The 111,112-nt window shown below is 72.8% G+C and carries 103 protein-coding genes and 1 pseudogene (2 of these 104 cut by a window edge); 44 read left to right on the top strand and 60 right to left on the bottom strand.

Features of this window, described 5'->3' with window-relative positions:
* Together ACZ67Q_RS04295 and ACZ67Q_RS04300 are read left to right on the top strand one after the other, a co-directional pair.
* On the top strand, positions 1-980 hold the 3' portion of the coding sequence (locus ACZ67Q_RS04295; protein WP_471176177.1) for an aldehyde dehydrogenase family protein. It extends 340 nt beyond the left edge of the window; 980 of the gene's 1,320 nt are visible here — the last part of the coding sequence; the start codon falls outside the window, past its left edge; it ends in the stop codon at positions 978-980.
* A gap of 58 nt (positions 981-1,038) precedes the next feature.
* On the top strand, positions 1,039-1,953 hold the full coding sequence (locus tag ACZ67Q_RS04300) for an aldo/keto reductase (RefSeq protein ID WP_471176179.1): 915 nt from the start codon (positions 1,039-1,041) through the stop codon (positions 1,951-1,953).
* On the opposite strand, the gene sph is transcribed toward ACZ67Q_RS04300, so the two are convergent.
* From sph to ACZ67Q_RS04315, 3 genes are all read right to left on the bottom strand, one after another.
* Complete coding sequence (gene sph, locus ACZ67Q_RS04305) at positions 1,941-2,780, bottom strand: sphingomyelin phosphodiesterase (RefSeq protein WP_471176182.1); 840 nt, start codon at positions 2,778-2,780, stop codon at positions 1,941-1,943. The genes ACZ67Q_RS04300 and sph overlap by 13 nt on opposite strands.
* Positions 2,781-3,042: 262 nt before the next feature.
* Positions 3,043-4,035 (bottom strand): alpha/beta hydrolase, encoded by a 993-nt coding sequence (locus ACZ67Q_RS04310; protein WP_471176184.1) that lies wholly within the window; start codon positions 4,033-4,035, stop codon positions 3,043-3,045.
* Positions 4,032-4,952, bottom strand: coding sequence for a zinc-binding dehydrogenase (locus ACZ67Q_RS04315; protein WP_471176187.1), 921 nt, complete (start codon positions 4,950-4,952; stop codon positions 4,032-4,034). Before ACZ67Q_RS04315 ends, ACZ67Q_RS04310 begins: the two co-directional genes overlap by 4 nt.
* Before the next feature lie 89 nt (positions 4,953-5,041).
* On the opposite strand from ACZ67Q_RS04315, the gene ACZ67Q_RS04320 reads away from it, so the two are divergent.
* Positions 5,042-5,980, top strand: a complete 939-nt coding sequence (locus tag ACZ67Q_RS04320; RefSeq protein WP_471176190.1) for a LysR family transcriptional regulator — start codon at positions 5,042-5,044, stop codon at positions 5,978-5,980.
* 80 nt (positions 5,981-6,060) lie between these two features.
* On the opposite strand, the pseudogene ACZ67Q_RS04325 reads toward ACZ67Q_RS04320, so the two are convergent.
* Positions 6,061-6,516 (bottom strand): annotated as a pseudogene (locus ACZ67Q_RS04325) (pyridoxamine 5'-phosphate oxidase family protein); the annotation flags it as partial.
* Positions 6,517-6,666: 150 nt separating this feature from the next.
* Here ACZ67Q_RS04325 and ACZ67Q_RS04330 point away from each other — a divergent pair.
* Both ACZ67Q_RS04330 and ACZ67Q_RS04335 read left to right on the top strand, forming a co-directional pair.
* Positions 6,667-7,059: a VOC family protein gene (locus tag ACZ67Q_RS04330; protein ID WP_471176192.1), complete on the top strand. Its 393-nt coding sequence runs from the start codon at positions 6,667-6,669 to the stop codon at positions 7,057-7,059.
* A gap of 69 nt (positions 7,060-7,128) precedes the next feature.
* On the top strand, positions 7,129-8,193 hold the full coding sequence (locus ACZ67Q_RS04335) for an adenosine deaminase (protein WP_471176195.1): 1,065 nt from the start codon (positions 7,129-7,131) through the stop codon (positions 8,191-8,193).
* A 47-nt stretch (positions 8,194-8,240) separates the two neighbouring features.
* On the opposite strand, the gene ACZ67Q_RS04340 is transcribed toward ACZ67Q_RS04335, so the two are convergent.
* Together ACZ67Q_RS04340 and ACZ67Q_RS04345 are read right to left on the bottom strand one after the other, a co-directional pair.
* On the bottom strand, positions 8,241-8,741 hold the full coding sequence (locus ACZ67Q_RS04340; protein WP_471176197.1) for a mycothiol transferase: 501 nt from the start codon (positions 8,739-8,741) through the stop codon (positions 8,241-8,243).
* Positions 8,742-8,829: 88 nt separating this feature from the next.
* Complete coding sequence (locus ACZ67Q_RS04345) at positions 8,830-9,720, bottom strand: LysR family transcriptional regulator (RefSeq protein WP_471176200.1); 891 nt, start codon at positions 9,718-9,720, stop codon at positions 8,830-8,832.
* A gap of 124 nt (positions 9,721-9,844) precedes the next feature.
* On the opposite strand from ACZ67Q_RS04345, the gene mgrA reads away from it, so the two are divergent.
* Positions 9,845-10,837 (top strand): L-glyceraldehyde 3-phosphate reductase, encoded by a 993-nt coding sequence (gene mgrA, locus ACZ67Q_RS04350; RefSeq protein WP_471176203.1) that lies wholly within the window; start codon positions 9,845-9,847, stop codon positions 10,835-10,837.
* A 41-nt stretch (positions 10,838-10,878) separates the two neighbouring features.
* Here the strand turns inward: mgrA and ACZ67Q_RS04355 are convergent, their stop codons facing one another.
* On the bottom strand, positions 10,879-11,166 hold the full coding sequence (locus ACZ67Q_RS04355) for a DUF1905 domain-containing protein (protein WP_471176205.1): 288 nt from the start codon (positions 11,164-11,166) through the stop codon (positions 10,879-10,881).
* 88 nt (positions 11,167-11,254) lie between these two features.
* Positions 11,255-11,638: a nuclear transport factor 2 family protein gene (locus ACZ67Q_RS04360; protein ID WP_471176208.1), complete on the bottom strand. Its 384-nt coding sequence runs from the start codon at positions 11,636-11,638 to the stop codon at positions 11,255-11,257.
* Positions 11,639-11,968: 330 nt separating this feature from the next.
* On the opposite strand from ACZ67Q_RS04360, the gene ACZ67Q_RS04365 reads away from it, so the two are divergent.
* The 4 genes from ACZ67Q_RS04365 (at position 11,969) to ACZ67Q_RS04380 (ending at position 16,408) form a co-directional block, all read left to right on the top strand.
* Positions 11,969-12,379: a hypothetical protein gene (locus ACZ67Q_RS04365; protein ID WP_471176211.1), complete on the top strand. Its 411-nt coding sequence runs from the start codon at positions 11,969-11,971 to the stop codon at positions 12,377-12,379.
* A gap of 68 nt (positions 12,380-12,447) precedes the next feature.
* Entirely contained in the window at positions 12,448-14,784 is a 2,337-nt protein-coding gene (locus tag ACZ67Q_RS04370; protein ID WP_471176214.1) for an ABC transporter ATP-binding protein/permease, read from the top strand.
* Between the two features lie 57 nt (positions 14,785-14,841).
* Positions 14,842-15,432: a hypothetical protein gene (locus tag ACZ67Q_RS04375; protein WP_471176216.1), complete on the top strand. Its 591-nt coding sequence runs from the start codon at positions 14,842-14,844 to the stop codon at positions 15,430-15,432.
* On the top strand, positions 15,422-16,408 hold the full coding sequence (locus ACZ67Q_RS04380; protein ID WP_471176218.1) for a serine/threonine-protein kinase: 987 nt from the start codon (positions 15,422-15,424) through the stop codon (positions 16,406-16,408). Before ACZ67Q_RS04375 ends, ACZ67Q_RS04380 begins: the two co-directional genes overlap by 11 nt.
* Before the next feature lie 60 nt (positions 16,409-16,468).
* Here the strand turns inward: ACZ67Q_RS04380 and ACZ67Q_RS04385 are convergent, their stop codons facing one another.
* A complete protein-coding gene (locus ACZ67Q_RS04385; RefSeq protein ID WP_471176220.1) occupies positions 16,469-17,731 on the bottom strand; it encodes a streptophobe family protein in 1,263 nt (420 codons plus the stop codon).
* Between the two features lie 161 nt (positions 17,732-17,892).
* Between ACZ67Q_RS04385 and ACZ67Q_RS04390 the strand changes: the two genes are divergently transcribed.
* Both ACZ67Q_RS04390 and ACZ67Q_RS04395 read left to right on the top strand, forming a co-directional pair.
* Positions 17,893-19,077, top strand: coding sequence for a DUF6777 domain-containing protein (locus ACZ67Q_RS04390; protein ID WP_471176222.1), 1,185 nt, complete (start codon positions 17,893-17,895; stop codon positions 19,075-19,077).
* Between the two features lie 119 nt (positions 19,078-19,196).
* Positions 19,197-19,652, top strand: a complete 456-nt coding sequence (locus ACZ67Q_RS04395; protein WP_471176225.1) for an ATP-binding protein — start codon at positions 19,197-19,199, stop codon at positions 19,650-19,652.
* Between the two features lie 54 nt (positions 19,653-19,706).
* Here the strand turns inward: ACZ67Q_RS04395 and ACZ67Q_RS04400 are convergent, their stop codons facing one another.
* Positions 19,707-20,594 (bottom strand): RNA polymerase sigma factor SigF, encoded by an 888-nt coding sequence (locus tag ACZ67Q_RS04400; RefSeq protein ID WP_361638661.1) that lies wholly within the window; start codon positions 20,592-20,594, stop codon positions 19,707-19,709.
* 190 nt (positions 20,595-20,784) lie between these two features.
* Here ACZ67Q_RS04400 and ACZ67Q_RS04405 point away from each other — a divergent pair, with 190 nt between their 5' ends.
* Entirely contained in the window at positions 20,785-21,237 is a 453-nt protein-coding gene (locus ACZ67Q_RS04405; protein WP_471176227.1) for a helix-turn-helix domain-containing protein, read from the top strand.
* Between the two features lie 15 nt (positions 21,238-21,252).
* Here ACZ67Q_RS04405 and ACZ67Q_RS04410 read toward each other — a convergent pair whose 3' ends face one another.
* From ACZ67Q_RS04410 to ACZ67Q_RS04420, 3 genes are all read right to left on the bottom strand, one after another.
* Entirely contained in the window at positions 21,253-21,855 is a 603-nt protein-coding gene (locus ACZ67Q_RS04410) for a ClpP family protease (RefSeq protein ID WP_471177671.1), read from the bottom strand.
* Between the two features lie 2 nt (positions 21,856-21,857).
* On the bottom strand, positions 21,858-22,496 hold the full coding sequence (locus ACZ67Q_RS04415) for an ATP-dependent Clp protease proteolytic subunit (RefSeq protein WP_471176230.1): 639 nt from the start codon (positions 22,494-22,496) through the stop codon (positions 21,858-21,860).
* Positions 22,497-22,606: 110 nt separating this feature from the next.
* Positions 22,607-23,809 carry an epoxide hydrolase family protein gene (locus tag ACZ67Q_RS04420; RefSeq protein WP_471176233.1) on the bottom strand — a complete coding sequence of 401 codons (1,203 nt, stop codon included), beginning with the start codon at positions 23,807-23,809 and terminating at the stop codon, positions 22,607-22,609.
* Between the two features lie 136 nt (positions 23,810-23,945).
* Here ACZ67Q_RS04420 and ACZ67Q_RS04425 point away from each other — a divergent pair, with 136 nt between their 5' ends.
* Positions 23,946-24,431: a VOC family protein gene (locus ACZ67Q_RS04425; protein WP_471176236.1), complete on the top strand. Its 486-nt coding sequence runs from the start codon at positions 23,946-23,948 to the stop codon at positions 24,429-24,431.
* An 86-nt stretch (positions 24,432-24,517) separates the two neighbouring features.
* On the opposite strand, the gene ACZ67Q_RS04430 is transcribed toward ACZ67Q_RS04425, so the two are convergent.
* Positions 24,518-25,525 carry a zinc-binding alcohol dehydrogenase family protein gene (locus ACZ67Q_RS04430; protein WP_471177673.1) on the bottom strand — a complete coding sequence of 336 codons (1,008 nt, stop codon included), beginning with the start codon at positions 25,523-25,525 and terminating at the stop codon, positions 24,518-24,520.
* Between the two features lie 153 nt (positions 25,526-25,678).
* Here ACZ67Q_RS04430 and ACZ67Q_RS04435 point away from each other — a divergent pair, with 153 nt between their 5' ends.
* The 7 genes from ACZ67Q_RS04435 (at position 25,679) to ACZ67Q_RS04465 (ending at position 32,410) form a co-directional block, all read left to right on the top strand.
* Complete coding sequence (locus tag ACZ67Q_RS04435; RefSeq protein ID WP_471176238.1) at positions 25,679-26,479, top strand: VOC family protein; 801 nt, start codon at positions 25,679-25,681, stop codon at positions 26,477-26,479.
* A 30-nt stretch (positions 26,480-26,509) separates the two neighbouring features.
* Positions 26,510-27,220: a ribonuclease H family protein gene (locus ACZ67Q_RS04440; protein ID WP_471176240.1), complete on the top strand. Its 711-nt coding sequence runs from the start codon at positions 26,510-26,512 to the stop codon at positions 27,218-27,220.
* A gap of 117 nt (positions 27,221-27,337) precedes the next feature.
* On the top strand, positions 27,338-28,564 hold the full coding sequence (locus ACZ67Q_RS04445) for an FAD-dependent monooxygenase (protein ID WP_471176243.1): 1,227 nt from the start codon (positions 27,338-27,340) through the stop codon (positions 28,562-28,564).
* Positions 28,565-28,699: 135 nt separating this feature from the next.
* On the top strand, positions 28,700-30,172 hold the full coding sequence (locus ACZ67Q_RS04450; RefSeq protein ID WP_471176245.1) for an MFS transporter: 1,473 nt from the start codon (positions 28,700-28,702) through the stop codon (positions 30,170-30,172).
* Entirely contained in the window at positions 30,169-30,828 is a 660-nt protein-coding gene (locus tag ACZ67Q_RS04455; protein ID WP_471176247.1) for a TetR/AcrR family transcriptional regulator, read from the top strand. Before ACZ67Q_RS04450 ends, ACZ67Q_RS04455 begins: the two co-directional genes overlap by 4 nt.
* A 12-nt stretch (positions 30,829-30,840) precedes the next feature.
* The gene (locus ACZ67Q_RS04460) at positions 30,841-31,824 is read left to right on the top strand and encodes an aldo/keto reductase (protein ID WP_471176250.1); all 984 of its coding nucleotides are present in this window, start codon (positions 30,841-30,843) and stop codon (positions 31,822-31,824) included.
* A gap of 160 nt (positions 31,825-31,984) precedes the next feature.
* Positions 31,985-32,410: a DUF6328 family protein gene (locus ACZ67Q_RS04465; RefSeq protein WP_471177676.1), complete on the top strand. Its 426-nt coding sequence runs from the start codon at positions 31,985-31,987 to the stop codon at positions 32,408-32,410.
* A 91-nt stretch (positions 32,411-32,501) separates the two neighbouring features.
* Here ACZ67Q_RS04465 and ACZ67Q_RS04470 read toward each other — a convergent pair whose 3' ends face one another.
* The 4 genes from ACZ67Q_RS04470 to ACZ67Q_RS04485 all read right to left on the bottom strand — a co-directional run bounded on the left by ACZ67Q_RS04470 (position 32,502) and on the right by ACZ67Q_RS04485 (position 36,005).
* Positions 32,502-33,203, bottom strand: a complete 702-nt coding sequence (locus tag ACZ67Q_RS04470) for a DUF2238 domain-containing protein (RefSeq protein WP_471176253.1) — start codon at positions 33,201-33,203, stop codon at positions 32,502-32,504.
* Between the two features lie 83 nt (positions 33,204-33,286).
* On the bottom strand, positions 33,287-33,712 hold the full coding sequence (locus tag ACZ67Q_RS04475) for an SsgA family sporulation/cell division regulator (RefSeq protein WP_471176256.1): 426 nt from the start codon (positions 33,710-33,712) through the stop codon (positions 33,287-33,289).
* Positions 33,713-33,779: 67 nt separating this feature from the next.
* Positions 33,780-34,772 carry a hypothetical protein gene (locus ACZ67Q_RS04480; RefSeq protein WP_471177678.1) on the bottom strand — a complete coding sequence of 331 codons (993 nt, stop codon included), beginning with the start codon at positions 34,770-34,772 and terminating at the stop codon, positions 33,780-33,782.
* Between the two features lie 261 nt (positions 34,773-35,033).
* The gene (locus ACZ67Q_RS04485; protein WP_471176259.1) at positions 35,034-36,005 is read right to left on the bottom strand and encodes an LLM class F420-dependent oxidoreductase; all 972 of its coding nucleotides are present in this window, start codon (positions 36,003-36,005) and stop codon (positions 35,034-35,036) included.
* 98 nt (positions 36,006-36,103) lie between these two features.
* Between ACZ67Q_RS04485 and ACZ67Q_RS04490 the strand changes: the two genes are divergently transcribed.
* Positions 36,104-37,543 carry a serine hydrolase domain-containing protein gene (locus ACZ67Q_RS04490; protein WP_471176262.1) on the top strand — a complete coding sequence of 480 codons (1,440 nt, stop codon included), beginning with the start codon at positions 36,104-36,106 and terminating at the stop codon, positions 37,541-37,543.
* On the opposite strand, the gene ACZ67Q_RS04495 is transcribed toward ACZ67Q_RS04490, so the two are convergent.
* The 7 genes from ACZ67Q_RS04495 to ACZ67Q_RS04525 all read right to left on the bottom strand — a co-directional run bounded on the left by ACZ67Q_RS04495 (position 37,535) and on the right by ACZ67Q_RS04525 (position 48,516).
* On the bottom strand, positions 37,535-39,088 hold the full coding sequence (locus tag ACZ67Q_RS04495) for a protein kinase domain-containing protein (protein WP_471176264.1): 1,554 nt from the start codon (positions 39,086-39,088) through the stop codon (positions 37,535-37,537). The two genes, ACZ67Q_RS04490 and ACZ67Q_RS04495, sit on opposite strands and share 9 nt — an antisense overlap.
* Positions 39,089-39,364: 276 nt before the next feature.
* Positions 39,365-40,591 (bottom strand): serine hydrolase domain-containing protein, encoded by a 1,227-nt coding sequence (locus tag ACZ67Q_RS04500; RefSeq protein ID WP_471176267.1) that lies wholly within the window; start codon positions 40,589-40,591, stop codon positions 39,365-39,367.
* Between the two features lie 281 nt (positions 40,592-40,872).
* Positions 40,873-43,830, bottom strand: a complete 2,958-nt coding sequence (locus ACZ67Q_RS04505) for a helix-turn-helix transcriptional regulator (protein ID WP_471176269.1) — start codon at positions 43,828-43,830, stop codon at positions 40,873-40,875.
* Between the two features lie 740 nt (positions 43,831-44,570).
* Entirely contained in the window at positions 44,571-44,921 is a 351-nt protein-coding gene (locus ACZ67Q_RS04510; protein WP_471176272.1) for a UBP-type zinc finger domain-containing protein, read from the bottom strand.
* Positions 44,918-46,378 carry an ATP-binding protein gene (locus ACZ67Q_RS04515; protein ID WP_471176274.1) on the bottom strand — a complete coding sequence of 487 codons (1,461 nt, stop codon included), beginning with the start codon at positions 46,376-46,378 and terminating at the stop codon, positions 44,918-44,920. Before ACZ67Q_RS04515 ends, ACZ67Q_RS04510 begins: the two co-directional genes overlap by 4 nt.
* Entirely contained in the window at positions 46,375-48,051 is a 1,677-nt protein-coding gene (locus tag ACZ67Q_RS04520) for an NAD(P)/FAD-dependent oxidoreductase (protein ID WP_471176277.1), read from the bottom strand. Before ACZ67Q_RS04520 ends, ACZ67Q_RS04515 begins: the two co-directional genes overlap by 4 nt.
* A gap of 111 nt (positions 48,052-48,162) precedes the next feature.
* Positions 48,163-48,516 (bottom strand): VOC family protein, encoded by a 354-nt coding sequence (locus tag ACZ67Q_RS04525; RefSeq protein ID WP_471176280.1) that lies wholly within the window; start codon positions 48,514-48,516, stop codon positions 48,163-48,165.
* Positions 48,517-48,581: 65 nt separating this feature from the next.
* On the opposite strand from ACZ67Q_RS04525, the gene ACZ67Q_RS04530 reads away from it, so the two are divergent.
* The gene (locus ACZ67Q_RS04530; RefSeq protein ID WP_471176283.1) at positions 48,582-49,457 is read left to right on the top strand and encodes a universal stress protein; all 876 of its coding nucleotides are present in this window, start codon (positions 48,582-48,584) and stop codon (positions 49,455-49,457) included.
* 4 nt (positions 49,458-49,461) lie between these two features.
* Here ACZ67Q_RS04530 and ACZ67Q_RS04535 read toward each other — a convergent pair whose 3' ends face one another.
* The 3 genes from ACZ67Q_RS04535 to ACZ67Q_RS04545 form a co-directional block, all read right to left on the bottom strand.
* On the bottom strand, positions 49,462-50,697 hold the full coding sequence (locus tag ACZ67Q_RS04535) for a DUF4032 domain-containing protein (RefSeq protein WP_471176285.1): 1,236 nt from the start codon (positions 50,695-50,697) through the stop codon (positions 49,462-49,464).
* Between the two features lie 112 nt (positions 50,698-50,809).
* Positions 50,810-51,556: an MBL fold metallo-hydrolase gene (locus ACZ67Q_RS04540; RefSeq protein ID WP_471176288.1), complete on the bottom strand. Its 747-nt coding sequence runs from the start codon at positions 51,554-51,556 to the stop codon at positions 50,810-50,812.
* Between the two features lie 80 nt (positions 51,557-51,636).
* Positions 51,637-52,266, bottom strand: coding sequence for an alpha-ketoglutarate-dependent dioxygenase AlkB (locus tag ACZ67Q_RS04545; RefSeq protein WP_471176291.1), 630 nt, complete (start codon positions 52,264-52,266; stop codon positions 51,637-51,639).
* Between the two features lie 129 nt (positions 52,267-52,395).
* Here ACZ67Q_RS04545 and ACZ67Q_RS04550 point away from each other — a divergent pair, with 129 nt between their 5' ends.
* Both ACZ67Q_RS04550 and ACZ67Q_RS04555 read left to right on the top strand, forming a co-directional pair.
* On the top strand, positions 52,396-53,025 hold the full coding sequence (locus tag ACZ67Q_RS04550; protein WP_471176293.1) for a TetR/AcrR family transcriptional regulator: 630 nt from the start codon (positions 52,396-52,398) through the stop codon (positions 53,023-53,025).
* Between the two features lie 11 nt (positions 53,026-53,036).
* Positions 53,037-54,710, top strand: a complete 1,674-nt coding sequence (locus tag ACZ67Q_RS04555) for an FAD-binding dehydrogenase (protein WP_471176295.1) — start codon at positions 53,037-53,039, stop codon at positions 54,708-54,710.
* 24 nt (positions 54,711-54,734) lie between these two features.
* Here the strand turns inward: ACZ67Q_RS04555 and ACZ67Q_RS04560 are convergent, their stop codons facing one another.
* Positions 54,735-55,091 carry a DUF488 domain-containing protein gene (locus ACZ67Q_RS04560; RefSeq protein WP_471176297.1) on the bottom strand — a complete coding sequence of 119 codons (357 nt, stop codon included), beginning with the start codon at positions 55,089-55,091 and terminating at the stop codon, positions 54,735-54,737.
* A gap of 154 nt (positions 55,092-55,245) precedes the next feature.
* Between ACZ67Q_RS04560 and ACZ67Q_RS04565 the strand changes: the two genes are divergently transcribed.
* Both ACZ67Q_RS04565 and ACZ67Q_RS04570 read left to right on the top strand, forming a co-directional pair.
* Positions 55,246-56,751, top strand: a complete 1,506-nt coding sequence (locus ACZ67Q_RS04565; protein WP_471176299.1) for a M1 family metallopeptidase — start codon at positions 55,246-55,248, stop codon at positions 56,749-56,751.
* A gap of 502 nt (positions 56,752-57,253) precedes the next feature.
* Positions 57,254-57,715, top strand: a complete 462-nt coding sequence (locus tag ACZ67Q_RS04570; RefSeq protein WP_471176302.1) for a DUF6098 family protein — start codon at positions 57,254-57,256, stop codon at positions 57,713-57,715.
* Between the two features lie 186 nt (positions 57,716-57,901).
* Here the strand turns inward: ACZ67Q_RS04570 and ACZ67Q_RS04575 are convergent, their stop codons facing one another.
* The gene (locus ACZ67Q_RS04575; protein ID WP_471176304.1) at positions 57,902-58,150 is read right to left on the bottom strand and encodes a WhiB family transcriptional regulator; all 249 of its coding nucleotides are present in this window, start codon (positions 58,148-58,150) and stop codon (positions 57,902-57,904) included.
* 143 nt (positions 58,151-58,293) lie between these two features.
* Complete coding sequence (locus ACZ67Q_RS04580) at positions 58,294-59,196, bottom strand: LysR family transcriptional regulator ArgP (protein WP_471176307.1); 903 nt, start codon at positions 59,194-59,196, stop codon at positions 58,294-58,296.
* A gap of 77 nt (positions 59,197-59,273) precedes the next feature.
* Between ACZ67Q_RS04580 and ACZ67Q_RS04585 the strand changes: the two genes are divergently transcribed.
* Both ACZ67Q_RS04585 and ACZ67Q_RS04590 read left to right on the top strand, forming a co-directional pair.
* Positions 59,274-59,885 carry a LysE/ArgO family amino acid transporter gene (locus ACZ67Q_RS04585; protein ID WP_471176309.1) on the top strand — a complete coding sequence of 204 codons (612 nt, stop codon included), beginning with the start codon at positions 59,274-59,276 and terminating at the stop codon, positions 59,883-59,885.
* A 90-nt stretch (positions 59,886-59,975) separates the two neighbouring features.
* Positions 59,976-61,280 carry an MFS transporter gene (locus ACZ67Q_RS04590; RefSeq protein ID WP_471176312.1) on the top strand — a complete coding sequence of 435 codons (1,305 nt, stop codon included), beginning with the start codon at positions 59,976-59,978 and terminating at the stop codon, positions 61,278-61,280.
* Positions 61,281-62,111: 831 nt separating this feature from the next.
* Here ACZ67Q_RS04590 and ACZ67Q_RS04595 read toward each other — a convergent pair.
* The 3 genes from ACZ67Q_RS04595 to ACZ67Q_RS04605 form a co-directional block, all read right to left on the bottom strand.
* Positions 62,112-62,561 (bottom strand): cyclic nucleotide-binding domain-containing protein, encoded by a 450-nt coding sequence (locus ACZ67Q_RS04595; protein ID WP_471176315.1) that lies wholly within the window; start codon positions 62,559-62,561, stop codon positions 62,112-62,114.
* Between the two features lie 285 nt (positions 62,562-62,846).
* Positions 62,847-64,313: an aminotransferase class I/II-fold pyridoxal phosphate-dependent enzyme gene (locus ACZ67Q_RS04600; RefSeq protein WP_471176318.1), complete on the bottom strand. Its 1,467-nt coding sequence runs from the start codon at positions 64,311-64,313 to the stop codon at positions 62,847-62,849.
* 51 nt (positions 64,314-64,364) lie between these two features.
* The gene (locus tag ACZ67Q_RS04605) at positions 64,365-64,592 is read right to left on the bottom strand and encodes a hypothetical protein (RefSeq protein WP_471176321.1); all 228 of its coding nucleotides are present in this window, start codon (positions 64,590-64,592) and stop codon (positions 64,365-64,367) included.
* A gap of 354 nt (positions 64,593-64,946) precedes the next feature.
* Here ACZ67Q_RS04605 and ACZ67Q_RS04610 point away from each other — a divergent pair, with 354 nt between their 5' ends.
* The 4 genes from ACZ67Q_RS04610 (at position 64,947) to ACZ67Q_RS04625 (ending at position 67,895) form a co-directional block, all read left to right on the top strand.
* Complete coding sequence (locus ACZ67Q_RS04610) at positions 64,947-65,381, top strand: ATP-binding protein (protein WP_471176323.1); 435 nt, start codon at positions 64,947-64,949, stop codon at positions 65,379-65,381.
* A gap of 206 nt (positions 65,382-65,587) precedes the next feature.
* Positions 65,588-66,436 carry a SigB/SigF/SigG family RNA polymerase sigma factor gene (locus ACZ67Q_RS04615; RefSeq protein ID WP_471176326.1) on the top strand — a complete coding sequence of 283 codons (849 nt, stop codon included), beginning with the start codon at positions 65,588-65,590 and terminating at the stop codon, positions 66,434-66,436.
* 165 nt (positions 66,437-66,601) lie between these two features.
* Complete coding sequence (locus ACZ67Q_RS04620; RefSeq protein ID WP_471176328.1) at positions 66,602-67,435, top strand: DUF1206 domain-containing protein; 834 nt, start codon at positions 66,602-66,604, stop codon at positions 67,433-67,435.
* Positions 67,436-67,463: 28 nt separating this feature from the next.
* Positions 67,464-67,895, top strand: coding sequence for a hypothetical protein (locus ACZ67Q_RS04625; protein WP_471176331.1), 432 nt, complete (start codon positions 67,464-67,466; stop codon positions 67,893-67,895).
* Positions 67,896-67,982: 87 nt separating this feature from the next.
* Here ACZ67Q_RS04625 and ACZ67Q_RS04630 read toward each other — a convergent pair whose 3' ends face one another.
* The 10 genes from ACZ67Q_RS04630 to ACZ67Q_RS04675 form a co-directional block, all read right to left on the bottom strand.
* On the bottom strand, positions 67,983-70,241 hold the full coding sequence (locus ACZ67Q_RS04630) for an FUSC family protein (protein WP_471176334.1): 2,259 nt from the start codon (positions 70,239-70,241) through the stop codon (positions 67,983-67,985).
* A gap of 79 nt (positions 70,242-70,320) precedes the next feature.
* On the bottom strand, positions 70,321-71,694 hold the full coding sequence (locus ACZ67Q_RS04635) for an NAD(P)/FAD-dependent oxidoreductase (RefSeq protein WP_471176337.1): 1,374 nt from the start codon (positions 71,692-71,694) through the stop codon (positions 70,321-70,323).
* Between the two features lie 234 nt (positions 71,695-71,928).
* Complete coding sequence (locus ACZ67Q_RS04640) at positions 71,929-73,659, bottom strand: PP2C family protein-serine/threonine phosphatase (protein ID WP_471176340.1); 1,731 nt, start codon at positions 73,657-73,659, stop codon at positions 71,929-71,931.
* Positions 73,656-74,714, bottom strand: a complete 1,059-nt coding sequence (locus ACZ67Q_RS04645) for an anti-sigma regulatory factor (protein WP_471176342.1) — start codon at positions 74,712-74,714, stop codon at positions 73,656-73,658. The genes ACZ67Q_RS04640 and ACZ67Q_RS04645 overlap by 4 nt, the downstream gene beginning before the upstream one ends.
* Entirely contained in the window at positions 74,714-75,154 is a 441-nt protein-coding gene (locus ACZ67Q_RS04650; protein ID WP_471176344.1) for an anti-sigma regulatory factor, read from the bottom strand. Before ACZ67Q_RS04650 ends, ACZ67Q_RS04645 begins: the two co-directional genes overlap by 1 nt.
* Positions 75,154-75,534, bottom strand: a complete 381-nt coding sequence (locus ACZ67Q_RS04655; RefSeq protein WP_471177681.1) for an STAS domain-containing protein — start codon at positions 75,532-75,534, stop codon at positions 75,154-75,156. The genes ACZ67Q_RS04650 and ACZ67Q_RS04655 overlap by 1 nt, the downstream gene beginning before the upstream one ends.
* Positions 75,535-75,554: 20 nt before the next feature.
* Complete coding sequence (locus ACZ67Q_RS04660) at positions 75,555-76,454, bottom strand: STAS domain-containing protein (RefSeq protein ID WP_471176346.1); 900 nt, start codon at positions 76,452-76,454, stop codon at positions 75,555-75,557.
* Positions 76,455-76,776: 322 nt separating this feature from the next.
* Complete coding sequence (locus ACZ67Q_RS04665) at positions 76,777-77,178, bottom strand: STAS domain-containing protein (RefSeq protein ID WP_471176349.1); 402 nt, start codon at positions 77,176-77,178, stop codon at positions 76,777-76,779.
* A 162-nt stretch (positions 77,179-77,340) separates the two neighbouring features.
* On the bottom strand, positions 77,341-79,845 hold the full coding sequence (locus ACZ67Q_RS04670; RefSeq protein WP_471176351.1) for a SpoIIE family protein phosphatase: 2,505 nt from the start codon (positions 79,843-79,845) through the stop codon (positions 77,341-77,343).
* Positions 79,846-79,852: 7 nt separating this feature from the next.
* Positions 79,853-84,130 carry a HAMP domain-containing protein gene (locus ACZ67Q_RS04675; protein WP_471176353.1) on the bottom strand — a complete coding sequence of 1,426 codons (4,278 nt, stop codon included), beginning with the start codon at positions 84,128-84,130 and terminating at the stop codon, positions 79,853-79,855.
* A 471-nt stretch (positions 84,131-84,601) separates the two neighbouring features.
* Here ACZ67Q_RS04675 and ACZ67Q_RS04680 point away from each other — a divergent pair, with 471 nt between their 5' ends.
* The gene (locus tag ACZ67Q_RS04680) at positions 84,602-85,057 is read left to right on the top strand and encodes an ATP-binding protein (RefSeq protein ID WP_471176356.1); all 456 of its coding nucleotides are present in this window, start codon (positions 84,602-84,604) and stop codon (positions 85,055-85,057) included.
* Between the two features lie 14 nt (positions 85,058-85,071).
* Here the strand turns inward: ACZ67Q_RS04680 and ACZ67Q_RS04685 are convergent, their stop codons facing one another.
* Positions 85,072-85,506, bottom strand: coding sequence for an ATP-binding protein (locus ACZ67Q_RS04685; protein WP_469815603.1), 435 nt, complete (start codon positions 85,504-85,506; stop codon positions 85,072-85,074).
* A 212-nt stretch (positions 85,507-85,718) separates the two neighbouring features.
* Between ACZ67Q_RS04685 and ACZ67Q_RS04690 the strand changes: the two genes are divergently transcribed.
* Positions 85,719-86,006, top strand: a complete 288-nt coding sequence (locus ACZ67Q_RS04690; protein WP_471176359.1) for a DUF4190 domain-containing protein — start codon at positions 85,719-85,721, stop codon at positions 86,004-86,006.
* A 99-nt stretch (positions 86,007-86,105) separates the two neighbouring features.
* Here ACZ67Q_RS04690 and ACZ67Q_RS04695 read toward each other — a convergent pair whose 3' ends face one another.
* Complete coding sequence (locus ACZ67Q_RS04695; RefSeq protein WP_471176361.1) at positions 86,106-88,001, bottom strand: AMP-dependent synthetase/ligase; 1,896 nt, start codon at positions 87,999-88,001, stop codon at positions 86,106-86,108.
* Positions 88,002-88,162: 161 nt separating this feature from the next.
* On the opposite strand from ACZ67Q_RS04695, the gene ACZ67Q_RS04700 reads away from it, so the two are divergent.
* A complete protein-coding gene (locus tag ACZ67Q_RS04700; RefSeq protein WP_471176363.1) occupies positions 88,163-88,396 on the top strand; it encodes a DUF6480 family protein in 234 nt (77 codons plus the stop codon).
* Positions 88,397-88,439: 43 nt separating this feature from the next.
* Here ACZ67Q_RS04700 and ACZ67Q_RS04705 read toward each other — a convergent pair whose 3' ends face one another.
* The 6 genes from ACZ67Q_RS04705 to ACZ67Q_RS04730 all read right to left on the bottom strand — a co-directional run bounded on the left by ACZ67Q_RS04705 (position 88,440) and on the right by ACZ67Q_RS04730 (position 97,299).
* The gene (locus ACZ67Q_RS04705) at positions 88,440-89,528 is read right to left on the bottom strand and encodes a glutamate--cysteine ligase 2 (protein WP_471176366.1); all 1,089 of its coding nucleotides are present in this window, start codon (positions 89,526-89,528) and stop codon (positions 88,440-88,442) included.
* Between the two features lie 61 nt (positions 89,529-89,589).
* Complete coding sequence (glgB, locus tag ACZ67Q_RS04710) at positions 89,590-91,803, bottom strand: 1,4-alpha-glucan branching enzyme (RefSeq protein WP_471176369.1); 2,214 nt, start codon at positions 91,801-91,803, stop codon at positions 89,590-89,592.
* A 3-nt stretch (positions 91,804-91,806) separates the two neighbouring features.
* Positions 91,807-93,195: a maltokinase N-terminal cap-like domain-containing protein gene (locus ACZ67Q_RS04715; RefSeq protein WP_471176371.1), complete on the bottom strand. Its 1,389-nt coding sequence runs from the start codon at positions 93,193-93,195 to the stop codon at positions 91,807-91,809.
* A 25-nt stretch (positions 93,196-93,220) separates the two neighbouring features.
* Positions 93,221-94,939: a maltose alpha-D-glucosyltransferase gene (treS, locus tag ACZ67Q_RS04720; protein ID WP_471176373.1), complete on the bottom strand. Its 1,719-nt coding sequence runs from the start codon at positions 94,937-94,939 to the stop codon at positions 93,221-93,223.
* A 32-nt stretch (positions 94,940-94,971) separates the two neighbouring features.
* A complete protein-coding gene (locus ACZ67Q_RS04725) occupies positions 94,972-96,927 on the bottom strand; it encodes an alpha-1,4-glucan--maltose-1-phosphate maltosyltransferase (RefSeq protein WP_471176375.1) in 1,956 nt (651 codons plus the stop codon).
* 72 nt (positions 96,928-96,999) lie between these two features.
* Positions 97,000-97,299 carry a DUF5133 domain-containing protein gene (locus ACZ67Q_RS04730; RefSeq protein ID WP_471176378.1) on the bottom strand — a complete coding sequence of 100 codons (300 nt, stop codon included), beginning with the start codon at positions 97,297-97,299 and terminating at the stop codon, positions 97,000-97,002.
* 292 nt (positions 97,300-97,591) lie between these two features.
* On the opposite strand from ACZ67Q_RS04730, the gene ACZ67Q_RS04735 reads away from it, so the two are divergent.
* Together ACZ67Q_RS04735 and glgX are read left to right on the top strand one after the other, a co-directional pair.
* Positions 97,592-98,098: a pep a2 gene (locus tag ACZ67Q_RS04735; protein ID WP_471176381.1), complete on the top strand. Its 507-nt coding sequence runs from the start codon at positions 97,592-97,594 to the stop codon at positions 98,096-98,098.
* Positions 98,095-100,263 carry a glycogen debranching protein GlgX gene (gene glgX / locus ACZ67Q_RS04740; protein ID WP_471176383.1) on the top strand — a complete coding sequence of 723 codons (2,169 nt, stop codon included), beginning with the start codon at positions 98,095-98,097 and terminating at the stop codon, positions 100,261-100,263. Before ACZ67Q_RS04735 ends, glgX begins: the two co-directional genes overlap by 4 nt.
* A 477-nt stretch (positions 100,264-100,740) precedes the next feature.
* Here glgX and ACZ67Q_RS04745 read toward each other — a convergent pair whose 3' ends face one another.
* The gene (locus ACZ67Q_RS04745; RefSeq protein ID WP_471176386.1) at positions 100,741-101,553 is read right to left on the bottom strand and encodes a VOC family protein; all 813 of its coding nucleotides are present in this window, start codon (positions 101,551-101,553) and stop codon (positions 100,741-100,743) included.
* Between the two features lie 130 nt (positions 101,554-101,683).
* Between ACZ67Q_RS04745 and ACZ67Q_RS04750 the strand changes: the two genes are divergently transcribed.
* Positions 101,684-102,019 carry an ANTAR domain-containing protein gene (locus ACZ67Q_RS04750; protein ID WP_471176389.1) on the top strand — a complete coding sequence of 112 codons (336 nt, stop codon included), beginning with the start codon at positions 101,684-101,686 and terminating at the stop codon, positions 102,017-102,019.
* A 108-nt stretch (positions 102,020-102,127) separates the two neighbouring features.
* On the opposite strand, the gene ACZ67Q_RS04755 is transcribed toward ACZ67Q_RS04750, so the two are convergent.
* On the bottom strand, positions 102,128-102,919 hold the full coding sequence (locus tag ACZ67Q_RS04755) for an RNA polymerase sigma factor SigF (protein ID WP_471176392.1): 792 nt from the start codon (positions 102,917-102,919) through the stop codon (positions 102,128-102,130).
* Positions 102,920-103,193: 274 nt separating this feature from the next.
* Between ACZ67Q_RS04755 and ACZ67Q_RS04760 the strand changes: the two genes are divergently transcribed.
* From ACZ67Q_RS04760 to ACZ67Q_RS04775, 4 genes are all read left to right on the top strand, one after another.
* Positions 103,194-103,649: a MarR family winged helix-turn-helix transcriptional regulator gene (locus ACZ67Q_RS04760; protein WP_471176394.1), complete on the top strand. Its 456-nt coding sequence runs from the start codon at positions 103,194-103,196 to the stop codon at positions 103,647-103,649.
* Positions 103,650-103,717: 68 nt separating this feature from the next.
* Positions 103,718-104,590 (top strand): ABC transporter ATP-binding protein, encoded by an 873-nt coding sequence (locus ACZ67Q_RS04765; protein ID WP_471177683.1) that lies wholly within the window; start codon positions 103,718-103,720, stop codon positions 104,588-104,590.
* Positions 104,550-105,398: an ABC transporter permease gene (locus tag ACZ67Q_RS04770; RefSeq protein WP_471176397.1), complete on the top strand. Its 849-nt coding sequence runs from the start codon at positions 104,550-104,552 to the stop codon at positions 105,396-105,398. The genes ACZ67Q_RS04765 and ACZ67Q_RS04770 overlap by 41 nt, the downstream gene beginning before the upstream one ends.
* A 216-nt stretch (positions 105,399-105,614) precedes the next feature.
* Positions 105,615-106,136 carry a hypothetical protein gene (locus ACZ67Q_RS04775; protein ID WP_471176400.1) on the top strand — a complete coding sequence of 174 codons (522 nt, stop codon included), beginning with the start codon at positions 105,615-105,617 and terminating at the stop codon, positions 106,134-106,136.
* 40 nt (positions 106,137-106,176) lie between these two features.
* On the opposite strand, the gene hemC is transcribed toward ACZ67Q_RS04775, so the two are convergent.
* From hemC to ACZ67Q_RS04795, 4 genes are read right to left on the bottom strand one after another with little or no spacing between them, the layout of a single operon-like run.
* Positions 106,177-107,112, bottom strand: coding sequence for a hydroxymethylbilane synthase (gene hemC / locus ACZ67Q_RS04780; protein ID WP_471176402.1), 936 nt, complete (start codon positions 107,110-107,112; stop codon positions 106,177-106,179).
* A gap of 28 nt (positions 107,113-107,140) precedes the next feature.
* Entirely contained in the window at positions 107,141-107,608 is a 468-nt protein-coding gene (locus tag ACZ67Q_RS04785) for a GNAT family N-acetyltransferase (protein ID WP_471176405.1), read from the bottom strand.
* Complete coding sequence (locus ACZ67Q_RS04790; RefSeq protein WP_471176407.1) at positions 107,605-108,123, bottom strand: hypothetical protein; 519 nt, start codon at positions 108,121-108,123, stop codon at positions 107,605-107,607. The genes ACZ67Q_RS04785 and ACZ67Q_RS04790 overlap by 4 nt, the downstream gene beginning before the upstream one ends.
* A 7-nt stretch (positions 108,124-108,130) precedes the next feature.
* A complete protein-coding gene (locus ACZ67Q_RS04795; RefSeq protein ID WP_471176410.1) occupies positions 108,131-109,168 on the bottom strand; it encodes a questin oxidase family protein in 1,038 nt (345 codons plus the stop codon).
* A gap of 143 nt (positions 109,169-109,311) precedes the next feature.
* Here ACZ67Q_RS04795 and ACZ67Q_RS04800 point away from each other — a divergent pair, with 143 nt between their 5' ends.
* Complete coding sequence (locus ACZ67Q_RS04800; protein ID WP_471176412.1) at positions 109,312-109,605, top strand: YciI family protein; 294 nt, start codon at positions 109,312-109,314, stop codon at positions 109,603-109,605.
* Between the two features lie 24 nt (positions 109,606-109,629).
* Here ACZ67Q_RS04800 and ACZ67Q_RS04805 read toward each other — a convergent pair whose 3' ends face one another.
* Both ACZ67Q_RS04805 and ACZ67Q_RS04810 read right to left on the bottom strand, forming a co-directional pair.
* Positions 109,630-110,397: an NPP1 family protein gene (locus tag ACZ67Q_RS04805; RefSeq protein WP_471176414.1), complete on the bottom strand. Its 768-nt coding sequence runs from the start codon at positions 110,395-110,397 to the stop codon at positions 109,630-109,632.
* A 123-nt stretch (positions 110,398-110,520) separates the two neighbouring features.
* Positions 110,521-111,112: the 3' portion of an ATP-dependent DNA ligase gene (locus tag ACZ67Q_RS04810; protein WP_471176416.1), read on the bottom strand. Its footprint extends 392 nt past the window's final position; 592 of the gene's 984 nt are visible here — the last part of the coding sequence; the start codon falls outside the window, past its right edge; it ends in the stop codon at positions 110,521-110,523.

Genomic DNA, 111,112 nt, shown 5'->3' on the forward strand with positions numbered 1-111,112 from the left:
TCGTCATCGCCCCCTGGAACTACCCCGCCCAACTCCTGCTCGCCCCGCTCGTCGGCGCTCTCGCAGCCGGCAACGCCGTGGTCGTCAAGCCGAGCGAGCTGGCCCCCGCCACCTCCGCCGCGCTGGCCCGGCTGCTGCCCGCGCACCTCGACACCGACGCGGTCGCCGTCGTCGAGGGCGGCGTCCCGGAGACCACCGCCCTGCTCGCGGAACGGTTCGACCACATCTTCTACACCGGCAACGGCACCGTCGGCCGCATCGTCATGCGCGCCGCCGCCGAGCACCTCACCCCCGTCACCCTCGAACTCGGCGGAAAGTCCCCGGCGTTCGTCGACGCGGGCACCGACCTCGACGTCGTCGCCGACCGGCTGGTGCGCGGCAAGTTCCTCAACGCCGGCCAGACCTGTGTCGCCCCCGACTACGTCCTGACCGACCCCACCACGGCCGCCGCCCTCGAGACGGCCCTCGCCGCCGCCGTCGAGAAGATCTACGGCACCGACCCGCAGACCTCCCCGCACTACAGCCGCATCGTCAACCACCGCCACTTCGACCGGCTCACCGCACTGCTGGACTCCGGGCGTGCGGTCGTCGGCGGCGACAGCGACCGTGACGCCAAGTACATCGCGCCGACCGTCCTCGCCGACGTCGACCCCGCGTCCCCCGTGATGCGGGAGGAGATCTTCGGCCCGATCCTGCCGGTCGTCACCGTGTCCGGCCTGGACGAGGCCATCGACTTCATCAACGACCGGGACAAGCCGCTCGCCCTGTACGTCTTCTCCGACTCCGGAGACACCCGCCGCCGCATCGCCGACGAGACCTCCTCCGGCGGACTCGGTCAGGGCCTGCCGCTCGCCCATCTCACCGTCTCCGACCTGCCGTTCGGCGGCGTCGGCGAGAGCGGCATGGGCAGCTACCACGGCCGGTACTCCCTTCAGACCTTCAGCCACCGCAAGGCCGTCCTGGACAAGCCGCTCGGCTGAGCCGCGGCCCGCGCAGCGCGAGGAACGGTCCGCGAGACCACACAGATAGGATCCGCCGATGACCACGGAAACGATCACCACAGACCGGGCGGGCACCTGGAAGCTCGGCGACCTCACCGTCAGCCGCGTCGGCTTCGGCGCGATGCGGCTGACGGGCAGCGCGGCCTTCCACCACGGCACCCCGAGCGACCGGAACCGCTCCATGGCCGTGCTGCGCAAGGCGGTCGAGCTCGGTGTCGACCACATCGACACGGCCGCCTTCTACTTCTCCTCCCTGCGCTCCGCGAACGAGATCATCAACAGCGCGCTGTCGCCGTACCCGGAGAACCTGGTGATCGCCGCCAAGGTCGGGCCGTTCCGCACGTACACGGGGGAGTGGGGCACCCCCGCGCGGCCCGAGGAACTGCGCGGGCATGTCGAGGAGAACCTGCGCCAGCTCGGCCGCGACCACCTCGACCTCGTCTACCTGCGCAGGATGAGCCAGGAGTCGATCAGCGAGCACTTCGGCGCCCTCGCCGAACTGCGCGAGGCCGGTCTGATCCGCCATTTGGGCGTCTCCAACGTCGAGGCCCGGCACCTCGCCGAGGCGCGGGCCATCGCGCCGGTGGTGTCCGTGCAGAACCGCTACGGGCTCGACCACCGCACCCCGGAGAGCGAGGAGGTGCTGCGGCTGTGCGGCGAGGCGGGCATCGCCTTCGTGCCGTTCTACGCCGTCGCCGGTCAGGCCGGCGAGCAGGGCGCGACCACCGCGCACGACGACGCGGTCCTCGACGTCGCCCGCGCCCACGGCGCGAGCCCGGCGCAGGTCCGCCTCGCCTGGACGCTGCACCAGGGCCCCCACGTGCTCGCCATCCCCGGCACCGGCAACCCCGGCCACCTCGCGGAGAACGTGGCCGCGGGAGCCCTGCGCCTCACCGACGACGAGCTGTCACGGCTGAACGCCCTCAACGGGCAGGAGTCTCAGCCCGCGTAGCCGGTCACCGGGTAGTGGTCGGAGAGATTCGTGTAGGTGTAGTCGGTGCCCCAGCTCGACACCGTCCAGGGCGCCGACTGCTCCTTGACCACCTCGTTCTTCCATCCCGCAGGCCGGGCATGCCCCGTGCGGTACAGGAGGTGGTCGAGGTCCTCGCGCGGGTCGTCGGGATAGCGGTAGTGGGCGATGGAGTTCTCCCGCGTGTCGAAGGAGTACGGGTGGCCGATGCGCGCGTCGGCCCCGACGAGATCGGCGTCGGCGAGCATCGAGCCGTACTCGGCGCTGCGCGAGTCGACGTTCATGTCGCCGACGACCAGCACCTCCTCGTTCGCCGGGATGTTCTTCGCGTCGAGGAAGGCGTCGATCGTCTTGAACTGCCGGCTGCGCACCGCCGCGGCCTCGCCCGCAGCGCAGCCCGGGTCCGTGGACTGCGTGTGCGTGCCGACGACGTGCACCTTCGCGCCGTTCACATTCAGCACCACATACGCGAAGCCCTTGTCGGACCACCAGTCCGCCCCGCAGGCGTCCTTGTAGACGTACTGCTCCTTGTGCAGGAGCGGCCACTTGCTCAGCACGGTGACGCCGCCGTCCTCCGGCGTCGTCGACGAATACGCACCGCCGGTCGCGTCCCAGCCGTCCTTGCCGCGCCCCACCACCGGGGTCTGGTACGGGTATTCGGCCGCGGCGGCGCTCTTCAGCGCGTCGGAGGCGGAGTTGTCGAACGCCTCCTGCAGGACCACGACGTCGTTGCCGTGGAAGAAGGACGCCTTCGGGATCTCGGCGGCCCGGTGGTCCTGGCCCCAGTTCGGGTAGAGGGTCTTGCTCATGAGGAAGGTGTTGTACGTCAGCACCCTCAGCGACGGCGCGGGATCGGCCGCGGCCGCGGGTGCCGCGCCGGCCAGTGCGGCGGCGCACGGCTGCGCCCAGGGTGCGGCGCGGTGCGGGAAGCGTCACTGGATCTCCCTGTGGATGAAGGGCGTTGAGTGGCGCGGGCCATCAAACCACCGGGAATTACCACCGGGTAACCCCCAGGAGAGCACCTTGTGACGCCCGAGCGGCTGTCGCCCCCTGGTGCTCAGGCGCGGTGCCTCATGCGGGTGCGTCCGTCAGTGCGTGCGTGAGGTGGTCGGTGACATGGGGCAGCCAGTCGGGCCGTGCGTTGCCGAGGAGGTGGTCCCCGTGGGGCACGGACAGGTAGGTGCCGCGCGGCGCCAGCCGGGCCAGCGGCTCGCCGTTCATCACGCCGGGGATGACGTCCCGGCCCCCGTCCACGACCAGCAGCGGGGCCGTGATGCGCGGTGCCAGGTCGGTGAGGTCCACCTGGCGGGCGAAGTCGCGCCCGGCGTCGGCCCCTCCGGAGCGCCGGGCCATGATGTCCCGCACCGGCAGGGGCAGTTCGTCCCAGTCGAGACGGAAGGGGCCGCTGACGGTGGCGACCGCCGCCACCCGCCGCTCCAGGGCCGCGGCCCGGGCCGCGAACCAGCCGCCCAGACTGAGACCGACGAGCCCGACGCGTGCGACGCCGAGAGCGTCGACGACCCGGCCGACGATCCGTTCGTAGTCCGGTGCAAGGGTCGTGGTGGCGGCGAGGACGCCCTGCCCGGGACCGTCCATCGCGAACACCGCCAGACCTCGGGCCAGCAGTGCGGACACCACGCCGAGGAACTCCTCCTTGGCGGAGTCCAGGCCGGGGACGACGACCACGGTGCCGGGGGCGTCCGAGGGGCCGCGCAGCCACCCGGTGAATCCCTCACCGCTCACGCGCCGCGCATCGGGCTCCAGCACGGTGAGCGCCCGGCTCAGCGCGTCGTCCGCCTCGGCGGCGGCACGGCTCGCCTGCGCGTAGGGCGCGAGCGTGGCGAGGTGGAACCAGCGGGCCGCCATCAGCAGATGCTCCCCCGCGGAGACGGACGATCCGGCGTTCTGCGCGCGCCGCAGGTAGGCCCGCCCGGTGCGCAGGAAGGACGGCCCCCAGTCGGCGACGGAGGTGAGGGCGTCCGTGACGCGCCGGTACTCGTGGGGATCGACGCCCGCGCCCGTGGCACGGGTCCACTGGGCCGCGGCGAACTCCGATGCCTTCATCGTGCTCCTCCCGTCAGCAGGACGGCCTTGCCGCGAATCCGGCGCTCCCGCAGATCCACCAGTGTGTCGGCGGTCCGCGTCCAGTCGGCGACCCGGCCGATCTCCGGATGCAGCCGCTCCTTTTCCACCAGGCGTACCAGCGCCGCGAGATCGGCGCCGTACGGGGCCCCGGCGTAGTGGAAGTGCTGGATCGTGACGCGTTCGGGCCCGCTCAGCAGGTCGAAGAAGTCGAGGGTCACCGGGGTGCGGCTCGCCTGGCCGAACCAGACCAGCATGCCCCCCGGACGGACCTTCGCCAGGGCCACCGGCAGATCCGGCCCACCCGTGGACTCCAGCACGACGTCGAACGGCCCGTGCGCCGCCGCCACCTCGTGCACCACCTGCGCGCCCAGCTCCGCGAGCCGCTCGCCGCGCACCGGCGTGGCCGTCACGGCGGTCAGCTCGGCGCCCGCCCCGACGGCCAGCTCGGTCACGTAGTGGCCGACCCCGCCCGAGGCGCCGGTCAGCAGCACCCGCCTGCCGGCCAGGGAACCGGCCGTACGCAGCAGCCGCAGCGCAGTGATCCCGGCCAGGGGCAGGGCCGCTGCCCGTACGCACTCGACGCTGTCCGGGAGCACCGCGAGGGAATGCGTGGCCACGGCCGCGTACTCGGCCCAGCCGCCCTGCGGCGGATGCCCGACCACACGGGTGCCGATGCCGGGGCCCGAGCCGTCGGCTGCCGCCTGCACGACGAGCCCCGCGATGTCCTTGCCGGGCAGCAGCCCCGGCCGAGGATGTTCGAGCAGGAACGTCTCACCCCGGTTGGGCGCGAACGCCTCCACCTTGACCAGTGCCTCACCGGGCTCCGGGAAGGGCTGGGGGACCTCGGCGAACACGACCGGACGTGCGGCGTCCCACGTGGGAATCAGTCTTCGCATGCCGGGAATCCAACCGTCGCGGCTGTCCCGCCATCCAACAACCCCCGGGCAGCACCGACAACTTCGGGTTGTCGCCTAAGGTGAGGGCGATGGATCTCGACATGGCGCAGGTGCGCGCCTTTGTGCGCACCGCCGAAGAACTGCACTTCGGGCGGGCGGCGGCAACGCTCGCCATCTCCCAGCAGGCGTTGTCCAAGAGGGTCGCGCGGCTGGAATCCCTGCTCGGCACCGAGCTGTTCCGGCGCGACGGCAACGGGGTGCGCCTCACCGACGCCGGCCGGCGTTTCCTGTCGCCGGCCCGGCAGACCCTGGCCGCGGCGGACGCCGCGATCGCGGCGGCCCTGGGGAAGGACCGTCCCCTGCGGGTGGACGTCTTCGGGCACCTCTACGCGCCGATGCGGACGCTGGCCCAGGTCGCCGGGCGGACCGGGGAACTGGTGCTGGGGCACGGGCGCGACCTGCCGTCGGTGACCGCGGCCCTGCTGGACGGCGACGTCGACGCGGCCTTCGGCCGGGTCCACCCCCCGCTGCCGCCGGGACTGGCACACCGGCTCATCCGCCTGGAGCCGGTGGACGCCGTACTCGGCGCTGACCATCCCCTCGCGGCCGAACCGGTGCTGCGCCCCGAGCAGTTGAGCGGCAGCCTGCTGTGGGCTCCCGGCCCGCTCGACCGGCTCGACTTCCTCCACCAGTTCGCCGAGCGGTTCGCCATCCGGACCAGCGGCACGAGCATCAACCTGGGCCTCGCCCACTTCCTCGCCGAGGTGGCGCAGCAGCCCGACCGCTTCTCGCTGCTCCCCGCCGACGTCCCCCTGCCGGACGTCCCCGGCGTGCGCTGCGTCCCGCTGGTCGACCCCACGCCGGTGTACGCCTGGTCCCTGCTGTGGCGCGCCGGCGACGGGCATCCGGGACTGGCCGGCCTCATGGCCGCCTGCGCCGGGCAAGCGGGGCGGAGCCGGTGGCTGGAGTACGACCCGGCACGCGACTGGCTGCCCGAGCCACCCGCGAACGCCCCGGGCGGATCGTAGGCCCCGGTCACCGGCTGATGCGGCGCCGCGGCCCGGGGCCTGGCGGGACCGACCTGGAACCCGGTGGAGACGGCCGTCTGGATCACCCACACGCCGTCGCGCATCAGATGCCGTCCCGGCAACTCGTGAACGCCCCCCCATGCCTGGACCGCGACCGGCCGCACCCGGAAGAAGGCGTACGACGCGCTGTCCCCCCGGGGATCCCCGCCCGTCCGCTCCCTGTACGCCCCGACCGCAGCCGACGGCACCTCGGCCGCGCCGTAGGTCTCCACCTCCCCGTCGATGAGCACCACGTCCTCGGTGTCGCCGAACGCCAGCCGGGCGCGTCGGCCGTCGCGGAGATTGCGGCCGGTCGGGTTGGTGAGCCGGGTCGACATCCACAGTGACTCGCCGTCCCAGACGAACCACAGCGCCACCAGGCACGGCAGGCCCCCGGCGTCCGCCGTCGCCACCCACACGTCCCGCTCCCGCTCCAGCCGCGCCAGCACGTCCCGGTGCCGGCGCGCCGCGTCCCGGGGCCCATCGGTGATCTTCATGGCAGGGACCGTAACCGCCGGCTGGTGCCGGCACCTCGGGTCCCGGTCCGGGCCGGGGCAGGGCTGTCGTCCTAGGTCCGCGAAGGCGACTGGCGTCCACGACGTTTTACGTATAACCTCTCCCGCTAACCACCCGGACGGAAGGTTCCGATGAGACGCATCGCCCTGGTCACCCTCGTCGTCGACGACTACGACGAGGCGATCCGCTTCTACACCGAGGCCCTCGGCTTCCGTCTCGCCGAGGACGCCCCGCGCCCCGACGGCTCCCGCTGGGTCGTCGTCGAGCCCGGCGCCGGGACCCACGGCACCGGCCTGCTGCTGGCCAGGGCCAAGGGCGAGGCGCAGGCGGCCCGCGTCGGCGACCAGACCGGCGGGCGCGTCGGCTTCTTCCTGCACACCGACGACTTCGCCCGCGACCACGCCCGCATGGCGGCCGCCGGTGTGACCTTCCTGGAGGATCCGCGGCACGAGCCGTACGGCACCGTCGTCGTCTTCCAGGACCTGTACGGCAACCGCTGGGACCTGCTCCAGCCCGCCGGCTGAGGCCGTGGGCCCTGCTGCCCGATCCAGGCCCGCATCTTCCGAACCACCCCGCTCGAGGAAAGACTCGCCATGACCGCTACGCGCGTAGACGCCGATGTGATCCGTCGCCTGCCCAAGGTCGTCCTGCACGACCACCTGGACGGCGGCCTGCGCCCCGCCACTGTCGTGGAGCTGGCCGCCGAGATCGGCCACACGCTGCCCACGACCGACCCCGACGAGCTGGCCGCCTGGTACTACGAGGCCGCGAACTCCGGCGACCTGGTCCGCTACATCGCCACCTTCGAGCACACCCTCGCCGTGATGCAGACCCGCGAGGGCCTGCTGCGCACCGCCGAGGAGTACGTCCTCGACCTCGCCGCCGACGGCGTCGTCTACGCCGAGGTGCGCTACGCCCCCGAGCTGAACACGCAGGGCGGGCTGGCCATGAGCGAGGTGGTGGAAACGGTCCAGGAGGGCCTCGCCGCCGGTATGGCGAAGGCGGCCGCCGCCGGCACCCCCGTCCGCGTCGGCACCCTGCTGTGCGGCATGCGCATGTTCGACCGGGTCCGCGAGGCCGCCGACCTGGCCGTCGCCTATCGTGACGCCGGCGTCGTCGGCTTCGACATCGCCGGGGCCGAGGACGGCTTCCCGCCCGCCGACCACCTCGCCGCCTTCGAGCACCTGCGCCGCGAGAGCGTGCCGTTCACCATCCACGCGGGCGAGGCGCACGGCCTGCCCAGCATCCACCAGGCCCTCCAGGTGTGCGGCGCCCAGCGCATCGGACACGGCGTGCGGATCACCGAGGACATCGTGGAGGGCAAGCTCGGCCGTCTCGCCTCCTGGATCCGTGACCGCCGCATCGCGCTGGAGATGTGCCCGACGTCCAACCTGCAGACGGGCTGCGCCACCTCCATAGCCGAGCACCCGATCACCGAGCTGAAGAACCTCGGCTTCCGGGTCACCCTCAACACCGACAACCGTCTGGTGTCCGGCACGACGATGACCCGCGAGATGTCCCTGCTGGTGGAGCAGGCCGGCTGGACCCTCGAGGACCTGCGCACGGTCACGGTGAACGCGGTCAAGAGCGCGTTCATCCCGTTCGACGAGCGCAAGACCCTCATCGAGGACGTGATCCTGCCGGGCTACGCGCTGTAAGGTCCCGCGACGTCCGGATGATCCGGGCGACACGGCCTGGAGCAGGTCTAGAGCAGTCCGCGGACGTAGGCGGCCTGTCCGACGTGCTGGAGATCGTCGGACAGGACGCTGACCAGGCGCACACCGAGGGTGACCGGCGGGTCCCAGCGCTCGTCCACGACGCGCTCCAGGTCCTTGGCGGCGAGCGTGCGCAGGGCCGACAGGGTCTGTTCGTGCACGGCGTCGTAGTAGCCGGTGAGCAGATCGGGGGAGTCGACACGCACCTTGGCGACCTTGGCCGAGGTGTGCCCGTACCCGGTGTCCTTGCGGGGCAGGTCCAGGCCGAACCGTTTCTCCCAGTCCTGGCTCAGCCACACCTGGTCGAGGCCGAAGGCGTCGGCGACGTGGTCGTCCTGGACCCGGGTGAGATGCCAGATCAGCCAGGCGATGGAGTTGGCGTCGGCGGAGGGGCGGGCGGTCAGCTGGTCCGGGCCCAGCCCCTCGACGGCGGCATGGACTTCTTCCCGGATGCGGCCGTAGCCGTCGATGAGGATGTCCTTCGCATGCATACGTCCACCATCGCGCACGCCGCCCCGCGGCGCTCCCCGTTTCCGGATCACGCGGCGCCGCCGGCCGGCGGTGTCTGCGGTCCGCGTGTCACGCGCAGGCGCCGTCGCTCTCCCGCAGTGTCATCAGTGCCCGGGCCGCCGGGCTGGTGGACTGCGGGGGAGGCAGCAGGGCCACCGTTTCGTACGCCGGGTGGTCCGCGCCCTTGACCGGCAGCGCGGTCAGCGACGGCCGCTTGTGGCGGAAGTGGCGCGGCACCACGGCGATGCCGAGGTTCTCGTCGACCAGGTCCAGCAGGCTGTGCACGTCGTTCACCTCCAGCGCGACCGTGCGCCGCACACCCGCGGCGGCGAAGGCGGCGTCGGTGGCGCCGCGCGGACCCCAGTCGGGGTGGAAGTCGACGAAGACCTCGCCGCCGAGGTCGTCGAGCGTGACCACGGCGCCGGCCTCGGCCAGCCGGTGCGTGGGATGGCACAGCACCGTCATCGGCTCACCGGCCAGCGCGACCGAGCGCAGCTGCTCGGTGTCGGCCTGGGTGCGGTAGACGAAGGCACAGTCCAGGCGCCCGGCGGCGACCTCCTCGGCGAGCGCGCCCGAGCCGGTCTGGCGCAGCCGGATCTCGACGTCCGGATGCCTGCGCCGGAAAGCGGCGAGCAGCCCGGCCACGTTCACCCCGGCGATGCACTGCTCGGTACCCAGCGACAAGGTGCCGCGCAGCACGCCCTGCACGGCGGCGACCGCCTCGTGCGCTGCCCGCACCCCGGCCAGGATCCGCTCCGCCTCCCGCAGCAGGGCCCGTCCCGCCTCGGTGAGCGTGACCCGGCGGGTGGTGCGCACGAACAGTGGTGTCTGCAACTCCCGCTCCAGCGCGCGGATCGAGGCCGACAGACCGGACTGGGAGACCATCAGCCGCTCGGCCGCCCGGGTGAAGTGCTGGTCCTCGGCGACGGCGACGAAGTGCTGGAGATGGCGCAGTTCCATGATTGTGCAGCCTAGTCGCACAATCCCATCGGATTCTCCTGTTGGACCACTGCCACCAGGTCAGGCCAGAGTGGGTACCGGTTCCACGCACCGGACCACGTGCCTTACCCCTCATGGAGTCGCGTTGTACACCGCACACCCCGACCGCTACGCGGACATGCCCTACCGGCGCACCGGACGCAGCGGCCTGAAGCTGCCGGCGCTGTCGCTCGGACTGTGGCACAACTTCGGCCCGGACCGCCCGGTCGAGACCCAGCGGGCCATCCTGCGCACCGCCTTCGACCTGGGCGTCACCCACTTCGACCTGGCCAACAACTACGGGCCGCCGCCCGGCGCCGCCGAGGTGGCCCTGGGTGAGGCGCTGAAGGACGACTTCGCCGCCTACCGCGACGAGCTGGTGATCTCCACCAAGGCCGGCTATCTGATGTGGCCGGGCCCGTACGGCGAGTGGGGCTCGCGCAAATACCTGCTGTCCTCGCTCGACCAGAGCCTGGAGCGGATGGGCCTGGACTACGTCGACGTCTTCTACTCGCACCGCCCCGACCCGGACACTCCGCTCGAGGAGACGATGGGCGCGCTGCACTCGGCGGTCCAGCAGGGCAAGGCCCTGTACGTCGGCGTCTCCAACTACTCGCCGGAGCAGACCAGGGAGGCGGCCCGCATCCTCGCCGACCTCGGGACCCCGCTGCTGATCCACCAGCCGCGCTACTCGATGCTGGACCGCCGGCCCGAGGAGAGCGGCCTGCTGGACGCGCTGGACGAGTTGCAGGTCGGCTCCATCGCCTACTCGCCGCTGGACCAGGGCCTGCTCACCGCCCGCTACCTGGACGGCATCCCGGAGGGCTCCCGCGCGGCGAGCGACAGCCCCTTCCTGCAGCGCGACGCGGTGACCGCAGATCTGGTCGCCACGCTGCGGGAGCTGGACGGCATCGCGAAGTCCCGCGGCCAGTCGCTGGCGCAGATGGCGCTGGCCTGGGTGCTGCGCGGCGGCCGGGTCACCTCCGCGCTGGTCGGCGCGAGCAGCCCGGAGCAGCTGCGCGACAGCGTTGCGGCCATCGGCAACCTCGACTTCGACGCCGAGGAGCTGGCCCGCATCGACGCGGCGATCAAAGGCTGAGCCATCGGCGAGACGGCTGCGCGGACGGCTGAGGCGACTGTTCAGCGGCCGAGCCGTTCGGTGAGCCGCACGGTCACCGCGTCGCCCTCCTCCTTGCCGATGGCCCGGCGGACGTCGGCCTTGACGGGGAGCTTGTGGGTGCCGTCGCCGAGCGCCATGAAGGAGCTCTCGAAGGGGTGACCGTCGACGGTGCCGCGGACCTTGACCAGTCCGCGGGTGCCGAAGAAGTCGACGGATTCGGGCCAGACCACATAGGTCCAGCCGCCTTTGGCGGGGCTCTTGCGCAGGACGGCGGTGAACTCCGCGTCCACGGCGCTGTGGGTCGTCATGACATCCTCCGGCGGTCGGTGGTCCGACGTGCGGTCGGTGGTCCTAGTGGGCAGACCGCCGGCCGCCGGAGAACTCATCGGTGCCGGCTCAGGCCCCGGCCGGCACCCGGTCCAGGAAGCCGAGCACGGCGCGGATGCGTCCCTCGCCGTCCAGCGTCACCACGTCGGAGCCGGCCACCGGAGCCGAGCCGTCCGTCTCGCTCACCAGCTCCCAGGAGAAGCGGGCCGTGTCGTGGTGCCCGTCCACCGCGCCGGTGAGCCGGAAGACGAACCCTGGGAACTGCTCACGGGCACCGGCGATGAGCGCGGCGATCGCGTCGTGGCCGCGGACGTCGGCGAGCGGGTCGGTGTAGCTGCCGTCGGCCGTCCAGGCGGCGGCGACCGCCTTGGCGCGCGCCTCGGCGTCGGCGGCGTTCCAGGCTTCGAAGTAGCGGGCGACGGCGGAGTCGTAGCGGTCGGTGGGCACGGACATGGTGAATCACCCTCCACGAGGTCGTACGGCGATGTCGTGACCCGGATCGGGGATCGGTGTGATCCGGTGAGACCACCGTGCCCGAGCGCGACGGCGGGGTCGATTACCCGCGAGGTAAGGGGCCGCTGCCAGCGAGGTTGAGGGGGTCGCGGAAGCGGAGCAGAGGGTTTCGGCCAACCAGGACCGTGAATATGCCAGCAGACTGGCCGGAAAGTCATGGTGACAGTGATTCAGCCGTGAACATACTCGAACACGGGCGGTAGTGCACCGCCTACGAGCCGCACCGAAAGCGAGGCCCGGCGCGCGAGCGACCGACGGGGGAGTGGGACGGTGCACGACGAATTCCTGTGCCATGTCACGGCGTACGGCGTCTGCGACGGCCGGCGCATCGGGGTACCACTGGGCACCTACCGGGCGCCCACGCTGGCCCTCGCGCTGTGGTGGCTGCGCGACCGGGCCTCCTGGATCGCCGAGCGGCTGGACCCACGCCCGGAGAGCGAGGCGTTCCCGCCGAGCGCCCTCGTGCCGGTCGCCGACACCGTGCCGGACGTCCCCGCCGTGCTGCGCGCCTGGTGCGCGGACGTGACCCGGCAGGAGCAGGTGGCCGAGGCGCTGGCGACCGGGCGGCTGGTGCGCATCGCCGCCAGCGACGACACCACCGAGTACGAACTGCTCGCCGAGTCGGTCGACGCGCTGCGCATGCAGCGGGCCGCCCCGGTCCTGGTCACCCCGGTCGCCTGACCTGGTCGCCGTCCCCGGCCCTCTTCGCTCGAACGGCGCACAAGGGGATCAATCGGTAGAATCCTGGCATGGTGGAGCGCCCTGCCGCATCGACCGCACCCGAACTCGTGCTGGAGACCGACTCGGGTACCACGGTGATGACCCCCGGCCGTGACTACCATGTCGGCCGCGACCCCCTGTGCGACATCGTCCTCGACGACGCCCGCGTCTCCTGGCACCACGCGGTGCTGCACCCCGACGCCGACCACTGGACGCTCCAGGACGACCACAGCACCAACGGCACCTGGGCCGACGGGCGGCGCGTCCACCAGTGGGGCGTCGGACCCGGCAGCGTCATCCGGTTCGGCAACCCCGCCGACGGCCCGTGTGTCGTCCTGGTCAGCCCGCCGACGGCCGCCCCCGCCCGGCCCTCCGGGGTGTCGATGCCCCCCCTCACCGGCACCTTCCGCCGGCCCACCACCGTGCGGCCGCTGCCCCTGCGCACCGTGCGCATCGGTCGCGCCGCCGACAACGACCTCGTCCTCGACGACCTGGTCGTCTCCCGCCGCCACGCCGAACTGCGCCATCTGCCGGACGGCAGCTACGAGATCGCCGACCTCGGCAGTCACAACGGCACGTTCCTCAACGGCCGCCCGATCGACGTCGCCCCGATCGGGCAGGGCGACATCGTCGGCATCGGCCACTTCGCGTTCAGCCTGGTCGGCGACCAGCTGCAGGAGTACGTCGACACCGGCGAAGTCTCCCTCGACGTGCAGGACCTCACGGTCGCCGTCGACCGCGGCCGCAAGACGCTGCTGGACCACGTCTCCTTCCCGGTCGGCCAGAAGTGCCTGCTCGCCGTCGTCGGCCCGAGCGGGGCCGGCAAGTCCACCCTGCTGGGCGCCCTGACCGGACAACGCCCCGCCGACCACGGCACCGTCCTCTACGACGGCCGCGATCTCTACCGCGACTACGCCGAACTGCGCCAGCGCATCGGCCTCGTGCCGCAGGACGACATCCTGCACCCTCAGCTCACCGTCCGCGCCGCCCTGTCCTACGCCGCCGAACTGCGCTTCCCGCAGGACACCGCCAAGGCCGAGCGGCGCGACCGCGTCGACGAGGTCATCCGCGAACTCGGCCTCGAACAGCGCGCGGGACAGCAGGTGCACAGCCTCTCCGGCGGCCAGCGCAAACGGGTCAGCGTGGCACTGGAGCTGCTGACCAAGCCCTCCCTGCTGTTCCTCGACGAGCCGACCTCCGGACTCGACCCCGGCATGGACCGCTCGGTGATGCACATGCTGCGCGGCCTCGCCGACGATGGCCGCACCGTCATCGTCGTCACCCACAGCGTGCTGAGCCTCGACGTGTGCGACCGGCTGCTCGTTCTCGCCCCCGGCGGCCGGGTCGCCTGGTACGGGCCGCCCGAGGAGGCCCTCGCGTTCTTCGGCTACGAGCAGTGGCCGGAGGCCTTCGAGGCCTTCGAACGCGACCAGGACCGCGACTGGGCGGGCCAGTACCGCACCTCGCCGCAGCACCGCCGCTACGCCGACGCCGGAGCGCAGCCGCGCGTGCCCCGCGAAGGCCCGGTGATCATGGAGCGGCCGTCCGCGCCGCGCAGCTGGGGCGCGCAGCTCGGCACCCTCATCCGCCGCTACACGGCGGCCCTCAGCGCCGACCGCACCTTCCTCGCCATCATGATCGCGCTGCCGTTCGTGATGGGAGCGATGGCCCGCGCCCTCGCCGGGAGCCACCTCACCCGGGACACCGCGATGAACGCGCTGCTCATCCTGTGCGTCGGCGGGGTCCTGACCGGGGCGGCCAACGCGGTGCGCGAACTGGTGAAGGAACGGGTGATCTACCAGCGGGAGAGAGCCGTCGGCCTGTCCAGATCGGCGTACCTGATGTCCAAGGTCGTCGTCCTCGGCACGGTGACGATCCTCCAGGCGGTCGTGCTCACCCTGGTGGCGCTGCTCGGCGTCGACCTGAACGCCCCCGGCGGCAAGGGCGTCCTGCTGCCGCCGCTCGTCGAGATCACCATCGCCGTCGCGCTGCTGGCGTTCACCGCGATGATGCTCGGGCTGCTGGTGTCGGCACTGGTGCGCAAGGAAGAGGTCACCATGCCGCTGCTGGTGCTGCTCGCCATCGTGCAGGTGGTGTTCTGCGGCGCCCTGCTCAAGCTGCACGGCGTGCCCGGTCTGGAGCAGCTGTCCTGGCTGGTGCCCTCGCGGTGGGCGCTCGGCGCGATGGCGGGCACGGTCGGGCTCGGCCGGATCGTGCCCGGCGAGCTGACCTCCGACCCGCTGTTCAAGCACGCGGCGGGCGTGTGGCTGCTGAACATCGCCATGCTGCTCGTGCTGTCGGCGCTCTTCGGCTGGGCCGTGGCCCGGCTGCTGCGGCGCCACGAACCCGTCGTGATGCGGAAGTAGGCACCCGGACGTGACGCGGACGCAGGCACCCGAACCGTCGTGCGGAAGCAGGCGCCCATGACCGCGCCGGTACCCGGCTTCGCGCCCACCCACGTCGTCCCCCAGGGCGGCATGCCGGCCTGGGAGGCTCCCGACCCGGACCGGCCGACGGTCCCGCTGGACGCCCTGCTGCCGGTGCAGCTCGCGGAGCGGCGCGGCGACTGGGCCCACGTGGTGTGCTCCAACGGCTGGTCCGCCTGGGTCGACGGCCGCCTCCTCGTGGCCGTGCCCCAGGACCCGCCACGGGCCGGCGGACCCGCCGCCGCGACGGCCGACCCGCGCCCGCTGCTGGCCGGCGCCGAGGCCGCCCTCGCGCGCTACCGCGGCGCCGTCGAGGACCTGTCGGCCGGTGCCCTGGACGGCGAGACCTTCCGCCGGCGCACGCACGGCACCCGCATCGGTGTCGTCGTCGACGGCGAGGACGTATGGCTGTTCGACGCCGCGCACGAGCGGTGGGTGTACGCCGACGGGACCCGGCTGAGCACCTACGCCGTCGAGGACGCCCCCCGGGCCGAGCGTCCGCCCGCCCGCGCCGCCGAGGGCGCACCCCGGCCGGGCCCCTCGCCCGACCACGCCCCCACCCGCGTGGTGAGAACCGATGAGCCGTGACACCAGCCTGTTCTCCGGCCGCCCCGCCGACCTGATCGGCCGCCAGGTCGCGGGCTACCGCATCGAGCAGGAGATCGGCCGCGGCGGCATGGCCGTCGTCTACCGCGCCCACGACCTGCGTCTGGATCGCACCGTCGCGCTGAAGCTGCTCGCGCCGGAGCTCGCCCGCAACGACACCTTCCGGGGGCGCTTCGTGCACGAGTCCCGGGTGGCCGCCGCGATCGACCACCCGCACATCGTGCCGGTCTTCGAGGCCGGCGAGACCGACGGCGTGCTGTACATCGCCATGCGCTACGTCGCCGGCAGCGACCTGCGCCATCTCCTCGACCGGCAGGGCCCGATGCCGCTCGCGACCGCCGCACGCATCGCCACCCAGGTGGCCTCCGCACTCGACGCCGCGCACGAGCACGGTCTGGTCCACCGGGACGTCAAACCCGGCAACATCCTCGTCGCGCGCGGCACCGACAGCGACCATCCCGAGCACGCGTACCTCACCGACTTCGGCCTGACGAAGAAGTCGCTGTCCCTGACCGGCTTCACCACGGTCGGCCAGTTCGTCGGCACCCTCGACTACGTGGCCCCGGAGCAGATCTCCGGCCGCCCGGTCGACGGCCGCTGCGACGTCTACGGCTTCGCGTGCGTCGTCCACGAGACCCTCGCCGGCCGCCCGCCGTTCTGCCGGGACGACGACATGGCCCTGCTGTGGGCCCACCAGTACGACGACCCGCCCCCGCTCACCGAGGCCCGGCCCGACCTGCCGGCGGCCGTCGACACCGTGTTCGCCCGGGCCCTGGCCAAGAGCCCCGACGAGCGCCACCCGACCTGCCTCGCCTTCGTCGCCGACCTGCGCGCGGCGGCGGCGGGAGGCGCGGCCGGCGGCCACCCGCCCACGGAGGTGGACCTCAGCGTCGTACCGCCTGAGCACGGTGGTCCGAAGGCGCCACCACGCTGGGCACGGCCCGTCTTCGGGCCTTAGGGGCGGGGCACGACTTCGGCGACCGGCGTCGGGGGAGGGGGCCCTCTCCGGCGCGTGGCGTCAGGGGCGGGGACCGCGACGGCGCACCCGGACGGCCGCCAGCGCGCCGAGGAAGCCGGCCACCAGACCCCACAGCAGGGCCCAGCCCACCGCCGTCCACACCTCGGGCGTCAGGAACAGCTTGCCGGACAGCCCCCCGCCCAGGTCACCGATGCCCATCAAGGACAGGCCGTAGTGGGCGGAGATGCGGCCGACCAGGCAGATCATCAGGACCGTCAGGGCCAGCGCGATCGCCAGGTGCACCGCGTGCTGCCACAGCCGGACCCGGGCGGGGGAGCGCACCGCCATCACGAACGCCGCCCCGAGCACCAGCACGGCAGCCGCGACCAGCAGCCACCACGCCTTCCCGTCGCGCTCGGTGAGGGTGTGCAGGTTCAGCGTGGAGACGTCCGGCGTGCGCAGCACCTCGTCCAGCAGGTGCGGCATCGGCAGCCCGAACGGCCCGTCGACCCGGCCGTGCCAGGTGGCGCCCAGACCGAGGGTGAACGCCAGCCAGACCACGTTCGGCAGGCCCAGCAGGATCACCGCGAAGGTCTCCGCCGCATGGCCGCGCGACGCGGCGACGACCAGCCCCACGACCACGCCCGCCGCGACGCAGGTCAGCAGCAGCGCGACCATCGCGTACGCCGCCGGGCGCACCGAGTCCGCGAACCGCACGACGCGCGGCGGCAGCGGCGCCCCGCGGGCCACCAGCAGCGCGAGCGCCAGCACCCCGGCCAGCCACAGCAGACCGAACAGCACGGTCAGCGGCACGTCCGTGGTGAAGCCGACCTCGGGCCTGATGCCGAAGATCTCGCCCAGATCGCTGAGCGTGTCGTTGCCGAGCGGGATCGCGAAGGTGTGCCGGGCGGCGAAGGCCAGCCCGATCAGCCCGAGCAGCCACAGCAGTGCGATGCGTCCCGCCCAGCCCGCCAGCTCGGTTCCACCCGCCACCGCGCGGTGACGCAGCGGCCGCAGAAAGCCCCCCGCCACGACGAGCGCGCCGGCCAGGGTCACCGACAGCGGCATCACGGTCACCCCCGCGCCGGTGTCGGCGAGCGCGCCGGCGCCCCCGGTCACCTCGACCGAGCCACCTACGGCCGTGACGAGGGTCGCCGCCACCACCCGCCAGAACCCGCCGTCCGGCAGGTCGGCGGCACCGGCCGCCCACAGCCCGAGCGCCGCCGTCACTCCCATGGCGACAAGACCGGACAACACCGTGGCCAGGGCCTGGATCCAGCCGTGCCGTGCGACGGCAGGGGCGGATGTGGTTCGCGGGCTCACACCGACACGCTATGCAGGGGGTGCCCCGCCCGCGCGCCGGGAGAGCCGTCCGCGTCCGCTCGCGGCCCCACCGCAAGCCGGATGACAATGAGGACGGTGTGGAGAAAAGCGGTATGCAGGAGCGGAAATGCCGCAAAGAACCCACCCGGGAAGAGGAGCCTGTGAGCGTCGAACCACCCTCCTCGGGCCGCCCGCCCGGTCCGCCCGGTCCCTCCGGCCGCCCGACCGGCCCTCCCTCCGGCCCGCTCTCCGGTCCCGGGGGCCACGGCGGGCCGCCGTCCGGTCCTCCCCCCTCGCAGCCCACCGGCGGCTCGTCCCAGGCGCCCGAGCCGCGCCGCCCCTGGTGGAGGTCCGCTCCCCGCGTCGCCGTGCTCACCGCGGTGATCGTCGCGGCGGTGGTCGTCGCCGTCGTCCTCGGCCGCTCCGGCGGATCCGGCGGCTCCGGCGGCTCGGCCGGCGGCGGCGAGGTGTTCCTCCAGGCGGCCGGGAAGACCGGCCCCGACCCGTTCACACCGTCCACCGCGACCGACAGCTCGGCGCCGCCCGTCTTTGCCGCCCCCGCCACCGCGTCGGCCCCCGTGAACGCGGTCCGTGGCGTCGACGGCTCGGCACCCGGCCTCTACGGCGGCACCCGCACGGTCTCCAGTTGTGACGTCGAACGCCAGATCCGCTATCTGACGGCGGCGCCCGAGAAGAACCGCGCCTTCGCCGCCGTCGCCGGCGTCCGGGCCGACCAGGTACCCGCCTACCTGCGTTCCCTGACCCCCGTCCAGCTGCGCATGGACACCCGCGTCACCAACCACGGCTACCGCGACGGCGCCGCCACCAGCTACCAGGCCGTCCTCCAGGCAGGCACCGCCGTCCTCATCGACGACCACGGCACACCCAGCGTGCGCTGCGCCTGCGGCAACCCGCTCACCCCGCCGGTCGCCCAGCAGGGCACCGTCACCCGCAAGGGCGACTCCTGGCCGTCGTACCGCTCCTCCGACGTGGTCGCGGTCGCCCCCAGCACCCGGGTCATCACCGTCTTCGTCCTCTACGACCCCGACCACCACACCTGGATCGCCCGGCACCGCGGCGACACCGGCGGCCACGACCGCAAGACCCACCCGCCCGCCTCGCCGACCCCCTCGTCGAGCGTGTCCACGTCCGTCGGCCCCACCCACCCGGTGCCGGAGACGTCCAGCGCGTCCTCGTCGGTCCCGGCCCCGCCGTCCTCCGAGCCGCCATCTTCGGAGTCGTCCGGTTCCGCACCCCCCACCTTGTCGCCGCCCACCTCTCAGCCGCCCGCGCCCGAGCCGCCCCCGCCCGCGTCAGCGTCCGGCGAGTCGCCGGCGTCGGGCTGAACCGCGTGTGACCGAAACCGCTCGGTGCGGCGGCCCGGGCGGGGAGTGCGCGGCGAGACTCGGGGTACGAGCACAGGTGCAGCAACGTCCGGCCATACCGGCTTCCTAGAGAGACACGCATGACCGATTACTTGGGCGGGGAAGTGATACCGACGGGTTTCGACGTACCCGTGGAGCCCCTGAGGCGGGCCACCCACTACACCGGCGAGCCCGGAAGCATCGCCGAGGCGCGCGGCTTCACCGCGCAGTTCGTCGAGCAGCTGCGCACGGAGTGGTGCGCCGAGATCGGCGGCCGCGCCGAGGAAGCCCTGCTGCTCGTCGTCAGCGAACTCGTCACCAACGCCGAACGGCACAGCAACGGCCCCTACATCCTGGAGCTGGAGGGCACGGACGCCGCGGTCACGGTGTCCGTCTACGACAGCAGCGCCGCTCTGCCGATGCGTTTCCCGCGCGATCCCGAGCGGGTCGGCCGCCACGGTCTGGAGATCGTCCACGCACTGGCGGCGCAGGTCACCGCCGAACGTGTCCCCGTCGGCAAGCGGGTGAGCGCCCTGCTGCGCCTGCACTCGCAGTGAGCGGGCCGCGCACCCTCCTCCCGGAAGGCGCCGCCGGCCCGCTCCCGGCCGCGCTCAGGCGCAGCCCAGTTCACCCAGCATGCCCTCACGCAGTCGCAGGATGATCCGCTTGATCAGCCGGGACACGTGCATCTGCGAGCAGCCGAGCCGTTCCCCGATCTCCGCCTGCGTGGCCTCCTCGACGAACCGCATGTGCAGGATCTGCCGGTCGCGTTCGCCCAGTTCGGCCATCAGCGGGGCCAGTGACTGGAAGTCCTCCACGAGCCGCAGCCCTTCCTCCTCCACGCCGATGAAGTCGGCGAGCACGGCCTCGCCGTGCTCGGGGCCGTCGCCGGTGAGGGCGGCGTCCAGCGAGGAGGAGTTGTAGCCGTTTGCGGCGATCTGCGCCTCGACGACCTCCTTCTCGGAGATGTTCATCAGCGTCGCCAGCTCGGCGACCGTCGGCTCCCGGTCGAGCCGGCTCGCCAGCTCGTCGCGGGCCTTGGCCAGTTCGACGCGCAGCTCCTGAAGCCGCCGCGGCACGTGCACGGCCCAGGTCGTGTCACGGAAGAACCGCTTGATCTCACCGACGATGTAGGGCAGCGCGAACGACGTGAACTCCACCTCGCGCGCCAGCTCGAACCGGTCGATCGCCTTGATCAGGCCGATCATGCCGGTCTGGACGATGTCCTCCATGTCGTCGCCGCGCCCGCGGAAGCGGCCGGCCGCGAAGCGGACGAGGGACATGTTCATCTCGATGAGGGTGTTGCGCGCGTACTGGTATTCGTGCGTCCCCTCCTCGAGCTCCGCCAGGCGTCGGAAGAACTGTCGGGACAGCTGCCGCGCGTCCCGCGGGGCGATCGTCCGCGGGTCCTCGACTCCCGGCAGCGGGCTCTCACCCGTGCTGGTTCCGGCAGCCTTCGCGGCGACCTGTGCCTCCGACCGGATCACGGCGGTGGACATCGGCTTTCCCTCCCACGGAAGTACGGTGCGGCGTGTTGCGCTGCCCCTCCGCCTACCCGGAGTCGTCCAGGGCATGCCCCCCAATCTGCGGAAGCGGCCGAAAACCGTCCTGCGCGCGGGAAGGGACGACTTCACCCAGGGCAGAACGCCGATCCCTTCCCCTCGCCAACACGGCTTCTAGGCTGGGCAGATGAGCACTCAGACATCGAACGAAGCCCGTGTGAACGAAGCCGTCGTGCACGAGTCCCGCGCGAAGGAGTTCCGCGTGAACGAAGCCCGCGTCATCCCGCTGCGCCCCCCGGCCGCCCGTCCGGAGCGCCGCCCCGCGGCGAAGGAGCCCCTGTGGCGGGACCTGGTCGGCGATGTGCTGCGCCGCGAACGCCAGGCCCAGGAGCGCACCCTCAAGGACGTCTCCGAGACCGCCCGGATCTCCATGCCGTATCTGTCGGAGGTGGAACGGGGCCGCAAGGAGGCATCCTCGGAGGTCCTCGCGGCCGCCGCCCACGCCCTCGGCCTGAGCCTCGGCGACCTGCTGGCGCGCGCCCAGACGGAACTCGTCCGCATCACCGCCCGGACCACGCACCGCAACCGCGGCACGACCACGAACACCGCGTCGCACAACGGCCTGTGCCTGGCCGCCTGAGCGCGGCGCCACCTCTCACAGTCCGGCTTGGCGCCTGCTCAGCACCCGGTCGGCCAGCCCGTAGGCGACCGCCTCCTGCGCGGTGAACACCTTGTCCCGGTCCATGTCCGCGCGCAGTGTGGCGATGTCGTGCCGGGTGTGCCGGGACAGCACCTCCTCCACCTGGGAGCGGATCCGTACCATCTCCTGGGCCTGCAGGGCCAGATCGGACACGGTCCCCTGCCGGCCCCCGGACGCGGGCTGGCCGAGCAGCACGCGCGCGTGCTCCAGCACGAACCGCCGCCCCGCGTCCCCTCCTGCCAGCAGCACGGCCGCCGTGGAGGCCGCCTGGCCGACGCAGAACGTGGAGATCGGCGCCTGCACGAACGTCATCGTGTCGTAGATCGCCATCAGCGAAGTGAACGAACCGCCGGGGGAGTTGAGGTAGATCGCGATCTCCTGCTCGGGTGCCGCCGACTCCAGGTGGAGCAGCTGCGCAATGACGACGTTGGCCACACCGTCGTCGATCTCGGTGCCGAGGAAGATGATCCGCTCGTTCAGCAGCCGGCTGAAGACGTCGAAGGACCGTTCGCCCTGCGGGGTGCGCTCGATGACGTTCGGAATCGTGTACGTGCCCATGCTCACAGCCCCATCCGTCGCCTGGAGGCCGCCGGGCGCACGTCCGTGAAGGACTCCACGACCCGGTCGACCATGCCGTACTCCCTGGCCTCCTCCGCCGTGAACCAGCGGTCCCGGTCGCCGTCCCTGGAGATGGTCTCCGGGCTCTGGCCGGTGTGCTCGGCGGTGATCCGCTCGATGGTCCGCTTGGTGAACTCCAGGTTCTCCGCCTGGATCTCGATGTCCGCGGTGGTGCCGCCGATGCCCGCGGACGGCTGGTGCATCATGATCCGCGCGTTGGGCAGGGCGTACCGCTTGCCGGGGGCGCCGACGCTGAGCAGGAACTGGCCCATGCTCGCGGCGAATCCCATGGCCAGCGTCGAGACGTCGTTCGGGATGAGCCGCATGGTGTCGTAGATCGCGAGGCCGGCGTGCACCGAGCCGCCGGGGGAGTTGATGAACAGGCTGATGTCGGTGTGCGGGTCCTCCGCCGACAGGATGAGCAGCTGGGCGCAGACCCGGTTGGCGGAGACCTCGTCGACCTGGCTGCCGAGCAGCACGATCCGCTGCCCGAGCAGCTGGGCCGCGAGCTGGTCGTCGAAACGGGTCGGCGGGGTGTCGCCCTCCTCGGCGCGTGGTGCGAGGGCGGTGAACGGAGTCATGGGAGCTCCCGTCGGTTCAGGGATCGGCTTCGACTCCACTGTCGGCTCCGGCCCGCGCACCGGGGAGGTTTCTCTGCCCGCGGCAGATTCGCCACGGGCAGAGCCCGCCGTCAGCCCTTCTCGCGCAGCTGCCGGAAGAACGCCCGTACGTCTGCGACCAGCAGGTCCGGCTCCTCCATCGCCGCGAAGTGGCCACCGCGGTCGAACTCGGTCCAGCGCACCAGGTTCTCCGTGCGCTCCGCACGGTGCCGCAGCGGGATCTGGATCTCCTTCGGGAACAGCGCGAGCGCGGTGGGCACGGTGGACGGCTCCTGCGGGGCGGCGGCACGGCCGGTGCTGTGGGCGCGCTCGTAGTAGATCCGCGCGGACGAGCCGGCCGTCGCCGTCAGCCAGTACAGCATCACGTTCGTCAGCAGCCGGTCCCGGTCCACGGCCTCCTCCGGCAGCTCCTCGCAATCCGTCCACTCCCGGAACTTCTCGACGATCCAGGCGAGTTGCCCGACCGGAGAGTCCGTCAGCGCGTAGGCCAGCGTCTGCGGCTTCGTCGCCTGCAGCGCCGCGTAACCGCTGCCCTCACGGAACCACTGCTCCCAGCTGTGCCAGGACCGCAGCGCCTCCTGCCGTTCCCCGGGGCTCAGCGCCGCGAGCTCCTGTTCGGTCGGCTCGGTGAGCTGCTGGGCGCCCGGCAGCAGATTGAGATGGACGCCGATGACCCGGCCGGGGTGCGCGCGGCCCAGTTCCCGGGAGATGGCCGCGCCCCAGTCGCCGCCCTGGACCCCGAACCGCTCGTAGCCGAGCCGGGTCATCAGCTCCGCCCACGCGTCGGCGACCCGGCCCGCCTCCCAGCCCGGCTCGGTGGTCGGCCCGGACAGCCCGAACCCCACAATGCCCGGTACGACGACGTGGAAGGCGTCGGCGGCATCGCCGCCGTGCGCCACCGGGTCCGCCAGCGGTCCCACGACGTCGAGGAACTCCACGATGGAGCCGGGCCAGCCGTGCGTGAGGATCAGCGGGGTGGCGTCCGGCTCGGGGGAGCGGACGTGGGCGAAGTGCACGTGCTGCCCGTCGAGGGTGGTGGTGAACTGCGGCCACTCGTTCAGCCTGGCCTCCGCGGCCCGCCAGTCGTAGGTGTGCCGCCAGTGGTGGACGAGGTCGCGCAGGTAGCCGACGGGGACCCCGTACGCCCAGCCGGTGCCCGGGAGCTGGTCCGGCCAGCGGGTGCGGTCGAGGCGGTCGTGGAGGTCGTCGAGGTCGCTCTGCGGGATGTCGAGACGGAAGGGACGGATGCCGGTGTCCGCGGCGGATGACGTCATGGCCCGGATGCTAGGTGACCTCGGTCAAGAGGCCGTACGGATTAACGGCTGCCCGTGGCCGATGAGTTTCGCCGCCCCGGCCGGTCGACACTGGTGACCGCGTTCCGCGCCGCTTGGCGCCTTCAGGAGGTGTCGCATGACCACCGACGGATTCACCACGTGTCTCTGGTTCGACGGCCAGGCCGAGGAGGCCGCGCACTACTACGTGTCGATCTTCAAGAACTCCAGTATCGGCCGGATCGGCCGCTACACCGAGGCCGGGCCGGGCCCCGCCGGCTCGGTGATCGCCGTCGACTTCACGGCCAACGGCCAGAAGTTCGTCGCCCTCAACGGCGGTCCGCAGTTCACGTTCAGCGAGGCGATCTCCTTCCAGATCTACTGCGACAGCCAGGAGGAGGTCGACCACTACTGGACCAAGCTCACCGACAACGGCGGCGAGCCGGGACCCTGCGGCTGGCTGAAGGACAAGTACGGGGTGTCCTGGCAGGTCATCCCGAACGGGCTGATCGACATGATCAGCGACCCGGACCAGGAGAAGGCGGCCCGGACGATGCGGGCCATGATGGCCATGGGCAAGCTCGACAAGGCCGCGCTCGAGAGGGCCTACGCCGGGCAGGAGTGAGGCGGCGGGGGCGCCCGCTGTCCACAGCCGGCGCCCCCGCCCGGCGGCGCTCGGCAGGCAGGGGAAGCCGCCGTGGCCGCAGGCGCTCAGAACAGGTCGTTCACCAGCACGGCCGCACCGTCGAACCGTCCCGCCTTCAGATCCGCGAGCGCCTGCGGCGCCCGGGACATCGGATACGGGTGGGTCGTCGCCCGCACCCCGTGGAGCGCGGCCAGCGCGAGGAACTCCCGCCCGTCCTCGCGGGTGCTGGAGGTGACACTGCGCACCTCCTTCTCGTAGAAGAGGTCGCTCTCGTACCGCAGCGCCGGTACGTCGCTCAGATGGATCCCGGCGATCGACAGCACCCCGCCCCGGTCCAGCGCCCGCAGCGCGACCGGCACCAGCTCGCCCGCCGGCGCGAAGAGGATCGCGCTGTCCAACGGCTCCGGCGGCCCCTCGGCGAGGTCACCGGCCGACGCGCAGCCGAGCGCCAGCGCCAGCCGCCGCGCCGCCGCACCCCGGGTCAGGACGTGCACCCGGGCGCCCTCGGCGAGCGCGAGCTGCGCGCACAGATGGGCGCTGCCGCCGAAGCCGTACAGCCCGAGCCGTCCGCCCCGCGGCAGCGCCGCCCGGCGCAGCGCCCGGTATCCGATGATCCCCGCGCACAGCAGGGGAGCGAGCGCCACGTCGTTCACCTCGCCGGGCAGCCGGTGGGCGAACGCGGCCGGCACCGTCGTGTACGCGGCGTACCCGCCGTCCGCGTCCCAGCCGGTGTACCGGGAGGCGGGGCACAGGTTCTCGGCGCCCCGCGCGCAGTACGCACACGCCCCACAGGTGCGGCGCAGCCATGCCACCCCGACCCGCTCACCCACCGCGAAGCCGTGCACCGCCCCGCCGAGTGCGGCGACCGTGCCGACCACCTCGTGCCCGGGCGTCACGCCTGCCCGGCGCACCGGCAGATCGCCCTCGACGACATGGAGATCGGTGCGGCACACCCCGCAGGCCCGCACCCGCACCAGCAACTCGTCGTCCCCGGGCACCGGCACCGGCCTGTCCACCAGCCGCAGCGGTCCGCGCGCCGGCGGGCCCGGCGCGCGGACCGACCACGCGCGCATCGTCGTCCCGCCGGCCATGGTGTGCTCCCGGTCGTCGCACCCCCTCCTGACCAGTCTGTGCCGGGGCCGGCCGCTCGGCGCGCGTCGGGGGCGGGGGATGGCTAGCGTGAGGAACCGTGACAATCCCCACCGAACGGGAAGAGGGCCGCGATCATGGCCGTACCACCTGAGGGAACCCCCTGCTGGGCCGACGCGATGTTCTCCGACGTGGAGGCAGCCAAGAGCTTCTACGGCGACGTCCTCGGCTGGACCTTCGGCGAGGCGTCGTCGGAGTACGGCAACTACACCCAGGCCTACGCCGACGGCAAGGCCGTCGCCGCGGTGGTCCCGCCGATGCCGGGGCAGGAAGGCCAGTCCGCGTGGTGCCTGTACCTCGCCTCGCCGGACGCCGCCGCGACCGCCGCGAAGGTCCGCGAGCACGGCGGCGAGGTGCTGATGGAGCCGATGCAGGTCGGCGACTTCGGCACCATGGTCCTCGCGCGCGAGCCCGGCGGCGCCGTGTTCGGCGTGTGGCAGGGCGGCACGCACGAGGGCTTCGAGGCGGCGCCGCAGCAGCCCGGCGCGTACTGCTGGGCGGAGGTGTTCACCCGGGACCCGGACAAGACCGACGCCTTCCTGACGGCGGTCTTCCCTTACCGGGCCAAGCAGTTGCAGGACGACGCGGTCGACTTCCGGATGTTCGACGTCGGGGAGGACACCGTCCTCGGCCGGATGAGGATGGGCGAGGAGTTCCCGCCCGAGATCCCGTCGTACATCAACGTCTACTTCACGGTGAGCAACTGCGACGAGGCCGTCGAGAAGGCCACCAAGCGCGGCGGTGTGCTGCGCTTCGGCCCGATGGACAGCCCCTTCGGACGCTTCGCCGCGCTGAGCGACCCGCAGGGAGCCGCCTTCTCGGTGATCGACATCACCACCACGGCAGGCGAGATGCCGCAGACCGCGGACGTCTCCTAGCCACGGGGAGACCGCGGGCCGGCGCATGGCATGATCGGGCGCATGCGTGAGCGAGTGGTGGCGGCCTGCGACGGGGCGTCGAAGGGGAACCCCGGACCGGCGGCCTGGGCCTGGGTGGTGGCCGACGACGCGGAGGTCCCGGCCCGCTGGGAAGCGGGGCCGCTCGGACGGGCCACCAACAACGTGGCCGAACTGACCGCGCTGGAGCGGCTGCTCGCCGCCACCGACCCGGGCGTGCCGCTGGAGGTCCGCATGGACTCCCAGTACGCCATGAAAGCCGTCACCACCTGGCTGCCCGGCTGGAAGCGCAACGGCTGGAAGACCGCGGCCGGCAAGCCCGTCGCCAACCAGGAACTGGTCGTGCGCATCGACGAGCTGCTGAGCGGCCGCGAGGTCGAGTTCCGCTACGTGCCCGCGCACCAGGTCGACGGCGACCCGCTCAACGACTTCGCCGACCGGGCGGCGAGCCAGGCGGCGAGCGTCCAGGAGGCCGCGGGCAGCGCCCTCGGCTCGCCGGAGCCGCCGGCCGCGCCGGACACGCCGTCCGCCGGAGGCCCGCGCCGGCGCACCGGCGGAGGCAAGCCCGCCCGGGCGGCCAAGGGCTCGTCGTCGACGCGCACGATCAAGGCGAAGTTCCCGGGCCGCTGTGTGTGCGGCCGTGCCTACGCGGCCGGCGAGCAGATCGCGAAGAACGCCCAGGGCTGGGGCCACCCCGAGTGCCGGGAGGCGGCCGCGGGCTGACGGGCGGCGGCCGGGCGGCCGTCGGCTCACGCTCACCGGACAGGCGGGACGGCGTAAAACCGACCTTCTCGGCTGCTACCCTGCGCTGTCGAACGACTGCGTCGGGTAATTCAAGAGGTGCGCGTGAAGGTCGCCTGCATCGGCGGCGGGCCCGCCGGGCTCTATCTGTCGATCCTGCTCAAGCGGCAGGACCCCGCCCACGACATCACCGTCCACGAGCGCAACCCGGAGGGTTCCACCTACGGCTGGGGCGTGACCTACTGGCGGGGACTGCTCGACCAGCTCCACGCGCACGACCCCGAGTCCGCGCGCGCCGTCGAGGCCGCATCCGTGCGCTGGAACGAGGGCGTCGCCCATGTCCGCGACCGGCTGACCAGGCAACCCGGCGACGAGGGCCACGGCATCGGCCGCCACCGGTTCCTGCGCATCCTCGCCGACCGCGCCCGCGACCTCGGCGTACGACTGGAGTTCGAGTCCGAGGTCCGCGCCGACGACCTGCCCGACGCCGACCTCGTGGTGGCGGCCGACGGCGTCCACAGCGCCCTGCGCACCCGCCACGCCGGCCACTTCGGGTCACACCTCACGCCGGGCCGCAACCGCTACGTCTGGCTCGGCACCACCCGCGTCTTCGACTCCTTCACCTTCGCCTTCGTCGAGACCGCGCACGGCTGGATCTGGTGCTACGGCTACCCCTACGGTCCTGACCACAGCACCTGCGTCATCGAGTGCGCCCCGGAGACCTTCACCGGAATCGGCCTCGACCGGTGCGGCGAACCCGACCGGCTCGCCCTGCTGGAGGACCTCTTCGCGCGGATCCTGGACGGCCACCGGCTCATCGGGCGCCCCGCGGGCGAGGGCGGCAGCCCGTGGACGACGTTCCGCACCCTCACCAACCGCACCTGGCACCGCGGCAACCTCGTCCTGCTCGGCGACGCCGCGCACACCACCCACTACTCCATCGGCGCCGGCACCACCCTCGCCCTGGAGGACGCCATCGCCCTCGCCGGCGCCCTGCGCGAGCACGCGGCCCTGCCGCAGGCGCTCGCCGCCTACCAACGCGCACGTTTGACAGCCCTGCTGCCCGCCCAGAGCGCGGCCCGCTACAGCGCCCGCTGGTACGAGGAGCTGCCCCGCTATCTCCAGCTGCCGCCGGAGCAGATGTTCGCCCTGCTCGGCCAGCGTCACTCGCCGCTGCTGCCGTACGTCCCGCCCCAGCTCTACTACCGCCTCGACAAAGCGGCCGGACAGCTCGACGCGCTGCGCCGCCTCAAGCGCTGGCTCGGCCCGAGGCTCGCCCGGAGCGTGCACGCGCGAGAGCTGGCGGCACGCCGCCCGGAGGACTGAGAAACACCCCGGGGCAGCGCGGCGACGAAGGGAAAACCTCGGAAAAGAAGGAGGGTGAATTCCCATTCACCGGCTAGGGTGAATGGGAATTCACCCTCTTGGTTTCCTGGCCCGTCCCCGGCCGCTGGAGTGCTCATGGCGTCGCCCGTACCGATATCCCGGCCGAACGGTCCGCGGGACCGGCTCACCATCCCCGTGCTCGCCTGCGGCGGCATCCTCATGGCCGTCATGCAGACCGTGGTCGTGCCGCTGCTGCCCGACCTGCCCCGGCTGACCGGCGCCTCGGCCGGCGCGGTGTCCTGGACGGTGACGGCGACCCTGCTGTCCGGCGCGGTCCTCACCCCGGTGCTCGGGCGGGCCGGCGACATGTACGGCAAACGGCGCGTGCTGACGGCGGCACTCGCCCTGATGACCGTCGGCTCGGTCATGTGCGCGCTGTCCTCCGACATCGGTGTGCTGATCACCGCCCGCGCCCTCCAGGGCGCCGCCGCCTCCGTCGTCCCGCTGTCCATCAGCATCCTGCGCGACGAACTGCCGCCCGAGCGCCGCGGCTCCGCGGTCGCCCTGATGAGCTCCACCGTCGGCATCGGGGCCGCACTCGGACTTCCGCTGGCCGCGCTCGTCATCCAGTACGCCGACTGGCACACCATGTTCTGGCTGACCAGCGCCCTCGGCGCGGCAGGTGTCACGGCGGTGTGGTGGGCGGTGAAGGAGTCGCCGGTGCGCGAGCCGGGCCGCTTCGACGCCCTCGGCGCGCTCGGGCTGGCCGCCGGCCTGGTCTGCCTGCTGCTCGGCGTGTCCCAGGGCGGGCAGTGGGGCTGGGGCAGCGCGCGGATCACCGGGCTGTTCGCCGGGGCGGTCGTCGTCCTCGCGCTGTGGTGGTGGCACCAGCTGCGCAGCACCCGACCGCTGGTCGACCTGCGGCTCGCCGTGCGCCCGCGCGTGGGCCTGTCCCACGTGGCCGCCCTGCTCACGGGCTTCGCCTTCTACGCCAACTCCCTGGTCACCGCCCAGCTGGTGCAGGCGCCCAAGGCCACCGGGTACGGGCTGCAGCTGTCGATCGTCGCCACCGGCCTGTGCCTGCTGCCCGGCGGTGTGACCATGCTGCTGCTGTCGCCCGTCTCGGCCCGCATCTCCGCCGCGCGCGGCCCCCGTGTCACCCTCGCGCTCGGCGCCGCCGTCATCGCCTGCGGCTACGCGGTGCGTATCGCCGACAGCCGGGACCTGTGGATGATCATCCTCGGCGCGACGGTCGTCGCGACCGGCACCACGCTCGCCTACTCGGCGCTGCCGACCCTGATCCTGCGCGCCGTGCCGGCCGGGCAGACCGCCTCCGCCAACGGCGTCAACGTCCTGATGCGCACGATCGGCCAGGCCGTCTCCAGCGCCGCAGTGGCCGCCGTCCTCGTCCACCACAGCAGCCCGGTCGCCGGGTCGCCGGTGCCGACCCTGCACGGTTACCTGCTCGCCTTCGCCATGGCCGGCGCCGTCGCCCTCGCGGCCTGCGCTGCGGCCCTCACCATTCCGGGCGACGCGGCGTCCGGTGCCTCCCGCCGCGCCCGCGGCGGGACCCGGGCCGACCGGGACCGGGCACCGGCGGGAACATGAGGGATGTGAGCACCTCCTCCCGCGCGACGGCGGCGGACTCCGCCGCCGCCGCCCCGTCCGCCCCGCCCCAGCCCGGGGCCGCCGCCCGGCGTGATGCCGAAGCGACCCGAGCGGCCATCCTGAAGGCCGCCCGCCACCTGCTGGCCCGCCACGCGCACGCCGACATCACGCTGAAGGCGGTCGCGGAGCGAGCCGGGGTGAGCGCCCCGCTGATCCTGAAGTACTTCGGGAACAAGGACGCCCTCTTCGCCCGGGTGATGTCCTTCGCCGACGACGCCGAGGCGCTGCTGGCCGCCCCGCTCGACGACCTCGGCCGGCACATGGTGCGGCACGTCGTCGTCAGCCAGCGCGAGCAGGGCGCCGACCCGATCCTGCGCATCGTCTTCGCCCCGCTGCACGGCGAGCACGGCGACGTGCTGCGGGCGAACTTCCGCAGCCAGGTCACCGCGCGGCTCGCCGCCCGGCTGAGCGGACCCGACGCCGCCCTGCGCGCCGAACTCGCCGTGGCCGCTCTGCTCGGCCTGGGCGTGATGGCCGGCATCGCCCGCGGCGACGAGGTACGCGCCCTGCCGGTCGACGACCTGGCCGCCCGGTACGGCCCGACGATCCAGGCTCACCTCACGCCGCCCGTTCCGGCGGCGTCCGCCGCCCGGTGACACACTGGCGCCATGGAAGAGCGCGAATTCCCCAGGTCCGGTCAGCACGCGTCGGTCATCGGTCTCGGCACCTGGCAACTGGGCGCCGACTGGGGCGACGTCGACGACAAGGAAGCCCTGACGGTGCTCGAGGCGGCCGCCGAGTCCGGTGTGACCTTCTTCGACACCGCCGACGTCTACGGCGACGGCCGCAGCGAGTCCACCATCGCCACGTTCCTCAGCAGCCGCCCCGACCTGCACGTGGAGGTCGCCACGAAGATGGGCCGCCGCGTCGAGCAGATCCCGCAGAACTACGTCCTGGACAACTTCCGGGCCTGGAACGACCGTTCCCGCCGCAACCTCGGCGTCGACCGCATCGACCTGGTGCAGCTGCACTGCCCGCCCACGCCCGTCTACTCCTCCGACGAGGTCTTCGACGCCCTCGACACCCTGGTCGAGGAGGAGCGCATCGCCGCGTACGGCGTCAGCGTGGAGACCTGCGCCGAGGCGCTGACCGCGATCGCCCGGCCGAACGTGGCGAGCGTGCAGATCATCCTGAACCCGTTCCGTATGAAACCCCTGCGCGAGGTGCTCCCGGCCGCCCGGGAGGCCGGCGTCGGCATCATCGCCCGGGTGCCGCTCGCCTCCGGTCTGCTGTCGGGCAAGTACACCAAGGACACGGTGTTCCCGGCCGACGACCACCGCACGTTCAACCGGCACGGCGAGTCCTTCGACCAGGGCGAGACCTTCTCCGGCGTCGACTACGCGACCGGTGTGGAGGCCGCCGCCGAGTTCGCCGCGCTCGCCCCCGAGGGATACACCCCGGCCCAGCTCGCCCTGCGCTGGATCGTCCAGCAGCCGGGCGTCACCACGGTGATCCCCGGAGCCCGTTCGCCCGAGCAGGCCCGCGCCAACGCGGCCGCCGCCCGGCTGCCGGAGCTGCCGCCGCAGACCCTCGCGGCGATCCGCGACCTGTACGACCGCCGGATCCGGGAGCAGGTCGAGCACCGCTGGTAGGTCCCGGTCCGGGCCGGACCGGGCAGGAACACCGCTTTACGGGGTACTCGCGTCGGAGACGACGTTCGGGTTCTCAGCGGGAGGAATGGTGGCGGTCGCCGAAGAGGGGCCGGTCCGGCGCCGGGGGCGCAACGAGACCGAGGAGGAGCGGGCCGACCGGATGTGGGGCGAGCTCATCCAGGAGGTGCGGGTCGCGCAGACCGGCGTGCAGATCCTCTTCGGCTTCCTGCTGACCGTGGTGTTCACGCCCAAGTACGCCCAGCTGGAAAGCACCGATCAGGCCATCTACATCGTCACGGTGGTCCTGGGCGCGTGCGCGACGGGGGCGCTGATCGGGCCGGTCTCCCTGCACCGCCTCGTCGCGGGCCGCCAGGTCAAACCGCAGGCGGTGCGCTGGGCGTCCCGGCTGACGTTCGTGGGCCTGCTTCTGCTCCTCGCCGCCATGACCTCGTCGCTGCTGCTGATCCTGCGCGTGGCGACGCACGACAGCTACGTGCCGTACCTGGTGTCGGCGGTGGTCGCCTGGTACGTGCTGTGCTGGTTCGTGCTGCCGCTGTGGACCCGGCGCCGCTACACCTCACGCTGAACACCGGGCCGGCCGCAGTGGCTCGGTCCTCACGCAGGGTCGGCCGCAGCGGTTCGGCCCTCACACCGGGTCGGCCGGAGCGGCCCGGGGCTCACGCCGGGTCGGCCGAGACGGTCTGGGCCTCACGCCGGGTGGGTGCGGACGGCCGCCGGGCCTCCAGCGCCGCCAGTTGCCGGTCGTGCAGCCGCGCCAGCAGCAGCACCGAGACCGTCGCGCCGATCAGCGCGCAGAACATGTCCCACTGGGTGTCCCAGACGTCGCCCTGCGTGGCGAGGAAGGCGTCCGCCCCGTGCCCGCCGATCACCGCCGCGATCCACTCGAACATTTCGAACAGCGCACTGAACGCGAGGCACGCGCACACCGTCAGCGGCGCCAGCCAGCGGCTGCCGCGCAGCGGCGAGGTACGGCTGAGCAGCTCGCGCACCAGCACCGCCGGCACGAACCCCTGCATCAGGTGCCCGAAGCGGTCGTACGGATTACGGGAGAGCCCCAGCGCGTCCCGCACCCAGTCGCCCGGCGGCACCTCGGCGTAGGTGTAGTGGCCGCCGAGCGCGAGCACCAGCGCGTGCGCGGCCAGCAGGCAGCACAGCAAGCCGGTGAGCGGGAACCGGCGCCACACCACGACGACCAGCGGCAGCCCGGCGAGCGCCCACACCGTCTCCAGCAGCCACGTCGTACGGTCGTGCGGCGCCCACCCGGACACCAGGAGTCCCGCGGCCACCACGGCGGCGAGCAGCACCGGCGGAATTCGGCGCGGTGGCGACGCGGGACGGGCGGGACGTTTCCTCGGCATGACGGGCTCCTCGGGCGGGGAGCCCCCATCGTGGCCGCGGACCCGCCGCCACGCCATGAGTACGCGTACTCAAGCCCGGCCCGTCACGGCCCCACCGAGAGCTGGGCCAGGAAGTCGTCGACGCGGACCTCCTCCCGGCCGGGCGGCACCAGCTGCCAGGTTCTGCGCAGGAACGCGGAGATGGCCGGCGCCCAGGCGAACACGACCGCGTGGTGGCGCCCCCCGTCCGGGTGGGCGTCGCCGAGGAACTCCATGCGCAGCTCGTCGAAGAGCCCGCCGCCCGTGGGGCGCAGCCGCACGTCCCCGACACCGACGGGCCGCCGCAGCCCCTCGCCGAGCATCTCCCGGTCAAGCTGCCACCGGGCCAGCACCCGGCCCCGGTGGCTGAACACGGCGGTGACGACGAAGGGATCGGCGGCGTCGTAGCTCAGGTGGGCGAGCACGGCGAAGCGTTCCGTGTCACCCGCCTGCAACTCCACCACCAGCGTCGTGTGAGCGAAGGGGTTCACCAGGACAGGCCTTCCGAGAGGAACGGACGGGAGCGAACCCCTGGTACCCCCGTAGCGCCGAAGATGCTCAGCTACTCGGGTGATTCCCGCGACTGGCACGCAGTGCCGCCAGACACGAGCCGATCGCCTGCTGCAACTCCTCCAGCCGCGTGAGCATGTCGTCCTCGTAGAAGTCCTCGGCGTCGTCGAAGGTCAGCTCCTCGAACACCCGGGTGGCCTTCTGCAGGCTGCTGTAGAACTTCTGCCGCCGCTCCGTCACCCGCAGGTCCGGGTCGGCCTCCACCGTCTCGGCGACCAGACCCTTCATCGTGTCGTACGCCTCGGACGCCCACTCGGCGCTGTCCTCGCCGTCGTCGAGCTCGTCGATCAGGGACAGGTGACGTTCGGCCTCGCGGCGCACGTCGACGGGCGCCTCGACGGTCTGTCCGGCCGGCGTCCTGATCCGTCCGGACTCGGCGATCTGCCGTACGTAGCCGATGCGGTCCGCCGACCGGCTCTCGGATGCCACGGCCTTCTTCAGGTCATCGGTGCGCACCACGTCGCGGGCCAGCGCGGCCTGCAGTTCCGGGTCCTCGCGCACCCGGTCCAGCAGCGCCTGCTGCGCCGCCCGGGCGGTGGAAGGGTCGGCGAGGATCGCGGCGCGCAGCGCTGTGGGGTTCTCCGCCACCTCCAGGGCCTTGGTCGGCCGGATGCCCTCCGCCGCGGCGACCTCGGCGATGGCCGTGCCCCGCTCGGAGGCGGCGCTGCTGCGCGAGACGTAGTAGGTCAGCCACACGTCGGCGTCCGGCAGCTCCACCTCCTGGCCCGGCCCCAGCGCCTCGAAGTGCGGCACCAGACCGTCGTCGGCGGCCCGGTCCCAGGCCCTGTAGTAGCGCAGCACCCGCTCCGCCGAGCACCCCGCCAGTTCGGCGAACTCCTTCGCGCTCACCTTCGGCGTCTCCTCGGCGGCCTGCCCGCCCGGGCGCACACTGCGCGCCACCCTCAGCGCGAACGCCCACCCCCCGGTGCGCGCGTACGCCCCGAACTCGCGTGCGTCACGGACGACGAGGTCGTCCACCACCCCCGGTGCCGACGCGGACTCGGAGTCGGACGCCGGCGGGGACGCGGGCTCGGACGCCGACGTGGGCTCGGGCTCGGACGCGGGCTTCGGGACCGCCGCGGGCTCGGGCGCGGCGGGCGGTTCGGACGGGGCGATCGCTCGGGTCACCGGGACACTCCAGAGGGGGCAGGGCCGACGGGTGTGCAGAGCGGAAGCCTATATCCACCCATTGGCCGAGCTTGTACACACGTGTGCCCGATGCGGTGCGATCGCGGCGCCGGCTCAGGCGAACGCGTCCCGCAGCGCGGGCAGCAGCGTCTTCTCCGACCAGTCCAGGAACGGGACCTGTGCGTCGCCGCCGATCTGCACGAGCGCGATCTCGGTGAACCCGGCCTCGGCATAAGGCCGTACGGCCTCCACGAAGGCCTCCGGATCGTCGCCGCACGGGATCGACTCGGCCACGTCGTCCGGCGTGACGAACTGCGTCGCCGCCTCGAACGAGTCCGGGTGCGGCAGTTCGGAGTTCACCTTCCAGCCGCTGCCGAACCAGCGGAACTGCGCGTGCGCCCGCTCGATCGCGGTGTCCCGGTCGGTGTCGTAGCACACCGGCAGCTGCCCGACCCGCGGCTTGCCCTGCCCGCCGTGCCGGTCGAAGGCCTCCAGCAGACCCGCCTTGGGTTCGGTCGCGATGACCAGGTCGCCGAGCCGGCCTGCGAGCCGGCAGGACCTCTCACCGGACACCGCGATGCCGATCGCGGGCGGCTCCTCGGGCAGGTCCCACAGCCGCGCCGACTCGACGTCGAAGTGCGTGCCGCGATGGTTGACGTGCCCGCCCTCGAACAGCGCGCGGATGACCTCCACGGCCTCCTCGAGCATCTCGTGCCGGACGTCCACGGAGGGCCACCCGCCGCCCACGACATGCTCGTTGAGGTTCTCCCCGGAGCCCAGACCCAGCCGGAACCGGCCCTCGGAGAGCAACTGGAGGGTGGCGGCCTTCTGCGCCACGACCGCCGGGTGGTAGCGGAAGGTCGGGCACGTCACGTACGTCATGAGCGGGATGCGCTCGGTCGCCTGTGCGGCTGCGCCCAGCACGCTCCACGCGTACGGCGCGTGCCCCTGCGAACGCAGCCACGGAAAGTAGTGGTCGGACGTCACGGAGAAGTCGAAGCCCGCCTTCTCGGCGCGCACCACGTGGTCGACCAGCTCACGAGGGCCGGCCTGCTCGGTCATCATCGTGTATCCGATTTGCACCATGCGCCACGAGTCCCCGGCGGACGGGGGGTGAAAACGAGGCACCCCTCACGGGGAGGCCCTCTCGACCATTCGGCGTATCCGGAGGCAGGATGCCACTCATGATCGCGCGCCCGCTGCCTTCGTCCGCCCCCGCCGCCCAGGGTGTCGACGCCGCCGGCGTCGAGGCCTTCCTCGACGCCCTCGACGCCGCGCCAGACATCGCGCCGCACAGCCTGCTGATCCTGCGCCACGGCCGCCTCGTCGCCTCCGGGTCGTGGGCGCCGTACACCCAGGACCGCCGGCACCTGCTGTACTCGCTCAGCAAGAGCTTCACCGCCACGGCCGCCGCTCTCGCCGCCGCCGAAGGGCTGCTGCGGCTGGACGACCCGGTGCTCGCGTACTTCCCCGAGTTCGCGGACGAGGTCACCGATCCCCGCGTACGCGGCATGCTCGTCCGGCACGTGGCGTCGATGGCCAGCGGGCATGTCGCCGAGACCCTGGACCGGGCCCGCGCCCTGGACCCGGACGACCTGCTCCACGGCTTCCTCCTGCTGCCGCCGGAACGCGACCCGGGCACCGTGTTCGCCTACAACCAGCCGGCCACCTACACGCTCGCCGCCCTCGTGCAGCGGGTGACGGGCCAGATGCTCACCGACTATCTGCGTCCGCGGCTGTTCGACCCGCTCGGCATCGGCGACGTGGTCTGGCAGCGCGACCGGGGCGGACGCGAGGTGGGCTTCAGCGGACTGCACGCCACCTGCGACGCCGTCGCGCGCCTCGGCCAGCTGTATCTGGACCGCGGCCGGTGGGAGGGCAGGCAACTGCTGTCCGAGGAGTGGGTCGCCGAGGCCACGCGGCCCCACATCGCGACCGCCGGCGCCCTGTCCGGCGGCGACTGGGACTTCGGCTACGGCCTGCAGTTCTGGATGTCCCGGCACGGTTACCGCGGGGACGGGGCCTACGGGCAGTTCTGCCTGGTGCTGCCGGAGCACGACGCCGTGGTCGCCCTGACGTCGGAGACCGTGGGCATGCAGACGGTGCTCGACCTGGTCTGGAGCCATCTGCTGCCCGCGTTCCGTCCCGGACCGCTGGAGGGCCGGGACGGAGCCGACGCGGCACTGCGCGAGCGCCTCGCACACCTGACGCTGCCCGCGGCGCCCGGCAAACCCGCGCCGCCGGAGCGCGCGGACGCCTGGGCGGGCGCCGTGTTCGACCCGGAGGGCGGCAGCTGCGCGGACCAGCCGGGCCTCACGTCCGTGTCGGTGACCGCCGGGGAGGACGGCTGGACGCTCACGTTCACCGAGGACGGCCGGGGACTGCCGCTGCGCCTCGGCGACGGCGGGTGGGCGGTCGCGGAGGAGCCGCTGCCGACCGCCGTCAGCGGTGGCTGGACGGACGCCGGCACCCTGGCCGTGGACGTGGCCTTCCTGGAGACCCCGCACTCGCTGCGCGTGACCTGCTCGCTGCCGGAGCGGACGTTCACCGCCCGCTGGCACACGATGCCGCTGGTGCCCGGCGTGCCGCTGCGCAAGATGCGCGCACCCGGCGCGTCATCCTGAGGCAGGACGGAACGTGCGCAGGACGACCTCCTGCACCTGACGCCGGCCGGTGTCGTCCCAGTCGGCCGCGGGGGCGGTCAGGCGCAGCGAGAAACCCCGGCCGCCGCCCAGCAGGACACCCCGGCCGAAGGTGCGCACCCGCGTCCCGCCGTCCGTCGTCACCAGCCACTCCATGTCGGCGGCCCGGCGGCCCTGGTACGTCGTCGCACGGATAGGCCCGATCCGCCGGTAGCCGCCCGCGGCCCGCAGTCCGGGCTCCACGTCGTCCCGCCAGACGGCGACCGGGTCCGCGCCGACGCGCTCGCTGTAGGTCACGGCGAGCGTGCGCGGATCGCCGGTCGCGCCGAACACGACCCGGTACGCCCGGTCCTGCCCCCGCGAGGTGCGCAGCCGCTCCCAGCCGGCCGGCAGCGCCACCGAGAACCCCTCCGGCGCCCGGTACGGCCGGAAGCCGGACGGCAGTCCCGGCGTCGGTGTGCCGGACGGCCGGGGGACCGTGGCCGTCGCGCGCGCCGTGGCGGAGGGGAGGGCCGGCGGCCCGGCGTCGACCGTGCCCGGCCCCTGCCGCAGGGCGAGAGCCAGGGCGGCCGGGGCGGTCACCGCCACCGCGGCGCCCACCGCGACGTACCGCCGCCATGAGGGCGGGCCGGCGTGCCAGGCGGTGTAGGCGCGGCGCAGCCGGGGCGCGGGCACGGCCGGCGCCACCGCGTCCGGATCCTCGTGCAGCACGCGGGTGAGCACCTCACGGACGACCGCACGCGGCAGCCGCTCCCGGGAGTTCTTGCGCAGCAGCCCCTGCACCACGCGCGCCAGCGGCCCGCAGCGCACGGGGGTGCGCAGCGGCAGCTTGTCCACGGCCCGCAGCGTGGCCTCCGGCCGCTCGCGCTCCCGGAACGGCGGCCGGCCCTCGACCATCGTGTAGAGCAGCGCGCCGAGCGCCCACAGATCGGCGGCCGGTGAGATCCGCTCGTCGCGCGCCTGTTCCGGCGAGGCGTACGACGGTGCCGCGACGCGCGGGGCGAGGGTCGCGCCGGCCAGCCCGAAGCCGGTGACCGCGACGGGCCCGTGCTCGCGCACGAGTACCTGGCCGGGGCTCAGCTCACCGTGGGTGACGCCCTCCCTGTGCGCGGCCTCCAGCACGTCCAGCAGCTCCAGGGCGATGCGTGCGGCCCGCACCGGGTGCAACGGGCCTTCCTGGGCGAGGAGTTCGCCGAGGGGTGCGCCCGCGGTCCACTCCGTCACCGTCCACAGGTCGCCCGCCTCGTACACGGCGTCGACAACTGCCGGGATGCGGCCGGGGCACAGCAGGCTCATCGTCTCGGCCATGCGCAGGACGCGCCCGGTGGCGCGGCGCGCCTGCTCCCGCTCGCCCGCCTCGCTGCCGGTGTCCGGCAGCCCGGTCCGGGTGAGCAGGCGCGGCTGTCCGGCGACCACGTCCTCGCAGTACCAGCAGACGCGGTTGGTCTCCTCGTGGACGACGTCCAGGAGCCGGTACCGTCCGGCGACCAACGCCTGCGTGGAGCCGTCCGCTGTGCCCATGGTCATCCCTCGCTGCACCCCGGTTCACCCGTTTCCCTGAGGTACGGCGACCGGGACGAGGTCCGTTCAACGCGGCCCGTATTCCTGTCCTTTGTTCAAAGACAGCGGTGCGACCAAGAGGACGCGGGGCGTGCGGAAGGCTTCGGCGCACCGGGAGGCGCGGGATACAGAGGTCCGCCCCGACCCAGGGGGGAGTGGGCCGGGGCGGCGTATGTGCTGCCGTTCAAGACGCCGGATCACCCAGGGGGGTTGCTCCGGACGGCGAGAGAACCGGCTTGCTCCTCAGCGGCGGACGGCCGCACCCGCGGCGTCCTCCGGCCGCTCCGTCACCGCGCCTGCCCGCCGGCTCTTCGCCGGGGCGCCGCAGAAGGCGGACTCCAGCGTGCGCAGCATCGTCGTGTGCACGGCCGCGTTGTTGGAGGTGTCGGCCAGCGCGGCGAGACTGCGCCGCCCGTCCGCGGAGGTGAACGCGTAGCTGTAGTAGCCCTGGACGGCCCCCGTGTGCCCGTACACCGACACCCCGCAGGACAGGTCGCGGCGGCGCAGCCCGAGGCCGTACGCCTGCCCGGTGCCGGCCGGTACCCAGTTGCGCATCTGCCGCAGTTGCGCGGCGGAGGTCAGCTTGCCGCGCAGCAGCGCCGAGTAGAAGGTGTTCAGGTCCCGGGTGCTGGAGATGATCGCGCCCGCGCTCTGGGCCCACGACACGGTCTGCCGGGTGGCGTCGACCAGGGCGGCGCCCGGGGCGTCGGGGGTGAGGTAGCCGCGGGCGTACGGGCCGGGCAGCGTGGTGTCGGGGTGCACGTAGAAGGTGTCGCGCAGCTTCAGCGGCGTGAAGATGCGGTCCTGGTAGGCGGCGGCCACAGGGCGGCCGGTGAGCTTCTCCACCAGCATGCCGGCCACCACGAAGTTGGTGTTGGAGTACGAGTAGGCGCCGCCGGGCCTGCCGGTCGGGGCGTGCCGCAGCGAGCGCTCCACCAGCTGGCGGTAGGTGAACACCTTGGAGCGCACGGCCTCGAAGCCGGGGACCGTCTGCGCGAACATGTCGTTGGTGTAGTCGTACAGACCGCTGCGGTGGCTGAGGACGTGCCGGACGGTGATCCGGCGGTCGGGCAGCAGCCCCGGCAGGTAGTGGTCGACGGACGCGTCCAGGTTCAGCTTGCCCTCGTCCGCGAGTTGCAGCAGGACCACGGCCGTGAAGGTCTTGGTGATGCTGCCGACGCGGAAGCGGTCGGTGTCCGCCAGGGCCCGCTTGGTGGCCCGGTCGGCCACGCCCACGGACGTGGTCAGCACCGAGCCGCCGTCGTCGATCCGTGCCATGGCGCCCGGAGCGCCCTGCCGCCCGGCGGTGCGCAGGACCTCGCGCAGTCCGGCGAGGTCGGGCCGCGGCAGGGCGGCCGCAGGTGCGGCGGGATGCGCGGGGCGCGCTGTGGCGGCGTGTGCCGGGACCGTCAGCAGGGACAGCACGACCGCCCCCAGTGCCGTACCTCTGCGCAGTGCTGCTGGGATCATCCGAGGCCTCTCGTTTCCGTCACGTCGCTGTGCTGGGGCCACAACTGACCGCCCGTCGGAAACGGGACGGCGTGGCCGCGCACAGTATCGCGGCGAAAATCAAGAAAAGCGACAATTCGGGCGCACGTCCGGTGGCGGGTCCTGGAGGCGACGACGGCGGGTCATGGGCGGGACGACGGCCGCTCACGGATGTGACGACGGCGGCTCATGGGCATGACGACGCGGCGGCTCAGGGATGTGACGACGGCCGCCGCGTCACCTCAACAGGTGCCTGAGGAGGGTCAGGACGTGCGCGGCTCGGGCGCCAGCAGCCCGTCGCGGTAGGCGATCGCCACCGCCTCCGTACGGCTCGCCGCGCCCAGCTTGGCCAGAATGTTGGACACGTGCACGCTCGCCGTCTTGCCGGTGATGAACAGCTCCTCACCGATCTGGCGGTTGCTGCGGCCGAGCGCGAGCAGCCGCAGCACCTCCCGCTCACGCGCCGTCAGCGGCGAGAGAGCGGACGGTCCTTCGGCGGCCGGCGTGTCGCCCAGCCGGCCGCGCCGGATCAGCGTCTCGACCCGCTCCAGCAGCGGCGCGGCCCCCAGCCGTACGGCCGTCTCCCGCACCTCGCCGGCCTGCACCGCGGCCTCGGCGCGCCGGTCCTCGGCGAGCAGCGCCTGAGCCCACCGCAGCCGGCAGCGGGCCTGCTCGTACACCTCGCCGTAGCCGAACGCGGCCACCGCCTTCTCCCAGGCCGCCGCGTCCGGTCCGACGACCGCCCGGGTCCACTCGGCCTCGGCCCGGGCCAGCCACGCCTGGCCTTCCGGCCCCTGCGGCGGCCCCGCCTCGCTGTGCCCGGCCGCCCGCCGCGCCGGCTCCACCAGCTCGTTCGCCACATCGGTCCACCGCCGCGCCCCGGCGGTGTCACCGGCCGACCGCAGCGCGGCGGCCTTGTCGGCGACGGCGGACAGCGCCAGCGCGAGCAGCCGCACCGCCACGTCCGGGAGGGTGCCCGCCTCGTCGGTGAGCGCCGCCACCGTGGCGCGCGCCTGCTCCACCGCCGCCTCGGCATCACCTCGCCACGCGGCCCCGTCGGTCAGCACGATCCCCGCGACCAGCGTGGCCATCCAGTCGAACGGACCCTTGAGCAACGCCCTCGCCCGCCCGGCGGCCCCGGCGTCACCGCGCGCCAGCGCCACGTACAGCGCCGGGCCCGCCGTGTAACCGCCCGCCGCCGGCACCGCCTCGGCCTCCGCCGCCGCCCGCAGGCACTCGTCCCACCGGCCCAGCGTGTACAGCACCAGCTGCTGCAGATACCGCATCTCCAGCGGATACGGCGACGACAGGAGCCCGGCGTCGCGAGCGCGTTCCAGCCCCTCCGCCGCCCACGGCACGCTCTCCTCGAAGGCGCCCGCTTCGAAGCAACCGACCGCGAGATGGAACAACGCCCGCATCTCCACCGGGGCGTTGCCCGCGCGCCGGGCCAGCTCCCGGGCCCGCACCAGCCGTTCGCGCCCCTCGGCCGTACGCCGCGCACCGCCCTCGAGACCCACCAGCGAGATCAGCAGATCGGCCTGCGCGTCCGCCACCCCCAGCTGCTCCGCCGCGGACAGGGCTCGCCGCGCCACCAGCAACGCGGTCTTCGTCTCCCCGACCTCACGGGCCGCCATCACATGGGTGGCCGCCGCCCACACCCACGTGCGCGTCGGCGGCTCCTCCGGGATCAGCGCGAGCGCCTCGCTGCTGTAGGCGAAAGCGGCGGTGAGGTTGTCGACCGTCAGCAAGTTCCCGGCGAGCGTGTAGCGCACCCGGGCGGCCAGCTCCGAGTCCGCGTCCTGCCCGATCCCGGCGAGCGCCGCCCGGGTCAGCGCGACCGCGCGGTGCGCCTCGCCCGCGTGCACGGCCGCCGCCGAGGCGCGCAGCGTCAGCGAGATCCGGTCGCTGCCCTCACCGGCCGGCCGGGCCCCGCCGTCCACCGCGGACCACAGGTCGAGGGCCGTCTCGAGATGGCGTAGCTCCTCCGCCGGCGCACCGACCCGCCGGGCGTGGTCGGCGGCTTCCAGCGAGGCGGCGAGCGCCTCGGGCAGATGGTGGCTCTCACGCCAGTGGTGGGCGCGCTCCGCCGCGCTCTCGCCCGTGCCGCCGCGCCCGGCGAGCAGCCGCGCGAACGTGCCGTGCAGCCGCGCCCGCTCACCGGGCAGCAGGTCGGCGTAGACGGCCTCACGGGTCAGCGCGTGCCGGAAGGTGTACGTCTCCCCGTCGCCGGGGACCAGCAGCTGGCGGCCGACGGCCTCGCGCAGCGCCGCCTCCAGCGCGTCCTCGGACAGCCCGACCGCCTCCCGCAGCAGGTCGTGCTCCACCCGGCGTCCGGCGACGGCGGCGGTCCGCAGCACCTGCTGCGCGGTCTCCGGCAGCTGCTCCACCCGGATCAGCAGCACGTCCGCGAGGGCGCTCGGCACGCCCTGCGCCCGCGTACCGGTGGCGGCGAGCAGCTCCTGCGCGTAGAAGGCGTTGCCCTCGGCGCGCTCCACGATCGTACGCACCGTGCCGTCCGGCAGCGGTTCGCCGCGCAGCGTCCGCAGCAGCCGGGTCATCTCGGCGTCCGGCATGGGCCGCAGCTCCAGCCGCTCCACCGCCGGCAGCCGCACCAACTCGGCCAGCAGGGGCCGCAGCGGATGGCGCCGGTGCAGGTCGTCGGAGCGGTAGGACGCGAGGACCGCCAGCCGGGGACCCGGTGCGCCCAGCGCGCCGCGGGTCAGCAGGAACCGCAGCAGGTCCCGGGAGGACTGGTCGGCCCAGTGCAGATCCTCCAGCACGACCAGCAGCGGGGTGTCCTCGGCGAGCCGGGCGAGCAGGGCCGCCATGCCCTCGAAGAGCCGCAGCCGGGCGTCCGCGTCCCGTCCGGGGTCGCCCCCGCGCGCCTCGCCGCCACCGCGCAGCCGCTCCACCGCGGCGTGCGCGGCCAGATGCGGGGCCAGCCGCTCGTCCTCGGCGATCCGGCCCAGGATCTCCGTGAACGGCAGATACGGCAGGCCGACGTCGCCGAGGTCCACACAGTGCCCGGTGAGCACGCGCATGCCCTGTCCGGCCGCATGCCCGGCGACCTCGTCCAGGAGCCGGGTCTTGCCCACCCCGGCGTCCCCGGCCACCACCACCGCCCGCGCCTCACCGGCGCGGGCGCGCTCCAAGGCGCCGAGGAGCCGGGTCAGTTCCTGGTCCCGGCCGACGAGCGGTGAGGTGAAATCGGTCTGCGACACGGCTCAATCCTGGCACGCACCACCGACAACGCCGACGCCACCGTCCGGACCGGCCACCAGCGCCGCGTCCGCGCGCCAGGGCACGGGCGCTCATCGCCGCGTCCGCGCGCCAGGCAACGGGCGCTCGGCGCGGCGTCCGCGTCCCGCGGGGCGGCTGCTCGGCACAGCGGTCGCGTCCCGGGGGGCGGGTACTCGTCGGCAGCGTTCGCGCGCGGCCCACCGCGCTGAGCGCCGCGTCCGCGCGCCACCGGGTGGGCGCTCGCCGGGGACGGAGGCGCGCCGCCGCGCGGGTGCTCGGTGCAGCGTCCGTGCGGCCGCCGGCCGCCGGCCGCCGGCCGGCATTCGGCCGCGGTGGCCGTGTCCCGGTCGGCGTAGCGTCCGAGCGCCGCCGGAAGGGCGCTCGGCGCAGCCGTCCGTGCGGCCGCCGGACCGCGCTCAGCGCGGCATCCGCCTGCCAGGGGAGGCGCGCCGCCGCGCGGGTGCTCGGTGCAGCGTCCGTGCGGCCGTCGGCCGGCGTTCTGCCGCGGTGGCCGCGTTCCGCTCGTCCGTGGCGTTCGCGCGCCACCGGGGAACGCTTGGCGCGGCGGTCGCGCCCTGCCGGGCGGGGTGCTCGGCACAGCTGTCCGAGAGCCGCCACGTGGGCGCTCGCCGGGGACGGCGGCGCGCCGCCGCGCGGGTGCTCGGTGCAGCGTCCGTGCGGCCGTCGGCCGGCCTTCGGCCGTGGGTCGGCGGGGCCGTGTTCAGCGCAGCGTGCGTGCCCAGTCCGGCGGTACCCGGCCCGCCGGTCCCGGTGCGGGCTGGTCCTCGGGGTGGCTGTGCGGGGGAGCGAGGGCGGGTCCGCTGTCGTACAGCTCGTCGGTGGCGTAGTTCCAGAACCACTCCTCGCCCGGCTCGTAGCTCTGCACCACCGGATGCCCCGTCGCGCGGAAGTGCGCGGTGGCGTGCCGGGCGGGGGAGGAGTCGCAGCAGCCGATGTGCCCGCACTGCGCGCACCGGCGCAGATGGAACCACCAGCCGCCGGCCGCCTCGCACTCCACACAGCCGGTGCCGCTCGGCGCCGCGGTCGGGTCGATGCCGTCGGCCTCAGTCATTCCGTCTCCTCGGGTGGGGTGTCGGGTTCCGCCGCGGTGAGCGGCAGCAGCACCCGGAACCGGGTGTCACCGGGCTCGGAGTCCACCTCGATGCCGCCGTGGTGCTTGTTGACCACGATCCGCCAGGAGATGTCCAGGCCAAGCCCGGTGCCCTCGCCGACCGGCTTGGTGGTGAAGAAGGGGTCGAAGATACGGTCCCGGATCTCCGGCGGCACGCCCGGACCGGTGTCGCGGAACTCCACCAGCAGCCGGTCGTTCTCCTTCGCCGTCCGCACGGTCAGCGTGCCTTCCGTACCGGTGTCGTGGATCGCGGCGACGGCGTTGTCGATCAGGTTCGTCCACACCTGGTTCAGCTCCGCCGGGTAGGCGGGGATCCTCGGCAGCGTACGGTCGTAGTCCTTGACGACCTTGATCCCGTCGCCGATCTTGCCGGACAGCATCAGCAGCGTGCTGTCCAGCAGCTCATGCACGTCGGCGACCTGGTAGGGCGCGCGGTCCAGCTGGGAGTACTGCTTCGCCGCGTCGACGAGGTGCGAGATACGGGTGGTGGAGTCCTCGATCTCGTCCATCAGCAGCTCGGTCTCGACGGTGTAGTTCAGCCAGCCGATCGCGCCGGGCAGGACGTCCGGCGCGACGGCGGCCGCGACCTGCTCCAGCCAGTCGACGTCGAGCCCTGCCTGCACGAAGGTCGGCGCGACGCGCCAGCCGTCCGGGATGTCGTGGTCGTCGAGCCAGTCGCTGAGCGCGTCCTCCCGGTCGGCGGCCTCCAGCGGGCTGAGCGCGGGCGCCTTGCCGACGCGTTCCGCGGTGCGCTCCTGGATCTCGATGAGACCCGCGAGGACCTCGCGCGGATAGGGTCCCGAGGAGATCACGGCGAGCTTGTGCCGCATCTTCGCGACGCGCTCCCGCAGCGTCGCGGTGGCCCGCACCGCGGCGGCGGCCGGATTGTTCAGCTCATGGGTGAGCCCCGCGGACAGCGAGCCGAGCGCCAGCAGCCGCTCGCGCTGCCCGATGGTCCGCTGGGTGGCCTTGGACCCGAAGAACAGGCCCTCCAGGAGGTGGACGGCCATCGGGAACCACTCCTGCATGACACTCGCGAATGTGTCGGCCGGCAGCACGAAGAACCGCGTCGGCTCGGTCACCCGCATGGAGTTGTTGTAGACCTGCTGCACCCGGTCCCCCAGGTAGGCCTGCATGGCGCCCGCGTACACCCCGGGCTGCGAGGTCCGCGTCACCTCCACGTCCTCGGCGCCCACCCGCCGCGAGAGCACCACCGTGCCCTCGACCATCACGAAGAAGCAGGTCGCGGGGTCACCCTCGGCGTACACCGGGCCGGGGTCGAACAGCTCCACCCGGCCCTCGCTGCACAGCCGGCCCAGCTGCTCGGGGGAGAGCTTCTCGAACAGGAACAGCGAGCCGATCTCCGCCGGGCTGCACGGCACCGGCCGCCCGCTCACGACTGCTCCAGGTAGCGGTGGACGAGCATCACGGCCATGGCTCCCTCTCCGACGGCGGACGCGACCCGCTTCGCGGACTCCGCGCGCGCGTCGCCCGCGACGAACACGCCCGGCACATTGGTCTCCAGGTGGTACGGCGGCCGGTCCAGCTCCCAGCCCGCCGGCGGCCGCCCGTCGGGGGTGAGGTCGGGCCCGGCCAGGATGAACCCGCGCTCGTCGCGCAGCACCGTACCGTCCAGCCAGTCGGTCAGCGGGGCGGCGCCGATGAACACGAACAGCCAGCCCGCGTCGACCTCCTCCCGCTCCCCGGTGTCGACGTCGCGCAGGGTGAGCCGCTCCAGCCGACCGTCGCCGTGCGCGGCCTCGACGACCGTGCGGGAGCGCACCGCGATGTTGGGCGCCTCCTCGATCTGCTGGATCAGGTAGTGCGACATCGACGCCGACAGCGACGGACCGCGCACCAGCAGCGTCACCCGCTTCGCGCCCCGAGCCAGGTACATCGCCGCCTGCCCCGCCGAGTTGGCGCCGCCGACGATGTACACGTCGTGGCCCTGGCAGGAGGACGCCTCGGTGAGTGCCGAGCCGTAGAAGACGCCGCAGCCGGTGAGGTCGTCGGCGCCGGGTGCCGGCAGCTGCCGGTACTGCACGCCGGTCGCGAGGATCACGCTGTGCGCGGCGACCGCCGAGCCGTCGGCGAACCGCACGACCCGCGCCGCGCCGCTCACCTCCAGCCCCGTGACCTCCCGCGCGGTGAGGATCTCCGCGCCGAACTTGGCGGCCTGCCGCCGGGCCCGGTCGGTGAGCTGGGCGCCCGAGACGCCGTCCGGGAAGCCGAGGTAGTTCTCGATCCGGGAGCTCTGCCCGGCCTGCCCACCGGTCGCCGACCGCTCCACGAGCACCGTGCGCAGTCCCTCGGAGGCCCCGTACACGGCGGCGCCGAGCCCGGCCGGGCCGCCGCCGATCACGACGAGGTCGTAGAAGTCGGCCGTCGGTGTCGTGGCGAGGCCGACGCGGGCGGCCAGCTCGGGCGGGTCCGGCTCGATCAGCGGCTCCCCGTCCGGTGTGACCACCAGCGGCAGCCGCCGCCCGTCGGCACCGGCCGCCGCGAGCAGCCGCTGCCCCTCCGGCTCGTCGGCGGAGTACCAGCGGTAGGGCACCTGGTTGCGGGCCAGGAACTCGCGCACCTCCGAGGAGTGCGCCGAGAAGCGGTGCCCGACCACCTTGGTGCTGGGCACCGGCTTGAAGTCGCTGCACTTCCACGCCTGGAGCAGGTCGTCCAGGACCGGGTAGAGCTTCTCCTCCGGCGGGTCCCACGGCTTGAGCAGGTAGTGGTCGAGGTCGACGACGTTGATCGCGTCGATCGCCGCGTTGGTGTCCGCGTACGCCGTCAGCAACACCCGCCGGGCGCCCGGGTAGACGTCCATGGCCCGTTCGAGGAACTCGATGCCGTTCATCTGCGGCATGCGGAAGTCGGCCAGGATCACCGCGACCAGGTCGCCGCGCAGCTTCAGCTCGCGCAGCGCTTCCAGCGCGGACTCGCCGGACTCCGCCCGCACGATCCTGTACGACTCGCCGTAGCGCCGCCGCAGATCGCGGGCGACGGCGCGGGAGACCCCCGGGTCGTCGTCCACGGTCAGGATGACGGTCCGCGCAGCATCGGCGGCCTGTGCCATACGACTCCCACCCCGAGGTCGGTCACCGGCCCGGCCCGCCCTTGTGACGCGCCGGTCCGTGGCCCATCGTATGTTCGATCCGCCCGGCCCGCTCGGGTATACGCCCCGGGCTCAGGCGCCGCGCTCACCGAGCACGCAGAACTCGTTGCCCTCCGGATCGGTCAGTACCACCCACGGCTGCTCGCCCTGCCCGACGTCGGCGCGGCGCGCGCCAAGCGCGAGCAGGCGCTCCACCTCCGCGCGCTGGTCGTCGGGGCGGAAGTCGAGATGGAGACGGTTCTTGACGGTCTTGGCCTCCGGCACGGGCACGAAGAGCAGCCCTGGCAGACGGTCGGGCGACGGACGGATCTCGAACTCGTCCGGGTCGTCGTTGACGACCGTCCAGCCGAGGGCCTCGGCCCACCAGCGCCCCAGGGCCGCGGCATCGGCCGCGTCCACGATCACCTGCTCCCACTCCAAGGTCATGTCGGCAGCGTAGTGAGGAAGACTGGGGGAGACACAAGCGGATTGCGACACGAGGAGGCGGCCGGATGACGGGCCCGATCACGGCAGGGGTCGACGCGACGGACGAGAGCCGCTCCGCGCTGGACTGGGCGGCCCGGGAGGCCGTGCGCCGCTCACTGCCGCTGCGCGTGGTGCACGCCTGGGAGTTCCAGCCGGCCGTGCCGTCCGAGGTGGCGGGCCACGAGGCGCAGCAGGGCTGGGCGGTGCAGGCGCTCGAGGGCGCGGTCCGCGCGGTCACCGAGCGGCACCCGGACCTCGCGGTGACCAGCGACGTGCTGGAGGGCTCGGCGGTACCGACCCTGCTGGAGGCGGCCGCCGCCTCCGAACTGCTGGTGCTGGGCTCGCGCGGGCACGGCCGGCTGATGGGCTTCCTGGTCGGCTCGGTCGGCCAGCAGGTGATCGCCGAAGCCACGCGGCCCGTGGTGCTGGTGCGCGCCGGCGACGAGGCGAGCGCCGAGGCGGCGGGGCGGGACATCGTCGTCGGCCAGCACGGCGAGCCGGAGGACAGCGCCGACGTGCTGCGGTTCGCCTTCGAGACGGCCGCCGCACGCGGCGCCACCGTGCGCGCGGTACGGGCGTGGACGCTGCCGCCGGTGTTCGCCTACAGCCCCGGCTCGCTGAAGCTGCTGGACGACGCGGGCGGTCTGGAGCCGTTCGAGCGCAAGGCCCTCACGGACGCGCTGGAGCCGTGGCGCCGGCGCTTCCCGGACGTGCCGGTCGTCGAGCACGTGGAGATCGGCAGCGCGGGCCAGGTGCTGCTGTCGGTGGCGGACGAGCACGCGCAACTGCTGGTGGTCGGGCGGCGGGCCCACCGCACGGCGGTCGGCGCCCGCATCGGGTCCGTCGCCCATGGGGTGCTGCACCACGCCGGCTGCCCGGTGGCCGTGGTCCCGCACGCGTGAGGCGTCACTGAGGGAGCGTGGGCTCCAGGGTCTCGCGCGCCTTGGGCAGGATCTTCTCGATGTAGTCCTGGACGGCGGTGTCCAGACCGATGTCGTGCTGGGCCCGCTCGGACAGGTACCAGCGGTGCTCCAGCAGCTCGTGGTAGATCTCCGCCGGGTCCATGGTGCCGCGCAGTTCGGGCGGTACGGCCCGCACGGTGGGCCGGAACACGTCCCGCACCCAGCGGTGCGCGAGCACCTCCGGGCGGGTGGAGAGGGGGTCGCCCGGGGCGTGGTCGTCCTGGGTGGCCATCCAGCTCTCCAGGTCGTTCAGCAGCCGCCGCGCCTGGTTCTCCTCGGCGTCGAGGCCGGTGAGCCGCAGCAACTGCCGTTGGTGGTGGCCCGCGTCGACGACCTTCGGCACGAACGTGACGGAGTCGCCGTGGGGGTTGTGCTCGATCTGCATCTCGGCCACGTCGAAACCGAGGTCGTTGAGGCGGCGAATGCGGCGCTCGATGTAGTGGTACTTGCCCGCCGGGTACACCGACGTGCGGGTCAGCTCCCGCCACAGCTCCCCGTAACGGGCGCAGATCTCGGTGCCGAACTCGACCGGGTCCACGGACGGGTGGAGTGCCCCGGACGCCTCCAGGTCCAGCAGCTCGCCGCTGATGTTGACCCGGGCCAGGTCGAGGTCGTAGTCGCGCTGGCCGGGGCTGAGCCGCTGGTGCAGCTCGCCGGTCTCGGCGTCCACGAGATAGGCGGCGTACGCGCCCGCGTCCCGCCGGAAGAGCGTGTTGGACAGCGAGCAGTCTCCCCACGCGAACCCGGCCAGGTGCAGCCGGACCAGCAGCACCGCGAGCGCGTCCATGAGGCGGTGCATGGTCGCCGGCCGCATCGTCGTCTCGAACATCGACCGGTACGGCAGGGAGCCGCGCAGGTGGCGCGTGATCAGCACCGGCTCCAGCGGTGCGCCGGAGGCATCGGTGCGCCCGGTGACCACGCCGAGCGCGTCCACGGCGGGGATGGCGAGCCGGTCCAGGTCGCGCAGCAGCTCGTACTCGCGCAGCGCGGGCCGCTCGGCCAGCTCCTTGACGGCGATGACCTCGTCGCCGGCGCGGGCGTAGCGGACGACGTGCCGGGAGATGCCGCGCGGGAGTGGCACGAGGAACTCCTCGGGCCACTCCTCGAGCGGCAGCTGCCACGGAAGTTCGAGCAGGAGCGCGGGGTGCTCGGGGTTGGTGGCGCTGATCTGCAAAGCCATGGGCAGAGCCTAAGCGGAGGTGCAGCGCCGTGTGGACGGCTGTGCAGGGCCCTGCGGACGGCTGGGCAGCCGCCCGAGCGTTGCGGCCGGCCGGCAGCGCAGTGTGGGCCGCCTAGGCGGCCCGTTCCCATGCCTGCTGGGCGGCCGCCGCCGTGCCGCCCCGGTGCACCGGCCCGTGGCCCGGCAGCAGGACGTCGGCCTCCAGACCCTTGATGATCTCCAGGGAGGCCACCGCTCGGGCCCGCTCGTGGTGGAACATGTCCGGCAGCAGCTGCGGTCCCGTCGCACGCGAGGTGGGGTGGCCGCTGACCAGCGCGTCCCCGGAGATCAGCACACCGGTCCCGGGCAGGTGGAAGACGCAGTGCCCGTCGGTGTGACCCGGCGTGTGCACGGGCACGGGGCGGCCTGGCAGGTCCAGCGCACCGGTGCCGGGGAAGGCCGCGGGAGCGGTGACCGGGTGCTGTTCGGTGCCGCCGGAGCGCAGCGCGTGCACCATCCACGGCAGCACGCCGGGCCGCCAGGCGTTGCGCAGCACCTCGCCGACGGTGACCTGCTGGAGGAAGTCCCGGCGGGCGTGGGGCACTTCGGCCTCGTGCAAGTAGACCGGTGTGCCGTGGGCGGTCCGCAGGTATTCGGCCGAACCCAGGTGGTCGTTGTGCGCGTGCGTGATCAGCACGGCCGCCACCGCCTCCGGTGAACTGCCGACCTGGGCCAGGGAGTCCAGCACCAGCTGGCGGTCCCCGGGATAGCCCGTGTCGACGAGTGTCACGTCGTCGCCGTCCGTGAGGATCACCCAGTTGGTGTTGGAGCCGTGCACCAGGTAGGTGCCGTCGGCGACTTGGCGTACGTCCGCTCGCATGTGTCGTCCCCCGTGTGAGGTCGCTGGCCGTCGGCGCACAGCAAAGCAGATCATGGGGACGGCGGGGAGACCGGGCCGCCTCAGCGGACGCCGTGCGGGCGGAACTGGATGCTGATGCGCGGTCCCGTGGCCCGGGTGGTCTTGGGGATGCAGTGCTCCCAGGTCCGCTGGCAGGAGCCGCCCATCACGATCAGGTCGCCGTGGCCCAGGGGGCGGCGGACCGCGGCGCCGCCGCCGTGCACCGGACGCAGCAGCAGGTCGCGGGGGGCGCCCACGGACAGGATCGCGACCATCGTGTCCTCCCGCGAACCCCGGCCGATCCGGTCGCCGTGCCAGGCGACGCTGTCGCGGCCGTCGCGGTAGAAGCACAGGCCGGCGGTCGTGAACGGCTCGCCCAGCTCCTCGAGGTAGTGGGCGGACAGCCGGTCGCGGGCCTCGGTGAGCACCGGGTGGGGGAGCGGGTCGTCCGCGCCGTAGAACGACAGCAGCCGGGGGACGTCGACGACCTGGTCGTACATCTTGCGGCGCTCCGCGCGCCAGGGGACCTCGGCCGCGAGCTGCTCGAACAGGGCGTCCGCGCCGGTCAGCCAGCCCGGCAGCACGTCGATCCACGCGCCGGAACCCAGCTCGGTGCGCCGGATCCCGTCGAGGGAGCCGAGGCGCAGCTCGTCGGTCTGGTCGAACAGGGAGCCCTGGAGGTGCGTGGCCATGGCTTCAGCGTAACCCTGAATCGAAAATATGTTCCATGTGAGCGCCGGCTCGGCGCCGAACCTTTCGATACATCGATGTATCCGATACATTCACGTATCGAACCGGGCGCGTATCGAACGGAGGCGGCGGTGGCGACGGACGGCACGGCCCCGCGGGTCACCCGGCGGCGGGTGCGCACGCGGGCCAACCTCCTGGACGCGGCCTTCGCCGTGTTCGCCGCCAAGGGCTTCGGGCGGGTCTCCATCGAGGAGGTCTGCGAGGCCGCCGGCTACAGCCGCGGCGCCTTCTACTCCAACTTCTCCAGCCTCGACGAGCTCTTCTTCGCGCTGTACGAGCAGCGCGCCGACCTGATCGCCGAGCAGGTCGCGGGCGCCCTCGCCCAGGACGGTCCCGACCTCGACGTGACCGCCTCGGTCGACCGGGTCACCGAGGTGCTCCTGCTCGACGTGGACTGGCTGCTGGTCAAGACCGACTTCCTGGTGCACGCCGCCCGTGCCCCGCAGGTCGCCCGCACCCTGCTCGAACACCGCGCGCGGCTGCGGCGGGCCATCGCCGACCGGCTGGCCCGCGCCACCGCGCACACCGCTCTGCCCGCCCCCCTCGGCGACGCCGACGGCGCCGCACACGCCGTGGTCGCCGCCTACGACGGCGTCACCACCCAACTGCTGCTGGACAAGGACGTCGAGCACGCCCGCGCCTGGCTCAAGCAACTCCTCACCGCGCTGCTCACGGACGGCAGCGCGCCCCCCCGACCCTGAAGGGAACGCGGATGGACGCGGACGTCATCGTCGTCGGAGCCGGACTCGCCGGCCTGGTCGCGGCGCACGAACTGACCAGCAGGGGCAGGCGCGTCGCCCTCGTCGACCAGGAGAACGCGGCCAACCTCGGCGGGCAGGCCTTCTGGTCCTTCGGCGGACTGTTCCTCGTCGACACCCCGGAGCAGCGGCGCCTCGGCATCAAGGACTCCTTCGACCTCGCCTGGAACGACTGGCAGGGCAGCGCGGCATTCGACCGGCTCGCCGACGAGGACTCCTGGGCGGTGCGCTGGGCACGCGCCTACGTCGAGTGGGCGGCGGGGGAGAAGCGGTCCTGGCTCACCGGCCACGGCATCGACCTGCTGCCCACGGTCGGCTGGGCCGAGCGTGGCGACCTGCGCGCCGACGGCCACGGCAACTCCGTGCCCCGCTTCCACATCGCCTGGGGCACCGGCACCGGCGTGGTGGAGCCGTTCGCCGACCACGCCGAGCAGGCCGCGCGCGACGGGCTGCTCACCTTCCACCACCGCCACCGCGTCGACGAACTCGTCATCGAGGGCGGTGCGGCCCGCGGCGTGCGCGGCAAGCTGCTCGCCGACGACGACGCGCCGCGCGGTGTCGCCTCCAACCGCGACGAGACGGGTGACTTCGAGCTCACCGCCCAGGCCGTGATCGTCACCACCGGCGGCATCGGCGCCAATCACGACATCGTGCGCCGCTACTGGCCCGAGCGGCTCGGCACCCCGCCCGCCGAGATGGTCACCGGCGTGCCCGCCTACGTCGACGGCCGCATGCTCGACATCAGCGCCGAGGCCGGGGTGCGGCTGGTCAACCGCGACCGCATGTGGCACTACACCGAGGGCCTGCGGAACTGGAGCCCGATCTGGCCCGGTCACGGCATCCGCATCCTGCCCGGCCCGTCCTCGCTGTGGTTCGACGCACTCGGCCGCCGTCTGCCGGACCCCTGCCTGCCCGGCTACGACACCCTCAGCACCCTGAAGCACTTGCGTACCACCGAGGACATCGCCGGGTACGACCACTCCTGGTTCATCCTCACCCGGAAGATCGTCGAGAAGGAGTTCGCGCTGTCGGGCTCCGAGCAGAACCCGGACATCACCGCCAAGGACAAGGGCGCCGTGCTGCGCGACCGCCTGCTCGGCAAGGGCGCGCCCGGCCCGGTCGCCGACTTCCTGCGGCACGGCGCGGACTTCGTCGTCGCCGACACGCTGGAGCGGCTGGTGGAGAAGATGAACGCCTCCACCGACAAGCCGCTGCTCGACGCCGGAACGATCCGCCGCCAGATCGAGGCCCGCGACCTGCAGATCGCCAACCCCTACAGCAAGGACGCCCAGGTACAGGGCATCCGCAACGCCCGCCGGTACATCGGTGACCGCCTCGGCCGCGTCGCCACCCCGCACCGCGTCCTCGACCCGGCGGCCGGCCCGCTGATCGGCGTCAAGCTGCACATCCTGACCCGCAAGACCCTCGGCGGCATCCAGACCGACCTCGACTCGCGCGCCCTCGGCCTGGACGGCACGCCGATCGACGGACTGTACGCGGCCGGTGAGGTGGCCGGCTTCGGCGGCGGAGGCGTCCACGGCTACAACGCGCTGGAGGGCACGTTCCTCGGCGGCTGCCTGTTCTCGGGGCGCGCGGCGGGGCGGGCTGCGGCCGTGCAGACCGCGTGACGACGGGGGTGACACGCCCGAGCGCTACCGCTTTCCCTTCAGCAGCCCGAGCAGCACCGCCGCGTGGGACTCGCCGGGCGCCTTCGAGGCGGTCAGCAGCGTGACCCGCCCGCGGCGGGTCAACGTGCGGAGGTGGTCGAGGAGTTCGGCCGCCTCCGGCTCCGCCAGCTCCGTCTCGTAACGCTGCCGGAACTCCTCGTAGGAGCCCTCGCCCGCGTGGTACCAGCGGCGCAGCTCGGTCGACGGGGTCAGCCCCTTGGGCCACTCGTCCACGTGCGCGGCGTCCTTGGCCAGGCCGCGCGGCCACAGCCGGTCGACCAGGACGCGGACGCCGTCGTCCGGCTCCGGGGGGTCGTACACGCGACGCACGCGGACGCTCATCGGCGGGCCTTTCTGCGGGGGCGGTCGCTGCGAGCGTAATGCGGGCCGCCCGCACGACGCGGTACGACGTGGCCTGAAACGAGGGGCGACCGGGCGGCCCGCGCCTCCTACGCTGAGGCCCGGTTGATCACCCGGCACCCCACAAGGAGCGCACGTGAGCCGATCCCGGCAGCCCGCCAGACGCACCACCGTCCTCAGCCGATCCCGGCAGCAGTCGGCCGGACGCACCGCCTTCCTCAGCCGATCCCCGCAGCAGTCCGCCGGACGCACCGCCTCCCGAAGCCGCACCGCGGTCCTCGCCACCGTCCCCGTCGCGCTCGCCGCCCTCCTCGCCACCGCCACGCCCGCCGCGGCCGGCACGACGGGGACCGCGGGGGTCGGCGACCCCTACTTCCCGCTGGCCGGCAACGGCGGCTACCACGTGAGCCACTACGATCTGACGCTGCGTTACGACATCCGCGCCCGCCACCTCGACGGCCGTGCGGTTCTCTCCGCACGCGCCACGCAGCCCCTGACCCGGTTCGACCTCGACCTGACCGGCCTGAAGGTCACCGGCGTCACCGTCGACCACGCCCGCGCCGCCTACCGGCGCGACGGCCAGGAACTCGTCGTCATGCCGCGCCACGCCCTGCGCGCCGGGCAGCGCTTCCGAGTCACCGTCACCTACGACGGCGTCCCGAAGCCGGTCACCGACCCGGACGGATCCCCCGACGGCTGGATCCCCACGGACGACGGGGCGTTCGTCGCCGGGGAACCGCAGGGCGCCATGACGTGGTTCCCGGCCAACAACCACCCCCTGGACAAGGCGTCGTACGACTTCACCCTCACCGTGCCCGAGGGGCGCACCGCCGTCGCCAACGGTGTCCTGCTCGGCACCCGCACCGCCCGCGGCGCCACCACCTTCCGCTGGCATCAGGCCGAGCCCATGGCCGCCTACCTGGCCACCGCCACCATCGGCGCGTTCAAAGTGCGGCAGTACACCACCCGCGACGGCATCCGCGTCTACGACGCCGTCGACCCGAGGGAGGCCGGCGCCGCCGAGCCCGTGCTGAAGCAACTGCCCGCCGTCCTCGCCTGGGAGAGCGGAGTCTTCGGGCCGTACCCCTTCCGGGCCGCGGGCTCGATCGTCGACCACGCGCCGGGCGTCGGCTACGCGCTGGAGACACAGACACGGCCCGTCTACGACTCCGCGCCCGACGTCGACACCCTCGTGCACGAGACGGCCCACCAGTGGTTCGGCGACTCCGTCTCGCTCACCAGCTGGAAGGACATCTGGCTCAACGAGGGCTTCGCGACCTACGCGTCCTGGCTCTACGACGAGCAGCACGGCGGCCCGAGCGCCCAGCAGACGTTCGACTCGCTCTACGCCCGCCCGGCGAGCGACGCGCTGTGGGCGTACCCGCCCGCCGACCCCGGCAGCGGCGCCCGCATCTTCGGCACCCCCGTCTACGCCCGCGGCGCCATGGCCCTGCAGGCCCTGCGCCGGGCCGTCGGAGACCGCGCCTTCCGGTCCGTCCTGCGCGCCTGGGCGGCCGAGCACCGGTACGGCCACGGCACGACGGCCGGCTTCGTCGCCCTCACCGACCGCCTGACCGGCAAGAACGTGGACGCCCTGCTCCACACCTGGCTCTACGCCCCCGGCAAACCGGCCCGGCCCTAGTACCGCTGGAGGCGGCAGCCGACGCGAGCGGTACCGGCGCGGTCGTCCACGCCGCGTCGATGCCGCGGTCGCAGAGGCCGCCGCCCTCCTCGTGGCCCTGGCGGCGCACGGCGGCGGACATGCGCCGACGTACGGCTTCGGTTCAGCGGCTCACATTGGCGATCATGCGGTGCGGCCACGTGAGTGCGATGACGTAGTCCCCGCGGGAGACACCGTGGTGGATCCGGCGGCGGATGCGGGGAGAGGCTGCCGCGAGCCGGGCCCGGGCCCGCCTTCCAAGACGCCCTGGCGCTCATCGGCGCCGGTCAGGGCGCTTTCGTCCGTGCCGCTCACGAGGCTGCCGGGCGCGATCACCTCGAGACGATCACCGCCGACTTCGGCATGTGACGGCAGGACGACGGCGCCGCAGGCACCCCTGCTGGTGAGCGCGGCGACCTCCCCGGTTTCCCGTGCGTCCCACGGGTACTCCGTCGGCCTGAACGGCTTACAGGGAGGTCCTGCCATGCACGAAGGGGACGACCTGCCGGTCGTGCGCTCGCTCGCCGAACTCACCGGTCTGGTGGACGGCAACCGGCGGCTGTACGTCCGCTGGTCCAAGGGGCCGGAGACCGACCTCGGCAAGGTCTCCAGCACCGACGAGCTCACGGGCGTCCCCATGCCGGGCCTGTCCGCCAACCCGCTCGACGTGGAGGAGTGGTGGGAGGGCCGCCCGCTCCGGCTCTGGGTCGCGCGCCGGCTGTACGACTACGCTCATCTGCCGCACGAGAAGGGGCCCGGCATCCGGCCCTGGGTGCTGCAGGGGCACGAGACGGGACGAGGTCCGGACAACGAGCCGTTGGTCGTCGAGGTCCAGCCGATGTGCTGGATCGACCCGGCCGTGATCGACGAGGCCCGCGCCGAGGTGGACAGGCAGCACCACGACTGGGGGCCGCTGGACCGCACCGGCCGCGGCCGGGCTTCCTGACCGGAGCCGGCGGGACGTGACCGGAGCCGGAGGCGTGGCCGGGGGGACGTGACCGGGGCGGGGCGTCCGCGGGCAGGGGCGCCCCGCCGCAGTCGTGCGGACGCCGCCCGTGGTCCCGACCGGGAGCCTGGGCGGCCGCCGCGAGCGGTGCCGACGGGAAGCCGGGGCGGCCGCCCGGTCGGTCGCCTAACCGGACCTGCGGCTGCCCGCCCGGCGCCGCAGCCTCCGGCGTTCCGTCTCGCTGGTGCCGCCCCACACGCCGATCGTCTGGTCGCTGTCGAGCGCGAACCGCAGGCACGGCTCCTGGACCGGGCAGCCCCGGCACACCGCCTTCGCCTGCTCGGTCTGGACCAGCGACGGCCCGGTGGATCCGATCGGGAAGAAGAGGTCGGGGTCCTCGTGGCGGCATGCGGCGTGCTCTCGCCAGTTGTGCATCAGAAGTCACCTTCGATTGCATCGTTGGGTCGCGTGGGCTTGCGGTTGATTCACTCGCCTTCGGGTCACCTGTCGATGCTGGGGTGAAACACCCCATTATTCCTCGCCTGTTGGGGACGGCTACCCCGACGGGGTACCGCAGATCAGCCGCGCAGCGCCTCGGCGGCCGTCTCCGCCACCGCGTCGGCGACCGTGGCCAGTGCGGGAGAGTCCAGCCGCCACTGCTGCCAGTACAGCGCGACGTCCACCACCTGCTGCGGTGCCAGCTCCACCAGGCGCCCCGCGCGCAGCAGCGGCTCGGCCTGCGCCTCGGGCAGCATGCCCCAGCCGAGCCCGGCGGAGACCGACTCGGCGAACCCCTCCGACGTGGGCACGTGGTGCCGCAGCGCGCTCGCCGCGCCACGGCCGCCGCGCAACTGCCGTACGAATCCGTCCTGGAAGTCGTCGCGCCGGTCGAAGACGATCACCGGCGCCTCGGTGAGGACGTCGTGCAGCGGACCGTGCGTCAGATACCGTGCGGCGAACTCGGGGGCCGCCACCGGCAGATAGCGCATCCGGCCGAGGAACCGCACCGAGCAGCCGGGCACGGCGTCGGGGGAGGACGTCACCGCCGCCATCACCAGGCCCTCGCGCAGCAGCGCCGCCGTGTGGTCCTCGTCCTCGCGGCGCAGCTCGAAACAGAGCCGCAGTTCCTCGGGCACCCGGGTGAGTGCGCCCAGGAACCAGGTGGCCAGCGAGTCCGCGTTCACCGCCACCGGCACCCGCACCGGCTCCCCGGCGCCGCTGAGGCCCAGCTCGGCGTGGGCGTCCCGCTCCAGCCGGGCCACCTGCCGGGCGAGCCGTACGAGCACCGCACCCGACTCGGTGGGCCGCACCGGTTTGGTGCGCAGCAGCAGGACGCGCCCGGTGCGCTGTTCGAGGGCCTTGACCCGCTGGCTGACCGCCGAGGGCGTCACGTGCAGGGCGGCCGCCGCCGCGTCGAACGTGCCCTCGTCCACCACCGCGAGCAGCGTGCGCACCTGGTCGAGGGGAAGCTCCCCGGTCATCGCATCATCACGACAGCTAATGATACGTAAGAATCTTTAGCTGTACGCGGAGTGATCGCTTCCGTAGCGTCGAGGGCATGTCCAGCTCTCTCACCGCCGCCGCCGCGGGTTTCGGCACCGGCCTGTCGCTCATCGTCGCCATCGGCGCCCAGAACGCCTTCGTCCTGCGCCAGGGGATCCGCCGCGACGCGGTCCTCGCCGTCGTCGGCATCTGCGCCCTGTCGGACGCGCTCCTCATCGCCCTGGGGGTGGGCGGTGTGGGCGCCGTGGTGGTGGCCTGGCCGGGCGCGCTGACGGCGGTCGGCTGGATCGGCGGCGCGTTCCTGCTGTGCTACGGCCTCCTCGCCGCCCGGCGGGTGCTGAAGCCGGGGGCGCTCCGGGCGGAGGGGGAGGCGGCGGGCTCACGCCGTCGCGCGGTGCTCACCTGTCTGGCGATGACCTGGCTCAACCCGCACGTCTACCTCGACACCGTCTTCCTGCTCGGTTCGATCGCCGCCGACCGCGGGCCGCTGCGCTGGACCTTCGGCCTCGGAGCCGCACTCGCCAGCCTGTGCTGGTTCAGCGCCCTCGGCTTCGGCGCCCGCCTCCTCAGCCGCCACCTCGCCCGCCCGGCGGCCTGGCGCGTCCTGGACGCCCTCGTCGCCGTCACGATGCTCACCCTGGGGGTGTCCCTGATCGTCGGCAGCTGACCGGTCGCCGGTCATCCGGCCGGGCGCACAGCCGGTGCTGCGATAGTGAACCCTGGCAACAAAAAGATGTAGCGAGCATCCAGGGAACCCGTGGACACCAGCGACAGCACCACCGAAGCGAAGGACGAGCAGCGCACGGCGGCCCCCGGGCCGGGGGTGCGCACGGGCTGGCGCCGATGGGCGATGGACACCCGTCCCCTGCGCCGTCCGGCCTACCGGCGACTGTGGTCCTCGACCATCGTCACGGCCGTCGGCAGCCAGCTCACCGCCGTCGCCGTGCCCAAGCAGATCTACGACATCACCGGTTCCTCGGCGTGGGTCGGCTACGCCAGCCTCGCCGGCCTGGTGCCGATGGTGGTGTTCGCGCTGTGGGGCGGCGCGGTCGCCGACACCGTGGACCGGCGCCGGCTGCTGCTGATCACCAACACCGGTATCGCCGTCACCTCGGTGCTGTTCTGGGTGCAGGCCGCCGTCGGACTGGACTCGGTGGCCGCGCTGATGGTGCTGCTCGCGCTCCAGCAGGCGTTCTTCGGCCTCAACTCGCCCGCCCGCAACGCCTCCATCGCGCGTCTCGTCCCCGCCGAGGAGCTGCCCGCCGCCAACGCGCTCGGTTCGACGGTCATGCAGACCGGTCTGATCGCCGGGCCGCTGCTCGCAGGCGCGCTGATCCCCGTCATCGGCCTGCCCGAGCTGTACCTCGTCGACGCCCTCGCGCTGTGCGTCACGCTGTGGGCGGTGTTCAGGCTTCCGCCGCTTCCGCCGCTCGGGCAGGCCGCGGCCCGGCGCGCGGGCGTGCGGCAGATAGCGGAGGGCTTCCGCTACATCTCCGGGCACAAGGTGCTGCTGCTGTCCTTCCTCGCCGACATCGTGGCGATGGTCCTCGGCATGCCCCGTGCCCTGTTCCCGCAGCTCGCCGCCCAGACCTACGCTTCCTACGGCGAGGGGCTCGCCCTCGGCCTGCTGTTCGCCGCGATCCCGGTGGGCGCGGTGCTCGGCGGGCTGTTCTCCGGCACGTTCTCCCGCGCCCGCCGGCACGGCTGGATGGTGATCGGCTCGGTCGTCGCCTGGGGCGCGGCGATCACCGGCTTCGGGCTGAGCGGCAACCTGTGGCTCGCGGTGCTGTTCCTGGCGGCGGCCGGGCTCGCCGACATGATCTCCATGGTCTTCCGCGGGGCGATCCTGCTCTCCGCCGCCACCGACGAGATGCGCGGCCGGATGCAGGGCGTGTTCACGGTCGTGGTCGCGGGCGGCCCGCGCCTGGCCGACGTCCTGCACGGCACGGCGGGCTCGGCCTTCGGGCCCCGCACGGCGGTGGCGGGCGGCGGCCTGCTCGTCGTCACGGTCATGCTCCTGCTGGCCACGACGATGCCGGCGCTGCGGCGTTACCGGATCTGACCCCCGAGGACCGCGCCCAGCGGCACCGGTCCGGCGGCGGGACGCAGGACGGGGCCCGGCCCGGCGCACGTCGCGCGGGGCGCGGCGCCGGGAGCCGGCCACCATGGGACGAACGGCAGGCACGGTTCGGGCCCCGAGTCGGCCACAGCCCGAGCCGACCGATACCGGCCCGGCTGCCGCGGGCCGGCGGGGTCGGGTCGAGCCCGGCGCGGGTCCATGGCATCTTGGGGCCGGGGCCGGGGCCGGGACAGGCCACCGCCGGGCCACACGCAAGACGCGGCCCGTGCCCGGAGCCGGCCACCGGGCCATCGCCGGATCACACGGCAGGCATGGCCCCGGTCCGGGGTCGGCCACCGCCCGGGCCGAACGACACGCATGGCTCGGGCGGTCACCCGAAGCCGACCACGGCGGCCGGGACACGCATGGCTCGGGCGCTGACCCGGATTCGGCCACGGCGGCCGCGACACGCATGGTCTGGGCGGTAGCCCGGATCCGGCCACGGCGGGCGCACGGCTCGGATGGCCTGGGCCCGGAGTCCGCCACCGGGCCGCACGGCAGCCACGGCCTGGGCCCGGAGTCGGCCACCACCCGGCCGCACGGCACGGCCGCCCTGGGCTCGCAGCCGGCCACCGCCCTGGACGCCGGGGCGGCCCGACCGCACCCGGCTCGCAGGGCCCGACCGCACCTACGCACCAATGGCCCGACCGCACCCGTGCGGCATCGGTCCGGCCGGACCCCGGCCGGACCCCGGCCCGCGCGCGTCGCGCGGACCCGGTCGCAGGCAGGACCGGTCGCGGCAGGAGGGAGGCGGGATCGCCCCCCGCCCGCGCCCTACCGCGAGCGCCGCATGGAGTACTGCTCCATCAGCTTGTTGCGGGTCGTCTCCAGCCGGTGGGCCAGGATCTCGGCGACGATGCGCATGAGCGACAAGCCGAGGGCTGGTTCCTCCTCGCACAGCCGCAGCACCGGCTGCGCGTGGAACTCGTAGGCACGCACCGGGCTGAAGGCCTCCGCGCCGAAATCCCACTGGTACGGCGGGAAAAGCCAGGACCAGCCGAGCAGGTCGCCCGCGCCCAGGGAGGCGACGGTGACCCGCTGGATCGACGTCACCTGCTGGGTCAGGGAGACCGATCCCGAGCGGATGACCCAGAAGCGGTCGGCCCGTCCGCCCGCCTCGAAGATGTGGGTGTCCTCGGGGAAGGACACCTCATGGGCGAGTTCCATGAGGTGCCGACGCTGGGGCGGGGGCAGAGCGGTCAGGAGTTTCGTCGCTTTGGTCATGAGGCGGGGCTCCTCGCCGGCGATGGTTCCGGTGCTTTCCCTACGCCCATTTCAGCCGCTGCCGGGCCGACAGGCACCTCGGCGGACGGCGTAGTTCCACGGCACGATCGGCGGACGCGCGGTGCGCGGGCATGAAGAAGCCCTGGCTGGACGGGGGAAACCAGCCAGGGCCGTAAAGGGTGGTGTACGGAGGACTGCGAGGGTCGACCCCGTCACCACGTATGGATGAACCGTAAACCATCTCGGGCGGAGATGCCCAGCCGAAACCCGGTCACGTGACCCGTTTCACTTCACCACCCGGACCGTCTCCAGCTCCGGGTCACCGGGATCGGGCAGGTACATCCCCGCCGTCAGTCCCGTGCGCAGATAGCGCAGCACCGGCTCGGTCAGCCGCTCGCCGGGCAGCACCGCCGGGATGCCGGGCGGGTACGGCGTGATCATCTCGGCCGCGATGCGTCCCACCGCCTCGGCGACCGGCACATCCTCGGCGGCCCCGAAGAACGCGTCACGCGGCAGCGCCACCTGCTCCAGCCGCAGCTCACCCGGCGACGGCACGTCCACCCGGGGCGCGTCCCGCAGCTCCGGCGCGACCCGCGCCAGTTCCTTGAGTGCGGAAAGCAGTTCCCCGGTCGTCGTGCGGTCGTCCCCGTGCGTGATCTGCGCGCCGATCCGCCGGTGGTCGACCAGATGCATCTCCACCTCACGGTGCTCGCGCAGCCAGTCCGCCGCCCGGTAGCCGGTGACACCGAGCTCCGCGATGTCGATGATCGTCGGCAGCGGGTCGAAGTCGACGGCCAGACCGGGGCCGCAGAAGTCGTCCCGGTCGTTGACGTGCAGCCCGTCGATCTCCTCGATTGCCTCGCGTACCTCGGCGGCCAGCTCCAGCGCGCCGCCCATGAGTTCCCGGCCGCGCAGCGCCATCTGCCGCCGCCAGCCGTCCAGGCCCGCGTAGATCAGCACCGACGGACTGGTGGTGCCCAGCAGGTCCGAGCGGTTCTTCAGCAGCTGCGGCGGTACGAGATCGCCCTGCACATGGAAGACCGAGCCCTGCTCCAGACCGCTGCCCATCTTGTGGATGCTCGTCACGCAGATGTCGGCGCCCGCGTCCATCGCCCAGGACGGCAGATCCGGATGGAAGGGGAGGTGGGCGCCCCACGCCTCGTCCACGATCAGCGGCACGCCCCGGTCGTGACACACCTGTGCGATCCCGCGCAGGTCCGCGCAGGCGCCGTACGGAGTCGGCGAGGTCACCAGCGCCCCCTTGGCGTCCGGATGCGCCGCGAAGGCCCGGGCGAAGTCCTCGGCTCCCGGCGGGTGCGCCAGATGCCGCTCGGCGTCCCAGCGCGGCTCCACCCACACCGGCTCGACCCCGGACAGGACCAGCCCCGACACCACCGACTTGTGCGCGTCCCGCCCGATCAGGAGCTTCTCGTGCGGCCCCGCCACCGACAGCATGGCGGCCTTCACGGACAGGGAACTGCCGCAGGTGGTGAAAAACGTGTGCTCGGCGTGCACGGCGTCGGCCATCAACTTCTCGGCCCGCTCCAGCACCTGCCCGCGGGTCAGCCGGTCGTCCAGACCGCCGGCCGCCAGGACGTCACCGAGGAACACCGCGTCTCCCAGCACCTCCCGTACGGCCGGATCGGCGCCGCGGGCCTGCTTGTGGCCCGGCGGGGTGAACGACAGACGGCCCCGGCGACGGTAGTCGACCAGGGCGTCCAGAACGGGTGCTCGCGTGTGATCAGCTGACATGGGCGCCGGGTTCCCCGCACCCGTGGCGGGCAACCCGGCCCACCCGGGTGATCAGTCCGGTTTCGCGTGCGCGCCGGGTGTGACGATCTCGTCCAGCACCCGCAGCACCACCTCGTACGCCACACTGCGCACCGCGGCCTCCGAGGCCCCGCTCTCCGCGTCCTCTCGTCCTTCCGCTTTCTCGCTGCGGGCCCGCCAGCCGCGCGCCTCCTCGGCGGCGCAGGCCCGGGCGCGCTGGATCCGTCGCAACAGCTCGTCTGAGTCCACGACATCGGTCATGCCGTCCGACTACCCCGGCCGCACGCGTCAATGACGGAGCATGGCCACCCGCGTCATTGGCAGAGACCTGCCACCCGCGTCATTGGCAGAGCCCTGCTACCTCCGTCATGGACGGAGCATGCCCGAAACGCCAGGTTTGCCGCGGCCAGGAGAGGTGAGCCGGACTACAAGGGTCCATGCACCCCGCGGACGCCGGGGATCCCCGGGCGGTGCCACGGCCCCTGCCGACCCGATCGGCCGATGCCGGTCGGTGCACGCGGCGCCGAGCCGCCGGGCCCCCTGACCCGCCCGGCCCGGCGAGCGCGCCGGTCTTTTCCCCGAACGCGCCAGGGACCACTGTGAGGGAGCGAGAGGATGAGCGCGGAGTACGCCATCGAACCCCTGGAGACAGGGGGCTGCGAGCAGTGCGGAACCTGCTGCCCGGCCGACGTCCGCGCGGCCGTGCGCCGCGCCGTCGACCGGGGCTGCCGGGCCACGGGAGTCCACTGCGACGAGGAATCGCTCTCGGACGCGCTGCTCGTCGCCTCGGAGCTGACGTCCAACGCCATCCTGCACGGCGGCGGGGTCACCGACTACGCCGTGGACCTGGTGTCCGGGGGAGTGCGGGTGTCCGTGTGTGACCGCAGCAGGCGGCTGCCGGTGACGACGGCACCCATCGGCACCGACGGGCGGCGCAGGGTCGGCGGCCGCGGCTGGCCGATCGTGTGCCGGCTCGCCCGAGACGTCAACGTCACCGACCTGCCCGCGGGCGGGAAGCGGATCACGGCCGAGGTGCCCGTCTTCCCGTGACCTTCTCCCGACGACTTCCCGCAGCTCACCTCGTCGGCCGTGTTTGCTGCCGGAGAGGAGGGGCACACGCATTTTCGTGCTTCGGACCGGAGGCGCGTCAGCGGGAGCGGTAGTGGCTGCCCAGGTGCCTGACGGCGAACCGGACGGCACCACCACCCCTCCCGCGGTAAGTCCCTGAGATCACCTGTCAGGAGCGAATCCGCATCATGCTGAGCGACATGTCGACAAGCCGACCCGGCACGGACGTCCGACCCACCACCTCCCCGGGGCGGTCCCACGACGACGCCCCCGACACCGTGGAGGCGTTCGCCCGTCTCGCCGCGCTGGAGGACGGCCCCGAGCGCGAGGCCCTGCGCGACGAGCTCGTCACCGCCTGGCTGCCCATGGCCCACCGCATCGCCGGCCGCTTCCGCGACCGCGGCGAGTCGCTGGAGGACCTGCGCCAGGTGGCCGCGCTGGGCCTGGTGAAGGCCATCGACCGCTACGACCCGAGCCGCGGCGCCTTCGAGAGCTACGCCGTGCCGACCATCACCGGCGAGGTCAAGCGGCACTTCCGCGACCGGATGTGGGCGCTGCGCGTTCCCCGCCGGGTGCAGGAGCTGCGCAACAAGGTGCGGCTCGCCCGCCGCGACCTCACCCAGAGCCCCGGATCCCCCGAGCCCTCCGTCGCCGACATCGCCGCCCACACCGGACTGACCGAGGACGAGGTCAACGCCGGTCTCGAGGCCCTGGACAGCTTCAGCACGCTGTCCCTGGACGCCGAGGTGTCGGCCGACGACGACGGCTACAGCCTCGCGGACACCCTCGGCGCACCGGACGGCTCCTACGACATCGTCATCGACCGCGAGTCCGCCAAGGAGGGTCTGCGCCATCTGCCGGAACGTGAACGCGCCATCCTCTACATGCGCTTCTTCGAGGACATGACCCAGAGCCGTATCGCCGACTGCCTCGGCATCTCCCAGATGCACGTCTCGCGGCTGATCAGCCGCAGCTGCGCCCGGGTCCGCGAGGAGGCCATGGGCCGCCGCTCCGGCCGCCCGGGCTCCCCCCGCTGAGACACCGCCGCACACCGACGACGCCGTACGCCTTCCAGGCCCCGCAGCACGCCACGCGGGACCTGGGAGGCGTACGGCGTTTCAGGTGCCGGACCCCGGGGGGCGGACCCGGACCGCGCGGTGTGTTCACGGCAGCACGGGGCATCCGGAGTCGGGGAGGCGACGATGAACACATATGCCATGGGGCAGGGCGGCCGCGCCGAGGCCGAACGGATGGCGCGGGGGACGCTCACCGAGGGCGCGGCACGCGCGGGACTGGCCGCGCGGGGCGTCATCTATCTGCTGGTCGGCGCGCTGGCGCTGCAGATCTCCTCCGGCGACGGCGGACACCAGGCCGACCGCGGGGGCGCCCTCGCCGAACTGTCGCAGCAGCCCCTCGGCGCGGTGCTGCTGTGGGCGCTCGGCGTCGGCCTGACCGGGATGGCGCTGTGGCGGCTGTCCGAGGCCGTCTTCGGCTCGGCCGGCAAGGACGGCCGCACCGCGAAGAAGCGGCTCCTCGCGGTCGTCCGCTGCGTCTTCTACTGCTCCGTCGCCTTCTCCGTGCTGTCCTTCGCGGCCGGATCGGGCGGCGGCGGGTCCAGCGACCGGCAGTCCCGCGACGTCACCGCGCGGGTGCTCGACCTGCCCGCCGGGCAGTGGGTCGTCGGCGCCGTCGGAGCCGGGATCGTCGTGACCGGCGTATGGATCGCCGTCGCGGCCGCCCGGCGGAAGTACCGGGACGACCTGCGGCTGGCCCGGATGTCGCGCTGGGCCCTGCGGCTCACCGACATCACCGGGGTGGCGGGCGGAGTCGCGCGCGGCCTCGTCTTCACGGCCGCCGGCGCCTTCGCCGTCCGCGCGGCCGTCTCCTACGACCCGGCGCGCGCCAAGGGACTCGACGACACCCTGCGCTCGTTCGCCGACACCCCGCTCGGGCCGTGGCTGCTGGCGCTCGTCGCGGCCGGTCTCGTGCTGTTCGGCCTGTTCTCCTTCGCTCTGGCGCGCTGGCGGCGGGTCTGAGCGGCGCGGGCCGGGGAACACGGGGGACATGGACGACTCAGACCTCCCGCCGGACGAACGCCCCGTGGACGTCTACCTCGACCTGCTGCGGTTCCGCATGGACAGCGACGACTTCCAGCTGCTGCTCAGCGTCGTGGAACCGGTGCTGCGGGCCATCGACGAGCAGCGCTTCGGAGGCATGGAACTGGTCGTGGACTGCGACCGCGCGGAGGGCCTGCCCCAGGTGATCCGCGACGAGGCGGCCCTCGTCATCGCCACCGCCGTGACCGGCCGCCTGGACAACCAGGTCGTCGAGATCGACGTGGAGGGCTCCGGCCCGGTCCGCGTGGTCACCGACGCGGCCACCGCCGCCGACCCCGCGAGCCTCGGCCGCATCGCCGGCTACCTCCACGAACGCCGCCGCACCGACGAGGAACTGCGCGGCATCGCCGAGGCCAGCGGCCTCCCCAGCGACTTCTGACCACCGGGGTCACCGGGCCGCAGCGGTGGCAGGGCCGCACGGCCACGGTTGCCGTGCGGCCCTGCCACCGCTGCGGTACGCCCCTGCCTACTTCGCCGGCTCCGCCTCGGCTCGGGGTGCCCCGAGCGGGCGGGCCAGACCCACCACTGCCTCGTCCAGCCGCTGCAGATGCCGCAGCACGCGGTCGGTGATGCGGCCGTAGCGGGGCGTGCCCGGGTCGCCGGGCTGGAGCAGGGCGGCGAGGCTCGGTCCCGTCGCCACCCGCCCGGCCGCCGGATCGCCGGAGACATGTGCGGCGATGGTGCGGATGTTGTCCAGGATGCGCTGCCCGGCCCCGCGCAGTCGCGGGTCGGCCGCGATCGCGGGATGCGTCGGCAGCAGCTCCGCCATGGCCGCCAGCGACCGCGCGTGATACGCGCACGTCTCCAGCAACGCCACCACATAGCGGGCGGTGTCGCGCCGCGAGCGCAGCGGCGTCACCGGATGCGTCAGCGGCTGCGTCGCCGCGCTCAGATCGGCCAGCGCCTGGTCCAGGTCACGTGCCAGGTCGAGCAGCTCCACCTCGGGCCCACCGCTGAGCTGGTCCACGGCCCGCTCGGTGACATCGGCCAGCCGCTCCAGCACCGTCCCGAGCAGTTCGTCCGTACGACGCCCGGTGTGCACCGGCAGCACCAGCGCCGCCGCGATCACCCCGCAGGCCGCCCCCAGCGCCGTCTCCTCCACCCGCAGCACCAGCACCGACGCGCTGTAGGTGTGCAGCAGCGTGTAGAGCAGCCCCAGCGCGGCCGTCACGAAGAACGACATCAGCGTGTACGACAGGGGCGCGGTGTAGAACATCGCGAACACGAACAGCAGCACCAGCGCGAACGCCGTCCATGTGTGATGCCCGACCAGCCCCGCCAGCGCGATGCCCGCCACCACGCCGAGCACGGTGCCCAGCAGCCGGCGGTATCCCTTCACCAGGATCTCCCCGGTGGAGGAGGTGTTGATGAAGACGATCCAGCAGGTGAGCACCGCCCAGTACCAGCGCTGGGCCGAGAGGAACTCCCCGCCCACGATCGCCAGTGACGAGCCGACCGCCACCTGAACCGCCGCCCGCGTGGTGGGCCGTTTCAGCCCGGAAAGCTGCTCCTCCTCCTCGCGCTCGCTCTCCTCCGCGCCGCCGATCGCGGCGTCCTCGGCGTCCAGCTCCTCGCGGGACCGCGTCGTCGCGGGGGAGTCGTCGGACTCGTCCTGCGGCCCGTCCAGGGCGACCCGCAGGCCCATCACGGCGCGCGCCGTCTCACCGATGCCGCGGAAGACGTCCTGGACGGCACTCGCGGCGGGCGGCAGGTTCTCCTCGTCCCGGTAGCCGAGCAGCCGGTTGCGCACCTGCGCGAGCCCGGTGCCGCGGGCCGCCGCGGCCGGCTGGAGCACCAGCATCCGCAGCGCCCGCAGATCACGGCGCAGCGCCCCGGTCGCCTCGTCGCGCACCGGCAGATGACCGCCTGTGGGCAGCGACGCGCCCGGAAGATGGAGGGTCAGGGTGTCGGCGCGTTCGGCGCTGCGCGCGGTGAGCAGCAGCAGCCCGAGCCGCTCGGCGGCGATCTCGGCGTCCGCGATGCGCCGCTGCACCAGCCGGGCCACCGCCTCGTCGGAGGTGCCCTCCTCCAGGCGCCCCTGGATCATCATCGCCGTCTCGTGCAGCCGCGCGGTGCCCTCGCGCACCTCGTGCAGCGCCTTGTCGACGTCGTCGGGCCCGGCGTCCAGCAACTCCACCTGCGCGGCCAGCAACTGCGCCAGTCGGGCGCGGAACGCCTGCCGGAGGCGTTCCAGGATCCAGGTGGGTCCCGTCGGCACCACCGCGAACCGCAGCAGCGCGCTCGCCGCGAACGCGACGGCGACGACCCCGCACAGTTCCGGCAGGGTCTCGGAGGTGGCGCCCACGAACAGCGACAGGAAGTACACCTGGAAGGCGATCAGACCGAGCGCGGTGCCCCGGTCGCCGAACCGCCGAGCGTAGACCGCGCAGAATATGAGGACGACGAAGAAGAGGTCACCGGCCACTCTGAGGGTGGTCAGCACGGAACCCAGCGACAGCGACACCAGCGCCATGGGCAGCCCCAGCGCCAGTGTCACCGCCTGCTGGGTGCGCTGCTTCTCCCGGATGGCGAACGTCGCCACCATCGCGGCGATCGCCCCGGCGACCAGATGTTTCACCGGGGCGCCCAGCACGCCGAGCACGGCGAGCGTCAGGGCGATCGCACCCGCCGTCCTCAGGCCGGCGACCAGCCGCAGCAGCCCCGGGTCGGACGCCGCCAGCGCGTCCCACAGTCGTGTCCGGCCCGATCGCCCAGCTGCCCTCACGCCGCCGTGTCACTCCGCTCAAAGGTCGTGGCTTACGGCCTTCAGCATGCCATGACGTGCGGGAACACCCTGCACCGCCTCACTGGCCCGGCGCCTCGGCCCCTTCCACCCGCTTGCGCACCTGTTCCGGCGTCAGATACGTGTCGGTGTACTCGAAGTCCTTCAGCTTGGCCGGGCGGCGCGCCTGGAAACCGGTGCGGACGAAGTCGTCGCCGGCGAGCGCGTTCAGCGTCCAGTTGGTCAGCACCCGCGTCTTGGCGACACCGGTGCGCAGCGCCGACCAGTGGTAGCCGCGCGCCACGGCCTGCGCGGGCAGGCCCCGCAGTTCGATGCCGAGCGGCTTGGACACCGCGTCCTTTCCGCCGAGGTCGACGACCAGCCCCAGATCCTTGTGCTCGTACGGCCGCATCGCCTGCCCGCGCAGCGTGGCGATGACGTTGTCGGCGACGACCTTGCCCTGCCGCATCGCGTGCTGCGCGGTCGGCGGGCACACCGCGTCGGCGCCCTTGGCGAGGTCGGGCACGGCCGCGGAGTCGCCGAGCGCGAACACCCCGTCGTGGCCCGGGAGGTTCATCTCCGGGTTCACCGCCAGGCGCCCGCGCACGGTCTCCGCGCCGAGCGTGGCGATGAGCGGGCTCGCGACCACACCGGCCGTCCAGATCAGGGTGTGCGTGGGTACCGCCCGGCCGTCGGTGAAGGTGACCTCGGTCGGCCCGGCCTTCTCGATGGAGACGCCGAGCGAGATGTCGATGCCCCGCTTGCGCAGCACTTCCTGGGCGCTGCGGCCGAGCTTGTCGCCCAGCTCGGGCATCAGCTTCGGGGCGATGTCGATGAGGTGCCAGCGGATCAGTTTCGGGTCAAGGCGCGGATAGCGCTTGACCGCGTTGCAGGTCAGCAGTTGCAGGCAGGCCGCGGTCTCGGTGCCGGCGTAGCCGCCGCCGACCACCACGAACTGCAGCCGCGCGGCCCGCTCGGCCGGGTCGTTGCTGGCGTCGGCGAGATCGAGCTGGGAGATGACGTGGTCGCGGATGTACGCGGCCTCGGCGAGCGTCTTCATCCCGAACGCGTGCTCCGTCAGGCCCGGGATGTCGAACGTGCGCGTCACGCTGCCCGGGGCCAGCACGATGTAGTCGTACGGCTCGTTGACGATCTCGTCGGTGATCGTGCGGATGACGCACACCTTGGACTTCAGGTCCACGCCGATCGCGCCGCCCGGGATGATCCGGGTGCGGTACTTGCGGCTGCGGCGCAGCGACAGGGCGATCGACTGCGGCGTCAGCACACCGGAGGCGACCTGGGGAAGCAGCGGCAGATAGAGCTGGTAGGAGAACGGTGTCACCAGGGTGAGATCGGCCTCGCCGGGGGAGAGCATGCGCTCCAGGCGCCGTACGCACTCCACTCCCGCGAAGCCCGCGCCCACCACCAGGATCCTGGGTCGTGTCACGTTGGTCATCCCTTCTGCGGCTCCGGGCGGTTGGATCGACTCGTGTGCGTGTGCCCGCCGGAGCGCTGCTTCGCACCTGATCGATCCCACCGTGTTCGCGGCCACCGCGCCAGTCGGGTGCGGCAGGCAGACGAACGTACGCCAGTCAGTCTGCCCCTTCACGCCCGTGCGGGCGCCCCGTACGCGGGATTGACCGCAGGTCAGGATGGTGACGAGGAGCGGAGGGCGCAGGCGGACCCGGGATCAGGACGACCCGGCGAGGTGGCACAGCAGCAGGCACACGTCGTCGTCGCGCTCCGAGTCGCTCAGCAGCGGCGGCAGGATGCGGTCGGCCGCGCTCTCCAGATCCCGTGCCAGCTCCGCGCCGGGGAACTCCCCGAGCGCGTCGGCCAGGCGGCCGATGCCCGGGTCTATGCCGTGGGCGCGCCGCTCCACCAGGCCGTCGGTGTACAACGCCAGCGTCGAGCCCGGCGCCACCGGCACGGTGTGATCGGCGATCTCCTGCCGCAGCGGGATGCCGAGCATCGCGCCGGGCTTGTCGTCCAGGATGCGCACCCGCCCGTCCGGGCCGCGCAGCACCGGCGGCGGATGGCCCGCGGCCGCCCAGGTCAGCGTCGCCTCGTCCGGGTGGAAACGGGCGATCACGGCGGTCGCGTACAGGTCGGGCTGCAGATGATGCAGGAACTCGTGCAGCCGGGTCAGCAGCCGGCCGGGGCTGCTGCCGTCCACGGCGTAGGCGCGCAGCGCGGTGCGCAGCTGGCTCATCATCACCGCCGCGTGCAGCCCGTGACCGGTGACGTCCCCGACGACGGTGATCAGGCTGCCGTCGGGCTGCAGGAACGCGTCGTACCAGTCACCGCCGATGTTCAGCCCGTACGTGGCCGGCAGATAGCGCGCGGCCAGCCGCAGCCCCGGCGGGGTGGGCAGGTCGGTGAGCAGGGCCCGCTGCAGGGTCTCGGCGATGTCCCGGTTGTGCTCGAAGCGGCGGGCGTTGTCGATCGCCGTGCTGGCTCGCCGGAACAGCTCGATGAGCATCACCGCGTCGTCGGGGTCCCAGCGCTCGCCGGGCGGCGACAGCGTCACCACGCCCAGCGGCGCCCGCCGCGCCGACAGCGGCACGCACAGCAGCGGCCGCAGCGGGTCCAGCGCCGACGGAGGCTGGTCGTCGACCCCGGGCAGTGCGCCGGGATGGTCGGCGGCGTACTGCGGCCGCCCGGTGCGGGCCGCGATCACCGCGGCCGCCGGATGCGGCACCGTGGGCGCCGCGTCCGCGCGCTCGCCACGCTCCCCGTCGCCGTCGAACAGCCATACGTCGACGCTGCGGGCGTACTCCGGCACCAGCAGCTGCGGCAGCCGGCGCACGATCTCGTCATGGTTCAGGGACGCCGTCAGCTCCGCGCTGGCGTCGGCGAGGAAGGTGAGCCGGCGCCGCGCCCGCTCCGCCTCCTGCCGGGCCGCCCGCTCCGCGGCGAACGCCTCGCGCTGGGCCCGCCCTGCGGCGTCCAGCTCCGCGTGCAGCGCCAGCACGCCCTGGTTGGTCTGGTGCAGCTCCTCCCGGTGGAAGGCCACCAGGTCCTCCTGCTCGGCGAGCTTGCCGAGCACCAGCGCGGTGTCCTCGTCGGCGCCCAGCAGCGCCTCGGCGAGCAGCTCGGCGTCGTCCGGCGGGTCGCCCACCGCGACGGCGTCCGCGAACTCCGGGCAGGGCACCGCCGTGCGCCACGGCCCCTCACCGGCGACGTCCGTGCCCGGCGCGGGCTCGACGACGGCGTGCAGCAGACCCTCGGCCGGATCCGGTTCGAGGGTGACCCGCCAGGTGCCGCCCTTGGTCAGGCACTGCCGCAGCCGTCCGCTGAGCGCCGCGGCCAGCCGGGTGCGGTCCAGCGCGGACACCCCGTGCGCTGCGGCCAGCCCGAGCGTGGCGATCCGGGCGCGGGCCGCGTCGGTGGCGGTGGCGATCTGCCAGGTACGGGTCATGGTCGCTCCGGCGGGTTCGGCGCCAGGACCGCCACGGCGGTGTCGTCCCGCACCGGGCTGGCGCTGCTGCTCGCGTCACGGACCGTCACGGCCGCCAGAACGGCCGGATCGGCCGCGAGCAGCTCCGGGTCGGACGGCGGGACCCAGCGGCTGGGCAGGCCGTCGCTGTGCAGGATCAGCAGCCGGTCCGCCGACCACGGCAGCAGGGTCTCCGTCAGCGTGGTCGGCCGGTGCACGCCCACGATGCCGGGACGCGACAGCAGCGCACGCCAGGCGTCGCCCTCGAGCAGCCGCGCCCCTATGTTGCCGACGCCCGCGAACCGCAGCCGGTTCGCGTCGGTCTCCAGCTGGGCCAGCGCCACCGCCGCGCCCCGGGTGCCGGCCAGCTCCGTGTGCAGCCGGCGCAGCAGCTCGGGCGGCGGGAGGTGGGCGGAGCGGTGCAGCTCGCGCACGGCCGCTGCGGACGCCCGGGACGCCTCAGGACCGTGCCCGAGACCGTCGGCCAGCATCAGGGTGAGCCGGTCCCCGGATCGTGCCCATGCCCAGGCGTCACCGGAGAAGTCGGCCCCGGCGAACGGCACGACCACCCCGCCCGCCCGCGCCCCGGCGACCTGCCGGCGGACGTGTGCGGGCACGACGGGACCGATCCGGGCAAGCGCCACAGTGCCGCGGCCCCGCACGGTGTGCAGGCCGAAGTCGTCGGCGATGCGCCGGCAGGTGCCGAGTCCGGCCCCGAGCGAACGGGTCGTGGAGAACCCGTCGCGCAGCGCCTCGGCCACATCGGCGATCCCCGGACCGTGGTCGACGGCCGCGATCTGCACCACGCCCGCCTCCTCGGCGACGCCCGGCAGGGCCGGCGGTGCGACCACGTCGACCAGGAGCAGCCCGCCGCCGGCGTGCTTGAGCAGGTTGGTGGCCAGCTCGGTCGCCACCAGCGCCACGGCCGCCGTACGCCGCTCGTCCAGACCGGCCAGCGCCGCCGCGCCCTCCGCGGCCACCCGGGCGTCCCGCACCCGCGTCGAGTCCTGCACCGGCACATGCCACACCCGGGCCATCAGATCTCCTCACGCGGCAGCGGCGGCCGGGCCGCCCACGACGTCACGGTGACCGTGGTGCCGGCGCCCGGGGTGGAGTCGATCGCGAACTCGTGCACCAGACGACGCGCCCCGCCCAGCCCCATCCCGAGGCCGCCCCCGGAGGTGTAGCCGTCGCTCAGCGCCCGCTCCACGTCCGCGATGCCCGGCCCCTGGTCGGTGAAGGTCAGCCGCAGTCCCCGCGCCCGCCCGCTCACCAGGGGCAGGGTGTGCACCTCGCCGCCCCCGCCGTGCACCAGCGTGTTGCGCGCCAGCTCACTCGCGGCGGTGACCAGCTTGGTCTGCTCCACCAGACCGAAGCCGAGCTGTGCGGCCGCCTGACGGATGTGCTGGCGCACCCACACAAGGTCCATGTCCGACCGGATCGGCAGACGGGCCTCGATGCCCGCAGCCGTCTCCATCAATCGCTCCCCGGCCGGGGGCCGTTCGGCCCGGTCAGCAGGTCCAGGGCGGCCTGGGTGGTCAGCGCGGTCCGCAGCCCGGGCAGGGTCAGGCCCAGCTCCACCAGGGTGATGGCGACGGCCGGCCGCATGCCCGCGACGACGGTCTGCGCGGCCAGCAGCCGGGCGTTCGCCGCGATCTCCGCCAGCACCCGCCCGAGGAAGGAGTCGACGATCTCCACGCCGGACAGGTCGATGACGACCCCGGCGACCCGGCTGCTCGAGATCGCCTCCGTGATGTCCTGGAGCAGCCGCTGCGCCATGCTGTCGTACAGATCCCCCTGCAGCGTGACCAGGAGGACGTCACCGAGCCGGAGCACCGGCACGTGGCCGCCGCTCATCGGATGCGAAAAGCCCTCGGTCACCGCGGACCTGCACCGCCGGGAGTGGGACCGGTGATGCCGACGCCCAGCTCGTGCAGGGCGTAGGCCAGCGCGTCGGCGAGGGAGGCCCGCGTCTTCACCGAGCCGAGGTCCAGACCGAGGTGGACGATGGTCTGCGCGATCGCCGGGCGGATGCCGGAGACGACGCATTCGGCGCCCATCAGGGCCGCCGCCTGCACCGTCTTCATCAGGTGCTGCGCCACGAGCGAGTCCACCGTCGGCACGCCCGTGATGTCCAGGATGGCGAAGCGCGCCTTCTGTTCGACGACCGCCTCCAGCAGGGTCTCCATCACGACCTGGCTGCGGGCGCTGTCCAGGGTGCCGATCAGCGGGACGGCGACCACGCCGTTCCACAGCCGGATGACGGGCGTCGCCACCTCCAGCAGCTGCAGCCGCTGCCGGTCGATCAGCGCCTGTCCCTCCAGGACCGCCGTCTCCATGACGACCAGGCGGAGCGTGCCGAGCAGCACGGCCAGCGCCTCCGAGCACTCCCGCACCCGGTCGGCCGGGGCGGCGTCGAGGTCGGCCAGCAGCAGTTCCACGGCGGGCCGGCGCAGCGCGTCCAGCTCACCGGAGATCTGCCCGGGGGTGAGCCCGGCGCGGGCCCGGGCGGCGCCCATCCGGCCGAGCTGCTCGCGTACGGCGCCGAAACCGGGCGCGTCCAGCGACGCGACCCGCTCGGACGCGGCCACGTCGGACAGCGCGTCCGCCACGGCCTTGCCCGCCTCCACCGCCTCGTCGCGCGAGACGGTGAACACCGTGCGGAACAGTGGCTCGTCGGCCCACCGCTGGGCGATCTGCTCCCGGCGGCGGCGCAGGAACGCCGCGACGTCCCGTGCGGGCGAGCCGTGGTCGGCTGACGCTTCGTGCTCCGGCACGTGTGTCACTCCTCAATCTGCGTTGCATCGCTGCGGCCTGCGGAAGGCGACGAGAGGCGATGTGATCTCTGCCGGTGGCCCACCCTAACCATGCTCGAACGGAGGACGACACCGGGTCGCGGGCATTGAACCCGAGGGCGGCGCCCCCCGGGGAGCGCCGGTACGACATCCGACGGACACGGGAACCGGTGTTCGGGACGGGCCCGTGCCGCGTGCGTGCACCGCGACCACCCCGGTGACGGTGGAACCCGTCCCGGGGTGAGAACGATCACAAAGATGATCATGTGCGGATCCGCCGGGGTGCGGCCGGATCCGCGCCGCGTCACGTCTGAGGCGCCTCCGGGTTCTCGGCGCCCTGCGGGCCCCGGTCGATCAGCGCCAGCGCCTCCTGCACCGAGTCCGAGATCGGGACGGTGATGCTCACGCCCGTGAGATCGAGGACACGCCGCACCGCGGGGGTCGGCGCGATGACATGCACCGTCCCGGGCAGCTCGCGGGCCTCCTGGTACACGCGCAGGATGATGTTCATCCCCGAGGAGTCCATGAACGGCACCGCCGACAGATCCAGCAGGAAGTGCCTGCGGCCGTGGTGCAGCTGGTTGGCGAGATGGGCCTGGAACTCCGTCGCCGTGTCGAGGTCCAGATGCCCCTCGACCACGACCAGGGCTACATCCTCGCGGGGCAGGGTGACCTCGACGGAGAGCGGGTTCTGGGCAAGGGGCACGGGTACCTCCAACAAGAGCGGGCGGCCGGTTCGGGTCGGTGAGGCGGGTGCGGGTGCACCCGCCCGTCAGGGCTGCCGCCCATGGTCGTTTCACTGCCCACCCGCGGTTACCCCCGAACGCCACAACCATGCGTCCCACGATCGTGCGGTTCTTTCGCGCCGTCAGGTGACGTGGATGCCCACGATGCACGTGTCGTCGTCCGTGTCCGACCGGCTGTACGTCAGCAGCCGGTCCAGCTGGTGGTCCAGGGCGGCCGGCGCGCTGCGCGCGGTGGTGAGCAGATGGGCCAGGGAGTCCTCCATGGAGCGGTCGCGCCGCTCGATCAGACCGTCCGTGAACATCAGCAGCGTGTCCCCCGGGGACAGCACCACCTCGTCCTCCTCGTACGGCGCCTCCGGCACGGCGCCCAGCAGTATGCCCTTCACCAGCGGCAGAGGACTGGCCTGCGACGAGCGCACCAGGACCGGCGGCAGATGCCCGGCCCTGGCCCAGCGCAGGGTGCGCCGGTGCGGGTCGTACAGGGCGCACACGGCCGTCGCGGTGACGGCGCCGGTCAGATGGTGCGCGACGATGTTGAGCCAGGACAGCAGCTGGCCGGGGCCGGCCCCGGTGACCGCGAGACCGCGCAGCGCGTTGCGCAGCACCACCATGCTGGTCGCCGCCTCGATACCGTGCCCGGCCACGTCGCCGACGCACAGCAGCACCAGACCGGAGGGCAGCACCACGGCGTCGTACCAGTCACCGCCGACCAGGTGCTCGGTCTCGGCCGGCCGGTAGCGCACGGCGACCTGAAGCCCCTCCACCGCCAGCGGATCGCGCGTGGGCGGCATGATGGCCTGCTGCAACTGCAGCGCCAGCCGACTGCGCTCACTGGCCTGCTGCTCGGTGTGGGCGAGCTGGTCCCGGGTGGCGGCGAGCGCCACCTCCGTCCAGTGCTGGGAGGAGATGTCCTGGTACGCCCCACGTACGGCGACCAGCCGGCCGTCGGTGTCCAGCACCGGCTCGGCGACGATGCGCATGTGGCGCGTCACCCCGTCCCGCCGCTGCAACCGGAACGCCGTGGACGACGGCCGCCGGTGGTGCAGCACGGTCCGCAGGAACCGGCCCAGGGCGACCGAGTCGTCCGGGTGCGCGTGCGCCGGGACCTCCTCCAGAGGAACCGGCGTGGCCGACGGGGAACGCCCGTACAGATCGAACAGCTGTCCGTTCCAGGTGATCTCGCCGGTGAGCGCGTTCTCCTCGAAGCCGCCGATCCGGCCGAGGCGCTGGGCGTGCTGCAGCAGGCTGGCCAGCCGCGCCGCCTCGTCCTCGATGCGCCAGATCAGCAGCACGCAGGAGCCGTGCCGGCTGATGCTGATGTCCGCGACCGCCGACAGCGGCACCTGGTCGACGAGGGCCGTCAGGCTCATCCGCTGCGCGCGGAACGGCTCCCCGGTGGCGTAGACACGCTCGATCTGCTGGAACAGGTCGCTGTGCCCGGCGGCCATCGGATACGCCTCCAGCAGCAGCGCGCCGCTGACGACCGCCCGCGGCCGGCCAGCCGGATCCAGGAACCGGCCGTTGACGTGCTGGATGCGGAAGTCCGCCAGCTGTCCCGAGCCGTCCAGATGCGGCACGAGGACCAGGGCCGGGTCGTGCAGCCCGTCGGCCAGGTCGATCAGCTCCGCCGCGTCCGGCAGCAGCCGCGGCTCGCTCTCGGTCACGGCCTCGGGCGCGTACGTGTGCAGGGTGTGGGCGCACAGCTCGGCCAGCGCCTCCACCTGCCGCACCACCTGCGGCGGCACCGGGGCGAGCGGCTCGGGCCAGGCGATCTCCAGTACACCGAGCACCCGTCCCGCGGTGCCGGCGGGCAGCGCCACCCGCCCGCCCTCCGGGTACAGCCGGCGGCCGATGGTGGGCAGGCCGGTCGCCGCCAGCGACGTCATCCACTGGCCGTCGGGCTCGGTCAGGCCGCGCCTGGCCACGGTCGCCACCTCGGGCGGGATGTACCGCCAGCGTGCGGCTTCCGAGGCGGCGAACCCGGCGCTCCCGGCCAGGGTGAGGGACCCGTCCGGGCCGGCCGACCAGATGGCGACCGCCACCGCGCCGAGCGGCTGCAGGGCGTGCTGGAGCAGCGACTGGGCGACGGACTGGGTGTCATCGGCGGCCAGCGCGCCGCTCTCCGCGGCCCGCAGCCGTACGGCCGCCGAACCGTCGCCGGTGCCACCGCTCGCCTCGCCGGCCGTCTCGACGGTGGCGAGGAAGGACTTCGCCACCTCCGACATGCGGTCCCGCGCGGCCTGGTTGATGACCTCGACGGCGAACTCCAGCGGCGCCAGACGGGCCTGCTCGGCCAGCTCGGTCAGCTGCCGGGCCGCTTCGGCCGGCCCGCACCCGAGACGCTCGACGAGGATGCCCTTGGCCAGCTCGATGAGCGCGCGGCCCTCCGCCTCCGCCTGAGCGTCCCGCACCTCACGGCGCAGCCGCTCCACGGTCGCCGCGAGCCGCCCCACCGGCGACGTCGTGGGCACCCCGGCCCACCGGCCGGGCGAGGCGTCCGGGGTGAGGGCGGGTGTACCGGCCGTCGCCGGCCCGTCCGGGGTGAGGGCGGGCGTATCGCCCGCCGCCGGCCCGGTCGTCTGCTGTGCGGCGCCGACCGGACCGGCCGGCTCCTGGGAAGAACTCATGCCGTCCTCACGCGGTCAGCCAGCGCCGGACGCAGGACATGAGGTCCTGCGTGTCGACGGGCTTGGTGACGTAGTCGCTGGCCCCGGACGCGATGCTCTTCTCGCGGTCGCCGGGCATCGCCTTCGCGGTGACGGCGATGATCGGCAGATCGGCGAACTGCGGCATGCCGCGGATCTCGGCCGTGGCCGCATAGCCGTCCATCTCCGGCATCATCACGTCCATCAGCACCAGCGCGATGTCCGGATGGGCGAGCAGTGTCTCGATGCCCTCACGGCCGTTCTCGGCGTGCAGCACCCGCAGGCCGTGCAGTTCCAGGATGCCGCTGAGCGCGAAGAGGTTGCGGGCGTCGTCGTCGACGACCAGGACCGTACGGCCGTCCGTGGCAGCGTCGGGCTCTGGCGAGAGCGCGGAGGGCGACTCCTCCACCCGTACCAGGGGCACCGCCTCTCCGGGCTCCTCGGCCGACAGGTGCAGGGTGATCCGTTCGCGCAGTTCGTCCAGCCCGGCCAGGAACTCCAGCGGGCGTCCCTCGGCGTGCGCCGCGAGCGCCTTCTCCTGGGCGGAACCCGTGCGCCGGCTGCCGTGGTGCACCAGCACCGGCACGTTGGCCAGCGCCGAGTCGCCGTGCAGCGCGTCCAGGAACCGGATCGCCTCCTCCTCGGGCATGCCCATGTCGAGGACGACGCAGTGGCACGGCTCGGCGGCCAGCGCACCGGCCGCCTCCTGTGCCCCCACCGCCGTGATGACCTCGATGAAGGGCGCCTCGGTGCCGTCGTCCCGGGTGCGGCCCATGTCGGCGATCACGCTCTCGGCGACGAGCGTGAGCAGACCACGCGGGCGTTCCTCCAGCACGAGCAGGCGTCGCGGCCGGGGCGCGGCCGTGAGCGGCGAGCCGATCGGGACCGGCAGGTCGGTCACCTCCGAGGACACCACCTCCCCGGTGATCTCCCCTCGGCGGGCGGCCCCGAGCGCCTCCTCGAAATCGGCCCGGGCCACGGGCAGGAAGAGGGTGAAGGTACTGCCGCGGCCGGGGACGCTGTCCACCGTGACGGCGCCGCCGAGCAGATGGGCGATCTCCCGGGTGATGGACAGCCCGAGTCCGGTCCCGCCGTACTTGCGGCTGGTGGTGCCGTCGGCCTGCTGGAACGCCCCGAAGATGGACTCCAGATGCTGCTCCGGGATGCCGATGCCGGTGTCCTTCACCCGGAAGGCGACGATCGTGCCGCCCCGGATCACCGTCGGGGGCACCTCGTCGTCGGCCGCCGGTTCGATGCTCAGCTCCACGCCGCCCTGCTCGGTGAACTTCACCGCGTTGGACAGCAGGTTGCGCAGGATCTGCCGCAGCCGGGAGTCGTCGGTGAGCAGGTCGGCGGGCGCGCCGGGCGCCGTCGTCACCTGGAAGTCGAGGCCCTTCTGGGTGGTCAGCGGACGGAAGGTTGCCTCGACGTAGTCGAGCAGCCGCTGCAGTGCGACGCGCTCGGGCGCCACGTCCATCTTGCCGGCCTCGACCTTCGACAGGTCGAGGATGTCGTTGATGAGCTGGAGCAGGTCGGAGCCCGCGGAGTGGATGATCTGCGCGTACTCCACCTGCTTCGCCGTGAGGTTGCGCGAGGGGTTCTGCGCCAGCAACTGGGCGAGGATCAGCAGGCTGTTGAGCGGGGTGCGCAGCTCGTGGCTCATGTTGGCCAGGAACTCCGACTTGTACTTGGAGGCGAGCGACAGCTGCTGTGCGCGCGTCTCCAGCTCCTGGCGGGCCTGTTCGATCTGCAGGTTCTTCGCCTCGATGTCGCGGTTGCGCTCGGCCAGCAGCGAGGCCTTGTCCTCCAGTTCGGCGTTGGAGCGCTGCAACTCCTCCTGCTGCACCTGCAGTTCCGCGGAGCGGGCCTGCAACTCGGCGGTCAGGCGCTGCGACTCGCCGAGCAGCTCGTCGGTGCGGGCGTTGGCCACGATGGTGTTGACGTTGACGCCGATGGTCTCCATCAGCTGGGTCAGGAAGTCCTGGTGGATCTGGGTGAAGGGCGTCACGGAGGCCAGTTCGATCACGCCGAGGACCTGCCCCTCCACCACGATCGGCAGTACCACCAGCGCGGCCGGCGGGACCTGGCCGAGCCCGGAGGAGATGCTCACATAGCCGGGCGGCAGCTCGTCGACGGTGATCGCGCGCCGGCTGCGGGCGGCCTGGCCGACCAGGGTCCGCCCGAAGCGGATCCGGGTGGGACGCGTTTCGTCGTCGGGCCACCCGTACGCGCCGACCAGCCGCAGCTCGGCCCCGTCGGCGCCCTCCTCGGCCAGGTAGAACGCGCCGTACTGGGCGGACACCAGCGGCACCAGTTCGTCCATGATCAGCTCGGCGACCACCGGCAGGTCCCGGTGGCCCTGCATCAGGCCGGAGATCCGCGCGAGGTTCGTCTTGAGCCAGTCCTGCTCCTGGTTGGCCCGGGTGGTCTCGCGCAGGGACTCCACCATGGAGTTGATGTTGTCCTTCAGCTCGGCGACCTCGCCGGAGGCCTCGACGTTGATGGACCGCGTCAGGTCGCCCTCGGCGACGGCGCTGGCGACCTCGGCGATCGCCCGCACCTGCCGGGTCAGGTTGCCCGCCAGCTCGTTGACGTTCTCCGTCAGCCGCTTCCAGGTGCCGGAGACCCCCTCGACCTCGGCCTGTCCGCCCAGGCGGCCTTCGGTGCCGACCTCGCGGGCGACGCGGGTGACCTCGTCGGCGAAGGCGGAGAGCTGGTCGACCATCGTGTTGATGGTCGTCTTCAGCTCCAGGATCTCGCCGCGGGCGTCGACGTCGATCTTCTTCGACAGATCACCGCGGGCCACCGCCGTCGTCACCAGGGCGATGTTGCGCACCTGGCCGGTGAGGTTGTTCGCCATCGAGTTGACGTTGTCGGTGAGGTCCTTCCAGGTGCCCGCCACATTGGGGACCTGCGCCTGGCCGCCGAGGCGGCCTTCGGTGCCGACCTCGCGGGCGACGCGGGTGACCTCGTCGGCGAACGCCGACAGCGTGTCGACCATCGTGTTGATGACGTCGGCCAGCGCCGCGACCTCGCCCTTGGCCTCGACGGTGATCTTCTGGGACAGGTCGCCCTTGGCCACGGCGGTGGCGACCTGGGCGATGGAGCGCACCTGGCTGGTCAGGTTGGACGCCATCACGTTGACGTTGTCCGTGAGGTCCTTCCAGGTGCCGGAGACCCCGCGCACATGGGCCTGTCCGCCGAGGCGTCCCTCCGTGCCGACCTCGCGGGCGACGCGGGTGACCTCGTCGGCGAAGGCGGAGAGCTGGTCGACCATCGTGTTGATGGTCTCCTTGAGGTCCAGGATCTCGCCGCGGGCGTCGACGGTGATCTTCTGGGACAGGTCGCCCTGCGCCACGGCGGTGGCGACCTGGGCGACGTTGCGCACCTGCGCGGTCAGATTGCCCGCCATGAAGTTCACCGAGTCGGTGAGATCTCGCCAGGTGCCCTTGACGCCCTTGACGTCGGCCTGTCCGCCGAGGCGGCCTTCGGTGCCGACCTCGCGGGCGACGCGGGTGACTTCGTCGGCGAAGGCGGAGAGCTGGTCGACCATCGTGTTGATGGTGTTCTTCAGTTCGAGGATCTCGCCGCGGGCGTCGACGGTGATCTTCTGGGAGAGATCGCCCTGCGCCACGGCGGTCGTCACCTGGGCGACGTTGCGCACCTGCGCGGTCAGATTGCCCGCCATCAGGTTGACGGAGTCGGTCAGGTCCCGCCAGACACCGGCGACCCCGGGCACCTGCGCCTGCCCCCCGAGGCGGCCCTCGCTGCCGACCTCGCGGGCGACGCGGGTGACTTCGTCGGCGAAGGCGGAGAGCTGGTCGACCATCGTGTTGACGGTGTTCTTCAGCTGGAGGATCTCGCCCCGGGCGGGCACGTCGATCTTCTGCGACAGATCACCCTTGGCCACGGCCGTGGCGACCTGCGCGATGTCGCGCACCTGGGTGGTGAGGTTGCCCGCCATCGCGTTGACGGAGTCGGTGAGGTCGGCCCAGGTGCCGGACACGCCCGGTACCTCGGCCTGGCCGCCGAGCGTCCCCTCGGTGCCCACCTCCCGCGCCACCCGGGTCACTTCCGAGGTGAAGACGGACAGCTGGTCGACCATGCCGTTGAAGACCTTGGCGATGTCGCCCATCAGCCCGTCGACGTCGTCGGGCAGCCGCGTACCGAAGTCGCCGTCCCGGACCGCCGTCAGGCCGACCAGGAGTCTCTTCAGCTCCTGGTCGGCCGGGACCGGGTCCACGGCCTCGGTCGTGTTGCTGGTCATCCGTCCCCTCGTTCCCAAGTCACAGCGGTCCGCCACAGGGTGTCTTCGCAGTCCACGAGGACTGAAGCGGTGTGAGAAATACGCCGCAGATTAACCCACGCCGACACGCGGCGACACAGCATCCCGCCAACGAACGGTCACACGGAAACCGCACGTCAGGCACCGTGTGTAGAGAGCGTGAATCCGGGTACACGGTATGGCTTTCCGGTGGCCCGGCGAAGGGTGCCGGCGCCGTGCGGGTGAGCTTCCACCGGCCTCGCAGAGCGGCCGAAAACCGTCGCCGCCGGGCGACGGCATGCGGTGGCCGATGGCGGGTAACCGCTTCGGGGATCACGGTGGCACCGGCTGTCCGTGCGGGGCGCGGGCGGGCCGGCGCGGACGGAGAGCGTGGGATGAGCGGCGAGAACACCGCGGGCCGGGCGCCCGAGCGGCCCGGGGCGGTGAGGGCGTGGTGAAGCGGGCATTGAAGGCGTGGTAGAGCGGCACCCGGCGGACGCGGTCGAAGGCGTACCCGTCACGACGTCCGCGGAAGCCCGCTCCCTGGTCCGCGCAGTGGTGGGGGAGCGGTGGGAGTCTCCTTCGCGCAGGGCCCACGAGCAGGACGTCGTCGACCTGCTGCTGGTCGTCTCGGAGCTGGCGGCCAACGCCGCTCGGCACGGCGGGGGACTGGCCGGCGTTGACGTCCACGTCTGCGACGAGGGGGTGCGTGTGGCCGTGCACGACCACAGTGACGTCGTACCGGACGCCGTGCACGGCCCGGGGACGCTTCCGGCGCCGCACGAGGCGGCCGGTGGCTTCGGGTGGCCGCTCATCCTGCGGCTGGGCCGGGAGATCGCCGTCAGGCCGCGACCCAGGGGTGGCAAGACGATCAGCGTGCTGGTGCCGCTGCGGGCCGTGCCGGGCCCCGCCGAGACGCCCGGGGGCTGAGGCGGCGCCCGGGGTCACCAGGGCAGGAAGACGTGCACGTCCTTGCCGTGGTCGTTCGTCACCACGCTGACCTGGGTGCACAGCGTCTGCACCAGGTACCAGCCGATGCCGCCGCCCCCGTGGCTGGGGTGGAAGGGGCGCGGAGTCGGCGGTGTGGTGCTGGTGTCGTGCAGGACGACGTGCACTCCGTCGAAGGTGCGCCGCAGCTGCAGCTCGAAGGGGCCCGGGGCGTACTGCACCGCGTTGGCGGCCAGCTCTGTGACGATCAACACGATGTCGTGCCAGCACTCCTCCGCCGAGGGCGGCTGGATCCTGGCCAGGGCACGGAGGAAGTCCTCCGCGGCCAGCCGCGCCCCCGTCACGTCCCGTGGTTCTCCCTCGAAACGTGTCGTGCGGTTCGGCATATCTCGGGTGGTCAGCGCATTGTCCCAACGCGGCTCGGTTGCCATGTCCCATCCACTACCCGGCGACAGCAGGGCGGTCGTCCCTTCTTGTGAGCGTGTCGTTGACATCTGGAGGGTTCCCAGGGGTCAGGAAGGTACGCGTCTCGATCCCATCCGCACCATCGAAAACATATTCGTTTCCCGGTGGCATGCGGGCCCGATCCCAGGGCACCCGGACGGCCGTACGACACCAACACCCCTGACTCCAGGAGAAACTGATGTCGAGTTACGGCAGTTCCCCTGCCGCGTCCTCCGGTTCGCGCACCAACGGTCTGGCGATCGCCGGCCTCGTCTGCGGCATCCTCGGCGTGTTCTTCGCCAGCGTGATCCTCGGCCCCCTCGCGATCGTGTTCGGAGCCGTCGGCCTGCGTCAGGCGCCCGTGAAGGGCGGCGGCGGCATGGCCAAGGCCGGTGTGGTGCTCGGCGTCATCGACCTGATCATCTTCGTGGTGCTGATCTCGCTGGCCGCGTCCCACGGCGGCTTCAGCTGGTACGTCGGCAGCTGACCCTCACGCGTCACCACCGTGACCGGTGACCCTCGTACGGAACCCTCGTGACCGGTGACCGTCGAGGAGCGACACCCTCATGAGCGGTGACCTCCCGTATCACCGGAACACATCGTCGGAGTCGTCCCAGCCGGGCGGCTCCGACGCGTACTGCCGCACCGGGCGTGAGCGGGCCGCGTACATCGCGTCGATCTCGGCGGCGTACGCCTGCACGATCGCGTCCCGGCGCAGCTTCAGCGACGGCGTCAGCAGCCCGCTCGCCTGGTCGAACGGCTCCGGCAGGATGCGGAAGACGCGCACCGACTCCGACCGCGACACCGCGCTGTTGGCCGCGGCGACGGCCCGCCCGATCTCCTCACGCAGCGCGTTCTCCTCACGCGCCTCCCGCAGCGGATGGCTGCCCGGCAGGGCAAGCGAGCGCCTCCAGTGCGCCAGGAACTCCGGGTCCAGGGTGATCAGCGCACCCACGCACGGCCGGTTGTCGCCCACGACGACGGCCTGGTGGACCAGGGGATGCATCCGCAGCCGCTGCTCCAGGAAGGCCGGCGCCACGCTCTTGCCACCGCTGGTGATGATCACTTCCTTCTTCCGGCCGGTGATGGTCAGATACCCCTCCTCGTCCAGGTGCCCCAGGTCACCGGTGGCCAGCCAGCCGCCGCGCAGCACGGCCCGGCTGGCGTCCCGGTTCCCGACGTACCCCTGGAACACCGACGGCCCGCGCACGAGGATCTCGCCGTCCCCCGCGATCCGGATCTCCATGCCGGGCAGGGCCTGCCCGACCGTCCCCGCCTTCTCCCGGCCCAGCGGCTGCATGGTGATCCCGCCGCCGGTCTCGGTCAGCCCGTACCCGTCGTGCACGTAGATGCCGATGCCCTCGTAGAACAGGGACAGCTCGCGGTGCAGCGGGGAACCGCCGGACGTCGCCCGCGTCACCCGGCCGCCCAGCGCCGCCCGCAGCCGGCGGTACACCGTCCGCTCGTACCGGGCGTGCTGCAGCCGCAGCTCGAAACCGGGCCCGGACCCACGGCCCGTGCGCTGGCGCTCGCGCGCCGCCGCGAAATCCCGCGCCGTCTGCGCCGCCCGTTCGAACACCGCGCCGCGGCCGGCCCGCTGGGCGGTGCGCAGAAATGTCTTGTACACCTTCTCGAACACCGACGGCACCGCGTAGAAGTACGTCGGCCGCAGGGTGCGCAGCGCCGAGGACAGCGCCTCCTCGCTCATGTCCGGCTCATGCCCCATCAGCACCCCGCCGCGCAGGCACAGGCCCTGGATCATCAGGCCGTACACATGGGAGAACGGCAGGAAGGCGAGGACCGACGGCTGCTGTCCCGGTGGCGCCGCCGTGTGCCCCCAGCCCGCCAGCAGGGTGTCGCAGGGGTGCGCCAGCGCCCGGTGGCTCAGCGCGCACCCCATCGGCCGGCCGGAGGTGCCGGAGGTGTACGCGACGACCGCGGTGGAGTCGGGCAGCACGAGCCGGCGCAGCGAGTCCACCGTGGTCGTCGCGACCGGGACGCCGCGCTCCGCCAGCTGCCCGAGCGCCCCCGCGTCCAGCTGCCACACGTGCCGCAGCCGCGGCAGCGAGGCGCACACCGAGCCGACCGTCATCACGCTCGGCTCGTCCTCGACGACCACGCCCACACAGCCGGCGTCACGCAAGATGAACGCCACCTGGTCCCGGGAGGCCGTCGGATGCACCGGCACCACCTCGGCGCCCACCGCCCACAGCGCGTGGCACAGCACGGTCCACTCGTAGCGGGTGCGTGCCATGATCGCGACGCGGTCGCCCGGCCGGATCCCGGAGGCTACCAGACCCCGGGCGAGCCCCAGCACCTGGTCGCGCAGTTCCACGGCGGTGACCTCGTCCCATCCGCCGTCGGCGCGGCGGCGCGCCAGCACGGACAGCACGGGGTCGCGGTCGGCGGCGGCGAAGACACTGTCGGCCATCCCGCCGGTCAGCGGGGCGACGGGCGGGGGAGCGAGGGCGGGCTCGGGCATGCGCGGCTCCAGGGGATGCGCGGGCGGCTCTGCCGCTGACCTGCGGGACCACCCAGGCCGACGGTGGTGGGACTCTAGCCCCGCCCGGCCGCGCGCGGTGCCCGGTTCGCGGAAGTGATGCGGCTTCGTTGATCTCGCCCGCTATGGGGGACTCGGAACGCATGAGTTTCACGAACCCCGACCCCGAACCGGAACGCACGACCGGCCTGGAACCGGGCGGCGGTGTTCCCCCGGGCGAGACCCCGCCCGCGGAGAGCAGCCTGCCCGAGGCCGGCCCCCGCGAGGTCCACAACCCGCCCAAGGGCTGGGGGAAGACCCCGCTGGTGCTGATCATCGTCCTCGTGGTGCTGGTGGCGGCCTTCTTCCTGGCCTACGCCATCTCGCTGGCGCTGTGAGCGACGGCGCGGATCCCGGCCCGGCAACGGTGCCGCCGGGACCTCAGGCCTGCGTGTGCCGTACGCACTCCGCGACCACGTCCCGCAGACTGTCGGTGCGCTCCAGCAGGGCGCGCTGGATCCGGGCGCCGTTGCCGTCGCGCAGCAGCCGGGCACACGAATCGCGGGCGCACTCGAGGTCGCCGCTGTCGGCGAGGGCCTCCTCGACATGTGCCAGCAGAGCCCGGACGACCTCCTCGGCGGGCGCCGGCCGCATGGTCGCCGGGTGCAGCAGCTCGCCGTCGATGCCGGAGCGCGCGGCCCGCCAGGCGGCCAGCCGCAGCATGCTCACGCTGTGCCCGGCCGGCTCCACCCCCGCCCGCCACTCGCGTGCCGCGGTCTCCACCAGCCCCCGCACCAGCGTGGCGACGAGCACCGCCGTGTCCGCGTGCAGACACACGTCCGATACCCGGACCTCCACCGTCGGGTAGCGCTCCGAGAGCCGGGCGTCGAAGTAGACCATCGCCTTGTCGAGGATCACCCCGGTCGCGACCATGTCGTCCACCCGCTGCCGGTACCCCGCCACCGACCCGAACAGCTCGGTCGGCCCCGCCGAGGGCCAGCGCCCCCACACCCGGCTGCGATAACTGCGGTAACCCGAGTCCCGTCCCTGCCAGAAGGGCGAGTTGGCGCTCAGCGCGGACAGCACCGGCAGCCAGGGCCGGATCCGGTCGACGACGGCCACGCCCTCCTCGTCGGAGTCCACCGACACATGGACGTGGCACCCGCACACCAGTTGCTCCCGGGTGGCGATGCCGTAGTGCTCGGCCATCCACTGGTAGCGGTCGTTCATCCCTATCGCCGGGCTGACCGGCAGGGGCGACGTGGCCAGCGCCGCGACGGTGCAGCCGATGCTCTCGGCGTGCCGGGCCGCTTCCTTGCGGCACCGCACGATCTCCTCGTGGAGATCCGCCATCCCGGACTGCGGCCGGGTGGCGAACTCCAGCATCTGGTCGTACAGCTCCTTCTCGAAGACCTCCTGACCGGCGTCCTCGTGCTCCGCGCGGGCCAGAGCGGCCGCGGACAGAGCCTTGGGATCACCGGTCTCCGGGTCGACGAGGAGCAGTTCCTCCTCCACACCGACTGTGCGCACCTTCAGGCCGCCCTTCCTGGCCGAGCCGCTACGGGACGCACAGTCGGGTTCCCCGTGATCGTCAGATGGAACGCGGAGGATACGACGACATCCACACCGTCGCCAGCGGAGGCAGCGTGAGCCGGATCCTCCCGTCCTCCGGCTTGACCGGGTCCGGGAGCGTGACGTCGCTGCCGCCGTACTTCGCCGCGTCCGTGTTGAGGACCTCCTGCCAGGCCGTGACGTCGTCGCCGACGTGCAGGACGTAGTCGTGGCGGACGACGGGCGAGAAGTTGGACACCGCGAGCAGCGGGCCGCCCTCGGCGTCGTACCGCACGAACGCGAACACGTTGTCGTCGGCGGCGTCACAGGCCACCCAGCGAAAGCCCGCCGGGTCGGTGTCGCGCTGCCACAGCGCCGGCGTGGACAGGTACAGGGTGTTCAGGTCCCGCACCAGCTCCTGCACCCCGCGGTGGTCCCCCGCGGCCATGTGGCCGGGGTCCATCAGCCACCACTCCGGCCCGTGCTCCACGTTCCACTCCCCGCCCTGGGCGAACTCCTGCCCCATGAAGAGCAGTTGCTTGCCCGGGTGGGCCCACATGAAGCCCAGGTAGGCACGGTGGTTGGCGCGGCGCTGCCACCAGTCACCCGGCATCTTCGACACCAGGGCCTGCTTGCCGTGCACCACCTCGTCGTGCGAGATCGGCAGGACGTAGTTCTCGCTGTAGGCGTACACCATCGAGAACGTCATCTCGTGGTGGTGGTACTTGCGGTGGATCGGCTCCTTGCTCATGTACTGCAGGGAGTCGTGCATCCACCCCATGTTCCACTTCAGGCCGAAGCCCAGGCCGCCGCTGTCGGTGGGCCGCGTCACGCCGTCCCAGGCCGTGGACTCCTCCGCGATCGTCACGATCCCCGGGCAGCGCCGGTAGACGGTGGCGTTCATCTCCTGCAGGAACGCCTTGGCGGCCAGGTCCTCGTTGCCGCCGAAGATGTTCGGCGTCCACTGGCCGTCCTCGCGCGAGTAGTCCAGGTAGAGCATCGAGGCGACGGCGTCCACCCGCAGACCGTCGATGTGGAACTCCTCGCACCAGTACACCGCGTTGGCGACCAGGAAGTTGCGCACCTCGGTACGGCCGTAGTCGAACTCGTACGTCCCCCAGTCCGGGTGCTCGGCCCGCTGATCGTCCCCGGGTTCGTACAGCGGGTCCCCGTCGAAGCGGGCCAGCGCCCAGTCGTCCTTCGGGAAGTGTGCCGGCACCCAGTCCATGATCACGCCGATCCCGGCCCGGTGGCAGGCGTCGACGAAGTAGCGGAAGTCGTCCGGGGTGCCGAGCCGCGGCATCGGCGCGTAGTAGGACGTGACCTGGTAGCCCCAGGACCCGCTGAACGGGTGCCCCGCGACCGGCATCAGCTCCACATGCGTGAAGCCCATGTCCCTGACGTACGCCGGCAGTTCCTCGGCCAGCTCACGGTAGGTCAGGCCCGGACGCCAGGAGGGCAGGTGAACCTCGTAGACGGAGAACGGCGCCTGGTGCACCGGTACGTCACCGCGGTGCGCCATCCAGTCCGCGTCGGCCCACTCGTGACGCGACGCCGTGACGATCGACGCGGTGTCCGGCGGTACCTCCGTGCACCGCGCCATCGGGTCGGCCTTCAGGAACCGGTGGCCGTGGCGCGAGGTGATCTCGAACTTGTACCGGGTGCCCTCGCCGACCCCGGGCAGGAACAGCTCCCACACCCCGGACGCGCCCAGCGAGCGCATCGGGAACTGGGTGCCGTCCCAGTAGGTGAAGTCCGCGGCGACCCGCACGCCCTGCGCGTTCGGCGCCCACACGGTGAACCGGGTGCCCGTGACGCCCTCGTGGGTCATCGGCTCCGCGCCGAGCGCCTTCCACAGCTGCTCGTGCCGGCCCTCCCGGATCAGATGCAGATCGAACTCGCCGAGCGCCGGCAGGAACCGGTACGGGTCGTCCACCACGTACTCGGCGTCCTCGTAGGCCACCGCCAGCTTGTAGGCCGGGATCTTCTTCAGCGGCAGTACGGCCGAGAACAGGCCGTCGCCGTCCGAGGTCAGCGGGTGCCGCTTGCGGCCGACCACGACGGCGACCGCGCGGGCGAACGGACGCAGCGCCCGGAAGAGCACCCCGCCGGGCACCGGGTGGGCGCCCAGCAGGGCGTGCGGATCGTGATGGGCACCCGCCAGCAGCCGGCCCCGGTCGGCCGGGTCCAGGTCGGTGGCCGCTGTGCGGGCCGGGCCCGACGGCTCGGGGAGTGAGGTGTCGCGCAGCGCCACGGGTCAGTCTCCTCTCACGGCGAGTCGTTCGATCGCCGCCATGGGTACGGGAAGCCAGGCAGGACGGTGCTTGGCCTCGTAGAGCACTTCGTAGACAGCCCTGTCCGTCTCGTAGGCGCGCAGCAGGGCGTGTTTCTTGCGTGGATCCCAGCCCGCCCGCGCGGCATAGCCCGCGCAGTAGGCCTCCCGGCAGCGGCGCGCCCACTCGGGGCGCCACGGCCGGCGCTGGCGGGCCGCGTAGTCGAAGGAGCGCAGCATGCCGGCGATGTCCCGCACCGGCGAGTGCGTGCTGCGCCGCTCGGCCAGCGGCCGTGACGGTTCGCCCTCGAAGTCGATGACGAACCACTCCCGTCCGGCGCGCAGCACCTGGCCCAGGTGCAGGTCGCCGTGGATGCGCTGGGCCGGCGGGCCCGGGTCGCAGGCCACGAGCGCGCCGAACGCCGCCCGCAGCCCCGGCACGTGCGGGCGCAGCGCCTTCACCTGGTGGGCGGCGGCGTCCAGCCGTTCGGTCATCGCCGCCGCCAGCCGGGCGTTCTCCGCGTGGCCGCCGGCCGGGAAGGCCGCGGCGAGCGCGAGGTGCACCTCGGCGGTGGCGGCACCGAGCGCGCTCGCCTCAGCGGTGAAGTCCTCACCGCGGGAGAGGGCCTGCAGGGCCAGCGTCCAGCCGTCGGAGGCGTTCGGCAGGAACGGCTGCAGCACGCCCAGCGTCGCCTCCTGGGGCCGGCTGGTGCGCATCCACGCCACCGGAGCCGGCACCCGCGCACAGCCCTCCCGGGCGAGCGCCAGGGGCACCTCCAGATCCGGGTTGATGCCGGGCTGGATGCGCCGGAACAGCTTCAGGATGAACGCGTCGCCGTACACCAGCGACGTGTTGGACTGCTCGGCGTCCAGCAGCCGGGGCGCGAGACCCGACGGGATCGGCACCGACGGATCGGAGTCGAACAGCAGCGGCCCGAGCGTCCCGGTGTGGCGCATCCGCTCCAGCAGCAGATGCGCCGAGCGCGGGTCCAGCAGCGCGTCGTAGACCGTGAGGCCGGCCATCGGGCCGCTCTCCGCCCGCCCGATCAGCGCCTTGCCGAGCCGGGGCGAGAGATGCTCCTGGAAGCCGAGCAGCAACTGGTAGCAGTCTCCGCCGGCCGGGGCCACCGTTCCGCCGGGCGCGGGCACACCGGCGTGCGGCGGAGGCGACCCGGCGTGCGCGGCATGGATGAGCACATGCAGACAGCCCGGGAACAGCTCGGTCATCGACAGCAGACGCAGATCCGTGACCGGCCGGTCCTTCCCGGCGAACCAGCGTTGCCGCGGCAGCCACTCGCGCAGCAGACCCGCGAGCGAGTCCAGATGCAGAGCGACGCCGGTACTGCTCGGCTGGAGGGATGCGGTCTTCGGCATGGTGACGCGTCCTTTCCTCGGCGCGCTACTGTCGGCGGCCGATGCGGGATGCGACTCGGGCGAGCCGGAACCAGTAGAAGCCGTGGCCTGCGATGGTGAGCAGGTAGGGCAGCTCTCCGATGGCGGGGAAGCGCACCCCGCCGAAGAGTTCGACCGGATGGCGGCCGTTGTAGGCCCGCAGGTCCAGCTCGGTGGGCTGGGCGAAGCGGGAGAAGTTGTGCACGCACAGCACGAGGTCGTCCTCGTACTCGCGCAGGAACGCCAGCACCGCCGGGTTCGACGAGGTCAGCTCCGTGTACGTCCCCAGTCCGAAGGCGGGGTTCTGCTTGCGGATCTCGATCATCCGCCGGGTCCAGTGCAGCAGGGAGGAGGGCGACGCCATGGACGCCTCGACGTTGGTGACCTGGTAGCCGTAGACCGGGTCCATGATCGTGGGCAGATAGAGCCGCCCGGGGTCGGCCGTGGAGAAGCCGGCGTTGCGGTCCGGCGTCCACTGCATGGGGGTGCGTACGGCGTCGCGGTCGCCGAGCCAGATGTTGTCGCCCATGCCGATCTCGTCGCCGTAGTAGATGATCGGCGAGCCGGGCAGGGACAGCAGCAGCGCGGTGAAGAGTTCGATCGTGTTGCGGTCGTTGTCGAGCAGCGGGGCGAGGCGCCGCCGGATGCCGATGTTGGCGCGCATCCGCGGGTCCTTGGCGTATTCGGCCCACATGTAGTCGCGCTCTTCGTCCGTGACCATCTCGAGCGTGAGCTCGTCGTGGTTGCGCAGGAAGATGCCCCACTGGCAGCCCGACGGGATCGGCGGCGTCTTCGCCAGGATTTCCGACACCGGATAGCGGGATTCCCGCCGCACCGCCATGAAGATGCGCGGCATGACCGGGAAGTGGAAGGCCATGTGGCACTCGTCGCCGCCGGCGGCGTAGTCGCCGAAGTAGTCGACCACGTCCTCCGGCCACTGGTTGGCCTCCGCCAGCAGCACCGTGTCCGGGTACATCAGGTCGATCTCGCGGCGTACCCGCCTCAGGAACTCATGGGTTGCCGGAAGGTTTTCGCAGTTGCTGCCTTCCTCCGCGTACAGATAGGGCACCGCGTCCAGCCGGAAGCCGTCGATGCCGAGGTCCAGCCAGAACCGCAGCGCGGCCAGGATCTCCTCCTGGACCGCCGGGTTCTCGTAGTTGAGGTCCGGCTGGTGGGAGAAGAAGCGGTGGAAGAAGTACTGCCCCCGCACCGGGTCGTACGTCCAGTTGGAGCTCTCGGTGTCGACGAAGATGATCCGGGCGTCCGGGTAGCCCTTGTCGTCGTCGGCCCACATGTAGAAGTCGCCGTAGGGCCCGTCGGGGTTCTTGCGCGACTCCTGGAACCACGGGTGCTGGTCGCTGGTGTGGTTCATGACGAAGTCGATGATCACGCGCATGCCGCGCTGGTGGGCGGCGTCCACGAACTCCACGAAGTCCGCCAGGTCACCGAACTCGGGCAGCACCGAGGTGTAGTCGGAGACGTCGTAGCCGCCGTCCCGCAGGGGCGACTTGAAGAAGGGCGGCAGCCACAGGCAGTCGACGCCCAGCCACTGCAGATAGTCGAGTTTGGCGGTGAGTCCCTTGAGGTCGCCGACGCCGTCGCCGTTGCTGTCCTGGAAGGAGCGGACGAGGACCTCGTAGAAGACGGCACGCTTGAACCAGTCGGGGTCCCGGTCCTTTGCCGGGGTGTCCTCGAAGGTGTCCGGGACGGGCGAGTTGACGGACATGGGGCTGATCGACCTCCGTTTCGTGGGGTGACTCACCGGACGTGGAACACGTGGGCCGGCGTCCGGCCGGGGTCGAGGCGCACGTAGTTGGCGCCCGACCAGCGGTAGGTCGCACCGGTCAGTTCGTCGTGCACGGTCGTCTCGGCGTGCCGGTCCAGGCCGAGTTGCGGCATGTCCAACGAGACCGTGGCCTCCTGGGTGTGGTGCGGGTCGAGGTTCGCCACCACGAGCACCGTGTCGTCGCCCTCGCGCTTGCTGTAGGCGATGACCGCGTCGTTGTCGGTGGCGTGGAAACGGAGGTTGCGGAGCCGGCGGAGCGCCGGGTGGCCGCGCCGGATCTCGTTGAGGCGGGTGATCAGCGGGGCGATGGTGCGGCCTTCGCGCTCGGCGGCCTCCCAGTCACGCGCCACGAGCTGGTACTTCTCCGAGTTCAGGTACTCCTCGCCGCCCGGCTTCAGCGGGGTGTTCTCGCACAGCTCGTAGCCGGAGTAGACGCCCCAGGTGGGGGAGAGGGTGGCGGCGAGGACGGCACGCACCTCGAAGGCGGGGCGGCCGCCGTGCTGGAGGTAGCCGGGCAGGATGTCCGGGGTGTTGGCGAAGAAGTTCGGCCGCATGTACGAGGCCGCCTCGCCGGACAGCTCCGTGAGGTACTCCGTCAGCTCCTGCTTGCTGTTGCGCCAGGTGAAGTACGTGTACGACTGCTGGAAACCGATCTGCCCCAGGGTGTGCATCATCGCCGGGCGGGTGAACGCCTCGGCCAGGAAGATCACGTCCGGATCGGAGGCGTTGATGTCCGTGATGACCCGCTCCCAGAAGACCACCGGCTTGGTGTGCGGGTTGTCGACGCGGAAGATCCGCACCCCGTGCTCCATCCAGTGCCGCAGGACACGGACCGTCTCGGTGACCAGGCCGTCCATGTCCTGGTCGAAGGCGATCGGATAGATGTCCTGGTACTTCTTCGGCGGGTTCTCGGCGTAGGCGATCGTCCCGTCGGGCCGGTGGTGGAACCACTCCGGGTACTTGTGCACCCAGGGGTGGTCGGGGGAGCACTGGAGCGCGAAGTCGAGGGCGATCTCCAGGCCATGGGAGCGTGCCTGCCCCACGAACCAGTCGAAGTCCTCGATCGTGCCCAGCTGCGGGTGCACGGCGTCGTGGCCGCCCTCCGACGAGCCGATCGCCCACGGCACGCCCACGTCCTTTGGACCGGCGGTGAGGGTGTTGTTCTTCCCCTTGCGGAAGGTCGTGCCGATCGGATGGATCGGCGGCAGATAGACGACGTCGAAACCCATCGCGGCGATCTTCGGCAGCCGCCGCGCCGCCGTCCGGAAGGTGCCGTGCGGCTGCTCCGGCGTGCCCTCCGAGCGCGGGAAGAACTCGTACCAGGACCCGAACAGCGCCCGCTCCCGCTCCACCAGCAGCGGCATGGCCTTGGACGCCGTGACCAGTTCCCGCAGCGGATGGCGGGCCAGGACCTCGTCCACCTCCGGCGCCAGCGCGGCGGCGTAACGCTCCTGCACCGGCAGCGAGTCGTCCAGCAGCGTCTTCGCGGTCTCCCGCAGCAGGGCGCGCGCCGGGCCACGCGGCGCCCGGGCCGCCGCCCGCTCGTACAGCTGGCCGCCCTCCTCCAGCACCAGGCCCGTGTCGATGTCCGCCGGGATCTTGATCGCCGCGTGCCGGCGCCAGGTGGTGACCGGATCGCTCCACGCCTCCACGGTGTACGTCCAGTGGCCCTCCGCGTCCGCCGTCACCTCGGCGCCCCAGCGGTCGCTGCCCTCGGCCAGTTCACGCATGGGAGTCCAAGGCCCCTTGCGGCCGTCGGGACCGCGCAGGACGACGTTCGCGGCGACCGCGTCGTGCCCCTCGCGGAACACGGTCGCGGTCACCTGGAACGTCTCGCCCACGACGGCCTTCGCCGGTCGCCTGCCGCACTCCACGCGCGGATGGACATCCCGCACGGGGATACGGCCGATGGGCCTGGTGGACTTCATCGTGAACCTCCTGCGTGCTCGAAGCCGGGCCGCGGCCCGGCTGGTGGATGTCCAAGCTGCACCGGAGGAGGGCTAGTGCTCCGCCGGGAAACGCCGGGCGGAGCGTGATCCACTCCTGCGCGCCACGTTTTTCGTCCGTCGTCGCGGAGCGCCCTGCCACAGGGAGGTGGCCGCGTCCGACCGCAGATACCGTTCGGCGGCGTCGGCGGCCTCCCGGGCGCAACGCTTGCCCATCAGCACGCACAGGGTGTATCCGGTGTCCTCGAAGGTGGCCCTGACCGCGGTGTCGGCCGGGGAGGCGAGCATGGCCCGCTCCCACGCGCGGTAACGCTGCAGATGCCTGGCGACTTCGGCTTTCGCGGGTAGCAGCATGGCGCTGTTCACCTTCCGGGAGTGCGAGAGGTATGACGCCCGACGGACGGGCCGGCCGCGCACGCAGAGGGGCATCAGCCGAAAAACCTCTCGTGGCCTTCACTTATGGTGCACGCGCGATGACCTACCGTCCTGTTGGATCTTGGCCGTGGTGCGCTCGTGTTGCACGAATGGCGTATCACCCTCAGTGTTGGAGGTGACTCAGAAGCGAACATCGCTCACGCTTCGTGTTCGGGGTTCCGCCCGCCAGGGCGTTAGGAGCCTGAGCGTCGCCGGTGAGGAGCCAACGACGATGAAGACCGCAGTGCCCTGCTACTACCACCTCGACGTGGAAGTCAGCCCGGAACGGGTCGGACAGGTCAGGCGCATTCTGGCCGCGCACCTGAAGTACTGGGACCTGGAGAACCTGGTCGAGCCCGTGTGCCGCAGCACCGAGATGCTGCTGCGGGCCATCGACGAACACGCCACCGACAAGAACACCTCCATCGAGATGTGGTGGAACGGTCAGCACCTGATCACCGCCATCGGGGAGAACGACTGCGACCTGCGCCCGGACCAGGACCTGCGCAGCTGCCTGGAGCGCCTCGCGGCGAGCAGCGACGGGTGGGGGTGCTGCGCCACCGACACCGGCAGCAAGGTCATCTGGTTCTCGCAGCGGGCCCGTGTCGGCGACCGCGAGCCGCTCATCCCGACCACGCCGTTCCCGGCCCTGCGCGAGATGCTCCAGGTGCCGCGTGCGCTGCGGAGCGTCGCCCTGGCCGGCGAGACGGTGGGCGACGTACTGGAGGCGAGCCGGTGACGACCACCGACCCGAAGAAGAAGGCAGGGGTGCCCGTGTGGAGCGGGCACCCCTACCCGCTGGGTGCCGTACATGACGGGCAGGGCACCAACTTCGCGCTGTTCAGCGAGGTCGCCGAGCGCGTCGAACTGATCCTCGTCGACGATCGCGGCGCCCACCGCACCGTCGCGCTGACCGAGGCGGACGGCTTCGTCTGGCACGGCTACCTCCCGGGCGTCGGCCCCGGCCAGCGCTACGGCTACCGGGTGCACGGGCCGTGGGCACCGGCCATGGGCCACCGGTGCAACCCCGCGAAGCTGCTCCTCGACCCGTACGCACGTGCGGTCGACGGCCAGATCGACAACCACCCCTCGCTGTACGAGCGCAGTCCCCAGGGCCCCGACCCGGCCGACAGCGCCGGGCACACCATGCTCGGCGTGGTCACCGACCCGTACTTCGACTGGGGCGACGACCGGCCGCCGCGCACCCCCTACGCCGACAGCGTGATCTACGAGGCGCACGTGCGCGGCCTGACCCGCACCCACCCCGACGTGCCGCCCGAGCTGCGGGGCACCTACGCCGGCCTCGCTCACCCCGCGATCCTCGAACACCTGACCTCGCTCGGTGTGACCGCGGTGGAGCTGATGCCGGTCCACCAGTTCGTCCAGGACGGCGTACTGCAGGACAAGGGCCTGGCCAACTACTGGGGCTACAACACCATCGGCTTCTTCGCCCCGCACAACGCCTACGCCGCCCACGGCAGCCGGGGCCAGCAGGTCGCGGAGTTCAAGTCGATGGTCAAGGCGATGCACGCGGCCGGACTCGAGGTCATCCTCGACGTCGTCTACAACCACACCGCCGAGGGCAACGAGAAGGGCCCGACCCTGTCCTTCCGCGGCATCGACAACGCCTCGTACTACCGCCTGGTGGACGGCGACTTCGCGCACTACTACGACACCACCGGCACCGGCAACAGCCTGCTGATGCGCCACCCCTACGTGCTGCAGCTGATCATGGACTCGCTGCGGTACTGGGTGACGGAGATGCACGTCGACGGGTTCCGCTTCGACCTCGCGGCCACGCTGGCGAGACAGTTCCACGAGGTGGACCGCCTATCGGCCTTCTTCGACCTCATCCAGCAGGACCCGGTGATCAGCAGAGTGAAGCTGATCGCCGAGCCCTGGGACGTCGGTGAGGGCGGCTACCAGGTCGGCAACTTCCCGCCGCTGTGGTCGGAGTGGAACGGCAAGTACCGCGACACGGTACGGGACTTCTGGCGCACCGAGCCCGGCTCGCTCGGCGAGTTCGCCTCACGCCTGACCGGCTCCTCCGACCTCTACCAGCACAACCGGCGCCGCCCGCGCGCCAGCGTCAACTTCGTCACCGCGCACGACGGCTTCACCCTGCGCGACCTCGTCTCCTACAACGACAAGCACAACGAGGCCAACGGCGAGGGCAACCGCGACGGCGAGAGCCACAACCGCTCCTGGAACTGCGGCACCGAGGGCGAGACCGCCAACCCCGCGGTCCTGGAACTGCGCGCCCGCCAGCAGCGCAACCTGCTCGCCACCCTCCTGCTGTCCCAGGGCATCCCGATGCTGTCCCACGGCGACGAACTCGGACGCACCCAGCGCGGCAACAACAACGCCTACTGCCAGGACAACGACATCTCCTGGATCGACTGGCGGCTGACCGACGAACAGCGCGACCTGGCCGACTTCACCCGCCGTCTCATCCAACTGCGCGCCGAGCACCCGGTACTGCGCCGCCGCCGCTTCTTCCGCGGCGAAACCGCGACCAACGCCGACCAGCCCCTGCCCGACCTCGTCTGGCTGCTGCCGGACGCCCAGGAGATGACAGACGAGGAGTGGCAGCGCTCCGACGCCCACTGCATCGGCGTCTTCCTCAACGGCGACGCCATCGCCGAACCGGACCGCTACGGCCGCCCGGTCGTCGACGACTCCTTCCTCCTCCTGCTCAACAGCTACTGGGAACCGGTGGTCTTCACCCTCCCCGCCCCCCTGTACGGCGACCGCTGGACGGCCCGCATCGACACCGCGGAACCGGACGGCACCCCCGACGAAACCGAGTACAAGGCAGCGACGGACCTTACGGTCGCCCCCCGCAGCCTGATCGTCCTCTCCCGCCCGTCCCGAGGCCGAAGAAACCCTCCGGAACGCGGCTGACCGCCCGAAGGAGCCGCTGCCTACGGGCGGCGGCTCCTTCGCCATGCAGGGCGACGCCTGCACCCGCCGACGGCGGGAAGGGGCCGGGGTGGGGGGTGTCCGCCCGCAGCGGCCGGCACCGGCACAGGGCGCCGTACCGGGGAACGGGCGGCCGGACCGAGGACGGACACCCCCCCACCCCGGCCCCGCCGTGACCATCGGGCCGTAGGCGCTACGCACGCCACGACGCGACCGCGACGGGCCGCCGCAGGCAAAAAAGGGGCGCGGGGAACGGCGCGACCAGCCACAACGAAACCCGCAGACGACAACGCACACAACGCACCCGCAGACGACAACGCCCCTTATGTCACAACGCACCCGCAGACGACAACGCCCCCTACGTCACAACGAAACCCGCAGACGAGACAACGCCCCCCACCCCACAACGCACCCCCAGACGACAACGCAATCGCACCCCGAACAACGCCCCCCAGAGGGTCACCGCAACGTACGGGACGTAATCGTGAACTGCGCCCCATCCGGATCCCGCAGCACAGCCTCACCCGCCCCCTTGCCCAGCACACTCCCCCCATGCTGCTCCGCGGCCAACGCGCACGCCGTCACGTCGGCGACAGCGAAGTGGACCTGCCAGTGCGGCCGGATGGTCGGATCGGGCGCCGCCTCCAGCGCGCCCGACTCGATCCGGGCCACGATCTCGCCCTCGCTGCGCAGCACCACCTCGTCACCCTCGTAACCCACCTCGCAGCAGCCGGGCAGCCGCGAGGCCCAGTCGAGGATCTCGCCGTAGAAGATCGCCGCATCGAACGCGTCGCGGGTGTGCAGCCGGATGAACGCCGGCGCGGCCTGCCGCCAGCTCTCCCAGTTCGTGAAGAGCTCGCCCTCCCAGATCCCGAACGTCGCCCCGTCCCGGTCCGCGATCAGCGCGGCCCGCCCCGGCGGCAGCGAGATCGGCCCGACGGCCACCGTCCCACCACGCTCGCGCGCCCGCGACACCGCCTCGTCGGCGCTCGGCACCGCGAAGTACGGCGTCCACGCCACCGCCATCTGCCACATCGTGGCGACCGCCGCGATCCCGGCGACCGGCACGTCGTCCGCCAGCGCGATCCGGAACCGGTCGCCCAGCTTCCCCTTGCGCCACTTCCACCCCAGCACCGCCGAATAGAAGTCCTGGGTGGCCTCCAGATCGCGGCTGGTCAGGCTCACCCAGCAGGGCGCGCCGAAAACGTGGTGGGACGAGACGACCTCGGTCGCTCGCGGGGACGGTGGGGAGGGTGGCGTGTCGTGGTTCATGGCGCTCGCGTCCTGATCTCTTCGGCCGGTCGGCCACCGGTCCACCTCCAGTGTCCGACCGGACCCCTGCGGGCCGCCTGTCGAATACCCCCGGTGGCGGCGGGCGGCCCCCGGGGGCAACGTTGGAGAGGTGGCACGAGTACCGCGGGACCCGGACGACGAAACCGGTCGGCTCTTCGAGCTCCAGGAAGAAGTGGATCAGCTCAAGGAAGCGGTCACCTCGCACGCCGTGGTGGACCAGGCGATCGGAATGATCGTGGCACTCGGCCGGATGACACCCGATCAGGGCTGGCAGGTCCTGAAGGAGGTCTCGCAGCACACCAACATCAAGCTCCGCAATGTCGCGGAGCTGATACTCATCTGGGCCCGCACAGGGGAGATGCCGCCACAGATCCGTGCGGAGCTCGAGGACGCGATGGACCGCAACGGCCCCACCCAGATCCCAGGGACGCCACCGACCGGGTGACGCCCCTGTCTGCGAACCACTGCGAACGATCACGGACCGCTGCCTGGACCACGGTCCGGCTCACCGCCCGGACCACCGGACCCCTGCCTGGACCAGCCACGTCCCGGATCACTGCCGCTCGGCGAGGATCTCCTCACGCAGCTGGGCGAAGCAGCCGCTGAGCAGCCGCGAGACGTGCATCTGGGAGATGCCCAGCTGCTCGGCGATCCGGCTCTGTGTCATCCCCTGGAAGAACCGCAGGTAGAGGATGGTCCGCTCGCGCTCCGGGAGGGCCTGCAGGCACGGCTTGACCGCCTCGCGGTCCACGACTGTGTCGAAACCCGGGTCCGGGCCGCCGAGGGCGTCCCCGAGGGCGTAGCCGTCGGTGCCGGGCATCTCCGCCTCCAGCGACAGCGCGGAGAAGCACTCCAGCGCCTCCATGCCGGTACGCACCTCCTGCTCGGTGAGCTGGGCGTACGCGGCGATCTCGGCGATGGTGGGCGGCCGGCCCGGGATGGTCTGGCCGAGTTCCTTGACCGCACGCCGGACGCGGTTGCGCAGGTCCTGGACCCGGCGCGGCACGTGCAGCGTCCACATGTGGTCGCGGAAGTGCCGCTTGATCTCGCCGGTGATCGTCGGCACGGCGTACGCCTCGAAGGCGCCGCCGCGGTCCGGGTCGAAGTGGTCGACGGCCTTCACGAGCCCGAGGGCGGCGACCTGGTACAGGTCCTCGAGGGACTCCCCGCGGCCGCGGAACCGTACGGCGATCCGCTCGGCCATGGGCAGCCACAGGCGGACCAGCTCGTCGCGCAGAGCCTTGCGCTCGGCGCCGTCGGGCAGTGTCGCCAGGCGGGCGAAGTCGGCGGCGGTGTCGGGGGCGTCGTCGTGCGGATGCTGCTGCGTCCTGATGGCGGTACGCATCGATGCGCGCCTCCCTCAGCGAATGCTGGGTGGACAGACACCGTGGGACGAGCACGCGGACCGGACATGGAGGGCGTCGGGTCCGGCACACCGGGCCCACGGAGGTGCCTCCTGTCCGAAGCACTGACAAGCAGATTCCCTTCTTCCATCAGGGTGAAACCCGATTCGCGAAGAACCTGGCGATTTGCGACCACCCGGCGGCGCTGTGTGAGCGCCGCCTCTCTTGACCCGCCCTTGGTCGGAATACCTCTGACACAGAGCTAATCTCGGCGTCGTGGACCAGGACACCCTCCCGGAGGAGCTCGCCGGCGCCCTCGTCGGTGTGCACCGGCTGACCCGGCGCCGACTGCGTGCCGGACTGACCGCCCCACGGCTGCGCGGCGCCGAGGTCGAACTGCTGCGACTGGCCGAGGCCCGGCCCGGCATCGGCATCTCCGAGGCGGCCAAGGAGCTCTGCCTCGCGGGCAATTCCGTCTCCACACTGGTCAACCACCTGGTCAGGGGCGGCTACCTGGTCCGCGAGACCGATCCCGCCGACCGTCGTGCCGCCCGTCTGCTGCCGACCGACGCCGCGCTCAAGCGGCTGCGGGACTGGCAGGAGCGCCGCGCCGAACTGCTGGACCGCCACCTCGCCGGGCTGCCCGAGGCCGACCGGGAGGCGCTGCGCGCCGCGGTACCGGCGCTGCGCCGGCTGGCCGAGAGCCTGAGGCAGGAGGGGGAGACCCCATGACCGACCCCGCGACCGGTCCCGCCACCACCCCCGCGACCGGCCCCATGGGCGACCCCTTGGCCGGATCCATGGCCGACCCCGCGACCGGTCCCGCGACCGCCACCGGCCCCCTGGCCGATCCCGTCCCCGACGCCGTGTCCTGCGCCGGCCTGGTGTACGCCTTCGGTGCGACGAAGGCGGTCGACGGGCTCGACCTGACCGTCCGGCAGGGCGAGGTCTTCGGACTGCTCGGGCCGAACGGCGCCGGCAAGACGACCGCGATCCGCTGCCTGACCACCCTGCTCCCGGTCCCGCCGGGCACGATCCGCGTGTTCGGCCACGACGCGGCCCGCGAACGCATGGCCGTACGGCGCCTGCTCGGTTACGTGCCGCAGCAGTTGTCCGCCGACGCGGGCCTGACCGGCCGCGAGAACGTCGCCCTGTTCGCCCGCGTCTTCGACGTGCCGCGCCGCGAACGCGCCCCCCGGGTCGCCCAGGCGCTGACGGCCGTCGGCCTCTCCGACGCCGCCGACCGGCTCGCCGGCACCTACTCCGGCGGCATGGTCCGCCGCCTCGAACTCGCCCAGGCTCTCGTCAGCGCGCCCCGCCTGCTGATCCTCGACGAGCCGACCATCGGCCTGGACCCCATCGCCCGCACCGGCGTGTGGGACCACATCAACGCCGTACGCGCCGCCACCGGCATGACGGTACTGGTGACCACGCACTACATGGACGAGGCCGACCAGTACTGCGACCGGGTCGGCCTGATGCACCGCGGCCGCATCCGGGCCCTCGGCACCCCCGCCGAACTGCGCGCCGGGCTCGCCGAACGGCGCGGCACGGCGACCCCGGCCACGCTGGAGGACGTCTTCCGCGATGTCGCCGGCAGCGGCCTCGACGACACCTCAGGAGACTTCCGCGATGTCCGATCCACCCGCCGCACCGCACGCCGCGTCGGCTGACCCCGCGCCCGGCCTCCTGCTCCGCCCGCCCGAGCCCAGGGCGCCCTGGCGGCTGGTGCCCGCCCGGGTGTTCGCGATGTGCGCGGTCGAACTGCAGAAGCTGCGCCACGACCGCACCGAGCTGTACACCCGGGCCGTGCAGCCCGCTCTGTGGCTGCTGATCTTCGGTCAGACCTTCACCCGCATCCGGGCGATCCCGACCGGCGGCATCCCCTACGTCGACTACCTGGCGCCCGGCATCATCGCCCAGTCCGCGATGTTCATCGCCATCTTCTACGGCATCCAGATCATCTGGGAGCGCGACGCCGGAGTCCTCAACAAGCTGCTGGTCACGCCGACTCCGCGCGCCGCGCTCATCACCGGCAAGGCATTCGCCGCCGGGGTCAAGGCACTTGTCCAGGCGGTCGTCGTCCTCGTCATCGCCGCGGCGCTAGGCGTCGCGCTGACCTGGAACCCGCTGAAGCTGCTCGCCGTCGCGGCGGCCGTGGTCCTCGGATCGGCCTTCTTCTCCTGCCTGTCGATGACCATCGCCGGCATCGTGCTCAGCCGCGACCGGCTGATGGGTTTCGGGCAGGCCATCACCATGCCGCTGTTCTTCGGTTCCAACGCCCTCTACCCCCTCTCCGTCATGCCCGGCTGGCTCCGGGCCGTCAGCCGGGCCAACCCGCTCAGCTACCAGGTCGACGCCCTGCGCGGCCTGCTGCTGGGCACCCCCGCGCACCTGGGTGCGGACTTCGCGGTGCTCCTGGTGGCCGCTGCGCTCGGCATCACCGCAGCCTCCTCGCTGCTGGGCCGGCTGGCCCGCTGATCATGACCCACCGTCAAGATCGCTGATCATGGCCGCGGACGTGATGTGCGGCACGCCCCCGAAAACAGGCCGAACGACCGGAAACAGATTCTCCCTGCGCACGGCTTGATCACCGATCACCGACGCCGAATCCGCTGGCCACAGCGCCTGAGGCGCATTTGACAGTGCCCTGACCGCCTGGATAGGAAGCAGCTCTCAGAAGTCGAGAGGTGGACTGTGTACGAGCCGAACGTGGTCGGGGACTGGCACGAGTACGAGGAGCATGCCGGTCTGCGCGTCCGCGTCCACCGTCTGGAGCAGGCGGAGCCGCCGCGCGGACGGGACGACGCGGCCGAGGGGCTGACGTACTTCGCGCTGCGGGTGACGGTCGAGAACCGCGGACCCGAGCGGTTCGGCGTCCACCTCGAGGACGGCCAGATCGACGTGCGCGTCGGAGCCGACGGCGAGGGCGCCTTCATCGACTGGCGCAACTCGCAGTTCATCGAGGGCTTCGACGTCTACCCGCTGCGCCGGGTCACCGCCGTGCTGTACGCCGCCGGCCCCGAGGACGCCCTGAGCCAGGTGGACGTCCAGGTCCAGCTGCGGGTCGACGAGGAGTGGGCGGAGCGCCGGATGTGGACCGGCGGCCTGGGCGTGAAGGCCCAGCCCTCCCACGTCCCGGCCGGCGCGGGCCGGGACTGCCTGGCTCACCAGGTCAGCACCTTCCTGCGCGACCAGGCCGAAGAGGGCACCGCCTGACGCTCCGGCCGCCCGCCCGGTGACGTGCGACCGTGTCCGCTCAGTGCGCGATACCGTCGATGATCTCTCGCGCGCCCTGCCGCAGCAGCGCCACCGCCACCGACGTGCCCAGCGTCGCCGGGTCCAGCCGCCCGGCCCACTCGTGGGCGTTCAGACGGGTCTTGCCGTCCGGGGTGAAGACACAGGCGCGCAGCGAGAGTTCTCCGCTGCGGTCCACGCGGGCGAAGCCGGCGATCGGGCTGTTGCAGTGGCCCTGCAGCACATGCAGGAACATCCGCTCCGCCGTGGCCTCCCGGTGCGTGTCGGGATCGCCGAGCGCGCTGACGGCGTCGATGAGGTCGCCGTCGTCCTGCCGGCACTGCAGGGCGAGGATGCCCGCGCCGATCGGCGGCATCATCACGTCGGGGGAGAGCACCTCGCTGATGACGTCCGGCCGCCCGATGCGCTCCAGGCCCGACACGGCCAGCAGCAGCGCGTCGGCGTCCCCGGCCGCCAGCTTCTCCAGCCGCCGGTTGGCGTTGCCGCGGAACGGCACGCACGTCAGATGCGGGTGGGTGGCAGCCAGTTGGGCGATCCGGCGCACCGACGAGGTGCCGACGCGGGTGCCGGCGGGGAGTTCGTCGAAGGTGAGCCCGCCCGGGTGTACGAGGGCGTCCCGGATGTCGTCCCGCTTCAGGAACGCGGCGAAGACCGTCCCGGCCGGCAGCGGCCGGTCCGCGGGCACGTCCTTGACGCAGTGCACCGCGAGGTCGGCCTCGCCGGCCAGCAGGGCCGCGTCGACCTCCTTGGTGAAGGCCCCCTTGCCCTCGACCTGGGACAGATCGCCGAGCCACTTGTCCCCGGTGGTCTTCACCGGTACGACCTCGGTGCGCACCCCGGGGTGCAGTGCGGCCAACTCGGCGCGGACGCGCTCCACTTGGGCCAGTGCCATCGGCGAGTCGCGGGAGACGATGCGAATCAGTTCCGGAACGGACATGCGGGCCACGATAGACCCTCCACGCCGCTCAGCGCGCCACGGCCAGGCTGTAGCGCAGCTTCTCCCGGGCGCGGGCGCCGAGCCGGTCGTAGAAGCGCGCCGCGCCCTCGTTCCAGGCCGGGGTCTGCCACTGCACCTCGGTCAGGCCCAGCGCGCGGGCCTCGGCGACGACGGCGTCCACCAGCAGCGCGCCCAGGCCGCCGCCCCGGTGGTCCGGGTCGAGGAACAGGCAGTCCATGTGCAGGTATTCGCGGGCCTCCCAGGTGGACAGCTCCGGCGCGCACGTGGCGTAGCCGACCACCTCCCCGCCCGGCAGCTCGGCCACCAGGCAGCGCAGCCGGGGCCGCGCTGTGTCGAAGAGCAACACGGCCAGACGCTCGGCGAGACCGGGCGCGGGCGGCGCGGAACGTTCGTAGGCGGCGTGCTGGGCGGCGAGTTCGGCGACCCGCGCCAGATCGGCGCGCACCGCCGGGCGCACGCGTGCGGCGGCGGTCATCGCAGGGTCCCCTCGAGGGTGTCGCCGGCCCAGGACGCGAGCCGTTCGGCGAGCGCGCCGGTGCCGTCCAGGACGTGCCGGGAGAACGCCTCGCGCTCGTACGCGAGGAGGGCGGCCTCCCACACACAGGGCGCGAGACCCGCACGCCCGGGCCGCAGCAGCTCCGGTTCGCCGGCCGGGCCGGTGAAGACCGCGAGGTCCGACATGTAGCCCTCGATCCAGGTGTGGACCAGCAGATAGTCGCCGTCGCCGCCCGCGTGCACGATCAGCACCGCGAGCCCGAGCGAACCGCGCGTCCGGCCCAGCGCCAGGTGCTCCCCGGCGATCCGCAGCGCCGCCTCGGTCTCCTGCTCGCCGACCGTCCGCCCGGGCGCCTCGATCGCGTACGCCTTCACCAGGTGACCGGCGGCCCGGCGGGAGCCGAGCGGCCTGGCGGCCCGGGCGTGGTGGCCCTCGGCGAGCGCGAGGACGGCGTCCGCCGGGACGGCCGCGGGCAGTTCGTCGTGATGATCCATCCGCACATCATGGGGTCACGGGGTCTGGTCGGACCAGCGGTTCGCTCAGCTCGACGGCGCGCAGCGCGGCGGCCAGGGCCTGTTCGTCGCCGACGCCCAGGGCGGTGTCGGTCAGCTTGATCACGTGCTCGTCCCCGTGCGCGAGCGCCCGCTCCAGCACGTCCTCGGCGGTCAGGGCGCCCGGCGTCCGCCAGGGGACCGGCTCGGCGGGCGCGTACATGGCGGTGACCGCCGCGGACGCCGTCCACGCTGCGTGCAGACTGGGCACCCACATCTCCCGTGGCAGCGCCTCCAGCGTGCGCAGGACGGCGTTGGGTGCGGTCGCCGCGTGGACCAGCATGGTCTCCTCGCCGTGCCCGTGGGTGGCGTACCGGTGCGTGGCGGCCCGGACGAGTTCGGTGAGCCGGGCCCGGGCCGTGTCGGGATCGGCCACGTCCTGCGCCCAGCCGGGCAGCCGCCGTACGGCCGCCAGCCGGGCCGGGAAACCCCCTTCGGCCCCCTCGACGGGCAGCACCGCGTCCAGCGTCCGCGCCGCGCTGTCCGCGCCGGGGAGCGTGACGATGCCCTCGACGGTACGGTGCCGGGCCGCCCAGTAGCCGAGGGCGTGGGCGAGTTCGGTGCGCCGGGGCGCGCTGTCCTCCCGGCCGAGGGCACGGACGGAGTGGCCGACCCGGATCACCGGGTGCGTGGAGCCGCCGTACAGACCGGGCAGCAGCCTCGGCCACCACTCGGCGAGGACGGCGCGCCACGGGCGGTCGGCGAGCGCGCGGGAGAAGTGGCCGATCCAGTCGGCCGCCCGCCGGTGATCGCCCAGCGCCTCGCGCCAGTTGTCGTCCGTGACGGGGGCGACCGGGTCGGGGAAGTCCTCCAGCTTGCGGCGGTAGAGGTCCAGCCAGCGGTGCACGGCCCCGGCCCGGCCATGTGCGGCGAGCGCCTCGACCACCATGGGGGCGTGGTTGGTGAGCCGCCCCAGCCGTTCCGGACCGGTGGCGTGCAGGCGTTGGAACGCCTCGTCGAGTTCTCCCGTGCTGTCGTTCGGCGTCATGGCCCCTGACGCTACGCCGCGTCCTCCGACCGCGGATCGGCCTGCGGTCCGAAGCCGGCCCAGACGGGAGTCCTGGACCTGCCGGTCCCGGCCGGTGGGAAACCCGGTCGCCGCGCGCCCGGGGGTCGGCTACGGTCCGCAGCATGTTCGTCGTCACAGTGACCTATACCGTGCCGCTGCCCGAGGTGGATCCGCACCGGCCCGCCCACGGCGACTGGCTGAACGACCTCGTCGCGCAGGGACTGCTCCTGGCAGCCGGGCGGCAAGTGCCGTTGACGGGTGGCGTGTACCTCGCCGCCTCCATGCCCGCCGAGGCGCTCGACCGGATCCTGGCCACCGATCCGTACCTGCTCAACGGCGTCGCCGCGCACAAGGTCGTCGAGTTCGTTCCCCTGCTGGTCACACCGGGCCTGGAGGGCCTCAAGGCCGAGGCGTGAGCGGAGCGCGGCGGCGGCAGGTCGTCAGGCGTTCGGGTCGAAGGGGATGCCGGCGGGCTCGGCCGAGGCCAGGTGGGAGGCGAAGCTCCCGTCCTTCAGGCCGAAGTGCGCACTGCCGAAGTCGTAGGCGCTCAGCTTCTCGCGGATGCCCGGCGGGTAGCCGTTCCAGCCGACGAGCGGCGGGTACTGCCAGGTGTGGCGGTGGTTCTCCGGCGGCTCGTCGTTCGTGTTGGCCAGGCGGAAGCAGTGTGTGCCGATGCCGTCCTTGTGATAGACGACCTTGGCGTGGGTGCCCTCGAAGCGCACCTCGGACGCAGGGTGCACGGTGAACGAGCCGTGGTTGGACGTGGAGACGTACTTGACCTGGTTGTCCTGCACCCAGACCGCCACGTGCTCCCAGTCGTGGCGGTGTCCGCCGATGCTGCTGCCGGGCAGGGCCTGGTCCTTCTCGAAGTACAGGCCGTACAGGACGACGCACCAGCCGTTGTTGCACTTGGAGCGGGAGTAGCCGTTGGTGTTGTCCAGGTCGGCGGCGTCGTGGCAGTTGCCGTTGAGGGCACCGGTCGGGTTCAGGCCGCCGTTGACGGTGCCGTCCGGGCCGATGGCCGGCGTGGGATAGCAGCCGTCGGTGTCGTAGTCGAACGCCGGCTGGAAGGTGCGCTCCAGGCTGTCGGCGTTGGCCGGCAGGGCCTGCGGCGGGCCGGCGAAGGCGGCCGTGGGTACGGCGACGACGAGCGCGAGCGCGCCGCCGAGTCCGGTGAGCCATCTCCTGCGGTGGACCTTGAACGTCACTGCGTCCTCCTCCTGGCACGGGGACGTCGGGCGGCTGTGGGGGCGTTCAGCGTCCCGCGTTTTACATGTCCGCGCCAAGAGGGGCGGGGTATCTCCTCGGTGAAGTCCCGCCGAATACACGGATCATGACGAGGTGTCGGGCAGATCGGCGGCCGACTCCTCGGGCGTGAGGTCCTGCCGCAGTCGCAGCCAGGACGGCTGACGCAGCATCCCCGCCCGGGTCCGGGTGCTGTAGCGCACCTCCCCGACGAGCCGGGGCAGCACCCACCGCGCGCCCGCCACCTTCGGGAGGGGTGTGAACGGGCAGGCGCCGGTCGCCAACTCACCGAGCAGTCCGGCCAGATGCGTCCGCTCCTGCTCGCTCCAGCCGGTGCCCACCCCGCCCACGTACCGCAGTGCGCCGGCCGCGTCGCGCTGGCCGACCAGCACCGCGCCCGGCAGCCCCGACAGCCGTCCCTTGCCCGGCAGCCAGCCGCCGACGATCACGTCGACACCGTGCATGTTGCGGATCTTGATCCAGGCGCGGGAGCGCACCCCCGGCTCGTACACGGAGTCCAGGCGCTTGCACACCAGGCCCTCCAGGCCGTGTTCGCGGGTGGCCGCCAGCGCCTCGGCGCCATGGCCGACGAGCGCCGCCGGGGTCGACCAGTACGGCCCGTGCAGGCCGAGCGCCTCCAGGCGGGTGCGCCGCTGCTGGTACGGCAGGGCCAGCAGC

It is taken from the genome of Streptomyces sp. NPDC036813 (assembly GCF_055609245.1).

Bases quoted from the DNA above. Each gene is read 5' to 3' on its own strand.
- ACZ67Q_RS04340 (WP_471176197.1), bottom strand. From the start codon at position 8,741: ATGCATGCGAAGGACATCCTCATCGACGGCTACGGCCGCATCCGGGAA.
- ACZ67Q_RS04320 (WP_471176190.1), top strand. From the start codon at position 5,042: ATGGATCTCGACATGGCGCAGGTGCGCGCCTTTGTGCGCACCGCCGAA.
- ACZ67Q_RS04620 (WP_471176328.1), top strand. From the start codon at position 66,602: ATGAACACATATGCCATGGGGCAGGGCGGCCGCGCCGAGGCCGAACGG.
- ACZ67Q_RS04650 (WP_471176344.1), bottom strand. From the start codon at position 75,154: ATGGAGACGGCTGCGGGCATCGAGGCCCGTCTGCCGATCCGGTCGGAC.
- ACZ67Q_RS04450 (WP_471176245.1), top strand. From the start codon at position 28,700: ATGGCGTCGCCCGTACCGATATCCCGGCCGAACGGTCCGCGGGACCGG.
- ACZ67Q_RS04375 (WP_471176216.1), top strand. From the start codon at position 14,842: ATGACCGCGCCGGTACCCGGCTTCGCGCCCACCCACGTCGTCCCCCAG.
- ACZ67Q_RS04655 (WP_471177681.1), bottom strand. From the start codon at position 75,534: ATGAGCGGCGGCCACGTGCCGGTGCTCCGGCTCGGTGACGTCCTCCTG.
- ACZ67Q_RS04500 (WP_471176267.1), bottom strand. From the start codon at position 40,591: ATGATCCCAGCAGCACTGCGCAGAGGTACGGCACTGGGGGCGGTCGTG.
- ACZ67Q_RS04645 (WP_471176342.1), bottom strand. From the start codon at position 74,714: ATGGCCCGGGTGTGGCATGTGCCGGTGCAGGACTCGACGCGGGTGCGG.
- ACZ67Q_RS04555 (WP_471176295.1), top strand. From the start codon at position 53,037: ATGGACGCGGACGTCATCGTCGTCGGAGCCGGACTCGCCGGCCTGGTC.
- ACZ67Q_RS04405 (WP_471176227.1), top strand. From the start codon at position 20,785: ATGAGCACTCAGACATCGAACGAAGCCCGTGTGAACGAAGCCGTCGTG.
- ACZ67Q_RS04670 (WP_471176351.1), bottom strand. From the start codon at position 79,845: ATGAGTTCTTCCCAGGAGCCGGCCGGTCCGGTCGGCGCCGCACAGCAG.
- ACZ67Q_RS04345 (WP_471176200.1), bottom strand. From the start codon at position 9,720: ATGGAACTGCGCCATCTCCAGCACTTCGTCGCCGTCGCCGAGGACCAG.
- sph (WP_471176182.1), bottom strand. From the start codon at position 2,780: ATGAGCAAGACCCTCTACCCGAACTGGGGCCAGGACCACCGGGCCGCC.
- ACZ67Q_RS04465 (WP_471177676.1), top strand. From the start codon at position 31,985: ATGTGGGGCGAGCTCATCCAGGAGGTGCGGGTCGCGCAGACCGGCGTG.
- ACZ67Q_RS04615 (WP_471176326.1), top strand. From the start codon at position 65,588: ATGCTGAGCGACATGTCGACAAGCCGACCCGGCACGGACGTCCGACCC.
- ACZ67Q_RS04410 (WP_471177671.1), bottom strand. From the start codon at position 21,855: ATGGGCACGTACACGATTCCGAACGTCATCGAGCGCACCCCGCAGGGC.
- ACZ67Q_RS04730 (WP_471176378.1), bottom strand. From the start codon at position 97,299: ATGCTGCTACCCGCGAAAGCCGAAGTCGCCAGGCATCTGCAGCGTTAC.
- ACZ67Q_RS04540 (WP_471176288.1), bottom strand. From the start codon at position 51,556: ATGCGAGCGGACGTACGCCAAGTCGCCGACGGCACCTACCTGGTGCAC.
- ACZ67Q_RS04575 (WP_471176304.1), bottom strand. From the start codon at position 58,150: ATGCACAACTGGCGAGAGCACGCCGCATGCCGCCACGAGGACCCCGAC.
- ACZ67Q_RS04310 (WP_471176184.1), bottom strand. From the start codon at position 4,035: ATGAAGGCATCGGAGTTCGCCGCGGCCCAGTGGACCCGTGCCACGGGC.
- ACZ67Q_RS04370 (WP_471176214.1), top strand. From the start codon at position 12,448: ATGGTGGAGCGCCCTGCCGCATCGACCGCACCCGAACTCGTGCTGGAG.
- ACZ67Q_RS04460 (WP_471176250.1), top strand. From the start codon at position 30,841: ATGGAAGAGCGCGAATTCCCCAGGTCCGGTCAGCACGCGTCGGTCATC.
- ACZ67Q_RS04300 (WP_471176179.1), top strand. From the start codon at position 1,039: ATGACCACGGAAACGATCACCACAGACCGGGCGGGCACCTGGAAGCTC.
- ACZ67Q_RS04335 (WP_471176195.1), top strand. From the start codon at position 7,129: ATGACCGCTACGCGCGTAGACGCCGATGTGATCCGTCGCCTGCCCAAG.
- ACZ67Q_RS04640 (WP_471176340.1), bottom strand. From the start codon at position 73,659: ATGACCCGTACCTGGCAGATCGCCACCGCCACCGACGCGGCCCGCGCC.
- ACZ67Q_RS04455 (WP_471176247.1), top strand. From the start codon at position 30,169: ATGAGGGATGTGAGCACCTCCTCCCGCGCGACGGCGGCGGACTCCGCC.
- ACZ67Q_RS04715 (WP_471176371.1), bottom strand. From the start codon at position 93,195: ATGCCGAAGACCGCATCCCTCCAGCCGAGCAGTACCGGCGTCGCTCTG.
- ACZ67Q_RS04530 (WP_471176283.1), top strand. From the start codon at position 48,582: ATGACGGGCCCGATCACGGCAGGGGTCGACGCGACGGACGAGAGCCGC.
- ACZ67Q_RS04685 (WP_469815603.1), bottom strand. From the start codon at position 85,506: ATGGCAACCGAGCCGCGTTGGGACAATGCGCTGACCACCCGAGATATG.
- ACZ67Q_RS04315 (WP_471176187.1), bottom strand. From the start codon at position 4,952: ATGCGAAGACTGATTCCCACGTGGGACGCCGCACGTCCGGTCGTGTTC.
- ACZ67Q_RS04355 (WP_471176205.1), bottom strand. From the start codon at position 11,166: ATGACGACCCACAGCGCCGTGGACGCGGAGTTCACCGCCGTCCTGCGC.
- ACZ67Q_RS04420 (WP_471176233.1), bottom strand. From the start codon at position 23,809: ATGACGTCATCCGCCGCGGACACCGGCATCCGTCCCTTCCGTCTCGAC.
- ACZ67Q_RS04675 (WP_471176353.1), bottom strand. From the start codon at position 84,130: ATGACCAGCAACACGACCGAGGCCGTGGACCCGGTCCCGGCCGACCAG.
- ACZ67Q_RS04430 (WP_471177673.1), bottom strand. From the start codon at position 25,525: ATGCGCGCGTGGTCGGTCCGCGCGCCGGGCCCGCCGGCGCGCGGACCG.
- ACZ67Q_RS04690 (WP_471176359.1), top strand. From the start codon at position 85,719: ATGTCGAGTTACGGCAGTTCCCCTGCCGCGTCCTCCGGTTCGCGCACC.
- ACZ67Q_RS04415 (WP_471176230.1), bottom strand. From the start codon at position 22,496: ATGACTCCGTTCACCGCCCTCGCACCACGCGCCGAGGAGGGCGACACC.
- ACZ67Q_RS04800 (WP_471176412.1), top strand. From the start codon at position 109,312: ATGTTCGTCGTCACAGTGACCTATACCGTGCCGCTGCCCGAGGTGGAT.
- ACZ67Q_RS04360 (WP_471176208.1), bottom strand. From the start codon at position 11,638: ATGTCCGTGCCCACCGACCGCTACGACTCCGCCGTCGCCCGCTACTTC.
- ACZ67Q_RS04595 (WP_471176315.1), bottom strand. From the start codon at position 62,561: ATGACCAAAGCGACGAAACTCCTGACCGCTCTGCCCCCGCCCCAGCGT.
- ACZ67Q_RS04395 (WP_471176225.1), top strand. From the start codon at position 19,197: ATGACCGATTACTTGGGCGGGGAAGTGATACCGACGGGTTTCGACGTA.
- ACZ67Q_RS04725 (WP_471176375.1), bottom strand. From the start codon at position 96,927: ATGAAGTCCACCAGGCCCATCGGCCGTATCCCCGTGCGGGATGTCCAT.
- hemC (WP_471176402.1), bottom strand. From the start codon at position 107,112: ATGTCCGTTCCGGAACTGATTCGCATCGTCTCCCGCGACTCGCCGATG.
- ACZ67Q_RS04625 (WP_471176331.1), top strand. From the start codon at position 67,464: ATGGACGACTCAGACCTCCCGCCGGACGAACGCCCCGTGGACGTCTAC.
- ACZ67Q_RS04605 (WP_471176321.1), bottom strand. From the start codon at position 64,592: ATGACCGATGTCGTGGACTCAGACGAGCTGTTGCGACGGATCCAGCGC.
- ACZ67Q_RS04570 (WP_471176302.1), top strand. From the start codon at position 57,254: ATGCACGAAGGGGACGACCTGCCGGTCGTGCGCTCGCTCGCCGAACTC.
- ACZ67Q_RS04525 (WP_471176280.1), bottom strand. From the start codon at position 48,516: ATGACCTTGGAGTGGGAGCAGGTGATCGTGGACGCGGCCGATGCCGCG.
- ACZ67Q_RS04610 (WP_471176323.1), top strand. From the start codon at position 64,947: ATGAGCGCGGAGTACGCCATCGAACCCCTGGAGACAGGGGGCTGCGAG.
- ACZ67Q_RS04520 (WP_471176277.1), bottom strand. From the start codon at position 48,051: ATGGCACAGGCCGCCGATGCTGCGCGGACCGTCATCCTGACCGTGGAC.
- ACZ67Q_RS04700 (WP_471176363.1), top strand. From the start codon at position 88,163: ATGAGTTTCACGAACCCCGACCCCGAACCGGAACGCACGACCGGCCTG.
- ACZ67Q_RS04600 (WP_471176318.1), bottom strand. From the start codon at position 64,313: ATGTCAGCTGATCACACGCGAGCACCCGTTCTGGACGCCCTGGTCGAC.
- ACZ67Q_RS04470 (WP_471176253.1), bottom strand. From the start codon at position 33,203: ATGCCGAGGAAACGTCCCGCCCGTCCCGCGTCGCCACCGCGCCGAATT.
- ACZ67Q_RS04755 (WP_471176392.1), bottom strand. From the start codon at position 102,919: ATGCGTACCGCCATCAGGACGCAGCAGCATCCGCACGACGACGCCCCC.
- ACZ67Q_RS04380 (WP_471176218.1), top strand. From the start codon at position 15,422: ATGAGCCGTGACACCAGCCTGTTCTCCGGCCGCCCCGCCGACCTGATC.
- ACZ67Q_RS04695 (WP_471176361.1), bottom strand. From the start codon at position 88,001: ATGCCCGAGCCCGCCCTCGCTCCCCCGCCCGTCGCCCCGCTGACCGGC.
- ACZ67Q_RS04585 (WP_471176309.1), top strand. From the start codon at position 59,274: ATGTCCAGCTCTCTCACCGCCGCCGCCGCGGGTTTCGGCACCGGCCTG.
- ACZ67Q_RS04485 (WP_471176259.1), bottom strand. From the start codon at position 36,005: ATGGTGCAAATCGGATACACGATGATGACCGAGCAGGCCGGCCCTCGT.
- ACZ67Q_RS04790 (WP_471176407.1), bottom strand. From the start codon at position 108,123: ATGGATCATCACGACGAACTGCCCGCGGCCGTCCCGGCGGACGCCGTC.
- ACZ67Q_RS04785 (WP_471176405.1), bottom strand. From the start codon at position 107,608: ATGACCGCCGCCGCACGCGTGCGCCCGGCGGTGCGCGCCGATCTGGCG.
- ACZ67Q_RS04580 (WP_471176307.1), bottom strand. From the start codon at position 59,196: ATGACCGGGGAGCTTCCCCTCGACCAGGTGCGCACGCTGCTCGCGGTG.
- ACZ67Q_RS04400 (WP_361638661.1), bottom strand. From the start codon at position 20,594: ATGTCCACCGCCGTGATCCGGTCGGAGGCACAGGTCGCCGCGAAGGCT.
- ACZ67Q_RS04425 (WP_471176236.1), top strand. From the start codon at position 23,946: ATGACCACCGACGGATTCACCACGTGTCTCTGGTTCGACGGCCAGGCC.
- ACZ67Q_RS04535 (WP_471176285.1), bottom strand. From the start codon at position 50,697: ATGGCTTTGCAGATCAGCGCCACCAACCCCGAGCACCCCGCGCTCCTG.
- ACZ67Q_RS04440 (WP_471176240.1), top strand. From the start codon at position 26,510: ATGATCGGGCGCATGCGTGAGCGAGTGGTGGCGGCCTGCGACGGGGCG.
- ACZ67Q_RS04510 (WP_471176272.1), bottom strand. From the start codon at position 44,921: ATGACTGAGGCCGACGGCATCGACCCGACCGCGGCGCCGAGCGGCACC.
- ACZ67Q_RS04435 (WP_471176238.1), top strand. From the start codon at position 25,679: ATGGCCGTACCACCTGAGGGAACCCCCTGCTGGGCCGACGCGATGTTC.
- ACZ67Q_RS04560 (WP_471176297.1), bottom strand. From the start codon at position 55,091: ATGAGCGTCCGCGTGCGTCGCGTGTACGACCCCCCGGAGCCGGACGAC.
- ACZ67Q_RS04735 (WP_471176381.1), top strand. From the start codon at position 97,592: ATGAAGACCGCAGTGCCCTGCTACTACCACCTCGACGTGGAAGTCAGC.
- ACZ67Q_RS04495 (WP_471176264.1), bottom strand. From the start codon at position 39,088: ATGACCATGGGCACAGCGGACGGCTCCACGCAGGCGTTGGTCGCCGGA.
- ACZ67Q_RS04545 (WP_471176291.1), bottom strand. From the start codon at position 52,266: ATGGCCACGCACCTCCAGGGCTCCCTGTTCGACCAGACCGACGAGCTG.
- ACZ67Q_RS04490 (WP_471176262.1), top strand. From the start codon at position 36,104: ATGATCGCGCGCCCGCTGCCTTCGTCCGCCCCCGCCGCCCAGGGTGTC.
- treS (WP_471176373.1), bottom strand. From the start codon at position 94,939: ATGTCCGTCAACTCGCCCGTCCCGGACACCTTCGAGGACACCCCGGCA.
- ACZ67Q_RS04770 (WP_471176397.1), top strand. From the start codon at position 104,550: ATGTCCGATCCACCCGCCGCACCGCACGCCGCGTCGGCTGACCCCGCG.
- ACZ67Q_RS04745 (WP_471176386.1), bottom strand. From the start codon at position 101,553: ATGAACCACGACACGCCACCCTCCCCACCGTCCCCGCGAGCGACCGAG.
- ACZ67Q_RS04635 (WP_471176337.1), bottom strand. From the start codon at position 71,694: ATGACCAACGTGACACGACCCAGGATCCTGGTGGTGGGCGCGGGCTTC.
- ACZ67Q_RS04765 (WP_471177683.1), top strand. From the start codon at position 103,718: ATGGCCGACCCCGCGACCGGTCCCGCGACCGCCACCGGCCCCCTGGCC.
- ACZ67Q_RS04330 (WP_471176192.1), top strand. From the start codon at position 6,667: ATGAGACGCATCGCCCTGGTCACCCTCGTCGTCGACGACTACGACGAG.
- ACZ67Q_RS04795 (WP_471176410.1), bottom strand. From the start codon at position 109,168: ATGACGCCGAACGACAGCACGGGAGAACTCGACGAGGCGTTCCAACGC.